Raw genomic sequence first — 115,343 nt, forward strand, 5'->3', positions numbered from 1 at the left:
CATTTTTTCCCGTCCTTTACACTTGGCAAGAATCGGCTGCTTGCTCCCTTATTATGTAGAACAAAAAAACCTAGTGCGCAACAAAATAAATTAAGACCTTTGATCTTAAAATTCTTGCGGCATAGGTTTTGCCTGCGGCAGCAGTTACAATCCTAACAATAATAATTTAGAACTAAGTTTAGCTTGTTCATTAGCTATTGTCAACGCTTTCAACCCCAAAAGAAGCCTTCGCATGAAGGACTTCCTTTGGGTGAAACCGTCTGATGCTTAGTCACCTAAATTCCCACCGTTAGATTGAATAACCTGCTTGTACCATTCGAAGCTTTTTTTCCTAATACGCCGCAAAGTCCCCTTCCCTTCATTGTCACGATCCACGTAAATATAACCGTAGCGTTTTTTCATTTCACCAGAAGATGCACTGACGATGTCGATGGGGCCCCAGCTCGTATAACCGATAATTTCCACACCATCTTGGATCGCTTCGTTCATTTCGGCAATATGTCTCTTCAAATAATCGATACGGTAATCATCCAGAACTTCTCCTTCGGGTGTTACCTCATCGACCGCACCCAAACCGTTCTCCACGACGAACAAGGGTTTCTGATAGCGGTCATAGAGCTGATTGGCAGTAATTCGAAAGCCTTTAGGGTCGATAGTCCAGCCCCATTCCGACTTGGCCAAATAAGGATTGGCAACAGAGCCGAACACGTTACCGCTGGTCATGTTTTTTGTCACTTCTGGATCCGTGCTTGTCGTCCGGCTGGAATAGTAACTGAACCCGATGTAATCAACGGTATGTTTCTTCAATATATCAGCATCGCCAGGCTCCATCTCAATGTTGAGCCCATGATCCCGGAAAAACCGTTTCGCATATCCTGGGTATTCGCCCCGCGATTGCACATCGATGAAAAAATAAGACTCGCGATCTTTTTCCATACCTTGAAATACGTCTTCCGGGTTGCAGGTAAACGGGTAGAAACTTCCCGCAGCCAGCATGCAGCCGATAACTGCATCCGGAATCAGCTCATGACATGCTTTGACAGCCAATGCGCTTGCGACAAGCTGATGATGAGCCGCTTGGTATTTAATTTGCATGACATTGTCGCCTTCTTTGAAAACTAGGCCCGCTCCTAAGAATGGAAGGTGAAGCAGCATATTGATTTCATTAAAGGTCAACCAATATTTTACCTTGTCCTTATAGCGCTCCAAAACGGTTTTGGCATACGTTTCGAACAAGTTGACCAGCTTGCGGTTTCGCCAGCTTCCGTATTTCTCAATTAAAGCAACAGGCACGTCGAAATGAGCCAGAGTCACTACTGGCTGAATGTTATTCTTCAGCAGCTCATCGAACAGGTCATCATAAAATTGTAGTCCCGCCTCATTCGGAACAGCATCTTCTCCTGTCGGATAAATACGAGCCCAGGATATCGAGACGCGCAACGCCTTAAAGCCCATCTCGGTGAACAACGCGATATCCTCCTTGTAGCGGTGATAAAAGTCGATCGCCTCATGAGAAGGATAGAACTCGTCCGCCAATGGCGTGAAAGACGGAACATTGCCTTTCATAATCTCTCTTCGCTTATCGCCCGTTGGGAGCAAATCAACCAAGGTTAGTCCTTTGCCATCATCAAGGTAGCCTCCCTCGGCCTGATTCGCCGCGATCGCCCCACCCCATAGGAAATTTTCCGGAAAAGCAGAATTGTACATCGATTGTTCTCCTTTCAAATGTGTGTTAGTCTCGGGCAAGATGCTAGAATATAAAAAAACCCGAACAACACCGGCACGCACACGAAGTGCAAGCAGGAGTGTTCAGGTTATGCCCGATTGGTAACATCCCTTGAATTCTATAATGTTGAATAAAGTTATATACTAAAACACTAACAATAATTCAGTTAGCTGTCAACAACCATCAACCGAATTTATATACAATCAAAATAATTCCTTATTTCTCAAACCGAAACCAGCCAAAATCGAAATTACTTCCCGGTAAAAAAATGAAAGTTACTTTCTGCATCCCTTTTATCTTCTCAAGAGCGAATTGACGTCCCTCATACCCATCGGTCTGCGTAAACTCGACGAGCTGACTGGTTTCTCCCTCTTCAGAGGCAAACCGGACATGGATCGTATTCTTGTCGATCGATGAACGACCGGAAATGATGAGCTTGCTCACCCCCTCACTTCCAAAATCCATCTGCTCGAATACGAGGGACACGTTGTTGCCGATTCCTTCGACACTATTTTCCCTTATCGTATACGTATCACCGTAGATCCGGTCGCTATGAGCAGCAATATTCTGCTCAAAGGCTCTGTTCTTCAGCACAAAGGAAAATCCTTTGATGTGCAGCTTCTGCCGTAAGACGAAGCAAATCGAAGTCACGCCGCGCAGCCTTTTGGACAAAAGGTACGTCTCCTCCTGATAGACATTCCACCTTGTCTCTTTCTGATAAATGACATCGGCCAGCAGTAAGCTTTCTTCCTCTCCTGGCATCCCTTCCCAGATTTCCAACGGATACTCTTCGCCGGATAAGGCAAATATCGGAATGGTGATCGTGTCGGAGCCGTAAGGGCCAAAATCAATCTCTCTGAATCCGACGTGAGTTTCACCGTCCCTGCTTGTAGCTATACCCCTTTCGTTCCCGTTGCCAACTTCACCTTTACTGTAGTCGTATAACCCCGCTGAAATAAATTTATACGGATCCTTATAAGCAGCGCCTAGGCCCTCAGCTGTAAACTCCAATTGGGATATCTGTTTAATTGAATCTGTTCCGTTCTTGCTCATGCAGCGTAACCGGAATTCCCCATCTCCTAGGGCTGTAATCCTTGCTTCTTGACCATTGGCTTCAACTTTGGCAATGTTCGATTCGATTCCCGCGTCGTTCACGACGGCCCATTCGACCTCCTGATAGGACGCATTTGGCGGATGGAATCTCGCCTTAACGACCATTTTCCTTCTCGCCGGATTAAATTGTTGACCAGCTTCGCTAAGCAATTCGATCTTGCGGAGCGGAATCTCCTCCCTATTCCCCATGATGCACGGCAACTTTTGATTCTCTGTACTCGCGGATACTCCCAGGAGCACAGATCCTTCCACGGAGAGAGATTCAAACTGCGCTTCTGCGCTTTCTAAACCTCGGGAAGTCACTTTAATATGCAACGCTCCAGGCTCTAAAGTGGAACCGATAATTGCCATCAGCTTGCCGCTAAACAGCCTTCTACTCCGGCCCTTGTACGGATCGTAATCGGTACTGTCCCCATTATCAAGGCCAAGCAGCCGCCCGGCTCCCATAACCTTGACCTGTACCCTGTTATTAGCATTCTCTACTGCATTCCCATCCTCATCTTCCAGTGTAATTTCTACAAAAATAAGATCTGTGCCATTGGCTATTAGCTGATCCTTGTCTGCATTTAATTTAATCTTCTTCGCATCCCTGAAGGAGCATCTTATATCCGTGGCAATGATTTGACCAGCCTCGTCATATGCGATTGCCTTCAGTTCACCTGGCGCATAAGGAACTTTCCACCAGCCGACAAGCTCGGTTCCATGCGCATGATCAAGATCATGTATGCCTACCGTCTCCCCATTGAACTGCAATTCGATTCTCGGCGCATTCGAGCAGACTCGGACATCGATCATTTGACCGGGATTGAAATCCCAATAAGGCAGAACATGCACCATTGGCTTGACCTTATAGTCCGTCCAGGCAGATTGATAAATATAGTATGAATCTTTCGGAAATGTAGCCGTATCAATTTGCCCAAAATACGAGTTCTTTGTATGGTACGGGGTCGGCTCACCGATATAGTCAAACCCCGTCCATATAAATTGCCCCAGTGAGTAAGGGGTGTCCCGTTCCGCCAAAATGCATGCCTCCGCAGATTTAGCGCCCCAGCTTGTAGAACTATTGCCAAGGGCTGAGCACTGCTCATCATCATCGGAGAGAATGGATTGTTCGAAGGGGAAATGATAAATACCTCTGCTCTGTACAACAGAGGCTGTCTCGCTACCATAAATGATCCAGTCCGGATGTTCCCTATGGTGCTGCTCATAATATTTTTCCGCATAATTATAGCCTGCTACTTTGACGATATCCGCACATTTCTGCGCATTCTCCCAAGGCATGTAGTTCGAACCGATCGTTACTCTCGCATTCTGCTTCGGATCAAATTCCAGGACGGCATCCATGAGCATTCGGGTAACTTCCTGTCCTCGCTCATCGGCATGGGTATCATAAATCTCATTTCCAATACTCCACATCAGCAGACTCGGGTGGTTGCGGTCCCGCATGACCCAGCTTTTTACATCACGTTGTGCCCATTCCTTAAAAAACCTTGCATAATCAAATGTAGTCTTCGATCTTTCCCACATATCAAATGCTTCCGAAATGACGAGCATCCCCATCTCGTCCGCCAAGTCCATCAGCTCTTTGGCAGGCATATTATGAGCTGTACGTATCGCATTTGCTCCCATCTCCTTCAAAATGGTAAGCCTTCTTCGCAATGCAGTTTTATTAAAAGCAGCACCGAGCGCTCCTAAATCATGATGTTCGCAGACCCCGTTTAATTTCATCTTTTTCCCATTGAGAAAGAATCCAAGATCAGAATTGAGGTGGACACTTCTAAATCCAATATTATGGAAAACGATTTCAATTACTTCGGCCGGCTCTTCCCGTTGATCATTCCCTTGCCCCGGCCCAACTATCTGCAGACAAGTAATGAGCTTGTAAAGATTCGGTTCATCAGTGCTCCAAAGCTTAGGCTGCTGGACGATCAACTTTTGACAATTTACGGTCGTAGGTGCGTCGGTAGCGGTTACTGTGTCTGATGTTTCAGCGATAATCTCATCCTGATCCAGAATCGCATGGGAAACGTATACCGCCTTGTTAATGCTCAACTCGGAGTCGATCTCGATCTCCCAGCCTTGTTCTATTTGTTTCGTCGAAATATAGACGCCATCGGTCACAATATGATTTCGGTCTCTCTCCTTGAGCCATACGTTACGATAAATGCCTGCGCCTGAATACCATCTGCTATTAGGGCTTTGGTGCACAACCTTCACAAGGATTTCATTCTCTCCCTCAATCAGATAATTCGTAATCTCATGCTCAAATGAGGAATACCCATATTTCCATTCACCTACAAGTTGGTCATTAACATAAACGTAAGAATCCATATATACTCCTTCAAAGCTTAGCAAAATCTGTTTGCCTTCCTGGAAAAAGTCAAATTTCTTACGATACCAGCCAATACTGTTTTCATATAGATCTAGCGTATTGTAGATCAGCCAATCATGGGGGATATCGACAGGTTGGAAAGAAAGACCTACAGCATCTTTCGTCTCTAGACCACTTTTTGCAAACTTCCATCCATCATTAAACAATGTCTTCTTATTCATGGTTGGCATGCTCGCTTTCCTCATGAATTTTAATCCAATATTAAGTTGCAAAAGTATTACTACTTCCTACTATAGCATGCTTAACAGCACGATGAAGGGGATTGGAAGCAGTTCTAAGGTTTTCTAAGCATTTTCTTTAAGCGTCTACTTTAAGGCTCACATATCGATACTAAACTGCGCGAAAAACAAACTATTACACTACTGTATTTGTCTCGTACCAAACTCTTAGAATTGCATAAGCTATACCAATCCAAATAAAAGGAGTGATATCTTTGGCAAATAGAGATGTTCGTCTTGCTCTTTGGTCTGGCAACAACTTTTCGGTTCGTCGTATTCTGCTTAGACGTGGTGGTGTAGCGATTCGTGATCTTGGAGCATTCCGGTTTAACAATGCTCTCTCAAGCTTTAGACTCAGAAACGTCGCTCAGAGTTCTCAAGTTACGTTGGTTCTATTCTCACAAATTAATTTCCAGGGTTCATTCCGTGTGTTCCGTGGCAGCCAAAACGTAGCGAATCTAAGTAATTTTAACTTTAACAATGTCACATCTTCATTAATTTTGGTAGGCCGCAACTTGACAAACAGTGAGATTGCGCAAATTCAAAACACGGCGAGACCACCACAAGACGTACTCGTTATTAGACAATAATTCCGAGAAGGGTGCCTACTGGCACCCTTTTTTTAACTATATTTTCAAATAATGCACAACCTTTCTCCTAAGTAGTAAGCCTTAAATTATTACACATTTAAACATTTATCTACAAAATGTTAATACATGATATAAATGGAGTAGTTCCTTTTATACCTCTCCTGAAATAGTTCATTATATTAAACTCGTCCTGTAAGAATAACGGCTCATATATTTTTCTCATTTCAATGCTATAATAACCCCGTTCAGTTTTTGTAGAGAAATCAATTTCTTAGAGAGGAATGGAGGGTAAACCATGATTGTGAAAGGTCACCAAAAGCTTGTCAGTCTTCTGGTTGCCTTGGTTCTGGTGGGAATTCACTCCCCCCCTGTTTATGGAGAGAAATCATTGGTTAAAGCTACATGGATATGGCAAACGGATATGATTAGGGATGGCGGGGAGCAAATCCTCAGTTTTTCCCGTAATGAAGGCATTAACTTAATTTACTTGCAGATCAATCGACAAATGCCGAGAGAAACGTACAAAAATTTTGTAAAACGTGCACATCAGGAGCAGATCAGGGTTCATGCCTTGGGAGGTGATCCAAGATGGGCACTGACGGAACATCGGGATGACATGCTTGGATTAGCTGATTGGGTTATGAACTATAACGACAACGTATCGTCGGAAGGCCGATTCGATGGCGTACATCTCGATATCGAACCGTATGTGCTTGCCCAGTGGGAAGACGATCATAATGCGATCATTTCATCCTGGGAAGGTAATCTAAAAGTATTTCTCGGCAAATTATCTGGATCAGGGCTAGAGCTAGGGATAGATATTCCCTTTTGGTTTGACGATTTCACCCTGCCGAATGGCACGAGCTTAAACGAGTGGCTCATAAATGCTTTTGACCATGTGACGGTGATGGCTTATCGGAATCAAATTGATTCTGAGAATGGTATCATTATTCTCTCACAAGATGAACTTAAACTCGCCGATAAGTTGGGAAAAAAAGTTTTGATTGCGGTGAATACCAAAGAGATGCCGCACGCAGTCCACACCACCTTTCATGGACACAGCAAGGAGCAAATGGAACAGACACTGCAGCTATTATCTACTAATCTGAGCTCTCATTCCTCCTTTGTAGGACTAGCTATCCATGATATTCGAAATTGGAAAAATATGCACAAGGATGGCGCAGGAGATGACACGCCGCCTGAAGACTCCCCTTCTCCGAAACCGGTACCCGAACCTGAACCAGCGCCAGATCCGGCACCTGATTTAGAACCTGTACCGGTGCCTGAGCCGCAGCCTGAACCCGAACCAGTCAACTGGGTGCCTGAGGCAGATGCCGTTCTACGTGATCCGATCATAAGAGGCACCTATGTTTGGGAAGCTCATGAGGTCATTGAGAACAGTCAGGAAATTCTTGATTTTGCGATGGAGAAACAACTGAATTGGCTATATGTGCGGTTAGATTTGCAACAGCCGTTCAGCTCATACTCTTCATTTGTCAAGGAAGCAGCAGCAGCTGGAATCGAAGTGCATGCCTTAGGGGGAACACCAACTTGGGCATTAGAAGAGAATTTGCCATGGATTATGAGGCTGGTCAATTACGTAAAAGACTATAACCGCGCAGTACAAGGGGATGAACGTTTTCATGGAATCCATGTAGACATTGAACCCTATGTACTCCCAGAATGGAGAACTGATCCGCAGCAAATCATTACCGAATGGACCTCAAATATGGATGTATTCGTTAATGAACTGAAAAAGGACTCCAATCTACAGGCAAGCATGGATTTGGCAGTATGGCTAGATAAATACAAGGTTACGGGTGAAGACATGTCTCTTAGCAAGTGGATGATTGATCGTATGGATCATGTCTCTCTCATGGCCTTCCGGGATTCAGTCGAAGGATCCAATGGAATTATCGACGTTACCAAAGAAGAAATCGCGTTTGCGAATGAGCTAGGCAAGCCGATTTACATTTCGGTAGAAATGAAAGAAAGCCATGAAGGCCAGCATATTACCTTCCATGAGGAAGGGGCAGCCTACATGGAAGCAGAGCTTGCAAAGCTGCAGGAATTATTAAAGGATTCCTCGTTTAAAGGAACCCTTGTACATGCCTACATCTATTGGAGGGACGCAAAGCCATAATGCATGCTAGCATCTCTCCTTCACCCCTATGCTCCATAAAAGCATAGGGGTTCTTATCTGTTATAATCATCAATACTGAAAATTTGACTTCAAAAAAATAGACCGTCCTCTTAAGAAAACGGTCATAATCACTATAACTATGTCTCTGTCACAGAAATTCTTCTTGCAAAATCAACAAATTGGAACTTGTCCAGCCGATGTCTCGACTCCGTATATTGAAAAAGCGTCGTATCCTCCAGGTGAACATACCCCCGAACGACAACCACATGCGTATCATCTTTTAATTCCATGTACTGATGGTCCAAGTCTGTAGCTCTTTCCACGCATATCACTTTCTCTGCGTAGCTGATCTTCAGCAACAGCTCTTGTTCAAGATATTGATAAATGGAATCTGCGGCAATTTCCTTCGTCAGCTCTGGCACGACTTCGGCAAGCAAATAATCGATATCCAGAATGATGCGCTCCCCGTCGATTTCTCTGGAGCGAATTACTTTCCAGATCGGCTGATCTGCTTCGATCCGCAATTCCTTTGCAATATCATTGCCAGCCCGAACGCGTTCGGTAGCATGGACGATGGTCCGGCTCTTCTTGCCCAGTCGCTCGGACAGCTCTTTATAGCTAACCAGACCGGATATCGGAAATTTAAGCCTGCCGGTATCCAGAACGAAAGAACCCTTTCCTTTAATTTTATTGATATAACCGTTCTGAGCCAGCAGATTTAGCCCCTTACGCACGGTTTCTCTCGATATCTGGTAAGTTGCGGCCAACTCATTTTCTGAAGGCAACTTGCTTCCTGGCGGTAATACTCCTGTATCGATTTGTTCAGCGTAATCCTTGTAGAGATTCAAATATATATTATTCTTCATCACCTGATCACCAACATTATTGTATCATGATTTACGGCAATGTCATTATATCCATTCCCTGTCCTCAGGACTCCAAAGAAAGCGAAACGCGAAGCACCGGTTCTTTGTTTTGAATCGCTGCTCCTTCATATTCCTTAGCCACCTGAATCCCTTTCTGGCCGTCTGGTACAATAATCGGGGTAATCATCGGAAGTCCAGCTTGTTCAATACGCTCTTGATCGAACTCCAGCAGCAGCTGTCCTTTCGAAATGCTCGACCCAGTCTCTACATATGAAGTGAATCCTTCTCCTTTCAAGGAAACGGTGTTAATGCCGACATGAATCAATATTTGAATACCGTGTACATCCGTAAGAATCAAAGCATGCTTGCTCTTAATCAAATGCGCAACTGTTCCGTCAAAAGGAGCATAAACCTTACCTTCGGATGGTTTAATGGCAATGCCTTGACCCATTTGTTTCTCCGCAAAAGCTGGGTCAGGAACTTCAGACAACGGTACAATTTGTCCACTGATTGGAGCTGCGATTTCTATCATTCGCTGATTGGAGTTATTATTGTTCTCATTTGCAATGCGGTTTATAGTTGCATTCGTTTCTGTTTGTGGTTTCGCCACCATGCCGTCCGAACTGCTATGCACCTGTTGACTGGATTGTCTGGATACCTGATATCTACCGTACAACAGCGTCCCTGTGAAGGGGATTACAAGCACAATGGCTATTCCTAAGAAGAAGACTCCCCATTGGTTCGGAAAGATCGATAAGAAACCAGGAATGCCGCCTACGCCAATCGAAGACGCAAGTACATTATTTAGAGCTAACAATACCCCCGCAATTCCAGAACCAATCATTCCAAAGATAAACGGATATCTGTGACGGACATTCACGCCGAATATTGCTGGCTCGGTAACACCTAAGAAGGCCGAGATCGATGAAGTTACTGCTAATCCCTTAGCTTTTTGTTCTTTGGCAATAAACATCATAGCCAGGGCTGCCGCACCCTGCGCAATATTGGCTAAGGCCAGCATCGGCCACAGAAATGTCCCGCCTTGACTGCCAATCAGTTGAATATCAACGGCTAGGAAAGTGTGATGCATTCCTGTAATAACAAGCAAGGAGTATAGGCCACCATAGATAAGACCTCCTAATGCCGTAAAGGATTCAAAAATGCTGACCAAGCCTGAAGTAAGGACGTTACCTATGGCAAAAGTGACCGGACCCACGACGATAAATGCAAGGAATCCGGTAACCAGCAAGGCTACAGGTGCCACAACAAGCAGCTTAATGGAATCATGCACTCGCTTGTTCAACAGCTTCTCTATCTTCGCTAATATATAAGCCGAGACAAGCACTGGCAATACCTGGCCCTGATAACCGATTTTCTCCACTTCAAATCCGAACAGATTCCACACCGGAACAGTACCTGCCAGCTTGGCATCGGCATATTGATAGGCGCTCATGAGATCCGGATTGACGAGAATCAAACCTAATACGATACCTAGCAGCGGACTTCCACCAAATTGCCGAACCGCTGACCACCCGATCAGCACCGGCAGAAAAGTAAAGGCCGTACTTGCAATCAGATTAATAATCGAAGCTACGTCTGCCCACTCTGGATGCACTTCAATTAAAGATTGACCTGGGTAAAAAATATCTGGCCCAGTCAATATATTATTAATTCCAAGAAGCAGACCTGCCATCACGATGGCGGGCAAAATCGGAATGAATATGTCGGCAAGCGTCTTAATTGCTCGTTGCAACGGGTTCTGTTTCTTACTCGCGAGCGTTTTTACATCATCCTTGGACGACCGAGCCCCACCGGTAAGATGAATCATCTCATTGTAGACTTGATCAACGAGCCCGGGCCCGATCACAACTTGAAATTGGCCTTGGGTGAAGAACTGTCCTTTTACGAGCTCATTTTCATCCAAAGCCTTGGAATCAACCTTACTTTCATCCGCAAGGGCAAATCGTAATCTGGTTACGCAATGCGTAGCGGCTTCAATATTATCTTTACCGCCAACGGCCTCAATGATCCGCTCTACATTTTTGCGATCTATGTTTGCCATTATCATCGGCTCCTGACTTTTAAAAAATAGTAGTTCATATCATTAAATAATTCAATTAACGGTGTTAATTAACCACATATATGAGCCAAATGGTGGCAACTTCACGCTAACCGCTAATTCCGGCGCCTTTTCCGTATTGCCGAGGAGCAGCTCTTTTGAGCTTGCTGTCGATAGAGTTGCAGCGAACTTGACAGGAAGCTCGAATCGTACTTCATTTCGGCTAAAATTCGAGATAACAACTAGAGATTGCTCCTTATTTTTTCTTGTATAGGCATAGACCTGAGGATGTTGTTCATCAAGACGAGTGTATATACCGTCCGTCAGCACCACGAGATTTTTACGCAGCTCGATTAATTTCCTGTAGTGATGATATATCGATTTCGGATCTTCCACCTGCGACCGCGCATTGATGGTTGGATAACGCTCATCGATCTTAATCCAAGGGGTACCCGTCGTAAAACCTGCCTGCTCGCTATCGTCCCACAGCATTGGCAGACGTGAGTTATCTCTAGAACGTACCCGTACGATATGGGCTGCCTCTTCTGCCGTTTTTCCTCTTTGTTGAAGAATTTCATACATATTACGCGATTCGATGTCGCGAAATTCCGAGATGTCGCCCCATTTTGGATCAGGCATTCCTATTTCTTCACCCTGATAAACATAAGGCGTCCCCTGTAAGCCGTGAAGTGTGGTAGCTAGAAGCTTAGCGCTTTCCACCCGGTATTCGTCATCGTCGGTAAACCTTGTGAGTGCTCTTGGTTGGTCGTGATTGTTCAAGAATAGCGCATTCCAGCCTCCGCCCTGCTGCATGCCGATTTGCCAATCAGAGAGCAGCTGCTTCAGCTCCTCAAAATCATACGGCTTTAACTCCCATTTTTGACCATTCGGATAATCCACCTTCAAATGGTGGAAATTGAAAGTCATGGAGAATTCATTCTCCTCAGGCTTCGAGTAACAAATACAATGCTCTAACGTCGTGGATGACATTTCTCCTACCGTAACCAGATTATAGGGCCTGAACACTTTTTCATTCAGCTCTTTCACGTATTCATGAACACGAGGCCCATCCGTATAGAATCTGCGGCCATCTCCAGGAGGAATGGAACCGTCATCATTCGGAAATCGCTGATCCTTGGAAATCAAGTTAATGACATCCATACGGAACCCGCTTACACCTTTCTCCGCCCAGAAGGTAAGTATATCCACGACCTCTTGTCTAACCTTCTTGTTCTCCCAATTCAGATCCGCTTGCGTTTTATCGAACAGTGTTAAGAAATATTGCCCTGTTCCTTCATCATACTGCCATGCGGAACCGCCGAATTTAGATTGCCAATTATTTGGCGGACCTCCGTCTGGGGCTGGATCCTTCCAAATATAATAGTCGCGATAGGCGTTATTCCGAGACGATTTCGCCTCTTTGAACCATCGATGCTCAGTGGATGAATGATTCACCACTATATCAATCATCAAGTGCATGTCTCTAATTTTTAGCTCACGTACAAGTTCGTCAAAATCTTCCATTGTGCCAAATGCTGGATCGATGTTGTAATAATCCGCTACATCGTAACCGTTATCATTTTGCGGAGATACATAAACAGGCTGCAGCCATACAATATCGATCCCTAATCCTTTTATATAATCCAGCTTCTCAGTAACTCCACGAATATCTCCTGTTCCCCGGCCGGTCGTATCCTTAAAGCTCTTTGGGTATACTTGATAAACTGTTGAAGTTTTCCACCAATCTTGAGGTTGGTTTCCCTTAATCTGCACGAAGCTTCCCTCCCCTTCATCTTGTATATACAGGTCGCGCTTAAGTTATATTATACCTGTATATACAGGCTGTCAACCTATAAATATAAATACCCACTTTTTACTAAAGAGACTAATATTTTTGGTTAGAATTAAAAAAGTATACAGCACCGCACATTCACAAATATGACAAAAAAGCCTTCCCTAGGGGAAGGCTCTGCTGCTCTTTATGTTTCCGTTCTTTCAAATGTAATTTTCGATTTTCGATGCCTTTTTGGGATCGCCACTAATTCGATGAGAAGAAGCCTGCTGAAATTGATCTGCCATTTGAGCTAAATGTGCAGAAACCGCAATCTGTTTACGGAAATGAGGTTGCCGATTTGTTTAGGATGAATCGCCTATGACGGAGACACAAGCTGAATGGACGCTGATGCTACCTCACGCCCATTAACCAGCAGAACAATCCGGTGTTGGCCAGGATAATGGCGGCGGGTGGTCAGATCCTTCCAGCTATGTTCCCGCGAGCCTTCAAGTTGAGCTCCTCCGGGCAAGTCTCTATCTGCCAAACGGAATAATTTGCGCGAAGTCAGGCCATTAGCTTTTACAAAATCGATGCCGTATTCGATGCGAACGCGTACAGGACTATTTTCGCGAAATTGAATGGTATAGTTCAGCATGCTGCTCTCGCCAATCTTCAATACATCTTGGTCGACGGATAGAGAAACGGAAGTTATAAGTTCTTCTATATCAACCGACTCTGTGTAACCAAATAACTTCATGATTTCGGGTTCCGCTTTACGAATCATTGTGCGGCAACCATGACGTACGATCCAATCGGTGTCCGGATTGTCACCTAGCCACTCACGAGCGAGACCTATAACGACCGCGGGATGATCTTTAGCGATATCATTTAAATTATTGGCAACGCTTTTGCGGACATATAGCGATGAATCGGCCTTCAGCTGCTCAAGCAATGCCAACACAGGACTCGGATCACGTTTAAACATGGGCAAGGCCTGTCCCCAGGGCAAGCGTGGTCGACAGCCCTCACTGGCAAGACGGCGTACATGCTCGTTAGAATGCTTGGCCCAAACCATCATTTGCTGCATCATCCGTTCGGGCTCACGCAGCAGAAATTTGCGAACCGCAAACTCGGCGGATGACTTCGAAGTAAACCGTTCCAATGCTTGCATAGAGAGTTCCCAATGCTCGTTCGATTGACCATGGACTTCAACATAATCTGGAAAAAACAAATAGGGAAATCCGACGCATTCCTCGTCTATCATATAAAGAATTTGAAGGGCCTCTTCATAATTGTCGGGAAGATGCTGTCCCAACGTAGAGCTGATACGGCGTATTCTATCTTTAAGCTCTAGTTCATTCCAGGGATCAATCATTACGTCCTCAATAAATCTGCCAGGATCAAAGCTGCTATAAGCTTTCTGCATTTTGTTGCCGAATTGATATAGAAAATCTACGTTATACATCGATTTTAATGACTCAGCCATTACTAATCTCCCTTACGAACTTATAAACTTATTTAGAATTATACTCTGTTTTTATATCTTTTCGAGTGTTTAATCTATTTCACCGAAACTCCTCGAAAAGCATCATTCCAGTACGAATCCCGCCAAGCTTCATCATCGATTTCTAGATTTACGTCTACACCGCAAATGCCATCATCTAACCAATCATGTTCAACGAGTCTAGCTTCCTTCGTATAATTAATGATTAGAAGAGTCACCTTGCCTTTAACTAGCGAAGCCAGACTATCTCTCAAGCGTATCGCTTCCTCATAGCTGCAGCGCTCACGGACAAACAATGCCGAGTCGCTCTGGGAAGCCAAGCTAATAAAGCGGCTGATGCGTCGATCCAATTTCGCTTTAAAATCATTATAATTAGTGATCATCTGATTATCGCCGGAACAAGGAAAATCGTGAAAGGAATGGGCGTTGTACACTGTATCCTTAACCGAAAAAAATCCATTATGCTTGCCGAGAATTTCTAAATTCCGTTCTTCCATATACCCATGGAATCGTTGATCTAACAAACGAATGACATCTTTTACTTCATGAATAATCACCCAATCAATGGGTGCTGAGAAAGTTCGGAGCGATAATCTCTTCAATTGGTAAGCAACCATGCAATTATAACCAAGGCTCATCACGAAATCATACGGGCGCTGCATTTCAGATCGTCTCATGTTTATACCTCCCTATGAATACCGATTACTAATATCATATTCACGCCTGATATAATGAACTAGATATTCGTAGGGTGGCAAACAAATATTTTTAGTAGAGTAGATTCATCGTTTAATGCAAATAAAACTCCTGTCTCTTAAAAAGACAGGAGCTTCATATCCTGAATCAATTCTATTCTAGCTTTATACCGCCAAGACTTGCTCCTTTAACAAACAAACGCTCGATATTTTTCTCGACCACCGGATCAGGAATGAGCGGTGGTGCTTGATGCGGCTTAATGCGGGCATCAATGATTACATTATCGCAAGCCCAGTGCTTGTTATCGTAATAGCTGTTCACCCCATAAATATCATGGGAAGGATTGCTCCGTGTGAAGGTGACCCACAGAAAATTGCCCAGTGATGCGCTTAGAAACTCGCTGTCATCACAAAGAATAATCATCGGGCAGGACGGAAACTCTCCTCTTGCAGCAATCGCCCTGGTTAGGTCGTCCATTTCCTTATTCGCGCTGACATAATCCTGAAACGCCGACCCCTGCATCGCGACGATGCCTGGCATGATAAATCGTACGTTTTCATAGCCGCGAATCCCCTTCAGGCCGTCCGGCACTTCGGTGCATAGTTCTCTTTTTTTATCTCCACAAGCCGCAAAAACAACCTTACTTCCAGTATTCAGCCCTGTTCCGGAATAATCCAGTGTGTCGATCGTCGTATTCGTTTGGAAATGGATATCCCGATGCAGATCGATGCGCTCCAGAATGTAACTTAAGAACTCGACCTCGCGGTACGTGCTGAGCGGCTGCTTCTCTTCCGCGGTAATAAATAAATATTTTGCCAAGCTTAGTTGATTCGTTCCCAAAATATGATTAGCAATGGTTAACAGCTCGGCAGGCTGTTTAACTTCCTGATACGGCGTATACCGCTCGCTGCCGATCGCAAACAACAATGGATGCACGCCCGCGGCGTCCACCGCCTGAACTTCCTTCACGCCTGGAACCTCCAGCTTAACGGCATCTCCAGTCAGCTCATGGATCAGCTCTCCAAACGCCGTGTCTTCTTGCGGAGGTCGTCCCACGACCGTAAACGGCCAAATCGCATTCGGCTTAGCATACACTTTCTGTATCTTCATTACCGGAAAAGGATGAATCAGGCTATAATACCCTAAATGATCACCAAAAGGTCCTTCAGGCTTCGTCTCACCGGGATGAATTTCGCCCGTTATGACAAAATCAGCATCATGGCTAACGCAATAGCCGTCAGCATAGCCATAACGAAAGCGCCGACCAGAGAGCATGCCCGCAATCGTCAGCTCGCTCATCCCCTCCGGCAGCGGCATGACCGCAGCTAAAGTGTGCGCCGGAGGACCCCCGACAAAGCAGCTCACCTTTAAGGGAACCCCCTGCTTATTCGCCTTATCCTGATGGATGCCGATGCCACGGTGAATTTGATAATGCATGCCGACATCCTTGTTAATTTCATATTCATTGCCGCTCAGTTGTACCCGATACATGCCTAGATTGGAATTCATGATGCCCGGCTTGTCCGGATCTTCCGTGTACACCTGGGGCAGGGTTATAAACGCACCGCCGTCCATCGGCCAATGATGAATTTGCGGCAAATCGGAAATTTGAATTTCTTGCAGGTTCGCTGGCAGTCCGCTGCGCTTTTTTAACGGCAATGCTGTAAGCGCTGCAAAAGCTGAGCTCATGCTCTGAATTGGCCTCTTCAATGCCCTCATCGGATCGTTGCGCAAAGCGATTACATTCTCCGCAGCCTGCCAAGTATTGCGAAAAATAAATTTGCTCCGCTCGATGGTACCAAACAGATTGGAGACAGCGCGATACTTCGTACCCTTTACGTTTTCAAATAATAATGCCGGGCCACCTGCTTCATATACGCGCAAATGAATGGCGGCCATTTCCAAATAAGGATCTACTTCTTCGCGAATACGAACCAAGTGTCCGTGCCTCTCCAAATCAATGACGCATTCTTCCAAGTTGCGATATTTCATATGTTAAGCTCCATCCATTCCTAAGAGATATTCCTTATCAGATTTGTCACACTACAGCGACAACGTACTCTCATCATGATAACATATCAGGTGCTACTCATAGTAGTTTAATACATAGAAATCCCCCAAACCTCCTTCAGAGTAGAAAGTTTGGGGGATGAGCGATAGGATCAGTCCTCCAGCTCCACGTTATGGTATACCTGCTGGACATCTTCCAAATCTTCCAATGCATCGATTAATTTTTCGAATTGAGCTTGCGCATCTTCAGGAAGGCTTACGTAGTTCTGAGCCAGCATCGTCAGTTCTGCTACGGTAAACTCTGATATGCCCGCTGCACGGAATGCTTCCTGCACAGCGTGGAATTGATCCGGCTCCGCATAGACGATGACATCATCCTCTTCCTCTATGATGTCCCTTACGTCCAAGTCTGCTTCCATTAAGATTTCAAACACTTCATCTATCGTTTTATCGGCTACACCGATAACCGCTGTAGCATCAAACATATAGGAAACCGATCCACTTACTCCCATGCTGCCGCCATTTTTGTTAAAGGCTGATCGTACCTCAGGAGCCGTCCGATTCACGTTATTCGTCAGGGTGTCGACAATAACCATGGAGCCGTTTGGCCCAAAGCCTTCGTATCTCAACTCTTCATACGTTTCCTCTGAACTTCCCTTAGCTTTATCCAGGGCTCGGTCGATAATGGCTTTAGGTACATTATATGTCTTAGCCCGTTCAAGCACGACCTTCAGAGCCCGATTCGATTCAGGATCTGGCTCTCCCTTCTTGGCAGCTACATAAATCTCAACGCCAAACTTCGCATATATACGACTCGTATTTGCATCCTTGGATGCTTTCTTCTCTTTAATATTATTCCATTTACGACCCATGATGTTCCCGCTTTCTTTTATTATTTTTCGTTCCTATTATAACATCTTCCCGCAGATTGAAAAATTCGGATCAACTCATATTTTAAAAAAATGGGATGTACACGCTCGTACGCGTTCCAATGCTTCTGAAAGAGAGATGCTTTCCTTCACACCCAGGCGCCGTTCCATAAACTCCACAATTCCATCTGAGGCACCTTTGCCAACCATGATACGAATCGGAATGCCAATCAAATCCGCGTCCTTGAATTTCACCCCCGGCCGTTCAGCTCTGTCATCCAGCAGAACCTCTACCCCATGATTAACCAAGCTATCGTATAACTGCTGCGCAATGCCCATCTGCTCTTCATTTTTCACGGAAATAGGGATAATATGAACCTGCATAGGCGCGATAGATATAGGCCAGATCATACCATCCGCATCATGATGCTGTTCAATTACAGCCGAAAGGATTCGCGACACCCCAATTCCGTAGCAGCCCATGATCAATGCGCGGGAATGGCCAGAAGCATCTAGATATGAAGCGTCCAACTGTTCGCTATATTTTGTCCCGAGCTTAAACACATGTCCGATTTCAATGCCTTTATAGAATTTAAATCTCCCTTGCTCGCAGCGCGGACAACGATCTCCTTCCATAACATTGCGAAAATCGCCGACATGCTTCAATGGAATATCTCGTCTGACATGAAGATTTCTATAATGGTAATCTAATATATTTGCTCCTGCAATCGCTTTTGTCATATTGAGGACCGCTTGATCGAGCAATACAGGCAGCGATGAATCTTTAGGCCCGACGAATCCCGTGGCAACACCCGTTAATGTCATTACTAGTTCCGAATCCGCGATGCTAATCGTTTCTGCTCCCAGATAACTTTTAACCTTCAACTCATTGACTTCATCAATTCCGCGTACAACGACAGCCACGGCTTGGTCATCTGCCAAAAATACTACGGTCTTGAGTATTTCCTCTGGCGTAATGTGCAGCTCGTGAACCAGATCATCGATCGTGCGCAGATTCGGTGTATAGAATTTCTCGACTGCTAAGACTTGATCAGCGCTAAACTCGCCTTGTGTTCGTATTATTTCATCGTTGAAGCTATCTTGGCCGACTCCGCTTTTTCCAGATTCGCTGTATAATGACAGTGAGAGCATGTAACAACAGTATCCTCGCCAATATCTGCTAATGCCATAAATTCATGGGTCTCTCCTTCACCTCCGATCACTCCGGCATCCGCCTCAACCGCTCGAAAATCCAATCCACAACGGTGAAATATTCGCTCATAAGCGCGGTACATCCTCCAATAAGATTGATCCAAACCCTCCCAATCCAAATCGAAGGAATAGGCATCCTTCATCAAAAATTCCCTGCTGCGCATAAGCCCAAACCGAGGACGCCGCTCATCGCGATATTTCGTCTGAATTTGGTACAATATTACCGGCAGCCTGCGGTAAGAATTAATTTCACTTCGCATTAGCATAGTGATGACTTCCTCATGAGTAGGACCAAGAACGAATTCACGATCATGTCGATCCTGTATCCGAATTAATTCCGGCCCATAGAGCGAGTAGCGGCCAGATTCTTTCCACAGCTCAGCTGGCTGCATGGCTGGCATCAGCAGCTCCTGCGCACCTGCACCATCCATTTCGTCTCGAACAATTTGCTCTATTTTGCGAAGTACGCGTCTTCCCAATGGTAAATACGTATAAATGCCCGACGCCAATTGACGGATAAATCCGGCACGAATAAGCAATTGGTGACTGACGGCCTCCGCTTCTCCAGGCGATTCACGGAGCGTGTTCAACAGCAGCTCGCTTTGTCTCATACATAACCCCTCCTCATTTTTAGCAGCACAATAAAACAAAAAGACACATCCGTCAGGGACGAATGTGTCGTGGTACCACCCTATTTATGACCGAAGTAAGCTGAATAAGCAAACCGATCCTCAAGACGTTAACGGCGTAAGCCGGCAACGGTTAGTCTACGATCATCAATAGCATTCCCGCCACAGCTCGCAAGGTAGGAGGCGGTTCGCACGCAATGGGAAGCCTTTCAGCCGAGGGCATTCCTCTCTGGACGGCGAAACAAGAACCGCTGCCTTGGTCTAAGCTTTTTTTTGATATGTTAATTCACTATTTCAAGCTAAAAATCGCACTTTTATAAGGTACAAATTACATGAGAGTAGAAAATTAGTCAATAACAATCGTTGCTGTGATCATAACCACTGCCGTCATAAATACAATGGAATTTCTTTGACGCCTCTTACGATCATACCTGGACGCCATTCGAGCTCGCTCGTGTCTCCTTTTAGGCGAACATCTGGATAACGCTTCAGCAGGCTGTTGATGGCGATTTCTCCTTCTAACCGTGCAAGCGGAGCACCGAGACATAAATGAATGCCTTTACCAAAGGCAAGATGCGGACTCTTCTCTCTCGTGATATCAAAAAGATCGGGATCGCTGAATTGCTCAGGGTCACGGTTGGCTGAGCTTAAGGATACAATAACCAGGTCACCTCGGCTCATCGATATTCCCTTAAACTCCAAATCTTCCTTTACCCAGCGGGAGGTGCTGAACTCAACAGGACCGTTATACCGAAGCATCTCTTCGATCGCCGTATGAATCAGCTCGGGCTTGTTCTGCAATAAACGGAGCTGATCCGGATGCTGAAGCAGCGCAAGCATGCCATTACCAATCAAATTGACCGTGGTTTCATGACCCGCAATGATGAGCAGCATGACCAGATTGTACAGTTCATCCTCGGAAAGACGATCTCCTTGCTCCTCGGATACGATCAATTGGCTGATCAAATCATCGCCTGGCTGTTTTCTTGCTTCCGCAATCCACGCCCTAAGATACTCCCTGAATTCCAGTATCAATGCGCGCATTTCCTCATCGCTTTCCCGACCCGAGTGTTCAATGAGGGCATTCGACCATACGCGGAATTTATCCCGATCGGATTGCGGTACCCCTAGCATTTCGCTAATAACAATTATCGGCAAAGGAAATGCGTAGTCATCGATTAAATTTATAGCCTCCTTTCCTTCTACCGCTGCTAACAGTTCATCTGCAATTTGCTGAATTCGTCCCCTCATCCCGGAAATCAACTGCGGCGTAAAAGCTTTCTGCACCAAGCCCCGCAATCTCTTATGATCGGGTGGATCAGAGAACAGCATATTATCTTTAATAAAGATCACATCCTCATCCAGACCTGCATTCCTCATATCCTTCACGAAACGGGGATCCTTCAAGGCCAAGACAGCATCCTCATACCTGCTGATGATCCAACCGGATTGCCCGTCCGGGAACAGCATGCGCATAATCGGTTGATGATCTCTCAACTGGGCGTACGTCGGAAAAGGATCCTGGGTAAATGCCTCCGTGAACAAATTCTCACTTAAAGATTGATTGGTTTGCATTGGAATCGTCCCCTCTCTCTCCATCGTTCAGAAATTGTAAAGCCATTACATGAAAATATTACCATGACGCTCGATGGAATAGCAAATAAACACAATTCTACCTATTTTTATGAATAAACATGGACTACGTATTCTATACAATGTAGATAGTCATATAGCCGGTTTGGCTGTTCATACCATCGATCAACTGGTATCTTTATATGGGAAGGCCATCCGCATTCATTATGATGTCGGAAGTAACCAACTATGATAGGTTATGTAAAGAGTTATAATGGATTTGCTTCAATAAGCCGAAGCCTGTGCAAGACGATGAAGTATTGTATGTTTTAAGCGTACTGAATGACGGAATAACTGTAGAGGAGGAGGCAAAATCATATTATTAATGCCATTAACCAATTTCAATTAATATAATTAATTAATGAGCAAACCCTATATATAGCACAATAATTAATCAGATGAATCAAAATAACAATTCGTCTGCTTATTATGAAGGGAGTTTTTCAAATGAACATTGCAACGATAGGAACAGGATTCATCGTCGATACATTTCTGGCAGCAGCAAAACAAATCAAGGACATCCATTGCGTAGCCATGTATTCTCGTAACAAGGAAACCGCTCAGCCTCTGGCCGAAAAATACGGCATTCCTGTCATTTATACAGAACTTGACGCTCTCATGGCAGATCCGAAGATTGATTTCGTGTATATTGCTTCGCCGAACAGCTTGCATTGTGAACACGCTACCTTAGCCCTTGAACATGGCAAGCACGTCATCTGCGAGAAGCCCTTCACCTCTACGGTAGCCGAGTTGGATCGCCTCATCGCTCTAGCAAAGCATAAGAACCTCATGCTGTTCGAAGCCATTACGACGCTTCATTTGCCGAATTACCAGCTAGCAAAGGAACAGCTCGCTCAGCTGGGTGCGATCAAATTCATTCAATGCAACTACAGCCAATATTCGAGCAGATACAATCAGCTCTTAAACGGCGAAACACCAAACGTGTTCAGCACGGAATTCTCCGGCGGCGCTTTGACCGATATCAATATCTACAATTTACATTTTGTCATGAACATGTTCGGGGCTCCTCAGTCGGTAAGCTACACGGCCAACAAGCATCCAAACGGCATAGATACCTCCGGAATCCTGGTGCTGAAATACTCTGATTTTATCGCACAATGTGTGGGATGCAAAGATACAAACAGCATGAATTTCGTACTCATTCAAGGCGAGAAGGGTTATCTTCATGTGGAACATGGAGCCAACGGCTGCCGGAAGCTGATTTTGCATGCTAATGGACGAGAGACCCTTTTGAACGCGCAAACCAACGAGAATTTGCTCTATTATGAGTTGACTGCCTTCAAGCAAATGTACCAAGCGCAAGATTATCAGCAGTGCCATCAGTTGTTAGACCACAGCCGATCCGTTATTGAAACGGTCGTACAAGCCCGCCAGGATGCGCAAATCGTCTTCGCCGCAGATACGCTGTAAATTATTGATTTTCCATAAATTTAGGAAGGATAGCTCCACCAAGTTGGTACCTATCCTTCTAACCTCCTTCATAAGAAATCATATTTCAATTTCTGAATAAGCATGATCCACACATCCTCTTTGTTCAACATCCACGGTGCCTGATTTTAATCCCATTTTAAAACGAATAGTCTAACAGATAAACATATTTGATTCATTCATCATATAAAGATGTATGGAGATTTACCAAATATGAGAGGAGAATAATGACTCGACCATGAATTCGCATAAAATATGCTTCATTTATTGCGTTAATCAACAAGACTTACTACAAGAGTCGATTCACCATATTTCGGCTCTTCATATTCCGGAGGGATACGAAATTGAAATTATTTCGATACCCACAGCCAAAAGCATGACCTCTGGCTACAACAAAGCAATGTCCAAATCCAATGCTAAATACAAAGTTTATCTTCACCAAGATGTCTACATCACTCACAGAAACTTTCTAATCGATATGATCCAGATTTTCAAGGATAACCCGCAGCTTGGATTGATGGGCGTAATCGGCTCTGCCTATGTCCCGCCAAGCGGAATGTGGTGGGATGCCGGAGAGAATTACGGCCAGGTCTACGCCAGCCACTCTGGAAACATGGAGCTGCTTGCTTTTAACAATAGTAGGGAAGGTCACTCTTACCAGCGTGTCGCTGCAGTAGATGGATTACTAATGATGACGCAGTCAGATATTTCTTGGCGCGAAGATTTGTTTGTGGACTGGGATTTCTATGACTTATCGCAATGCATGGAATTTGCTAGAGCCGGTTATGAGATTGGCGTTCCTTCCCAAGATACCACGTGGGTTATTCACGACTGTGGCGTAGCTGATCTATCCAAATACGAGGAGAATCGCATACTGTTTATTCAGGAATATTATGATGATATACGTGAGGATTTCATTTCTTATTATGAAAGAACTCGCATGGAACTTGCACACGACTCAACCTCTTCGGTCGAAATAAACCTACCTATCATTGAGAAGCATTCACAAGAATATAAAGCAAGTCCCGGTTCCAAAATAGCAATCAAAAAGGAGCGCTGCATCATCATGAACTTTAACGGTAAATATCAGTTTTCCGAGCTGCTTGAAATCGTCAAGAAAACGGAAGGTTACTTAATGGAGCTTGAAATTCTTGCCCTCCTTCACTTGCCTCTACTTGTAGATCACCTGGCCGGTGAAATCGTTGAAATCGGTACCTTCAAGGGGAAGAGCGCGATAGCTCTTGGACTAAGCAGCCAGCACTTGACTACACGCAAACGTTCCATTCATATCATCGATCCCTTTTATCACCCTGCATTACCCGTAAACTATGAAGATGATTTTGACTTGAACATCCGCAATGCCGGTCTGGAACCTCACATTTTGAAAATAAAAAAACCTAGCCAAGAAGCATACGATGACTGTCCTGCTGAGATTGCAGCGCTCTTCATTGACGGAGATCACAGTTATGATGGGGTTATTCATGATATAGTCCACTACGCTTCAAGGGTTGTTCCTGGTGGAATCATAGCTTTCCATGACTACTCTTATACGGATTGCCCAGGGTATGAATGGGCGGAACTGCCGGGTGTCACCAAAGCAGTGGATGAGATGTGCGCACGAAATGAGTATGCTTATTTGTGTGACTATAACAGCATGCGACTTGTCCGTAAGCTGTAAGGCATGGATTGCAAAGCATGCCCTCTAAGCGCCGTCTTGCCATTATCGATTCTAAATTCCCTTGGAAGCTCAGCGGGTTTCGTTATTGGGAGAACATCCAGTTCCATACTCTGCGCCCAGATACTCTTTTTTTTGCTACAGAACCCTATTCAGATGATTTCCCAGCGGCTGTTCATCCCTTTTCACAGTTTAAGGATTTAGCTGTTTCTGAAGAAATCACCGATGTCTATTGCGTCTTTTTAAACATGGTCTTAAGCTTGCTGGGGAAGTGTACCCTGCCTGATGGAACTCATATGCCTGGCTCTAATCCCTATTTGGATATTCAGTCATTCTTAGTTGAACGGCAAATCAAGCTACACACGACGCTGTACCCCGGTGGGGGTCTCGTTCAAGAGACTAGACCGGAATTCCTGGAACTAGTAAACAACCATTGTTCAACCATCTTTACTAATATCGAAGATATTCTCTCAAAAATTGATAAAAGCATCTATCAGCCTGTTGTAATTAATACGAATTTTTATAATTACATCGCAAAATCATGGACGTGTCCCATACAACTGGTTTTTAGCGCTTTTAATTATCCCAGAAAGGGATTCCCATTGCTTATCGATACTTTCAATCGGCTTGATTCAGATGATTTTCATCTCCATATTGTCGGAGACTGGGATAATCAGCTTGCTCAATTAACAAATCAACGTTTTACCTTTCATGGGGTAATGGTCCCTGAACAATTGAAATCGCTCTACCAAAGCTGCGAGGTGTTCATTAATTGCAGTACGAGTGATGGTATGGCATTGGACGGTTTTCCAACTACCGCTGCTGTGGATGCCATGTCTACCGGATGTCTTCTCGTGACGACCAATCCTCGGAATGACCAGCTCATACTGCAGGAGGGAATTGACTATCTCAAAATAAACCCTGACGAAGACTCCCTGTTTCACGCTCTATGTTGGATCAGGGATCATGTCCGAAAAGCAAGGCATATAGCGACCCATGGCGCAAAAACAATCCAATCCAGGTTTCAAATGGAACAGATCGTAAAAGAAAAGCTCTCTCATATGCTCGGCAATCGTTAAAGCACAATTCAATATAAAAAAAATCCCCTTTAGCAAGCATCGATTTCAGCCAGCTGAATGGCCAAAAAATCACTGTTTACCAAAAGGGGATTTCAAATTAGGGCGCTGTCCTTGTTTTTTTATAAATGGCAGGAACTCCTGCATACAGCGTTTGTGGTGGAACGTCATTTTTAACGAAAGAGCCACCTCCGACCAATGACCAAGCTCCTAACGTTAACTTTTCGCGGATAGCCGAGCCTGTACCGATGAAAACCCCTTCCTCTACGGTGACATTGCCGCTAATATTAGCCCCAGGTGAAATCGTGCAATAATCGGAAACTGACACATCATGCGCAAGCGTCACATTCGTATTGACAATGACAAAATCGCCAATATTAACGTTAATGCTTACGATCGTTCCGGCGCAAAGAACACTGTTCACGCCAATCTGACTGCTGCGAGGCACATGTACAGAGGGATGCACGAGCGAATCCGCTAGTCGAAACCCGGCTTCCCTCGTTTTGAATGCAAACCTTCTTTTGAGAGTAGGCTCGCCAACTCCTGTGCAAATAATCTCAGCTTCATTTCTGTATTTAGCAACATGCGTAATATCACCCAGCACAGGAACTTCATCGATAATTTGTCCTTGCATTTCTATGCGCTCATCCAGGTAGCCAATGACTTCCCGTCCCAGTACTTCGCATAGGGCAAGAATTTCTCGCCCCATGCCACCGCAGCCCCAAATGATGAGCTTAGCTTTATTCATGGATCAGACTCCTGACAATCCGTTCAATTTGCTCCTGGCTAATGTCTTCCCAGACAGGCAAGCTCAGAATACGCCGACTAATATCCTCCGTAACCGCGAGTGATGTTCGTGGCTGAAGTTCAAACATCTTTTGCCGATGACAGGGCGGCGAGAAATAAGTCCTTACTTGAATGGCGGATGCATGCAGTTTATTCACATAATACTGATTCTCTTGTCCTGATGGACATAACAGTGGATAGAACTGATAAGCTACTTTGCCCTTCACAGCCTGAAAGTTCCATCCTGCTTCAGCCAGCTTATACTTATTCCACGCTTCCTTATACCATTCTCCAATTTGCTCTCGGATTTTAATTTTTTCAGGGAAAACATCTAAGGTCGCCAGTCCAACTGCCGCCGCATATTCCGAAATTTTTCCGTTCAATCCCAATTGTCCTGAGACTCGCTCTTCATTAAATCCAAAATTTGTAGAGTATCGTATGCGTTGAATCAATTCACGGTTTCCGCTATAGACGATTCCCCCTTCTCCAATGCCAAAAGATTTCGTAGCATGGAAGCTGTATACCATAGCTCCTCCAAAGTGGAAGACGTTGTCCTCCTGCATCGTTGTCCCAAAGCTTGATGCCGCATCGATCACAACGGGGATGCCTCGCTGGATCAACGAATCATAATATTTCAGATCAAGCTCAGTGCCAAATGTCGCATAAGGAACGACGACGGCCACTTCATCCCCGAGTTTCTCCAAGGCCACCTCAAGCATATGTTCATCCATGCACCAATGATCTTTATCGATATCGATATAATAGGGCTCTAACCCGCACCATAAAGCACTAAGCGGTGTTGCAGGAAAGGTAAAGCTGGGCATTAGAGCATATTTGCCCGGCCGCTTTTGTTGCGATATGGCTAAAAGAAGACCTATGGTCGCATTGCTTACCGTTACTACGTCCCCCTCATTATTGAAATACTGCTGAAGAATCTGTTTTTCAAACCTCTTATTCAAAGGGCCATTGTTCGTATATATTCTTGAAGCATCAATTTCGTCCAAATAACGCTGATAGTACTGCCTGGGGACGACCTTCGGCTTAAGAAACGGAATAAACTCCATAACCATCACTCCCCTTAATGCTTCTTTGTCAACGGTTCAGGATATCTTGCCGTCTTGATCCCGAGTTCCAGCATACGCCTAACTTTGTTCCAATCCCCGGGCTCATTCAGCAGGTAGCATTGTGGATCCCAGGGAATACATTTTAACCAGTGATGATAAAACATAGATGAAGTCGTAATTTTGGCGCACATTAACGGCTCTGCATCATTCATCACCCATTGTTCCGGGACGACTTGATAGTAAAAGGGATGATAAATCAAGTCGGCGCGAGTTTCCTTCGCAAAGTTTACTAATTTCTCAATTCGGTCAGCAGCAAATTCATCATCATCGTCCAAATGAGTTATAAAGTGGCCGGTAGCCAGCTCCAATGCCCGATTCGTCGGTATACTCCCCGCCACAAGCCATCGTTGATAAGTCTCGGCAGGATACTCTCCCCGACTCGCCCTGTTTTCAAAATTAATTCTAGGATCATTGAATTTGCGTACTATTTCTTCGGTATGATCAGTACAGCAATCACCAATGACAATGATCTCTAAATGCTCATAGGTCTGCTGCACGGCAGACTTCAAGCTAAGCATTAATGAATCGGCGCGGTTATACGTAGGGATGCAAATCGTAACCAGCGGCTGCCCTAGCTCGTATATTCTTTGATACTCATCGGTGCTAGACGCTTGTAAGTAATCTTGGCTCGTCACCAATGAGCTCACCTCCATGCTCGATTTGTGTAAAATCATAGATATATTTGAATTTAATTTTCTGCAGCAACAGCTCATTATTCGTGAAATATAAGTTCGGTCCAATTTTGCGGATTCCATCAATCTTCTGACCTAAGTAATTTCTCACCCGAGCGATGACAAGCCTTTCACCATTGCAAATCTGGAGTAGATTGATCTGCCATTCTTTTTTCGGGTTGTTCCATTCGTCAGGGCAAGAAGCAAAAACCGTAGTTTGATTGCTGGCTGCTGCGATTTCAGCGATCGTATCCGGGTCGGTAATATTCAGAAACAAAGATTGCGGCAATTTATGCGGTGTCCAGGCTCGTTGCCATTTGGACTCAAAATAAGCTTTATTGCGTAAAAACAAACTCTCCCTCTGCTCTTCATCCCATTTATTAAACGTTGCGCTACCTTGATGATAAACAAAGGCATCCTCTGCTACAGCTAGTCTATACCCGGCTATTCTCAATCGCAGGCAATAATCGTCGTCCTCAAACATTCCTAATCCGAACTGCTTATCGATCGGTCCAATTTCCTGAGTAACTGACTTCTTGATCGCCACGCAGAAGAAGCCAAGCATTTCGGAATATCTGACTCTTTTATCGTGCAATTCATAATATTGATCCAGCCAAGCTTCATTCGCACCTTTGACTTCATCCCCTACGAAGAAATCGAGCTTCTGATCATTCCCTACAAAATTAGACATCGGACCAACAGCTGCAATTTGCGCATCCATCTTGAATGGACGCAGCAAACGAGGCAGCCACTCCTTGGATAAGATCGTATCGTTATTCAACAACACGACATAGTCCCCTGTAGCATTTAGCATTCCGATATTATTTCCTGCAGCAAAACCTTCATTTTCAGATAATAGTATTGTTTTGACATGAGGGTCGGTTAGCTTCAGCAAGTGCTGTGGCGTCTCGTCCGTTGAAGCATTGTCCACGAAGATGACCTCAAGTCGGGGATATACGGTATGCTGCAGCAGGCTATTCAAGCAGCGCTCCGTGAATTCCCAATTATTGTGCGTAACGATTATAATGCTAATTTTTGGATAGAGCATCGTAAAGATAATTGCGTGAAACTCCTTGTAGCGGTGCTCCCAAGTATTTTCAGCTGCAAACTGCCGACGCTCCTCTATGATGCTGGACTGCCCTTGATCCTTCTCTTGCAGTGCGCTCACGATCGCTGCTTCAAACTCCTTTACTCCGTTTGCAAGTGAAACATATTGTTCCATAGAAGCAAGCTCAGGCAATGGCGTAGATACAACGGGTTTACCTGCAGCCAGGTATTCATAGACTTTTACCGGATTTGTGGCCAGCGTAAGAGGCTTGATCAAAAATGGAATTAAGCAAACATCAAAAGCGTGGAGATATGCAGGCAGCTCATGGTAAACCTTTTCCCCAAAAAGGTATACATTGTTCAATGTTTCAAGTTTGGAGGTGTCACTATAGTACGTATCTCCAACCAGTACAAAATTCCACTCCGGATGGTCTCTTGCAAGCTCATACACTAATTCCATATCAAACCAATCGGCAATGGCTCCGATATACCCGATGATCGGTTTCTTAACATTCGTTATATCGATAGGCGTATAGTTTGGTGTTACAGAAAAGTACTCGAATTCTCCAGCATTTCGAATCAAATGAGCAGAAGGATTTAATTTTCGGGCTTTTTGATAAAGAACATCGGAAGAAGCAACCACAGCATCAGCGCGGTTCATTAAAGCAGGCTCCAGAGCCAGAAGCTCTTCGGATGTATTGGAAAAACCAGCATGCTCATCCATGCAATCATAGATAACTTTATTATCTTCAAGATCAAATACAAGCATGGACCAGAAAGGAAGATCAACAATCGACGCAGTTTTCGCAATATTGAACTTTTGTTTCAAGGCATCAATCGACCATTTCATATACTGTTTATCGAGCGGATGGTTGATTTTATCACGATATGCATTCAGGCTGTTATGCGAGCATAGTTTGACCAGCCAAACATTTTTTTCTGCTTCTTGAATCTGCAAAGCGGATTGGATATCCAAGAAGGAAGCGTCTGGATTACTGATCGGCATCGTTTCAATGGAAAAATAAAATACTCTATATCCATGCCGAGCAAACTGCTGACTGATATGCTGCGGTCGTTGCCATCTGTAATTCCAGTCAATAATCGGGAAACGAAACAAAACGATATTCTTAGGATCTAACGGGGATATTCTCGGCTCGACCTGAAAATCAGCAGTTGCTGCGTCAATAAGAGGCTCTTGATGTACAGTGCTTTGAGCCTGAATTGGTTCCGCGATTTGAATTTCCCTCTGATTCCCGCTAATGACTTCCGTTGATTGGGACGGCAATGTAGACGCCGGTGAATTGATCGCGCTCTGATTTTGCTTGGCGCGAATTCTTTTGTTCTTAGTCGCCTCCCAATATTTGATTCTTCTTAGCAAAGCTCTTTTTTGAAAATGGGCCTTTCGCTTTCCTTTGCTCCATGGGATGACGCTATTTAACATTCTTAATAACCTCCGCTGCTCTCTCGTGTACACGCGGATCCACCTTTCTGCTCAATCTATATTCCTAAATGATTGCGAATGATCCGGGGATGCTGTCCCGAGAATGGAGTCGTTCTGATCTCATATTCTCCATGCCGAAACGACCAGTCAGGCTCGCCTTGATTATCATATAAGTTGACATCCCCACGGCGATTATCGTTGAATTTGAATCTCTTTCCAAAAGCATAATGGTAGTGATAAAGTGGAACATTAATAAGTTCGGATGGCAATGCCCAAATATCGCTATCCCGTGCTTTAAGCGTGCAGTGATGCTTTTGATCCTGGTAACGTATGCCAATCCCATTGCGCCACATCCGGATGATATCGTTTGACCATCTCTCGTCATTGGGTGCATTGACGCGTACCGTCCTTAGATCCTTCCAGAAGTTGATGATCGGAAATCTCAATACATGAGCAGTTGTTTGGGCCAAAATGCCAGGCAATACAGCATCTAAAGAATCATCAAAGATTTCGTCGGCATCAATATTGGCGATCCATCCACCTTGCGCTTGATCCACCATAAAATTCCTAACTTCGGATTCATTCCATTCGTCCGTATAAGCGGTGCCTTGCTTATTACTAAACAAGCGAATATTGTGCTTACCCATATAAGATTTGATGATTGGAATGGAGTTATCTGTACTTCCCCCGTCTACGATGATAATCTCGTCTGCGAAGGACGTTACTCTTTCCAAAAACAAACCCAAAAACGTCTCCTCATTTAACACTGGCGTAATTACCGTCAGGTTCATTCGTCACCACACTCCAAATATCATATAATTCACAGTCTATTCCCTAGGTATGAATAGGAACATCGGCATTTGCCCTTTTACTACGCAAAACAACAATTTCCCAAATTTGGTTGAATGCCTCATTCGCTTGATTGTTTGCGAGCATATGTTGAAGAGATATTGAACCTAAACAGATCGACAAACAGAAAGGGCGATATCTTGTGAAGACAGACCTCGTAATTGTGACCTATAATTCCGTCTCATATATTCAGCGATGCCTCGAGGCCATTAGAACATATACACCACCAGGCTATACCATTATCGTTGTCGATAATGGAAGCACTGACGGTACGCTCGAGTACCTCCAGAGCTTCGGCAATATTGAACTCATCGAGAATGGCCAAAATAAAGGCTACGCAAGCGCGGTCAACCTTGGAATCAAGAACGGCACCTCGGAAACAATCGTAATTATGAACCCCGACGTATTTGTAACGGAAAACTGGCTGCCGCCGTTAATGGACACACTTTGGAAAGAGGAACAGACAGCGATTGTCGCACCCAAATTGATTAATAGCAGTAATCAATTAGTCGGTGTAGGAACAAATTGGGATTGGACATCTCCTTATTTTTTATGTCCGAATGAGCCGGGGATCTTGGAGGAAACAAGAGCATGCCTGGCGATTAACGGTGCTTGTTTTTTATTGAAAAGGCATTTACTTGATAAGCTTGGCTTATTGGATGAACACTATTTTCATTATTTTGAGGAAACGGACTATTGCTTTAATGCGATTCATTGCGGTTACAATATCCTGTTCTGTCCAGACAGTACCATATATCATGAATACTACCCCAATCCCGCACGCGACGAGGCGATCAAACAATATTGGGTGCAAAGCGAAACCCATTTTAATCGAAAATGGAGCTATCAGGGTAACGGCATCGTGGCTAAAAACGTACAAAAAGAGGGCGGCTGAAAATGAATTCAGTCGCCCTCTCCTCTTTGTCTATCTTCATCGTCTTTGGTTATTCTTTGTATATGATTGCAAATCGATTTGGAATTTTGCCCCTTGATCGCCGGCAAACACAATTACACCGTTTCTCGGCAGATCTACGTCATTGCTGCCGCTGACTCGTTCAAAATGCACGCATACCCCATGCTCATTATAGACGGCAAACGAGCCATTGGCTGGTACTTGCACCTTCATTGTTTTGCCTGCCAATGCATCGGGGATTGAAAGCCATCTAGCGTGGCCATTCTCTTGAATCGTCAAATAAGATCTTGTTCCTTTATAGATCGGTTTGACAGCTTCCTCTCGGACGTACAATTTTCCGCCGATATCCAAATATTCCAATCCATTTTGGTTATAGAAATTATAATCCATCGTATCCCTTCCGTTAATCACCGGAATCTGAAGCTCGCTGACCGCCTTGTCTGCATCGATCATTTTGCGGTTCAGCAAATAATTCGGCGCTTCTGGCAGCGTCACCACCGTCTGGACAGGCATCATAACCAGATACATCACGGAAGAATACTTCTCATTGACCGCGAAGTATTTCTTACCTTCTCTCTTCTTCCAAGCTGCTTGTACCTCGGTCGGTAAAGAATGAGCCTCAAGCTTCTCGGCGGTATACTGCGATAAAGCTGTCTGCCCTAATCCTGGGAGCGCGGTATATTCCCTAAGCCATAAATATATTCGGCCGTTCTGTTCACGGACAAAACTTGCTTTGGCACTGCCATCCTCCTTCACAAAGGAGCCCCCCGCTGTATAAATGAACTTCTCGGGCGGATAATTCGGAATATTAAGAACAGATACCGTCAATTCTCCCTCTTCGGTTATATCCGCTTTGATTAGGCCATTGGTCATTCCGTAAATCCCGGCGTACGCTACCACTTCCTTCGGCATGATCTTCTCGACCGGAATGCCGTGAGATTTCTCAGGCTTCAATTCAGTAATGATGCCTTTCTCTTGTAGCGCGCTAAGAAGTATCTCATTCGCCAGCACTTGATCTGTGATACTAGTTCCGCCGGATGAAAGCACAGCAGCGGCCATATTATATTCAGGAAGCACCACGAGCGATGCATGATATAGAATCGTGTCTCCACCCTTGGACAGCGCCTGAATGCCATATTCGCTGAACGGGAACATGTTCACTGTATCCCAGCCGAGTCCGAAGCTGATCGCTGTATCAGCTTCCTTCGGCCACATTCCCCTTTTGTACTCTTCCTGCTGCATCGCTTCTGCCGACTTCTTACTGATCACCGTATCGACCTGTCCTGTAAAAATTTGCGAAAATTTGGCCAAATCCTCCGCGGTAGAATAGATGCCACCCGAACCGATGAGATTGACGGTTTCATTTGGCAGCTGCCCCGGATACGACGGGTAGTATAACGGAGCAGCCTGACTTGGCTCCACTTTATCCTGTGGTGTTCTCGTATACTTCATGTCTAGAGGCTTCGTAATGATGTTATGGATATAGTCCGTGAAGCTAAGTCCACTAACGCGCTCCACTAAAATTTCAGCTAACGTAAATCCGTCATTACAATACACCGAGAATGCACCCGGATCGGATTTCAAGTTTTGCTCAGCAAGCTGCGCCAGTAACTGATCATGCGCGTACGTGTCAGGATCCTCGAACATGAACGCGTTGCCAAGCGCACCTCCTTGAAGTCCAGAGGAATGATTTAACAGCATTCGCGGTGTGATCTGCTTATAGCGGGAGTCTTTCATTTTAAAGTCTTTGATATAGTTGACGACAGGAGTGTCCAAGTCTACCTTGCCCTCTTCAACCAGCTTCATGACGGCAACCGCAGTAAACACTTTACTTGTAGATCCAATACTGTACAGAGTGCTCGCAGATACCTCATCCTTCCCTTTCCCCGAATCTTTACTTACCGCTCCAGAAATCACAATTTTCCCCTGATCGATCAGCGCATACTGAACGCTATTCGTATTATAAGACTCCACCAATAGCTGCGCTTTCTTCGATGCAGCCTCCGTAGTAACCTTATAGTCCTGGTTCAAATTCAGTTTGGATTCCTTGGAATCTCCATCCTCCCGAACGCTTTGCGCTGTCACGCCTCCAATCGGCATCAACAAGCTAATCGCGAGCATAATTAATAGGGTAATACGACCTTGTCTTTTCATCTCTCTCCCTCTCAATCTTTGATATTATAGCTATTCATAGTTAATACGACGAGCGTACTTGTTTCGTTCAATGAACCAATATTAAAGTGCAGATTGTGTTATCCTACGGTCTGTCGATATGCTTCTATGTATGGATTCGTCAAACGCAAATATCCTAGCTGCGTAGGGACTTGGTTCCCTCGACGGTACTTTCATCCACGGAGTAGATGCGTGCTTGCAGTGGGACACGGAGACAAAAAAAATCCGCATTTAATGCGGATTTTACATTTTAATGTTCTAATATGGTGTTTCATTATTATAGAACCCCGACTACGCTTTGAAACTGCGCTTGGTGCAAGCGGCTGTACGGGCCGCGAGCTGCGAGCAGCTCCTCATGCGTTCCCTGCTCGGCAATACCCTCCTCGTTAACGACGACGATGCGATCAGCATTTTTGATCGTTGCCAGCCTGTGAGCGATGACAAGCGTCGTCCGTCCTTGAGACAATTCCGCTAGCGATTGTTGAATAACCTGCTCCGTCTCCGTATCCAGCGCCGAGGTGGCTTCATCCAGAATGAGGATCGGCGGATTTTTGAGGAACATTCGCGCGATCGCTAGGCGCTGCTTCTGTCCGCCCGACAGCTTCACGCCGCGTTCGCCGATGACCGTCTCCATGCCCTCAGGCTGGGAACGAATAAATTCATCCAGACGAGCCCGACGCGCCGCCTCCCAAATCTCCTCTTCCGATGCATTCAGCTTACCGTATAGTATATTTTCGCGAATAGTTCCCGCAAATAAATACACGTCCTGCTGGACGATCCCAATCTGATGGCGCAGCGACTGCATCTTGATGTCTCGAATGTCCACGCCATCAATCGTGATCGCGCCCGATTGAACTTCATAGAAACGCGGCAGAAGGCTGCACAATGTTGTCTTGCCGGCACCAGATGGGCCAACAAAGGCCACCGTCTCGCCTTGACGAATCGTCAGGTTAATATTGCTCAATACAGACGAATCACTATCATAACCGAAGGACACACCCTCATAGCGAATCTCCTTCTGCAGTTCACCTATCTCCACGGCATTCGGCCTGTCCGCAATATCTGGCTCCGTATCCAGCAACTCAACATAGCGCTTGAAGCCGGCAAAGCCCTGCGGATAGCTCTCGATGATTGCATTGATTTTCTCAATCGGTCGGAAGAAGACATTCGTCAGCAGCAGAAAACCGACAAATTCGCCATAAGATAATTGACCGCGAATCACGAACCATGTACCGCACACCATAACAAACAGTGTAACCAGGCGCATCATCATATAACTGATAGCTCCGTTCTTGGCGATCAGCTTATACGAGAACAATTTCGTCATCCGAAACCGTCCGTTATTCACAGCGAATCTTTCCTTCTCATACTCCTCGTTAGCAAATGCCTGAACGACACGAATGCCGCCCACATTATCCTCAACTCGCGCATTAAAGTCCCCTACGTCGGTAAACAGCTGGTGAATCGCTTTAGTCATTTTGCCATTAAAATACACCACGAGCCAAATAATGATCGGCACGACAACGAAGGTTAACACCGCCAGCTTCCAGTTAATGAATAGCATAAGTGTAAAAGAACCAGCTAATGTCATGACCGCAATGAACAGATCTTCGGGTCCGTGGTGGGCCATTTCGCCGATCTGCATCATGTCGTTCGTCAACCTCGACATGAGATGCCCTGTCTTGGTGTTATCAAAGAACCGGAAGCTCAACTTCTGAATATGGTCAAACAGCTTCTTGCGCATATCCGTCTCGATATTTATCCCGAGCATATGTCCCCAGTAATTGACGATATATAGTAATACCGTATTTAACAAATATAAAACCAATAACCCCAGCGATGCCCAAATGATTAGATTCCATTCTTCATTGGGCAGCAGATCATCCACAAACCGGTTTACGACTAAGGGGAAACCTAATTCCAGCAAACCAGCGATTAAGGCACAGCCGAAATCAAGCAGGAACAATCCCTTATAGGGCCGATAGTAAGCGAAAAAACGGCGGATCATCATACTCATTGACTTGAATTCAGCCCCTCTCTTGCATAAAACTCTCCTGTATGAAAAAAAAGCTATTCAACCGAAATTGAACAAGCTTTCCAAATATCAACAGGAAAATAATGATAATCGTTCTCACTAGAACAATTATTATTGTAGCTCAAGCCGTTCGCAACTACAATACACATTAGTAAATCGTTTTTTGTTTACCCTCAGAACAATTTTCATAAAAGCTGTAAATTATACACCATGCTTGACGCGTGGCATCTAGTCGTTTGTGGTCTGTACGAGTGCAAATCGAACTGCACGGCTGATCAAGGCGGGCAGCACCGAAATATGGCTCTCGCCAGCAAATTGGCAATATTCCACGTGGAGATCCTTCCGTTGATTAGCAATCTGTGTCAACCATTCAGCCAGTCCCTTCGCATTCTCTACCATGCGGCTAGGATGCGACTGCTCCAGCTCCCCTGCCGTAATTAGCAGCTTCTGCCTTCTGGACTTGCTCGTAACATCCACCTGATCCTCCCCCTTCTCCAGCCGGGACACGAACCTATGCTCCGCTTCGGCCATAAAGGGTTTATTCCAATGAATAGAGGGACTGCCTGCCACATAAGTCTGGAACATATCCGGATGATCAAACAGGGTTTGCAATACGAAAAGCCCCCCTAGCGAATGGCCTAATATGGCCTGTCTGCCGAGATCAATCGGAAATTTACGTTCGATCTCCGGCTTTAAGTCCTGCTCGATAAATGCGGTGAATTCATCGACACCCCCGAGTTCCGGCCATGGCTTGCCCTCTGGGCCTGAAATCAGCTGATCGGGCGGCGTTGGCATCGTGTAATCGTAATAACGCGAAGCATCGAACAGCGAATCGCTCGGATAACCGATACCGATCACGACGGCGGGTGACACGCCGGTTTTCTTCTGAATTCGCGACTGAGCGCGTACGGCATCCACCATGGTGGCAAAAAGCGCGTTCCCGTCAAGCAAATAGATGATCGGATAACCTTCGGGAGGTGGAGCGTCCACGGGTTTGAACGCAAAAATACGATACTCGCGGTTCGCAGCTGTGGAGCGCATATCCCAATACTGCGTATTCGGTAATGTAAAAGGTTGATTCATATATTCCAACTTAACCTATCTCCTCTTCATTTTAATATCGTGACGACTGGCGCTATAAATCACGCACTGCTCCGACCTTTGGCTCTATAGAGCAGAAAGATAAAATACGGCACGCCAATGATCGCAATGACCACGCCTACCGGCAATTCGGACGGCGTAAAGACCGTCTTGCCGATATAATCCGCTAGCATTACCAGCAGTGCTCCCACGATGCCGCATACCGGGAGCATACGTCGATGGGCTTGGCCGACAAGTCTCCTTGCTATATGCGGGGCCATAAGACCTACGAAGCCAATGCCACCCGATACGGCGACACAGGCACTTACGATGCCGATGCTGCTTAACAGCAGTAAGGCCTTTTCTTTTTCCGAAGCCACTCCGACACTAATGACACTATCTTCATCAAGCTGAAACAAATCAAGGGTATAGGCCTTCCTCACAACTATCGGAATAAGCAGCGCGAGCCAGGGGAGCATGGCGACGATGTATTTCCAGTTCGCGCTATAAATACTGCCCATATTCCAAACGGCCGCCATTTCAAAATCACCCGGATTCATTTTCAAAGTCAAATAGAGCGAAACCGCGCTTAAGCCCGAGGCGATAGCGATACCCGTAAGCAGCAGTCGCTGCGGCTCCAGCCTGCCATTCTTCCATGAGAACATATAGATGAGTACGGCGGCCAGAAGCCCTCCCAACAGGCCAAAGATCGGCATCGCTAGAATTGAGAGCCAGCCGTCACTGCGAATCTTCCCTTGATAAAAGAAGAGAAAAATGACCATCGCCGCTCCTGCGCCGGAATTAATCCCCAAAATACCTGGATCGGCCAGTCCGTTGCGGGTAATGCTTTGAATTACGGCTCCGGCGACACCCAGCCCTGCTCCGACGAGTAATCCGATGATGATCCGCGGCAGACGAAATTCGAAAATGACCAAATCATGCTCTGGCAGCGGATGGATACGAAGCAGCGTGCGGACCACATCCCGAATCCCTATATCAAAGGTGCCATTGGTCAGACTGATATAAATTGTAGCTAAAATCAGAGCAAGTCCGGCCAGAAGCACCCCTAAAAAACGTTGATTCGTTAATTTATTCACGCTTTCCATCCCCCTTGGTTCGAATGAGATAGAGGAAAAAAGGAACGCCAAGCAGGGAGGTGACTACTCCGATCGGCATTTCAAAAGGATAATTCATGAACCGGCTTAGAACGTCGCAAAGAGCCAAGAATAACGCTCCAACGATGCCGGCACAAGGAATGATCCACCTGTAATTCACACCGGTCAGAAACCGAACGATATGCGGTACGATCAATCCGACAAACCCGATTTTTCCCGCGAGGGCCACCGAAATTCCCGTAAGAATAACGACTGTCAGCATTGTCGCAAACTTGATCATTTTTGTTTTTTGCCCTAGGCTCAGGGCAATTTCTTCCCCCAGGCTAAGCAACGTAATGGACTTGGACAGCCAAACGGCAAGTACTATGCCTATGATTGCAAATGGAACCGCCAATTTGATCAACTCCGGATTCAATTGGTGCAGCCGGGCATTGTACCAAAAGCTAATATTTTGCGAAACCTGGAAATAAGTGGCGATCGCTGCGGACAAGCTACTCAGGAACGTGCCAATGATCGTCCCTAGAATTGCCATCCTTACCGGAGACAATCCTCCAGGCAGCAACGAAGCGAGCCCAAATACGATGACGATGCTGAAGGCAGAGCCGATAAATGAATAGAAGATCATTTCCATTGAGGTAGAGTCCGGCATAAATACCATGCAGAGCGTGATGGCAAATGCCGAGCCGTCAGATACGCCCATAATAGAAGGGGATGCAAGATAGTTTCTTGTCATCCCCTGCATTAACGCCCCGGATATAGCCAGAAATGCACCAATAAGCAGTGCTCCGATCACTCTAGGTAATCTGGAATGGATAATAATTTGATGATCCACATTCCCAGGATCGAAATGAAGCAGTGCATCACGAATCGTACTTAGTTCGATATTTTTCGCACCATACAGCACGGATAATAAAATCGTAAGTACGATCAGAATCGGCGAGCCCCATAAAAACAAGACAATCGCAGAACGCCTTGCTTGCATACCCGTCCCCGTCACTCCGTTTCAGCTAATTTGCTGTTCTTTACGGCTTCCAAAAATGCGATCTTGCTGTAGGCCGTTCCGCCTTGTGCACTAGGATCAACGATGTTCACGTACAGATTATCGTTCTTTACCGCATTAATGCTGCTCCAGATCGGATTGCTCTGCAATTCTTCTAGTGCCTTAGGCGTATCCTTGTTCTCTCCATCCGAGAATTGAACGAACAGATAATCTGGATTCATTTCGGACAACTTCTCGAGCGAAATCATTTGCTGGGCCTTGGCCAGCTTCACTTCCTCCGGCACACTGGCCCCTAAATCCTCGTAGATCGACGGATTAAAGAAAACATTCTCCGGGTAGATCATCATGTTACCGGAACGCAGTCTAAGGAACAACACGCTTTTATCTTTCAGCTTCGGAGCGATCTTCTCCTTCAATTCAGCAGCCTCCTGCCTGTACGTCTCCAGCACCTGATTCGCATGCTCCTCCTTGTCTGTCAGCTCGGCGAGCAGCTTCAGGTTCGCTTCCCAATCCGTGGATATATGAGATACAGGAATCGTGACACCGACTTTACCCAGCTTGTCTAATGTCTCGGCTGGAAACTTAGTGCTGGCTAATATGACATCCGGCGTCAGCTTCAGAATGGTCTCGACATTCGGCTGCGTCTTCTCTCCTATGGCAACTGCCCCATCTGTGATTTCGGCAAATAATGGTTCGAACGCGCCTCCGACCGTCATGGCACCAGCTGGTTTAACATCCAACACAAGGGCATCCTCCATCGACTCCACCGACCCGGTGATCACGATTTTTTCCACCTGGGCGGGCACTATATATTCTTGACCTAAATATTGAATTGTTCTGGTCTCAGCCGCTGCATTCTCTTCTTTCGCTGTAGTGTTACCCGTAGAAACGGAATTATCGGTAGATTGATTTGCTGGGGCTGCTTCAGCAGGTTTGGCCTCTTCCTTTGCCCCGCATGCGGCCAGTCCAAGCATTGCTGCCAGCGCTAAGGCTAACATAGATGATTTCTTAAACATGTCTTGCTCTCCCCTCATTTTCGACTATCGTTGAGATTTATCTATTTTTCAACGATAATCATTCTCAATTACAGATTATAGGCCGCTCTGGATAAATGGAACATAGATTATTTCCAGATTACGTTTGGACGATTTCCATGCAGCTGAAATAATAGATCATCGATCATTCGGAGACAAGCATAGGCAGAGTACTCGCGCCAAGGATCCGAGGAGATCATATATACCGCGTTTCCGCGCACTGCCTTCAAATCTCGCCATAGATTGGACATTTGCAGGTTCTTCCAATAACCTAGCGATTCCGGCTCCTGGCATACGTTCAAAAGTATTCTATCCGCTTCCAGTACTGCGAGCTCCTCGATCGAAATGGCCTGCTCATAACTATGGAGCTCGTCTCGGCGAGGAAGCATGTTCAGCCGCAAATCATCATACAGCACTTCACGCATCCCTCGCAGTGGGCATACGTAACATTGCTGCTTATGAATGCTGATCAAGAGCAGCGTATCCTCGCCCAACTCCCGGCTGAGTCTTTCTCGCGCTCTGGTGGCCTTTCTCTCATAGTTATTCAGCCATACGTCTGCCTCTTGCGAGGCATTAAGAAACTCCGCCGTCCTTCTAAATTGTGCTCGCCAACTATCCTGCCAAGATATCGTGTATACAGGCGCAATGACCTCAAGCTGCTCCCTCTCCTCCTGCTGCAAATGATCATCGTCGCAGATAATGACATCCGGTCTCACATGGCGAAGCGCCTCGAGATTTGCCGGCCAATCCCGATTAAAGCGATAGGCGCTCAGATGCAGTGGAATAGCCGCTCGATGCTTGCGGTAGTAATAAGCTGTCCATTTCGGATGTAGAGGAGCTGCGTAGGGGATCATGTCGAGCGCCAGCAATTGTCCCAGAATCGACGGAGTATAGGCCACGATTTTGCGACGGCGATTTTTGACATAGATAGAGGGTGCCACACCTACCTCTTTCTTAAATTTCCGGCTGAAATAAAATTCGTCGCTATAGCCCACCTGAAGAGCAATCTCTCTAAGCCTGGTATCGGATTGCAGCATCAGCAGCTTCGCATGGTTCATCCTTACCTCTGTGATGTAATCGACAGCGCTCAGACCATAGGTTTTTTTGAATAAATCAACATAGTATTTCGGGCTTAACTCAGCCATGCCTGCGAGCAGATCAATGTTTAACTTTTGATGGTAATGGCTGTCAATGAACTCCTTTGTACGCTCAAGCGCTGCACGGGAATGAGATTCCGGAAGGCGGCGAACGTTCCCCAGCAGCCGATAAATCAACTCTTGAAACGCTGATTGTGCACGAAGCCGTTCCAGCGGCATATCCTGCTCCCAACAACTGAACATTAATTCGCTTAACAGGATCGTCTGAACATCATAGTGAACCGGTAGCTCGCCTATAATCGGATAATCAATCTTAGAGCCTGAATCATCCAGCACATCGAAACGAATCAGATAGACCTCAATTTCCTGCCCATTCTCAGCCTCTACTGCAATCGTCTGGCCCGGCCCAGCAAAATGCACGGCATCTCCTCTGATTCGATAATCCTCCATGTCCAGCTTTAACCGGCCCGTTCCTCGTTTGGATACAATTAGCACAGGTGACTCTACTAGCTGATGATCCATGCCTTTGCTTCGAATCCATGTAATCTCGCGCAGCTTGTACCAGAGCTCGGCCGCCAGTATGTATAACGATTGATGATCGATTTTAATAGGCAGCATATCTTCCACTCCTGTTGATAAAGATAAGAAATATATGAAAATGATAATCATTATCACATTTACGTTAACATAGATAGAATCAACGGGTCAAACGCTCGATTGACTTGGGCTAGATCAGACTTCCAAATACAACAAAAAACTGCTGCCCACAGGGCAGCAGCGATTAACTTTATAGCAAATACAACAGATTCTAATCATCAAATTCTATTTCAAAATACTCTCAACTACATCATCAATAATTTGGCTATTCGCTATAACACCCGTATAGAGCCAGCTTGATTCCCTATCAAACTCATAGATCTGCCCGTTCTTTACTGCCGGAAGCCCCGCCCAAATTGGATCGGATAACAGCTCTTCCATCGGCACAGCAGAGCTTACAACGAAAATATAGTCCGCATCAAGCTCAGCCAGCTTCTCCAGCGAGATTTGATTCCAGTTCGCTTCAGCCGTGGCCGATATCTCCTGCACAACCTCCGGTACTTTCAGCCCTAAGTCCCGATATAGAACATCCCCGCTGGAATACTTCTCATGAACGACATACGTATCCTTGCCCAAAGGCCACAGAACGACAGCTGATTTCTCGCCAATAGCGGTTTGCAGCTTCTCCTTCGCCTCCTTCGCCTTGGCATCGTAATCTTCCAATGCCTTCTTCGCTTCGTCTGCCTTGTTCAATACTTCGCCAACGACTAGCAACTCTTCCCGCCAATCATTGTTTTGCTCCGTACCGACGGTATAAGTAGGCGCGATCTTCGAATATTGCTCGTATTTATCGCCAGCGACCATTTCCGCACTATCCATAATGATCAAATCCGGCTGGAAGCTCATCACGGCTTCATAAGGAAGCTCTGACGGGATCGTCGGCACATCCTTTAACTCATACTGCAAATAATTCTGCACGGATTTCCCTTCTGCGACAGACCATTGTGCTACAGGCTTAACGCCTAAGGCTACGAGATGATCCTCCAGATAAGAAGCAATAATTCGCTCCGGATTTGCCGGAACCTTCACTTCATGGCCCAATGCATCCGTAAGCAAATGTTCCGTGGACTGCGATTCCTTCGCTTGATTCTCACCGGAAGCTGCATGGGTATTCTCGCTTGTACTTCCATTCGTACTTGCCGAGTTCAACCCGCCAGAACAAGCGCTTAACAACAATGTCAAGCTCAATAATACTGCCGCAAAGGCAAATTTGTATTTTTTGTTTCTCTTCATGTCCAATCTCCTCGCCGCCCAGATGATAATGATAATTATTTTCAATAATTTTAGTATAACCTGAATTTTACGGAGTTTCAATTAAAATTAATGCTATTCATAGGAGCCTCACATGAAATCAAAATGCCACTCTAAACGGCGTTACACTTCTTGATTTACCTGATTTGAGTACACTACTCATTTTGTCATCTACACTAAAGTAAGAATCAAATCGATTTGTTAAATGATCAGGTACCATGAATCAACAGTTATAACGTGAATCCAATTAGCTATTGCTAGATATAACCAAAAGCTATATCAACCATAATCCTTGGCCACGGATTCCTTGAGCGCCTCAACATAAGCAGCACCTAGCTTCGTAAGCGGCATATTCCGATGTGAGATCCACCCGACATTAATCGTCTCGTCACAGTCCAGAGGAACGGGAATGATGTCGCGTCCGTTCAAATCGGCGCTGAGCACGCCTGTAGATATTGTATATCCGTTAAGACCGATCAGTAAATTGAACAACGTTGCCCGGTCGTTTACACGAATCATCTTCTTATGCGACAGCGTACTCAGAATTTCCTCCGAGAAGTGGAACGAGTTGAACTCACCCTGGTCAAAACAAAGGAACGGATAATCGTCAAGCTGACCGATCGTTACGATCGACTGCTTCGCCAAAGGATTTCGCGCACTGATAAAAATATGTGGCCGCGCCACAAACAAGCTGGTAAACTGCAGCCCGGCATCATCAAGCAGCCTGTTAATAACCTTAGCATTGAATTCGTTCAAATACAAAATGCCGATTTCACTGTACATATGCTTAACGTCTTCAATGACTTCGTAGGTTTTCGTCTCTCGCAGCGCCAGCTCGTATTCGTCATGTCCATATGCATTTACAAGCTCTACAAAAGCACTAACCGCAAAAGCATAATGCTGAGCTGATACGGAAAAATGCTGGGGAGCCGGCTTCACGTTCAAATAGCGGCTCTCCAGCAGCGCAGCCTGCTCTACAACCTGCCGGGCATAGCTCAAAAATTCCGCACCATCCTTCGTGAGCACAATGCCTTTATTCGTCCGTTCAAAAATGGTGATTTGCAGCTTTTCCTCCAAATCCTTGATCGCATTGGACAAACTGGGCTGCGATATGAACAAGCGCTTCGCAGCTTCGTTCATCGAACCGCGGGTCGCTACTTCTATCACATACTTTAACTGCTGAAGCGTCATCCTCCATGCCTCCTTCGACAGCGTTAAAATAGATTAATCTTTGCATCAAATCATACCATGAATGATATGCGTCCCTGCCTTGTGTTGGATGGCAGCCTTCAAGCTTTCCGAATTGGTGATGATGACTCTGGATCCGCTTTGCTCCAAGAACCTTAAGCTAGCTTTGATCTTTGGCAGCATACTACCTTGAGGGAAATGATCTTCGAGCACATATTGCCTCGTTTCCGCCACCGTAATTACATCCAGTGCTTTCTGGTTCGGTTTGCCAAAATGGATGAATACTTTGGGTACACCAGTCGTAATGACCAAAGTCTCGGCTTGAATCTGTTCGGCCAGTAAACTCGTCGCCAGATCCTTATCGATCACAGCATCGATGCCTTCGTAGGTTTGATCCGCTCTCTTGACAACGGGAATCCCTCCTCCGCCTACAGCGATAACTACATAACCCGCGCCAATTAATGATTTAATCGCATCCTTCTCAAGAATATCAATCGGCTGCGGCGAAGGCACGACACGTCTGTAGCCCCGGCCGGAGTCTTCTACGAATACCCAGTCCGGATGTTCCTTCTCGAGCTTCTTAGCTTGCTCCAAAGTGAAGAAGGCGCCTACCGGCTTACTCGGGTTCTTGAAATTTGGATCGTCACTGCTGACTTCAACTTGTGTAATCACGGTAGCCACCTTTTGCTTCATACCACGGCGAATGAATTCATTCGTGAGCGCCTGCTGAATTTGATAGCCGATACCACCTTGGGTATCCGCTACGCAGTTGACCAGCGGAACGCTAGGCATACCTGCCACCTTCTCGGCAATTTCCCCGCGGCGAAGCGTAAAACCAACCTGTGGACCGTTACCATGCGTTACGACGACTTCGCAGCCTTCTTCAACCATATCGGCAATGTTGGCGGCAATTTTGCATACCGCCTCATATTGATCCTGTATTGTATTATCCTCATTACCTTTAACAAGCGAATTCCCGCCAATTGCTACTACCACCAATTCTCCCACTTTATCCTCCCAAGTTCCTTAGCTAGCTACCTGCGTAATCCCGTTTGTTTCTAGTAGAATATGTACTTCATAAACGAAATGATCACCCGCTAAAGAACCAATGTTACTTTAATTAAGCAGTTACTATCCTTACTATCCTAACTATACATACGACAGCAACGGCGGAAAGTCCAGACCCAAAGGAAAAACATATTCACCGCGAACCATTTAAAAATAAGCATAGCTATTGTATTCTGAACATGGCAAAAAAATAGACCACTCCTTCTGTCTCTTGTCAGGCAGTTGGTCTATTTCAATCAAATTATTATGAAACTTATAACAGTTTCTCACTTACTGCTGCAGCCGTACTCTCTTTGTTGACGATCGACTCATCCTTCGATCGTTTAAAATACTCAGCATACAGCACATCAAGCAGGTAGAGCTGAGAAATTTTTGCCGATAAGGAGCCGCCTTGCAATGGGCCTTCATTAGCTCCGCAAAGCAGCGTAAGATCGGAATAAGAAGTCAACGGCGATTTAACGAATCGCGTAATCGAAATAACCGTTGCGCCGCGCTCCTTCGCTTTTTTGGCCACTTCAATATTGTCCTTCGTCGAGCCCGAATATGAGATAATAACCGCAACATCCCGCTCAGTCATTAAAGCCGCCGACATCATCTGAAGATGCGAATCGAAGGTGCATTCCGCCTTGTTCGTTATTCGCATGAATTTCACCTTCGCCTCCATCGCAGTAATCATGGATGAGCCGACACCGAAGAACATAATCCGTTCAGCCCCAAGCAAATAATCGATAGCTTGATCGATCTTCTCGCTGTTCAATAAATTGAAGGTTTCATTCAACGCACTAATGTTGGATGCCAATACTTTCGAAGCGACCTGGTCAATTGTATCATCCATGAGCACCTGATCGGTCAACTGCGGAATCTCATTATCTACCGTAATACTGTGGGCCAAGGCGATTTTGAATTCCTGATAGCCTTTATAGCTAAGCGATTTGCAGAATCGGAAAATACTTGACTCCCCAACATGGCAAGCATCGGCCAGATCCGTAATCGACATATAAACTACACTTTTAGCGTTCTCCAGTACATAGTCCGCGACCTTCTTCTCCGTGTTCGTCAGGTTGTTATATTTCGAGTGAATTGATGTAAAAATACTTATTGGACGCAAGTTTACTTCCCCCCCTACTGTAAAAATAATGATGCTGCTCCAAGAACACCTGCTTTATTCCCTAGGGAGGCCTTCATAATTTTCACATCACGATAGCTAGGCATAACGAATGCCTTTGTTCTTGCTTCTACAAGCCGGACTAAATCATCCTGCTCCATTACGCCACCCCCAACGATAATAGCCGAGGGATTAAAGATATGAATGATAGAGGTTAAGCCGAAGGCGACTTCATCCACCCATGCATGTAACACCTGTTCAAGACCCTTGTTGCCCTGTTTGATTTTCTCAAATAATATTCTGCCATTTGTACAAGCTGGATCGATCTGTCCAGCCATTTGTACCAATGCCGTCGTAGAGGCGTATTTTTCATAAAAACGCGGCCTATTCTCTAACTGCAAACCTGCCGACGCATGAGTCACTATATGGCCAAATTCAGCCGCCACGCCGTTGGCTCCCCGATAAATTTGCCGATCTATCACAATGGCTCCGCCAATCCCGGTTCCGTATGTCAGGCATAAGAAATCATTGAAGTGCCGAGCTGCGCCGAAGCATGCCTCGCCTAGAGCAGCCGCATTCACATCATTTTCAACTTTAACGGGTTTATCGAATCGCTCTTCAAGCATATCCTTCACTCTCATACCGGTGTAATCAGGTATATTTTCGTTAGCGAAGACGATAAATCCTGCTTCTGAATGAACTTGTCCCGCTGTACTGATCGCAATGGCGTCAAATTCGCCATATTCTGCGATCTTTTCTATTAACCTAGCCATAACATGAGGGCCGCCCTGGCGGCTCTCCGTAGCATACTCTTGGAACTGTCCCAAATTTCCCTGCTCGTCAGTAATGCATATCTTTGTATTCGTTCCGCCAATATCTGCGGCTAATATTCTCATTCTCTCACAGCCTTCATGAACCTTTTGGTAATCTCCATCGGCCGCGTAATAGCCGAGCCAACAACTGCCGAATATACGCCCAGGTCATACATCTTTTTCAATTCCTCCGGTGTAGAAATTCCGCCTTCAGAAATAACTGGAACCGATAGATGTTTAACCAGCCGCTCTACTAATTCAAAATCGGGCAATGCCTTTCCTTTCGTAGCTGCCGTATATCCACTCAAGGTCGTTCCTACAAGATCAAAGCCAAGTTCCTCAGCGAGAACTCCTTCTTCATACGTAGAACAATCAGCCATAAATAGCTGATCTTTATACTTATCTCTAATCCGCGGGAACAACTCTGAAATCGTCGTTCCATCGGGCCGAACCCGGTCGGTCGCATCCATCGCGATAATATCTACGCCTTCATGGCATAGAGCATCTACCTCTTTTAATGTCGGTGTAATGAACACATCTGAGCCTTCATACACTTGCTTGATAATACCGATGATCGGCAAATTAACGGCTCTCTTAATCTCTCGAATATCTTCGACGCTATTAGCGCGAATACCGGCGGCTCCACCTAAAAAAGCGGCGTATGCCATTCTTCCCATAATGAAAGAACTATGGAGCGGCTCCTCGGGCAGCGCTTGGCAGGACACAATTAAATTTCGATGAATCTCTTTTAGTACTTCATGATCTGTCTTCATCTGTAACCACTCCAGGTTTTTATAAGTTTATTACTCTTTTACTGCGCCAGCTGTTATACCAGAAGTAAAATAACGTTGGAATAATATGAAAATGATCAGCATTGGAATGGCCGCTACGGTCGCTCCAGCCATTTTATAAGCAAAGTTTGGATTCAAGTCCTGCATTAATGTTGCAGTACCGACCATCAGTGTTTTCATCAACTTCTCTTGACCAACCACGAGCTGCCACAAGTAATCGTTCCAGACCTGAACAAAATTAAGGATAAACAATGCACCGATACCTGGTTTAACGATCGGCAGCATAATTCTCGTAAACGTCCGCCACTCGCTGGCCCCATCGATTCGCGCAGCTTCTCTCAAAGCGTTAGGTGTCGTATCAAAGAATCCTTTTAATAGAAATACTCCAAATGCTCCGGCAACGTTCGGCCAGATCATCCCACCGTAGGCATTAACCATATCAAAGTTCTGTACGATACGGAATAGTGGCACGATCATGATTTCCTTCGGGATCATTAAGCTTGAGACGAAAATAACATAAATGATATTACGGAATTTAAAATTGATTTTCGAAAACGCGTAGGCAGCCATTGATCCTATTACAATAACTAGGACGGTCGTAGCACCCGAAACGAAAATACTATTGAACGTCCAGCGTAAAGCCGGCTGGCTTTGAAATATATCAACATAATTGGAGAATGTGAACGACTTAGGCCACCAATCCGGCGGCATCTTTACAACATCCGAGCTGTTTTTCAGAGAACTCGTAACTAACCAATATAGTGGAAATAGGTTTAAAAGAGCGAAGAGGGTAATGATTACGTTAGATACGATATCGAATTTCTCCATTTTTTTCTGGTTCTTGATTTGTGACATCTAGCTTATCCCCCTCACTTGTCCTGAAGCATGCTTTTCAATTGAGGTACTGACAGTAACAATGTGATTACAAACATGATCACCCCAACCGCAGAGGCTACACCGAGTTGATTATATTTAAAAGCATTGTTGTAAAGGTAATACATTAATGTGACGGAGGCATTGTTCGGGCCGCCGCCGGTTAGCAATTGAATGACGACAAAAATCTTCAAAACTGCAATGATGTTGATGATCGTAATATACACAGTTGTCGGTTTGACAGAAGGAATTAATATTTTCCGAATAACCTGCCATCTGCTCGCTCCATCCACTTCTGCGGCTTCAAACAGATCTTTAGGTACGCCGATCATCGCTGCGATATACAGAATGATCGCTTGACCGACGTTCGTCGCAAAGGTTACAAAAATGATGACGGGCATGACCGTCTTTGGATTACCTAGAAGATTTATTGCTCCTAGTCCCATATCGCGGGCAAAATACGAAATTAATCCATTGGCCGGATTAAGCAAAAAACTCCAAACCATACTCATGACAACCATTGAAACCATAACAGGGATATAGTAGCTGCCTCTAATGAAAGAGACGTATCTTGCATTTTTATCAAAGACCGCAGAGGCAACGAATAATGCGAAGCCCACCGTAAGAATGACGATAAAAACAACGAATACAACGGTGTTAATAAGTGCTTTAAAAAATACGGGATCATTAAATAGAATCATGTAGTTTTCAAAACCTACAAACTTCTCGTTCTGATAATTAATTCGATACATGCTTAGCCTGATACCCTCGAAGATCGGATAAACGAGGAACATCAGAAAAACCAGCATCTGAGGTAAAATAAACAAATAACCAGTCATATTTTCTTTTGCGTAAATATTTCTTCGTAGTTTCATATCCATTTTACCTTTCTAATTAGCAGCCTTGGGCCCAGCTCTTCCAGGTCCCAAGACTGTTAATCGTGTAATGTTGATCGGCTAAGAGACTATTTGTTGTAAATTACGGAGCCTGCTTTATTCTGCTCGATCACCTTGTTGCCGCTCACTTGATAGTCCTTCACCATTTGCTCAGGTGTTTTTTGCCCCAAATACAGCGCCTGAAGCTCAGGGTACAGCACTTCTCTCAACTGGCTATAGCCTGGAACGTTGCCTGTAAAGTTGAACAGATATTGAGAGTTCGCATCATAAGCCGCGAAAAGTGGGTTTTCGTCTTTCAATTCCTCAGCTACGGAACTTCTTACCGGAATACCGTTCTTCGAAGATTTAACCAGTTCAGGATCCGTCGAGAAGAACTTAACAAAATCTTTGGCAACTTCCATTTTCTTGTCATTGCCGGATTGGAATACGCTAGCACCAACCACGTACGTGAAGGACAACGGGTCTCCGCTTTCAGATGGAATATTGGCAAGACGTACATCGAATTTTGGAGACGTACCGTTCTCCATATTCGTCTTCATATTGCTGAAGAGGATCGGATTCGTAAAACTGATACCAAGCTGCTGGTTCTGGAACATGGCGTTCGCATCGTTGGAGGATACGGATTCTGCTCCAGGATTCGTATAGCCGCCATCATAGAGTTTTTTGAGCCAAGCCGCCGCTTTAGCGCCCTTCTCGTCATCAAGCACGATGTTGCCTTCGTTATCGAAGAACGGGCTGCCGAATGTTCTCAGGTACGCCAAATTCCAGGTGTCGCCTTGATTATTTACAGCATACAAAGCCATCGGGTAAGCATTAGGATATTTGTCCTTTGGCAGATTGCTTTTTAAAGCGTCCAAAATTTGTTGATACTCATCCATGGTCCATGTTTTAATTTCGTTCTCTCCGCCAATGAAATTATCTAATCCAGCCGCTCTGAACATATCCGCGTTATATACGAGCGTGCCTGGATTATGCTGGAATGGATAGAAGTAGATGTCCTCCCCGAACGTTACGGCTTCCCAGAAGCTTTGGTCGATGTCATTCTTAGCTTCATCATCGATAATATCTGTCAATGGTACGATAGCGCCCCGGTGAACATAGTCGCCCATTGGGAATACGCTTTCAAAAAATACATCCGGAGGCGTATTGCTGCTCAGATTAACATTCAAGAGCTGATCACGCTGATCTCCTGCAATGACTTCTACTTTTACATTAGCATCGTATTTATCGTATTGAGCGACAAATTTCTCGGCCGCATGTTTCAAGAAACTATCATAATCCGCACCTTGCTCTGTTGCATCCAGTACACCTTTCCATTGCGGTGTTAGCCATGCCGTAATTTCAACTTTCTCTTTGCCGCCTTTCCCACCATTGGATGCGGTTTCATTTCCGGATTTATTGTTACCTGCGCATCCCGCAATCATCGATACAATAACCATTAGTGCTGCCGTTGTCATTAACAGACGCTTTCTAATCATGTGTAAGCCTCCCTAAATATAAGTGAATGGGTCTAAAATTACTTACAGTGGCGTTCGATAGCCTGGTCAATCATTTGTACGATACCATCGATTCTTCCCGCATCTTCTACGCTAATATTCTGCATCGGTGCTCTTACCCCGCCGATATTTACGCCTCTTCTTCTAAGTATTTCCTTGATGACGGCATACATTGAACCATCCTGAGAGCAAAGCGCGATAATAATATCGTTAATATCGCTTTGAATCACTGTCGCTTCTGCAAATTTCCCAGCCATTACGAATTCATTGGCTTGTAGAAATAGTTCCGGCATGGATGCATAGGTTCCGCCAATTCCGGCGTCGGCTCCCATAATTCTTCCGGAAACAAATTGCTCGTCTGGGCCGTTAAATACAATCACGTCTTCTCCGCCGACTCTTTTAAATCGTTCGATGTCCATCGTGGGCATCGAGGAGTTTTTAACGCCAATCACTTTCTTGTTCTCTAGCAGCTTGGCAAATAGTGCTGGACTTAACGTATACCCTGTCGTTTGCGGAATGTTATAGATAATAAATGGAAGAGATGTTGCCTCGATAATATCGCTCCAATATTTATAAACCGCACGGTCAGGCAGTTTAAAATAAATCGGCGGAATAGCAGACAACGCATCATATCCTAGTTCAGCTGCATGTTTCGCTAATTCGATACTGTCTCTTGTGGAAGGAGCCCCCACATGGGCAATCAAAGTCATTTTGCCTTTGAGCTGATGGGCAGCATAAGTCAACGTTGCTTTGCGCTCATCGAGATTTTGATAAATACATTCTCCGGAGCTTCCGCCAACATACACCCCTTGAACCCCTTTACCCAACAAGTAGTCGCATAGATCCTTCGTTCGCGTTTCCGAAATGTTGCCTTCGTCGTCATAACAAGCGTATAAGGCCGGCAATATACCATGAAACTTTTCTAATAAAGCCATTTTGCTTCCTCCTTGGTTGTTGACATTTTCTTCGTTTTCGGATGATCATGATTATAGGCGTTGTAAAATATTTTCTATTTTATATTTACAGAGAAGAATATTTTCACCAAGAATCATGACAAAGCATTTGATCCGATGACCTCCCTCATTCGTCACAACTAGTTACGACTGAAAGTATGGAAACCCTTACAACAATTTGTTGTTAGTATTGATTTGGGCTTCTTCTATATTCAAGTTATCATGAATTATTGATTTTGTAAATTATTTTCTCCAAAATATTTTTGTTGGAAATTTCTTTCTAACGAGAATTTGGTGGAATTCCCTTCCCTTTTCCATGGCTTTTCAATTGGGTTTTATAATAACTCAACTTTCGCAGCTTGAAATCGGCAAATAAGCCTTGATGTAACTGGGCAAGCCAGCGATCCATTGCTGTAGTTGTGTTTGAATGAGTGTTGTGATCTTCTTACTGGCTTTCTTGGAGATATCTTCGATTAATTCAATCAGTTGTTTTAAGGCTACAGCCCAATCTAGCTGACCTACTTCATCACATAGCAAATAAAACAAGCCACCAAGCGTACGGTTGTCGGTACTTTGTCGGTGTTGCCACGCTAGCAAAATATACCGTGAAAAAACAATCGTGGTATGGCTGATAAGGAGATCATATGAGCGTCCTTGAAACTCTTTTTGTAGGCGCAGTAAGGATTTGGCACACTTAAAGAAGACTTCGATATCCCAGCGAATGCCGTATATCTGAATCATTTTTTCTTCCGAAATCGTTAGGTCGGTGCATAGAATGGCAAGCCATTCTTTCTTTTTTGAGCGGTGACGCACGAAAACCATCATGACTGGAATCCCTGGAGACAACTCGGTACGGATAGAGCGTAAGATTCCCTTGTTTTTTCCTTGAACAGGGATGGCTTCATAATAAAGTTCTTGCAAAGATAATCGGCGTTCGTCAACAAGATAACGCTTCTTATCCGCTTTGACCATGCCGATCACATCTAGGCCTCGATCAACGATGGCTTGGATTAATGGAGCATGTGTGAACCAACTATCCATTAGCACGTATGAAGCCTGCACACCAGCGGAAAGCGCACGATCAATCATCGATGGAATAATTTCAGGAGCAGGAAGCAAAGCTTCGACCCGACGCTTGTAGCCAGACGTTCTCTTGTCGATCCCTTGCATGATCCCATTTATTTGCGATTTCATCGAAGCTAGCAAGGAGAAGTCAACGGGAATAAACGTATGACCATCCGACCAGCCTAGCGTAAGCATCCGAAATCCTTTATAAAAGGAACCCGTTGCATGATCTTTAAATCGAGAAAGCAGTTCAACCTTCTTGCTACGATTGCGCTCAAACATGGAGTCGTCAACAACAAATGCAGACATGCGATCTTCACCTGTCAGTGGGCGAATTTTATCGATAGTGGAGGAACTAAGCAATGACAGAAATTTGCGCCATGCATAGCCGCTGTGATTCAGGAATCGATAGATCGCATCCTTCCCAGGAAACGTATCACCTTTCTCGCTTTCCAACAGGCGGAACCAGTTTTTGTGGTGAAACAAAAGGACAAAGACAAGCTGGAATAAAAACGAACAGGTATAACCAAATCTCTTTTTAAATCCAGCTGTTCTTAAATGTTGCAATACTTTCAGCTCTTTAAAAGCGGGTTTAATTTCATTTGGAAGTTGATTTTGTAATATGCTTTGCTCTATCATGTAGAGGACACCTCTTCTGTATGGTAGTGATTGATTCGACACTCTCACTTTACCAAATGAAGCGGTGTTTTTCTATTATTGCAACATCCATATTCTAATCAGGGTTTATCTAATCACATCAAGCAAGTAAGCCGATTTTCGCTCTGCGAAAGTTGAGTAATAACATATAATCAATTCACTATAAGGAGATTATGAAGATGACATTTGCGGAAGTAATGGCAAAGTTAGAGGAATTGGGCTCTGAACAAACGAAAAGAACCTTCATTCGCCACGGCGCCAAGGAACCCTTGTTCGGTGTGAAAATCGGGGATTTAAAGAAACTGGTGAAGCAGGTGTCGAAGGATCAAGATTTAGCACTGACGCTCTATGAATCAGGTAACTCTGATGCGATGTATTTAGCAGGCCTATCTGTCCATCCGAAAGCGATGACGAAACAGCAGCTTGAGAAATGGGTCAAACGTGCCAATTGGTACATGCTCGCCGAGTACACGGTCGCAAACGTAGCTGCCGAGAGCTCATTCGCACTTGAGTTGGCCAGGGAATGGATGCGCTCAGCCGATGAAATGACAGCAACCTGCGGTTGGAGCACGTACGCAAATTACATTTCAATCACTCCCGACGAAGAGCTTGACCTGGATGAAATTCACGTTTTGCTGCAGCAGATTGAATCCACAATCCATGGTGAGCAGAACCGAGTACGGTATACGATGAATATGTTCGTCGTAATTACTGGTGCATATGTCATACCTTTACACGACGATGCCATGAAAGTTGCCAAGAATATAGGAAAAGTCCGTGTCGATGTCGGTCAAACCGCCTGCAAGGTTCCCCTAGCACCAGAATATATTCAAAAAATAAAGCAGCGCGGCAAGCTTGGCGTAAAGAAAAAGACATGCATTTGTTAAGGTCGCCGCGCCCCTTGTCACTCTAGAGATTGAGTAATATTTTGGCCACACTAAAATATATAACCAAGCCAGTACCATCGACTAATGTTGTAATAAATGGTCCTGATATTACTGCCGGATCCGCCTTCAGCTTATGCAATATTAGTGGTAATACGGCTGCGACCAAGGACGCCCATATCACGATCATCAAAGCCGTAATACCGACGACTAAGCCCACGTTAAGCTCCACGCCAAGCATCCAAGCACGAAGAAAGGCGATGACAAAAATCGTCGAGCCTGTCATCAGTCCTGTCATCAGTTCCTTCTTAACGACGCGGAACAAATCGCGGAAATGCACCTCCCCTACGGCCAGAGCGCGTACAAGCGTCGATACCGTCTGAGTTCCAGTATTGCCTCCGGTGCCGATGAGCAGCGGAATGAAAAAAGCGAGTGAAATGACTTCGGTCAACGTATCCTCATAATGCCTCAAGACAGTACCCGTATAGGCCTCGGCAACAAATAGTATGAGAAGCCAAAAAATTCTTTTGCGGAACAGGTGGAATACGGAGGTCTTAAAATAAACATCCTCGAGCGGCTGGCTTCCGCCCAACATCTGAATATCCTCCGTCGCCTCCTCCTGCATGACATCAATCAAATCATCCACGGTAACGACGCCGATCAAGCGCTGCTGCCCATCCACCACTGGCAGAGCAACCCAGTCGTAACGAGATAGCAGCTCTGCTGTTTCCTCCTGCCCCATCGTAGCCGGTACGGAAATAGGTTCATCTGCGATTTCCTGCAGCCGGGTATGTGGATTGGCCAGTATGATTTTTCTCAGCGAAACAACTCCCAGCAATTCCCCCTTCATTCCGGTTACATAAATATACGCGGTGATCTCTGCCTCGTGTCCAACTTTGCGTATATGCTCCAGCGTCATTTCCATCGTCCACTGCCCCGGGGCGGCGATATAATCAATGGTTGCCAGGCTCCCCGCTGTTTCTTCCGGAAACGTCATTAATTCCTGAATTCGTTCGCGATAATCTTCCGGCAGCAGATCAAGCAATTTATCCGCCTGATATCGATGAATCGCCAGCATCATATCCGCTACAACATCACTAGGCAGCTCATTAAGAATGTTCGAAGTTAGTTCGACGTTCAAGTGATGCAAAATTTGATATTGAAGCAGTGGCTCCACAAACTCCAATATTTCCGCAGATACGAGCGGAGGCAACAGCTCCATTAGCCTCAATTGCTCCTCCGATTTTAATTTCTCCAAACTTTCTGCCAAATCAATCGGTCTGAAAGCTTCCACAAATGAAAGCATCTGATCTTGATCTGCCGTCAAGATCTTTAGCCGCATTTGATTAAGATCGATCATTTTAACGTACTCCTTTGAACATGTTGTTGATGCTTAATATTCCATTGTAACACGTAAAACAAAGCCGAATAAGAAGTTCAACCTGTTAGGGAATAAGGCCATAGTTTTCATCAAACAATAAAATCATGTCAACAGCCATCATGAAGCAACCTGCTTTTGATTTGATTGCCAGTGAAACCGCTAACAGATACGATAAATATAGGATATATGAACTATATCACATCTTCAGATTCAACAATTTATTAGTGGAGGTCAAAAAATATGGAAACTACAGAAACAGCTAGTTTCAAAGTAGTCGTACAACGGTTCGGGAGATTCCTAAGTGGAATGTTCATGCCGAACATCGGGGCATTTATCGCCTGGGGTCTTATTACCGCATTATTCATCCCGACAGGCTGGTTTCCTAACGAAAGTTTTGCTTCCTTAGTAGATCCAATGATTAAATATTTGCTTCCTTTGCTCATTGGCTATACAGGCGGCAGAATAATTCACGATGTACGGGGCGGCGTCATTGGCGCAATCGTCACGATGGGCGTCATTGTGGGAGCCGAGATTCCAATGTTCCTTGGAGCAATGATCGTCGGACCGCTTAGCGCATGGGTCTTGAAGAAGTTCGATAAATCGGTCGAAGGTAAAATACCTGCCGGCTTTGAAATGCTGATCAACAACTTTTCCCTGGGTATTTTCGGGGGCGGTATGGCTCTCATCGCCTTCAAAGGGATCGGACCGATCGTTCAGTCGATTAGCAACATGCTGGCAGCTGGAGTAGATTTCCTGATCAACACGGGTTTGCTGCCTTTAGCCAACCTGATCATTGAGCCAGCCAAAGTATTGTTCCTGAATAACGCAATCAACCACGGTATTCTTGGACCATTAGCATTAGAGCAAGTTCACACTGCAGGAAAATCCATTATTTACATGCTGGAATCCAATCCAGGACCTGGTCTTGGTATCCTACTGGCTTACTGGCTTTTCGGAAGAGGTTCTGTTAAGCAATCTGCGCCTGGTGCAGTGATCATTCATTTCTTTGGTGGTATTCATGAAATTTATTTCCCTTACATCTTGATGAATCCACGTTTGATCCTTGCAGTGATCGGCGGTGGTATGGCCGGTACATTCACCTTCTCGATCCTTGGCGCCGGACTTGCGGGAGCTCCTTCCCCGGGAAGTATTCTTGCTTACTTGCCTTTGACACCTAAGGGTGGATTTCTTGCCATGTTTAGCGGTGTGTTCGTAGCTGCACTTGTCTCCTTCTTAATCGCTTCTCTCCTGTTAAAAACAAAAAAATCTGCTGGAGATGATGATTTGGAAGCTGCAACAACAAAAGTGAAGGAAATGAAAGCAAGCTCCAAAGGTAATGCTGCTGCTCCTTCCGCTTCCGTTAAGGAAACCATTAAATCGAAGGAAGCAGTTAATAAAATCGTGTTCTCCTGCGATGCCGGTATGGGTTCAAGTGCGATGGGCGCTTCTATACTGCGGAAAAAAGTCAATGCAGCCAGCCTGCCGATTACGGTCATAAATACGGCTATCAATGACATACCTGATGATGCTGATATCGTCATAACTCATAAGACGCTGACAGATCGCGCGCGTCAGAAGAATCCGAATGCAGAGCATATATCCATTGATAATTTCTTGAAAAGCCCCGAATATGATGCGCTCATCGAAAGACTGAGCAAATGATTACATGCTTGGCGCTGACAGTTTTCTGTCGGCGTTAAGCTCATTTCTCTCGTGAAGGATGATGGCATATCGTAATGTCAACCAGACAACGTCGGATCGTAGAGTTGCTGTTCAATCAACAGAATGAAATTACAGCCGCTGATATCGCTGCCGAGATTGGAACAAGTACACGAACCATTCACAGGGAGCTAATTGATATTGAACCTGCCCTAGCGTCTCATGGCATTATTCTTCACAAAAAGTCCGGAATCGGCATCAAAATCGAAGCGGACAATGAGCAAATCGAATTATTCAAGCAGGAGCTTAATTTAACCGTACCGGCGGAATATTCAACCGAGGAGCGCAAGGTGCTGATCCTGTGCATGCTGCTCCAATACGGTGAGCCGGTGAAATTATTTACGCTCGCCCACGAACTGAATGTGACAATGCCTACCATTAGTAACGATTTAGATCAGTTAGAGCAACAAATCAACGACCAGCAGCTAACGCTCATCAGAAAGCGCGGCTATGGAGTTGAATTATCCGGTAATGAGCAGGCAAAGCGGCAAATGATTAGTTTTCTGGCAATCAAATATCTGGATGATTCTGATTTGTTCGAACAGAAGCACGACAAGCTTGACCAAAACGTTGTACATCCGCTGACAAACCAGCTTTTACTGATGGTCGGGAAAGAACAGTTTTTTAAGCTTGAGAGAGCTCTGTGGCAGCTTAACAAGCAATGGCCTACTCGTTTATCCGAAGCGGCTTACACCCGTTTGTTAATCCGGCTGTCTGTAGCTTTTACACGAATTCAGCAAGGCTGCATCATCAACCCAAAATCAGATGTTAAGCATACTACATCAGCAGATCAGACTTCCGGCAAAGACAACAGCCAGCTTGTCCGACTTTTAGAGTTGCTTGATTTACAGCTTCCTCAGGAGGAAGAAGCCTATATTGATAGCTTGCTTAAAGACGAAGGCCAGCATGAGCTAGGACTTTTGATTAACCACAACGACATGTCTCTCATTGAGACCGTAACTGAATTAATCCGCTTTATTGAGAGCAAGACACAAATTTCGTTTATGGATGATCGCTCGTTGGTTGAAGGTTTGATTCAGCATATGCACCCTGCTTTTCAACGAATTTCAAGTGGCCTTGCCATTCGAAATCCGATACTAACCCAGATCAAAAAAGATTACGACCAACTATATTCCCTTGTAAGGCAAGGCGTTGATGAATTTGTTCAAGACATTCATGTTCCTGACGAAGAAGTCGGGTATATCGTCATGCATTTCGGAGCGGCGATTGAGCGCTTAAAGCAAATTCCCTGGAAGGTGCGAGCGGTGCTCGTCTGCACCAGCGGCATCGGATCGTCCAAGCTCCTTGCAGTACGGATCTCCAAGGAATTGCCGCAAATCGAGTTAATCGGTCATCTCTCCTGGTACGAGGCCGTAAGGTTGCCAACGGATGAATATGACTTGATCATTTCTACCGTTAATTTACCGCTGGAATCCGATAAGTATATCAAAATTAGCCCTCTACTCACCGAGGATGAGACCGATAAGCTGAGATCGTTTATTCATGGCATTACTTTAAAAAACATGGAGCCCTCCCCTGTTCATGTCGCGGAATCAGATCCCGGTCCATTAGACCGTCTAAGACAACTCCATATTTACTCGGATATCGTTCTCCGCCTCCTGGATGGTTTCAAAGTTCACACGATGGAACTGGCCTCCGGAGGACCTGACCTAGAAAGCCAGTTATTGCATATGATGTCCTCGATCGACCAGCCTAGCATCTTGCTTAACAAGGAGAAGATTGTAAAACAGCTCCTGATCCGAGAGCAGCAAGGCAGCCTGATCATGCCTGACACGGAAATTGCCTTAATGCACACGCGAAGCGAGTGGGTACAGCAACCGGTTATCTCCCTCTTTCGCTATGATATGCCGTTAAAACTTAATCATGAAGCTGGGGCGGTGAAGCAAATTCTTCTCATGCTAGGCCCGATGCAATTGGAGAAGGCCAGCCTGGAATTGTTGAGCGAAATCAGCGGGATGTTGCTCCTTACCGAAATGATTACCCTACTGGAAGGGGGGAGCAAGGAAGAAATCAGAAGCTTTATCTCCAGACAACTGGAGAAATATATGATCAGAAAATTGGATTGGAGAGATTAAACCATGGCTATTTTATCAAAAGACAAAGTAAGACTGAACGTAAAGGTGCAAGACAAATATGAAGCCATTCGCATGGTCGGCCAAATGTTGGTCGATGCAGGCCACGCTCCGGCAGAATATATCGAGAAAATGATTGAACGCGAGGACTCCCTCTCTACTTATCTCGGTGGCGGTCTGGCGATGCCGCATGGCACGAATGAAGCGAAATCAATGATTAAATCAACGGGAATGGCTATTTTAACCGCTCCAGAAGGCATTGACTTCGGCGGCGATGAACCCGCGCAATTAGTCATTGGTCTTGCTGCAATCCGTGATGATCATATGGAAATTTTGACGAATGTAGCCGTTCTTGTCTCTGACGATGATGAAATGAAACGAATTGTGAATGCCACTTCCGAAGATGAACTCATTGCGATTTTCGAACAGGGGATGAGTGAATGAAGGCCGTACATTTTGGGGCAGGCAATATCGGTCGAGGGTTTATTGGCTTATTGCTCTCGAAATCCGGTTATGAGGTCACTTTTGTCGACGTTAATGACACGTTGGTCGAGCTATTGCGGAACAAGGGCCAATATAAGGTAACCCTGGCCAATGAACAGGCCGATTCGGTCATCGTAGAGAATGTAACCGCCATTGATGGCAAGAATACCGCTCTTGTCGCGGAAGCAATTGCTGATGCGGACATCGTCACAACTGCGGTCGGGGTTTCCGTATTGAAACATATCGCCGGTGCTATTGCCGAAGGGATTGCTCTGAGACTGTCCAATGGCGGGCGTCCTCTTCCTATTATTGCCTGTGAAAATGCCATCGGGGGCAGTACACAGCTCAAGCATCACGTTTATGAGCACCTGTCTGAAGCGATGAAAGTGCAGGCCGACCAGACCGTTGTCTTTCCTGACGCCGCCGTCGATCGGATCGTACCGCTCCAGCAGCATGATGATCCCTTGCTCGTAACGGTTGAGCCTTTCTTTGAATGGACCGTGGACCGCTCAGCGATACGGGGGGATTTCCATAAAATTCATGGCGTCCATTATGTAGATCAGTTGCTTCCTTATATTGAACGCAAGCTTTTCACCGTAAACACTGGACACTGCATTGCTGCCTATCAAGGTTTTCTGAGCGGCTACGAGACGATTCAGCAAGCGATGAAAGACCCTGCAGTTATTGCCGAAGTAAAAGGAGCTTTACTTGAATCCGGGGCGATGCTCGTAAAAACATATTCGTTTGACGAAGCATCTCATCAACAGTACATCGAACAAATTCTGGAACGTTTCATCAATCCTTATTTAACGGATGAAATAATACGTGTTGGACGCTCCCCGATTCGGAAAATTTCTCCGAATGATCGGCTCGTAAAACCTGCATTAATGGCTTATAAACTGGATATACCTGTTCCTCATTTAACAAGAGCCATCGCGGCTGCCCTACTATTCGATGAGGGCAGTGATCCTGAATCGGCCGAACTGCAAACTTATATCCGTGAGCATGGCGTCCATGCAGCCATAGAGAAATTCACAGAGCTTTCAAGCGATCACCCGCTCCATGCCCAAATTTCCACAGAGTACGCGAAGCTTACTGAGCAGCGGTCACAAGCATCTGCTAAATAAACATACAAACTAATCACGCCGATATACTACAGCGCATTAACTAGCCTGGGTATGTCGGCTTCTTTTGTCTTGCAATACCCCGTGAAAATTTCTTAATCTAAGCGATATAAAACTGCTCCGTTTTATTTGATAATTAAGAATATACGTTCCAAGATGTAAGTAATTGGTTTTTTAAGAAGAGGATTATTACATACATTTTTGAAAGAAAAACTAGTCGATGAGCGTGATTTGACTATCTTCTAACTTAGGTGAGATTAATAATATAATTTAGCATACTTAATTTTAAAAATTAAATTTTTTAACCGGAAATTTTTACATGAATCTGTTACAATACAATAGCACTAAAGAAAATAAAAAATAAGGATAGGGATGCGATTTGAAATCTACTGCTACTACACAGCAACAAGATTTACAAAACATCAAGAAACTGCCGATTTTGATCTCACTGATTATCGGTGCTTTTTTCTCCATTCTCAATGAAACGCTGCTTAATATCGCCCTGCCGAAACTCGAAGTCGCATTGGGTGTCTCCGCTTCTACCTTACAATGGCTTGCTACGGGCTACATGCTTGTCGTTGGCGTGCTGATTCCTGTATCGGCGCTGCTGGTACAGTGGTTTACGACTAGGCAGATGTTTCTTGGAGCCATGGTGCTGTTTACAGCGGGTACCCTCCTATGCGGGATTGCCCCTAGCTTTGAGCTCTTGCTAGTGGGCCGCTTACTTCAAGCTAGTGGTGCAGGGTTAATGCTGCCTGTCATGATGAACACGATTCTTGTGCTCTATCCACCGGAAACACGCGGCGCCGCGATGGGTACCATCGGACTTGTGATCATGTTTGCCCCCGCAATTGGCCCGACGCTTTCAGGCTTGATTCTACAGGTTGCGGAGTGGCGCTGGTTATTCTTCCTGGTGCTGCCCTTTGCTGTCATGTCGATCATCGTTTCATTTATTTACTTGAAAAATGTAACCACCATAACTAAACCTAAAGTGGACGTGCTCTCGATTCTACTGTCTACTCTCGGATTTGGAGGAATCGTATTTGGATTTAGCAGTGCAGGCAAAGCAGAAACGACTTGGGCTAGCATGGAGGTTTATCTCCCTTTAGTCGTGGGCGGCGTGTCCATCCTGCTCTTCGTGATTAGACAATTGAAATCAAACGAACCGATGCTTGATTTTCGCGTATTTAAATATCCAATGTTTACATTAACGACCCTGATGCTTATCATCGCAATGATGACAATGTTCTCGACCATGCTTCTGCTCCCATTCCTTATGCAAGGGGTATTCTTGATGACGACATTTGCCGCAGGACTTGTGCTGCTTCCAGGAGGATTGCTCAACGGCCTTGTCTCTCCTCTTACAGGTCGGCTGTTCGATAAGTTCGGCCCGCGCGCGCTCGTCATTCCCGGCAGCACATTACTGCTCATTATTATGTGGCTATTTACGCGAATAAACCTGCAAACGACAACGGCCACCTTGGTGGTCCTGCACATTTTGTTAATGATTGCGATAGCCATGATCATGATGCCCACGCAAACGAATGGCTTGAATCAATTGCCCCAGCGCTTATATCCTCATGGGACGGCTGTATTAAATACGTTGCAGCAAATTTCCGGTGCGATCGGCGTCGCTCTGTTCATCAGTATTATGACGTCGGGACAACAGTCTTATTTCATGACATTAACAGCTGAACCAACCACTGAGCAAATGGCGGAAGGCTTGCTATCAGGCATTCATAGAGCTTTTGTAGTCGGCTTGGGGTTTGCGGTTGTCGCTCTAGTCATCTCGCTGTTCACCAAACGAACAAAAGCTCCTGTTGAACAAATAGTGATGAGCAGCACTACATCCTAAAATCTTAAGATCAACAATAATTAAGGACGCTTTTCAGGCCAGCCGGGCACGGAAGCGTCCTTTTTATAAACTCCATGATCGAGTTGATTGTACGGATGAATGCTTACCAATATCGCATAACTTATACTTTGCAATAAATTCCCCATTCATAAATAAAAACGACCGCCTACCTCTCAGGTAAGCGGTCCCATGCATAATATGATTAAATAGTCCCTAATAGTTCGATCAATTCTTTGCGCTCGCGTACAGCGAGCAATTGATTACGGAATTCGTCGTCCATCAGTTTGCGGGAAAGTGCGACTAGAATTTGCAAATGCTCATTCCCTTGCGATTGCTCCGGCACAGCGATCATAAATACGATTGATACGGGCTGTCCATCGATTGACTCCCAATCGAGCGGTTCCGTTAATTGGGCGAAGGCTAGTGCTGGCGCAGTAACTCCCGCTGATTTGCCGTGAGGAATCGCAACACGGAATCCGATCCCTGTGGAGCTCATTTGCTCTCGGTTCATCACAGCTTCCAGATATGCCGTTTTGTCGGTGACGGCTCCCGACTCAGCCAGGGCGTCAATCATCGCGTGAATGCAATTCTCTTTATTCGCCGCATTTAACGGCATCAATATCGCTTCTTCATTCATTAGTTCAATAATTTTCATCCGTTTCACCCACCCAGTTGCGTATTTACAGGTTTCTTTAAGAAGAATAGCATCAATGCTGTTATCACCGTTCCAATCGCAATGGCTAGTGCATACAAGCCAACTTGTGTTACTGCATTTGGAATTGCCAGTACGAAAATCCCACCATGCGGCGCTTGCAGTGTTGCCCCGAACAACATAGATAGGGCTCCGGTAGCCGCAGAACCAACCATGATAGACGGAATGACGCGAAACGGATCGCTGGCTGCAAATGGAATCGCTCCCTCAGTAATAAAGGAAATCCCTAGAACAGCGGCTGACTTGCCGGCATTTCTCTCCTCCAACGTGAATTTCTTCGGAGCAATCATGGTAGCGAGCCACAAGCCTAGCGGAGGGGTCATGCCTGCAGCCATCACCGCCGCCATCGGACCGTAAACACTGCTCGCCAGAAGGCCTACCGCAAACGTATATGCAGCTTTATTAACCGGACCTCCCATATCAAAAGCCATCATCGCCCCTAGAAGTAAGCCCAGTAGCACTGCATTCGTCGAACCGATCGTATTCAGCCAGTTCGTCAAGCTATCCATCGTGAATTTTACCGGCTCGCCGATAACGTAAATCATAAGCAGTCCCGTAATGCCAGTAGCCAGCAGCGGAATAATCAAGATCGGCTTTAGTCCCTCCAAATTCCGCGGCAGCTTAATAATATCTTTAAGCCATTTCGCAACGTAACCAGCGAGGAAACCCGCTGCGATCCCGCCGATAAATCCGGCGCCTACCTGCGAAGCCAGCATTCCACCGACGAGCCCAGGTGCAAGACCCGGCTTTTCCGCAATGGAAAATGCGATGTATCCGGCAAGAATCGGAATCATTAACGCAAAGGCTGCCCCACCGCCGATATCCATCAATGCTGCTGCCAACGACCCCTTCTCGCTAGCTGCATCGATCCCAAATATAAATGAAATCGCTATCAATAATCCTCCGGCGACTACCAGCGGTAGCATGGCCGATACCCCTGTCATCAGATGCTTATAGGGGCCTTTGCGCGACGCCCCACGATCTGATTTCGCCTGGCTAATTTGCTGCAAATAATTTTCTGGAGCGGCAGCCTCCATCGCGAGCGCCTGATCGAGCAATCCGGCGGGATCTTTCAATGCCTGAGCAACACCTACCTTCACCACTGGTTTGCCTGCAAAGCGGGATTCAAGGACATCGGTATCTGCCGCAAGGATCACCGCATGAGCCTCCGCTATATCCTGCTCGGTTAATTCATTTTCGACTCCAATGGCTCCCCGAGTTTCGACTTTAAGCTCAATGTTCTTCTCCCTGGCGGCTTTTGCCAGCGATTCTGCAGCCATATACGTATGAGCGACACCGGTTGGACATGCAGTAACAGCTATCAGTTTAGTCATAGACTTTTCCTCCTCATCATAATCTTTGAAGTTTTACTCGTTCAAGTGACTCCTCTACTTGATCAAGCGTACAGACGTCTGTGCCAGATTTGGAAGCTGTAATCGTTCCTGCCGCTGAAGTCCAGCGGGCAATTTCTCCAGCGGTTTTTTGATGCAACAAGCAATAAGCCATTGCTGCTACCATTGAATCTCCCGCACCAACTGTGCTTAAAGGTGTGATTGGGAATGGCGTAGCGCGGTAAACCTCCTGCTCATTCACGAGAATTGAGCCCTTACTTCCCATGGACACCAGCACGTAAGATATCCCTTTGTTTACCAACCTCCTAGCTGCGGCAATAATTTGTTCCTCTGACTCGAACTTCGTTTCATATAATGCTTCAAGCTCATGAATATTCGGCTTGAGAGCAAACGGCACAGCTTCTATGCCTAAAGCAAGAGCTTCGCCGTCCGCATCAAGAATCGTTCGCACCCCCTTGCGATTTGCTATATCGATCAGACGACGGTAATAATCCATTGGCGTTCCTGGTGGCAGGCTGCCTCCCAGAACGACGATAGAAGCTTCATCCAGTTCGGCTTCATAACGGGCAAGAAACTGCTCCAGAAGCTCTTTACTAGGTATACAACCTGCTTCGTTAAGCTCGGTCGTTTGCTTCGATTGCTCGTCAACCACCTTCAGATTCGTACGGGTCTCGCCTTCCGCCTCAATGAACCGGGATTGAATTCCCTTCTGCTGAAGCTTGTCTAAGAGAACCTTCCCTTGGTGTCCTGCTTGAATACCACAAGCGACGACGGAAACCGAGAAGCTATGTAAAACTTTTGCGACATTGATGCCCTTGCCCCCGGCATCTATTCGCATCGTCTTGATCCGATTTAGTTCACCTGCCGTGAAACGTTCTACTGTCACGGTCTTATCTACAGCTGGATTTAAGGTTACTGTATACACTGTCTTCATCATGATGCTCTCCCCGCTATTGTCACTTTTATTCCTTCCGCTTCCATATCAGATATCGAATCTGCTGTTATCCCCTGGTCCACGATACAATGATGAATTTCAGATAAATCAGCCACTTTAGCAAAAGAGACCTGCCCGAACTTGCTGTGATCAGCCATTAGAATAATTTGCTTTGAAGCATGGATCATGCAGCGTTTTGTTTCTGCTTCGGTCAAATTTGGTGTAGTTAATCCGGCCGTTGAATCCACCCCGTTGATAGCCAAGAACAACTTATCCACTCGAATAGCACCGATGGAACGGTTCGCTAAAGGTCCTACCATGGCCTGGGTGTCGTGGCGCAGAGATCCACCGGTTAGCAAAAGTTGGATCTGCTTTGCCTGCTTCAATTCCTTCGCGACCATATTAGAATTCGTGACCACGGTGAGCTCCTGAATATCCTTTAGAAGCTTAGCCAAATAATACGTCGTTGTTCCCGAGTCGAGAAATATTGTATCCCCTGCTTCAATGAAAGATAACGCACAGCGAGCGATCTCTTCTTTCTGAACACGATAGCGATCCTCCTTCTCCATGAAGGTCGGCTCCGCACTGTCTTGTTCAATGGCCACAGCCCCCCCGTGCGTTCTACGCAGCTGTTTGGACTCTTCCAGGTCTCTTAAATCCCGACGCACTGTCGATTCTGATACTTGAAATTGTTCAGCCAGCTCGGGAACGAGCGCCCTCCCCTTGCTCTGCACATATTGAGCCATCTCTCGTTTACGCTCTTCTTCAAAAAGCATCATTGCTCTACCTCATTTCTAGTCATCATATTTTCTTTATTATATCTTATTCGCGCTCGAATATGATCGTTTATTATTAATTATGATTATATATGATCGTTTTAGAAATGTAAAGCGTTTACATAGTATTTTTTTTAATAAATCAATCCTGATTGAGCGCAAACGATCAATTTCAATCATCAGCAATATAAAAAACTCTGGCTACCTGAAATGGGCTAACCAGAGGATAACAACCCTGTATAGGACTAGAATATGCATTTTATCCATGATTACTCTCAGTCTTCAGACCCTCCTCATCCGGGTGACGGAGTATTTTTTATCGATAAAAATTTCACTCAAAATGCTGCTCCTAATGCAACCTTTTTTCAAATTTCTCGTCCAATTAATCACATCATATTTTTAAATACAAACCAAAAGGAGATCAACATGAACAGATTTACAATGATCAATCGTGCCTCCATCAAAATCGCAGTCATCGGGCTGGCAGCAATAATAACGATGACCTCTCTCCTGTACACTGATTCTTCATCAACTGCGGCCGCAGCCAAACAACAATCTAATATTAAGCTGCTCTTTAACGATCAGGAGTATTCATTTTCTTCCACACCTATAATATACAAAAATTCGCTCTACCTGCCTTTGCGCGATTTAGGTGAGCTATTGGGGAGCGTAGTGGTCTGGAACGCTGAAAATAAGACCGTAACAATGACGTATCCTAATCAAGTTGTGGTCACTAAACTAAACGCTCTAGACGCAACCGTAAACGGAAAAGCAGTTCAGCTTGACTCCCCTGCCATCGTTCGTGATGGACGCACATTCGTCCCGATTCGTTTCTTCTCGGAAGCTATTGGTGCTAGCGTTGATTGGCAGCCTGCTAACAGAACTGTGTCCTTATCCAAGACACCTACTTTTGCCAAGGGAATCGGTGTAAATATGAGCATTTGGCTAAACAAAGCAACAGGTGATGTATTTTTCGCCTATCCCTATGATGCTGAGCCAGTTAAGCTTGGACAATTAGAAGCCAATATCCAAGGATTTTTAAATATCAGTGCCTACAATCTGCCGGGTGAGCAGCAAAGCTTTATCCTTAAGATAGAAGATGTTTATGGCGAACCAAGTATCCATACCACCGTATATACCGCCTTTGTGAAAAACAATCAAATTCTTAAACAAAGCAAAGCCAATTACTTTAAGCGTTATGAGCAAAATACGCTCATAGACCATGAAGGCAATCCCATCCTAACCGACGGGAAGCTGCTCACAATCATCAATACCGAGGGTCAAATCATTAAGGAATACGATCTACCTAAGTTGAGCGGTAAAGACGAGATCCATTCCGTTCAGGCCGTAAGCTCTTCGTACTTGCTTATCCGTCCCAACTTATCTGGACATTTAACGCTCATCAACCTAAAGGACAATTCGATGACTTTGCTCTATCAACAGTTTTTGAGCAGTGAAGAGCAAGAATTTGCCGAAATGAACGATGTCCCCTATTTTGGTGATGATCTCGCCTTCTTAGGTGAGACGGAAGATGGGGAATTAAAATTTGAAAACCGCAGTCCATTTTATAGCGAGGGTAAAAAGTATGTTCACAAGTTGAATGAAGTGAAATAATTTTATAAATTTAGACAGCCCAGGAATGCTGTAAGCCCGGCAGCTATACGTTAGAAGCGCTACTGTCGCTCTGCCGAACAGCAGATTTACCCGAACCGCTACCTGCGGTTCGGGTAAATGGCCCCCAAGAGGCGCTGCGCTTGCCGGTTTAGGAATACACTCACTTCAGCTATGGAGGCTCGTTTCTACGTAGAGAATGGAGCACTAGTACGGCTTGAAGCCGATGGAATTCAAGGCAGCAACGTTATTTCCTGCTGCGTGCGCTCGGGAGACCCTCTGCCTCCCCATGCTAAATATTTTCTGGAGCAGCTACCTAATTATCCGAGCATCGCCGCTTGTCGCTTGTAATGATCCTCAAGCACGAGGCAAGCCATCGCTTCAACCACCGGAATAATCCGTGGGCAGATAGATGGATCATGTCTGCCTTCCGTTATGATTTGCTGCTCCTCACCATGAATATTCATCGTTTGCTGAGGTACTGAAATTGAGGAGGTCGGTTTAACAACTATGCGGAACACAATTTCATTTCCCGTGCTAATTCCACCTAAAATACCGCCCGCATTGTTGCTCACAAATCCCGAAGCGTTCATTTCATCGTTATGCTCGCTTCCCAGCATGCCCGCTGCGGCAAAGCCTGCGCCAAATTCGATCCCTTTGACAGCTCCGATTGATAGCATTGCCTTGGCAAGCTCCGCATCAAGCTTATCGAATACAGGCTCTCCAAGTCCCGCCTTTACACCGCGAATTCGGCACTCTACAATGCCGCCGCAGCTGTCTCCCGCGGCTGCGAGCTGCTCTACCCGCTCAATCATCCGCACTGCGGCATCCGGGTCGCAGGCTCGGACTGCATTCTGCTCAATGACCTCTTCGTTGTATGTTTCACAGCGAATTCCGCCAAGCTCCTTCGTATAAGCCACCACTTGAACGCCGCGGTGCTCCAGCAACTTGCGGGCGACAGCACCTGCCGCCACTCTTCCCGCCGTCTCTCGGCCAGAAGCTCTACCGCTGCCGCGGTGATCACGAATCCCGTATTTTTGCAAATAGGTGTAATCGGCATGTCCCGGACGAAAGGCATTTTGAATATCGCTGTATGCCTCTGGACGCATATCTTTATTCTCCAGCATAATAAAGAGCGGCGTACCGGTAGTTTTGCCTTCAAACATTCCCGATTTGATGCTAATTACGTCATACTCCTTACGCGGTGTAGTGACGGATGATTGTCCTGGTTTGCGACGATCCATTTGTTTCTGTATATAAGCTTCAGTAAGCTCCACTCCCGGAGTTACACCATCGACAATAACGCCGACAGCCTGGCCATGTGATTCTCCGAACGTTGTAATTTTGAACACTTCTCCAAATGTATTACCTGCCATATCGTTCTCCTCCTCATACTATCCCTTCTGCCAGCTTCTCCTCTTCCGCAAAGTTGACAGCTTCTTATATCCCTTATTATAATTTGCTCAGTGATATAAATGAAATTTAAAATTATGCATAGTGGTATAGATAGTATTTATGCCAATTGATTGGTTAAAGATATCCAACTTTCGATGACAATTGATAACATAGGAATAGCAGGTGAATCAATGGCTCCAATTTATCCAATGAATCAGGTTAATGTTGAATTGTATCGTATTTTTCTACACACCGCACGCCTTGGCAATTTGACTAAGGCCGCCCAACAATTGCATATCACCCAGCCATCCGTAAGCTATGCGATTAAGCAGCTGGAATCACGTCTTGAGGTCAAATTGTTCGATCGCCTTTCCAAAGGGGTACAATTGACGCCGGAAGGCAGCGCATTGCTTGAGTATGTTGAACAATCCTTCGCCTTACTCCAAGCCGGAGAACAGAAAATCGCGAATCTCAAAAAATTATCGAGCGGGGAGCTTCGTGTCGGGGCTAGCGGCCCAATGTTCAAGCATTTGCTCCTACCGGCGCTCGATCACTTTCACGTCCGTTATCCCGATGTCAGAATTCGTCTGTCCCAGGCTAAAAGCAGCGATATCCAGCATCAGCTTATTGAAGGACAAATCGACATCGGCCTCGTCCATCTCCCACTGAACGACGAGAGGCTTGCTTCGAACCATCTTATTTCGCAACAGCAGATTTTTGTCGTAGGGTCAGCTTATCGTCATTTTTCCAAGAAAAAGATTTCTGCAAATGAACTGAACAATATTCCTTTGCTCTTATTTTCCAAAGATAGTAGTACGCGGGATTTTGTCGAGAAGTGGCTCCTTTCTCTTGGCATTGAGGCTCAGGTCGACATCGAACTCGGCAGCCTCGACTTACTGATCGAGTTCGCCAAACGGGGATACGGTGCCGCCTTCGTCGCCCGCGCCTTCGCCGAACAGGAATTGCAGGATGGCACATTGTTTGAACTGCAGATTATCGAATCGATCCCATTGCGCTCCATCTCCGTTGCAACCCGCCGGGACATGTCGTTGTCAATTAGCGCCCAGCAGTTTATGGAAGTATTGATCGATTCCTTGAAATCTTCCATTTAACCATGTTTGTAATGCACCGCAAAGGGTAACTATAAATAAGGACAGGATCAATTTTGCTTACTAAAGGAGGCTTCTATAATGGGGCAACAATCCGAAGATCAAATCCGCAACAAACTTAACGAGAAAGACGATTCATTAGCGGAGAAGAAAAAAATTGAAAGCGGCGTGGACATAGAACCACAAGCCGAAGAATGGGTTGCTAAACCCGTTGCATTTGTCGAAGAGGACAAAACCGATCATAATTAAGCAGCACATCGGCACCCAAGGAAATAGATAGGCATAATCCTATTGCTTCTCTGCTTCCTTGGGTGTTTTTTTGGCTTATTGCTCGCCGGCCACCTTGCCAGCATTCTTCCCAATGGCAAATCCCAAAGTATTCTCGGTTTTTAATTGAGCCGAGAGTAAAGCGCAAATCATGATGACCATCGCCGATACCCCGTGTGCACCAAACAGTGTGATGGAATCCATCAAAAAACCCGCTGATGCTGAGCCGATTAAGATGCCCGCGGTCATCAAAGGCTCCCGGTGATATTCCGCCATTCTTCCTCCCATTCCAGCATCGAGCTTTCCAACAACTGAACTCAAAAGCTGCTCCTTACTCTTATAGTGATAATAAATGCTCCCTTTACTTACCCCGGACAGTGTCCGAATATCTTCCATCGACGTAAAAATTGCCAACCGCCTCTTATCAACATAACAAAGCGGTTGGCTGTTTCCATTAATACACGTCAACGGCCACAGTGACTTCAAGACCATTGTAGGAAGCCGTTAACGTTGTTCGTCCCTTGTTCACCCCGATCATATTCCCATCTGAATCTACCGTAACAATCGATGAGTTGGCTGAGATTAGGACACTGTCAGTGGTAACGACCGTACTCTGTTCTCCGCTATTGTAGATCACTGCAACTTCTAACGTCTGACCGACAGAAAGGCGATACTCGTTGGAATCCAATAGAAGCGAAGCTTGAGGCGAACTACCATTAACGTATACGATTGAACTTGCCGTTAACCCGGATAGCTCGGCTGTTATCGTCACCTCTCCAAGCTGCAAACCAGTGATGTTCCCCGCTGCATCGATGGACACTACGGAGGGATCGGAAGAGGCATACATTACTTGTCCGCTCACATTTCGCAGATCGCTTTGACCATAGACCGCCGTCACTACAGTATCCAATCTCTGACCGACACTAAGATTATAGCTGTCCGAATCAAACATAATGGATTGGACTTGATCAGATACGCTAGGAGCAGAGAGTTTGATCATTCTCCCATAATCCGCAAGCAATATAACGCCATTATCCTCCAATAGAATAACACGGCTAATGCGATCCCAGTCCGTCTTAATCCATTGTATTGCTCCTTCCGAATTCACCTTAAGCACTCCCTTAAGCGTACCTATCAAATAGCCCCCATCACGGGTTTGTTCAGCTGAAATTACCTTGCCGTGCATGCCCAGATTACGTGTCCAGAGCGTCTCCCCAGCGGTGTCTATATAAGTTAGAATCGTATCCGTGTGATAATCGGAGGAGACGATCATGTAGTGACCGCCCTGAGTCTGAGCAACTACGGAAGGCTTAAGGTTATTCAAAAATTTATTCCACAGAATTTCACCTGATTCACTGATTCTCCAAAGCTCTAATTTCTCACGCTTACTGGCTGCCACAAAGTATTCATTCTCAGGCGTGCGTTCAATAGATAACTTATCCATGCTCCACAATTCAGAGAATGTTCCATATTTCAAGGTCTCTTCCCAAATCGTACTGCCGTCCGGATTCAGCTTGCCGACAGCAATAGACATCGGTTCCTCGGTGTTGACAATCGTATAAATATAGCTGCCATCAACGTCTTCCTTGAGTTCATATAAATCCGCATATCCTATGTCTCTCGTAAATTCCCTGCTCCACTCAAGCTCTCCTGCCGCATTAACCTTGGCCACAAAAGGAACGAAATCAAAATAGAACAGCTCCGGAAACTCCCCGATAAGTAGAAAACCACCATCTCGAGTCGGACTTGCCGACTTGATGGTCACTCGTTTCCCATTATCTGCTGTGAGATAAAATAGATGAGTCTGCTCTAAATAACCTGCCGGATCGGCTTTAGATATATGAATGACATCTCTAGTGGTAACTCCAGCCAAATGATACCCGCCGCTTCCGCTGCCTTGAACATGATGAACCTTCATAAAAGTATCGTATTTCTGCTCCCATTCTACAATAGGAGCTTCGATAGACTTAGAAGACGCTGTTAATATCGGCGGAGAAATAATGGTTAGAACTGCAATAAGCCAAATGATCAAGATTGTTCGAGTTCGATGAGCGGATGCGGTTTTCATAGACTCTCCTCCCGAATTAGGATAACCACCTCGGCTATGATGAAACAGGTGGTTATGACTAAAAGCATATGATCACTACACGTCAACAATGGCTATGGTCTCAAATTTGCTGATGGCTATCTTTATAGCTTAACTATGTTCTCATAAGAAGTAATATAAATGACTCCCCCATCTTTCGTTGGCAAAGCTTTGTTTAATAGACTTACTGGCCTAAGCCATTGAATATTGCCTTGCTCATCACATTGGATCACCGCATTGGATAACCCAATGAGGTAACTTCCCTCTGCCGTGAGCTCGATTGAACGTGCGGTTCCGTTTATCCCCAAATCCTTACTCCAGTTCCCATGACCGCTTGGGTAATGTACCGATAAATTAGCTTGCTTGGACAGACGACTATAATTAATGATGGCATACCCCCCGTTTGATAGAGGAACAAACCACCCTATTCCATCCCCATAGAAATTATGCCTCACCTCTTGTCCCATGGCATTCAACTGCCAGATTAAATACGATCCGCTCCGAAAGACTCCTGCAAGATATCCTCCGTCCTCAGTTTGCCGAATAGTTTCAATTGAGACATGTGGATCATACCTCGTCATCCATTGCTCGTTCATCCATTCCCGTTTGCCGACGGCGTTCAGCTTTACAATATATCCGAGAGATTCACCATTATTATAGGAATACACAGCTCCGCCATCCTCAGTCTCTCGAATCTCATTAAATTCGACATAATCCCGAACGAATTCTTCTTTCTCCCAAATCACCCCCCCGGCTTCATCCGTTCTTGCAATATAGTAGAAAGAATCATGGCCGGGAACTGTCCCCCCTAGAAGATAACCTCCATCTTCCGTATAATCCGCAGATGTTATGATCACTTGACTATTATTGCTTGTTTTTAATTGCAGCAGCTTCTCCCATTCAATATTCCCATCGAGATCTGTTCTTGCTAGATAAGTTTGATACTTGTTCTTCGTTCCAATCAGGGTATAACCTTGGTCTGTCTCAAAAACCTCAAAGATTTTAATTCCGTTACTGAACTGCCTTTCCCAAGAGACCCCAGGCCCCGGCAACGTCGAAGCAGCAACCGCTTGTCCAGTTAAACTTGTTACAAAAATCACCGTCATCCATAAGGCATAATAAGCCTGCTTCCTCCAAATTTGTAATGTCATAGCTTTCCTCCCATCATATTCAATCTATTGGAATTGGACTAACCTGAACCCAATCACCCCCCGTTCTAACTTATACAGTTAGACGTTGAATCTGAATGGAAGTTTCCCTATATTTTACTTTTTAAACAAAAAATATAACAGAAAGCATATAAGAGAACACCACTTCGCATTGAAGTGGTGTTCTCTTATATGAATAATAGTCGTCAATTGCACACTTGATCAATCAGCGACACAGCTCTAGAAGCGTTTCCTCCCACCGTTCAAGTACCTCGGCAGGTTCTTTCAGTCGAATTTGTACACCGGAGATAATATCGGCATATTGGGCCTTATCCTCTCGGCAAGCAACTACTTTAGCGGAAAATCTAGTACGTGGATGCTTAGCGTCTGAAAGATCAGGCAACTTGGCAAGTTCCAATTGAATATAGCATGCGGCCTCATTGTAAAAAACTACTATAGTTGCTTGTCCGGTACGGATAATGTTATTTGTTGTCGTCGTGTTTTCCCATAAACCGAGCCTGAGTGATGTCGGAGTTAATGCGATAACTTCTCCTACACTGATCATAGCCGTGTGCGGCAAGCTTTGCTCCGTAACGGTTAACAGCATAAAGGCTTCGTGCTGCTTCTCCCCTAAATTTCGCCCATTAAACAACGTATATAAATGAGGAGATAGTTCGGATACAGTGTTATTCATCATTTCCCTCCATTGCTCTTTCAATTTTCTGAATTCTTGTCCGTCATCTATTATTGGCTGCCCTCGAATAAGCTTCTTTCATCATATTATAATCGATTGCCCCCTGAAATCTTTGTGTAATAACACCTTTCGCATTAAGCACATAGGTCGTTGGATAAGCAACCACCTGATACTGATCAGTAACACGTCCCGTTACATCAAGAGCATGCGGAAATGTTGACCCAAAGCTTTCCAGAAAATCCACCACATTCTCCTGACCATCCTCAAGATGCGTCATATTGACAGCCAGCACGACCGCATCCTTGTCTGCGTATTCCGCATAGAACTTCTCCATATGAGGCATTTCTATCCGGCATGGCGGACACCAGCTCGCCCAAAAATTGAGCAGCACCGTCTTCCCACGAAAATCTGCCAGCTGAACCTCTTCCCCCACGAGATTTTGCAAGGTAAAATCCGGTGCCCTGTTGCCCACCTTTAAACCGATTGGAATGGAGGCCTCCTCTTCGGCAGTATCCTCTGCACTTTGCTTCTTTGCATCTGCTTTATCGAAGTAATCATATGCTCCCCAACCAATTAGTCCTAGAAGAACAAGGATAGCTATCCAATTTTTCTTCATCTATTTTCTGCCTCCTAATATAGTTCCAAGCCGCTATATTCCGTTATTAACTCTACCCCTTCTTGTCCACCTTAGATACATAAAAGATTTAACGCTTATTCCCTATAAAAGAATCTAGGAAAAGCAAAGAAATCGCCACTAAAAGAAAAAAGAGCTGCTCTAAAGAAAAACCGATTAGCACAGCATGGCGATACTCGTCCAAGAAGGGAATGACGGCAGAACCGATGCTATACCATAAAGCTAGCGGCAAAAAAGATCTAAGCGGGGATTCATATTTCAGCCAAGCCATGATTCCTAATCCGGCCGCCAAAACCGCACAAAGCAAATTCTCCCACCCCACTGCCCCTTCCCACAAGAAGAACATCGTGAATCTGAACCCCTGTACGGCGCCGTATGCCAGGAGTGCTGCTTTGACAAACGGGACGAGCAATGGCCGATTTTTATACCCCCTGTATGCCAGATAAGTAATTGCCCCGAGCACACCCAGCCATACCCCCCGCTGCCCCCCTGTAAAATATAGCAGGGACAGCGGATTGGACAAGGTTTCTAGCGGACTAAAGAACAGCATACTGAATTTCCATAAGAAGAATCCGATCCCAAGAGCGTTCACATAACCTTCTTTAATCCAGCCTCCCGCCTCACGATGCCTAAACTTAATCTTTAACACGATGTATCCGAAAGCCGCCGACAACAGAAAAATAAGCAGATCCGCCCTTAACACCAGCGAACCCAGTGCAATCGTACCGATAATGTCTCCCACCACACCTTTAATTTCATTTAGATGTATAAAAACGATAACAGTATATATATCATTATTAATTATTAGTGTTCTTTGAATATGCAGTATTTAAGCCACTCTCAATACCCCCAGGGGTATTATTGAAATGATATGTCTTTTTCTCTCGTATGTCAAGTCGCGACATAATTCGCTGGGTGCCTTTCTCGTGATCATTTAAATCAGGCAATAAGGCGACAACGGAAAATCCGTCGTCGCCTTAAAATTTCACCAGGCTGGAGAGCGATCGCAAAAGACGAAGCGCTACCGTTCTCTTGATATTCTGCCTTCTCATTCCAAGAATCCTACCCTCTTCATTGACTCTAAAATAACGAGGAGGATGATGAAACAGCTTTATGTCCCTCTCCAGCCGATATAACTCTTCTGTGTACAATTCTCTCCCACCTCTCTATCTACTGCACTCCAAAATAATGTAATCCCATTATCTGCTTTAAAAGCAGGAAGAAAAAGAGTACACTAATGAACAAGTAATTCCCCTTTTGATCGAAAATGCCAATTATCCACTGTGAGGTGAAGCATCAGGTGCTAACCAGAGAACGATATTTGACTTTACTTAATGAATACGGAACAAGGGATAATCCAACTGAACTCACATTTGTTCAAGAGGTAACCCTCCAGGAACTGACCAAGCTGTTTCATTGCACCGAAAGAAACGTTAAGCTGATCGTTCGCAAGCTCGAGGACGAGGAGCTTATTCGATGGCATCCTGGACGCGGGCGCGGTATCCGATCGCAGATCGAATTTCGCGTGCGACGAGACGAATTTCTGCTCGAATATGCAAAGCGTCTTGTTGACAAAGGAGAATATCAAACCGCGTTTGAGATTTTAAATCAAAATGAACAAGATCAAGAGATACTGGAGCAATTCATCAAATGGCTTAACGGAAAATTTGGCTGCAGTGAGGAACCGATCTCCAGTACAAATTGCATTGATCTATTCCGACTACCGGTATACCGTCCCCCGTTAACTTTAGATCCCGCCAATCTAATATATGGGTTCGACGCTCATTTGACCCGACAAATATTTGATCGGCTCGTCCAATATGACTCCGATCAGAATTCCATGGTTGTACCGATGATTGCCCACCATTGGGATAGTAATCAAGACGCAACCGAATGGGTATTCCATCTCCGCAAAGGAGTTCGCTTCCATCATAAACGTGAGCTGACTGCAGAGGATGTCGTATTTACGTTTAACCGGCTGCGAGAGCGCTCCCTCCATAACTGGTTGCTTATGACGATGGATCGAATTGAAGCCATAAACCCCTATACCGTAAAAATACACCTAAAGCAGCCCAACTGGCTGCTACCGCGCATGCTCTGCTCAGCGACTGCAGCTATATTGCCCGCAGATTTAGTCAGCCAAAATGAGGAGATGTTCTGGAAATTGCCGATCGGGACGGGAGCTTTTCGTCTTACGCATTGGAGCGCAAATCAAATCAATCTTTCCGTTAATACGGAATATTTTCTAGGGAGAGCCTATTTGGACGCAGTGGAGATCGTGATTTTACCAGAAGATATTCCCGGCTCCTCCAGGCTAAAATGGGAAAAGCTTATAGACAACGAAGCACGCTTTCCAACCAAACCGGAAAACGACTGGAATCGCGTCGAAGGCTTATGGAAAAACTGCAGCCTGATTACCTGGAATCGCAACAAAACCGGACCACAGCAGTCTCTATCCTTCCGCCAAGCCGTCAATCTCATCATCGATCGGACAAAATTAATTCACGATGAACAACAAGAGTTCCCCGCCCGTAGCTTCCCCCGCGATCCTAGCTTCGCAAGCGGTACATTTCGCTATGATCGGGACGCTGCCCTCCAGTTGCTCCGTGAGTCCGGTTATGATGGGACGCCGTTAATTCTAGTTACACCCGATCATTTGTACGAGGATGCGGAATGGTTCGCTGAACAATGCGACTCAATTGGGATAAGTATAGAAATCAACTGTGTAACGAATAACATCTGTGCGAGTGAGGATATCGGCCCTGAGGCCGACTGTATGTTGACTTGTCTTTCCTTTGCGGACGACGAAGTATGCCAATTGGAGACTTATCTTCAAAGACAGTGTCATATATATCAGCATATGGAGCACAATTTACGAAAATGGATTTACGAAATCATCAAAGATATTTTGGCAACGCCGTCAATGGAGGAGCGCAGCGCCCTTTTTCAACAAATCGAGTTTCGGCTACATGACGAAGCCCAATTCTTGTTTCTCGTACACCGCAAAGTCAGTACCTATGTCCATCCCTCCATCCGGGGACTCGGTATTAACCGACTGGGCTGGATGGATTTCAAAGACATCTGGCTAACCTCACCGATTTGCGATTGCAGCTAACAACACGCAAAAAAGGGAAAGCATCCCGAAAATGCCTTCCCTTTTTACGATTCTAGATATTATTTAAATACTTTCACGCGTTCTTCGATCGGATTGAATTGCTTCTCCCCTGGTTCAGCAACCGGTTTGCCGAACGGCATTTGCCCGATTAGCTTCCAGGAGGCAGGAATATTCCACTCAGCCTTAACCTTCTCATCGATGAGCGGATTGTAGTGCTGCAGCGAAGCCCCAACCCCTTCGTTATCAAGCGCCGTCCAGACGACCAATTGCAGCATCCCTGAGGATTGCTCCGACCATACTGGGAAATTATCTTTATAAAGAGCGAATTGCTCTTGAAGCCCTTGAATGACTTCTTGATCTTCGAAGAATAACACAGTTCCACGGCCACTGCGGAATGCAGCCATTTTCTCTTCCGTCGGCCCAAAGCTTTCTGCTGGAACAACTGCTCTCAACGTTTCTTTCGTCATATCCCAAAGCTTGTCATGCTGTTCGTTGAAAAGAACAACTACACGGGCACTTTGCGAGTTAAAGGACGATGGCGTGTGCAACACGGCTTCAGCCACAATTTCCTCCACGCGTTGATCGGAAATAACTGCTTCTTTACTAATAGCGTACACGCTGCGTCTAGCTTTGATCGCCTCTAGAAATTGACTCATAGGTTTCTAATCTCCTTAACATTTAATAATTTACTTACTTTTAATTAGTAACTCCATTTTACATACTACATGATAAAAAAATGAAATGCAATAGGCATAATTACTTAACTATTTTCTCCTATTTAGAAGCTATTCATTCCTAATAAACTCATTTATAATGGGAATAAAACCCAAGAAAGGATGTTTGCTGGCGTGCCGAGAACGAAAGTGTTCATCAGCTCCGTAAATGAGGATGGATTAAAACCGCTTCGCAGAATGGCTTTTCGCGAGCTTTCTTCCCTTGGGCATGAACCATTGATGTGGGAAGAAAATTTAGGTCCTTGGCCAGCTCATACAGATCCCATTACAAAATGTTTGGAAGCGGTTGTGGAAAGCGATATCTATTTATTATTTCTAGGTAGCAAGGCAGGTACTTACAACGATTCATCAGGAATTACAATTACGCATATGGAGTTTATTAAGGCGCATGACCAGGGAAAACTTATTCTCGTATTCGCTGACACTGAAATCAAATCATCTTTCTTTGCCAAGGCTAAACCATTCATCGACCAACTCATCGACCAGCATATCCATAATCATGAACAATTCCCCTCTCCTTTACATATTATAGATGCTTTACAAGATAACCATACTATCCCCCCAAATGTCGATCCATATGTATGGTATTTCTTATACGATATCTCTCTGCGCAAAATATACATCGATGATTTATCACTGGGGGTGCCCATCGATTGGAAAGCTTACCTTAGCGACTTGCTGCGCCGGGGAGCACTGCTTCTTCCCCTAGAGCAATCCATTGAACAAAATAGTTCCAGGGTCGAACAGTTTGATGAAGCCGTTGATTTGTTATATCATCTTATCCCGCACCTGCAAATAAACGGATTACAGAAAGCGGATGACTTGCTTGAAGCGATTCAAACACGGATGGATGGGGGCAAGATCGAGCACAGCTACGGAACCTATGTCGCAGAAACCGTTGGTTTCTATGAGGACTGCTGTGCAGCCACCTTGTTTGGGCGGGAGGAAGAATGCTTGCAGCTCATAGCCAAAGTAGGCGAAGCGACCGGAGCTTCCTGTTATATGCTAACGGATCAAAGCTCTTATAATGTACTCACGTATCATATGGGAGACAACGGAGAGCAGGTCTTTTTTAAAGCCGCTAAAAATATGTTTTACTATTGCATTCGTTCGGGAAAATTTGTATTGACTCTCCATTTTCCTGCTGATCCAACTTGGGATTATAAGAAATTCATCCACTATAAAGAAGCCGCAAACCATGCTATAATTAGTAAAAATCCGTTAATGATCGAATTCATCAAGCTGATTCTAGGAGGGATGCAGTCATGAGTAGCGGAGTATTCGTCTCAAAGAATGGGAAAGTAACCGAAGCTATAGGCACACAGCCCAAGGAAGCATTGCTGTTCGCTCCTTCCAAGAAAAGCTCGTCACAAATATTGCAAGAGCAGCGCATCGCGATGAAGCGCAATAATAAACGGATCAAAGAACGGTTCAACGAAGCAACGAAGCGGGTATGAGCTATTTATAGATAGCATAAATAAAGCGACCTTATCTCCTTAAGCGGAGATAAGATCGCTTTTTTTGCTATTCGTTTTGATGACACATACTTGCCTAGGATATCAACTTGAGTCCAACCGCTGCACTTAGCACCATAGCGATAAACAGTATCCGTTTCCAGTCCTTGGATTCACCGTAGAACAGCATTCCCATCAATGCGCTGCCGACGGTGCCGATTCCTGTCCAGACGGCGTAGGCCGTTCCCATAGCCAATGTTTTCATCGCTACAGACAATAGAAGAAAACTAATAATGAATCCACCAAACAACAATAGAAAAGCCTGCCAATCTCTCCGCTTGTTGATTCGGCTAATTCCCGCTACCCCAATCACTTCGCCTATACCCGCCAATATGAGAATAAACCAAGCCATTTTAATTCCCTCCCTGCGCGTCCTGCTCTGTGGTTACCAGTTTTAACCCTGCTACGCCGCAAACTAAGAGAATGATTAGCAGCAGCTTAGCCAGCTTGAACGGCTCTCCAAATACGAGCATTTCCAAAATTACCGTGCCCGAAGTGCCAATTCCCGTAAATACAGCATAAGCCGTACCAGTCGGCAGCTTACGCGTAGATAGAACAAGCAAATACATGCTGACAAAAATAGCTACACCGGTAGCCATCCAGGTCAAGGCGTTGTACGAATGCTTGAGGCCAATCACCCACCCTATCTCAAACAGCCCGGCTATCAATACCAGTCCCCAATAACGATTCATCTTTGTATCCATGGAACCCGCCTCTCCTTCTCTCCATCCTTCAAACAGGCAAAAGCCCGGAAAGATATCTGTTGATGATATCCTCCCGGGCTTTTGTCCCTCCGTGTCGCAAGATATTTCCTGCGTGTCCTCTCTTGGACCAGGCCGGCGTGTACTTCGCCGCGGAACCCTAGAGAACAATTGTGACCTAAATAATACAGGAAAAAAATCGGTGGGTCAACTCCTTCAGCGCCGTTCATGCATACTTGTCTTCGCATCCTCTATAGTCTAACATAGTCCCAAGAAGTATTTTTCCATGTTCACCTAAATCATTAATCACTATAGATAAAGGAGATTGACCGATGAACCATACAAGACTGTTTTCACCTTACTCCATTAAAAATGTAACTTTAAAGAACCGGATTGTCATGTCGCCGATGTGCATGTATTCCTCCTATGACCGCGACGGTAAGGTGACCGATTGGCATCGGGTTCACTATCCTAGCCGGGCTGCCGGGCAGGTTGGATTAGTCATGCTGGAGGCAACGGCTGTCACGCCCGAAGGTCGGATCTCCTATGAAGATCTCGGCATTTGGAGTGACGAGCATATCGAGGGATTGCAGGAAGTGGTTCGGCTTATCCATCATCATGGGGCTAAAGCGGCGATTCAGCTTGCACATGCCGGCAGAAAGGCCGAGCTGGAAGAGACGATTATCGCGCCTTCGGCTATTCCTTTTGAAGGAATGAAGACACCCAAGGAAGCTTCAAAAGAGGACATCACCCGCATTATCACTTCTTTCCGGGACGGGGCTCGGCGCGCAAGGGAAGCCGGATTCGACATCATTGAAATCCATGGCGCTCACGGCTATTTGATTAGCGAATTTCTTTCCCCGCTCTCAAATAAGCGTACCGACGAATACGGCGGCAATGCGGACAACCGTTATCGCCTGTTGCGCGAAATCATTGAAGCGGTGAAGTTAGAATGGAGTGGGCCGCTCTTTGTCCGTATTTCCGCTGACGAGTATCATGAGGACGGCAATTCGTTGGAGCAATTCATTCAATTCGCAGGCTATATGAAGGAGCAGGGCATTGATTTGATCGATTGCAGCTCGGGCGGAATTGTTCCCGCATCCATCGATGTATATCCCGGATACCAGGTCAATCTTTCCGATCAGATTCGCAATCGCGCCAACATTGCCACCGGGGCGGTTGGCCTTATTTCCAGTGGCCTTCAGGCTGAGGAAATCCTCGGCAATGGGCGAGCTGACCTCATCTTCGTCGGTCGCGAGTTGCTGCGCAATCCATATTGGCCATTAAGCGCAGCTAAGGAGCTCGGGGTTACGATTGAACGTCCTAAGCCGTATCATCGCGCCTAGTCGTTGTTGTGTTTATAGACAAATCTCGCATGACTGTCACCTTGTTCTCCGATTATTATGTTATAAGGTGAGCTAGGCTATATCATTACAAAAATTTAGCACGTAAGCATAATGTTAAGCATTTTTGTTGTACCTGAAGGAGTGGCTCACAGCATGAATTATGAGAATGAATCGTTATCCAGTACTTCCTGCTCTCCCCGCATACTTATTATGACTGCCGTTGAAGCGGAACGGGAAGCGGTTCTACGCGGCTTAAACGGTGCCGACGGCTTTGAGGTTCAGCTAGCAGGCGTCGGCCCGATTGCGTCCGCAATCAATACAACGGCGATTTTAGCTTCATCCACTAATACAGTAGCCTACGATCTAGTGATTAGTGCAGGCATTGGAGGCGGCTTCCATGGCATAGCAGATATCGGCTCCATCGTCATTGCCACGGATATCATCGCCGCGGATTTGGGCGCCGAGTCCCCAGATGGTTTCCTCAGTTTGGACAAGCTCGGCTTCGGCTCCTCTCAACTTAAAGCCGACGCTCCCTTGTCCGAACGCTTAAAACAAGCCGTGGCCGGAACCAACATCCCGGTCTGCACTGGGCCAATACTGACGTTATCTACTGTGACGGGCACGGCAGAAACAGCCGAGTCGCTCAGCCACCGTATACCAGGGGCTGCAGCAGAAGCGATGGAGGGATATGGTGTAGCACTTGCAGCGCATCTTCACCAGCTTCCCGTGCTTGAAATTAGAGCCATCTCGAATCCAGTTGGCCCACGCCAACGAGAGTTATGGAAAATTAACGATGCCTTATCTGCCTTGGAGCAAGTTTGCTCCTTATTACCGGAGGTTGTGCAATGATGAAGATCGCTTATTCCCCCTGTCCAAATGACACGTTCGTATTTCACGCCTGGGCTCATGGCTTAATCCCCGGCGCACCCAAGCTGGATATCACCTACGCAGATATCGATATTACAAACGGACTTGCCGCAAGCGGCAAAGGGCCTGACGTATTAAAGATCTCTTACGCCGCTCTCCCTTGGGTACTTGACGAGTACGCATTAATTCCTTGCGGTGGGGCACTTGGCCGCGGCTGCGGACCTCTAGTGCTTATCTCTGGAGAACCAGCTAGTATATCAGCAGCAAATACGGCAGCCCACGATCCAGCTTACCTGTCCGGACGAACCATTGCCGTCCCTAGTGAGCGCTCAACAGCCTATCTATTATTTCGATTATGGGCGGCCCAAGCAGTACCTGGCGGAATTGGTGAAATTGTCGTGCTTCCCTTCGACCAAATCATGCCGGCTGTTAGGGACGGTAAAGTGGATGCAGGTCTTGTCATCCATGAAGCTCGCTTTACTTATCCAGCCTACGGCTTAAGCCTGATGCGCGATCTTGGCAGCTGGTGGGAGGAAGATACCGGCCTGCCTATTCCGCTTGGGGCAATTATCGCTCGGCGTTCCCTCGATTTGAATTCCATTGAACGATGGACGCGGCAATCGGTGCAATACGCCTGGGCGCATCCCGACGCATCCCGGCAATACGTTATGAGTCATGCGCAGGAAATGTCCCCAGAAGTGACTGATGCGCATATTAACCTGTATGTAAACCAATACACGGAGAACTTGGGCGAGGATGGCTACGCTGCCGTTACGGCTCTACTCGGCCGCGCAGCCGATGAGGAACTCGTGCCAGGCATAGCTCCGGGCCTCCTCCGCTAGACAACAGGCCAAATAGCCGATCCGAACGTACTGGCATACTCGCCTTTACGCCGAATCGGCTATTTTAAAGTTGCTACTCAGCTATGACTTGCCGCCAAATCTCTTCCGATAACCGCATTTGCGGCAAAGCTCTTCGACCGCCATTCTACGTGAGAAGCCATCGTACAATCGATTGGCCCGCTCACCTTCAATAATTTCGGAAAACGGAGTCTCATACACATTTCCCAAATTGATAACCCCTTCCCCATCTAGACAGCACGGGATGACAGTGCCATCGACAAGGATGCCAGCTTGATTTCGCAGAGCATGGCAGAAACCATGGCCGTCGTCCTCCTCCGCTCTCAAATCCGGCCAATCAAATTCATGATCCTGATTTAAGTAAATTCGTTCGGCCAGTTTAATTCCGCCGCCGGGAACGACTCTTTCCTCAATTGAATAATCCAGACCAAATTCCTGCTCAATCAACTCCAAGGTAGCCCTGTTGCGACTACGCTGTAAATTGGTCTCGTTATTCTTATCCAAATTCCATAACCGGAATGATACTATCAAATCTGAGGTACTAACCGCTTCTCTAACAAAGGCTAGAATACTCTCAATATAACCCTCGCGATCAGAAGAACCCTCATGGCCATCAAAGCTGTGCAAAGAAAAGTTTATTTGTCTCAGGGCAGGCTTATTGATGATTTTCGGCCAAGCTTTTCGAATCAAAGTTCCATTCGTTGTGATATTTACCTTAAATCCCTTATCATGGCTTAAGTCCAGCAAGGTGTCGATCTTGGGGTGCAGCAGCGGTTCACCCTTGACATGAAAATAAATATAGTCCGTGTGCGGCTTTACTTCGTCTAATACCTTTTCGAAATCGTCAACTTTAATAAACTGTGCTTTCCGTTCGGTCGGCGGACAAAAGCTACAGGCCAAATTGCAAATGCTGGTCGTTTCAATATAGAATTTTTTGAATTTTTTCATTTTATCTTATTCCTACTTGTCTATTATATTTTCGTATCGTGATCATACCCATCTTCCACCTTCTCATTTCTTGTTTTTTCGGTTGACCAATCTTGTACCTGGTGCAATGTTCGAAAGTCGACTTTTGGAAACGCCGATTTGCTGCGAGCTATAGATGCCGCTGTGACCGGAGAATACATAGCTGACTAGGCAGGCAAGGAACAAATAAAGCGCTCCCTCCGAACCGAACAGCTCAATACCCATTATAAAACAAGCGATAGGCGTGTTGGCTGCCCCGCAGAAAACGGCGATAAATCCAAGGGCGGCAAGAAAAGGAGCATTTAAATGAAGCCATCCGGAAAGAGTATGCCCGAGGCTCGCTCCAATAGCGAATAGCGGCGTCACCTCACCCCCCTGAAATCCTGAGCCTAGCGTTACAGAAGTAAATAACAGCTTGCCTAAAAAGGCGAATGGTGCCACATCTTGATCAAAAGAATTGGAGATTAAAGGCAGGCCAAGCCCCAAATATTCCCGGGTTCCTGTGAGATAGACCATAACGATAATTAGGCAACCACCGACTGCACTCTTTAGTACAGGATTTGCAAATACGCGGGTAAACGCCCTTTTTAAAAAATGAGTCAGCTCACTGAACATAAAACTAGTCAATCCAAATAAAATCGAAGCGATCATAACCTTGAGCAATACTATCCCAGATAAGACGGGAATTTGTCCTATATCATAAATATGGTGCTGCACTCCCCACAGCTCCGTCGCTACTAAATGCCCCACAAAGCTCGCCGCGAAACATGGGACGAGTGCACGATAGCTGATTAATCCGAGCACGGCTACCTCTAATCCAAACATCGCTCCCGCCAGAGGTGTTCCAAATACCGAGCCGAATCCTCCACTAACTCCGCACATCAATAATATTCGGCGATCCACCGTATCCAGCTTGATAATCCTGCTGATCCCATCCGCTAAACTACCGCCCATCTGCACAGCAGTTCCTTCCCGACCGGCAGAGCCACCGAGCAAATGTGTTGCCAAAGTCCCAAAAAGTACAAGTGGAGCCATACGCAAAGGAATTCGCTCGTCCCCACTCTGGATTTGTTCCAAAATCAGATTATTGCCCTGGATGCTGCGTTTGCCCCACTTCATATATACATAACTGACTAACGCTCCTCCGATCGGCAGAAGCCATAGCATCCAGGGCTGCGCATTTTGCCATTGCGTGACGGCATCCAGGCTAATCAGAAAAATTGCAGATGCGCTGCCTGTAAGTAGTCCGACCATGCTGCCAAGTATAACCCACTTCAGAAATGAACCAGGATAAGCAGCCATGATCTTAGCTTCATAGACCCAATTCATTTTCTTCATGCTTTTATTATTGCTAGGTGGCGGTTCATGATTAGGTTTCAACTTAAATCCTCCTGGCCGTTTAACTGGCAATGAACAAAAACTCCTACCAGCGCAAAAGCAAATAAGCACTGGTAGGAGTCATCAGCCTTTCCGGCGGTTCTGGCGAACTCCATCGCCTTCATCGATCATAATTATATTGAGATCATTGTATCTCAATAGCATGTCAGACGTCAATCATTGCAAAGTTTAGATAGCTGGACAATCCATACCCACGTAAACTAATCCCCAGTATAAGCATATGATGAATCAAACAAATGAAAAGGTGATTCTTTTGGCAAGTTTTCGTAAGGCCTATCAGGTCAAAAAGCAGCTCTCTGCCCAATGGTTAAAACAACGCGGCATACACGGCATTGGCGTAGGGTTATGCGATCCGCGCCGTCCCAAGAAAGGGGCTGCAATCATCCTCTACGCCAGTGCTCTAGCTACTACCGTACAATTAAGCAATGCAAGGGGCAAACGAAAGCCTCTGCGCCCTGCACAAATTCAAAAAAAAACAGGTGTACCCCTGCGAATCATTCGGTCGACCAGCTTTATTAAACATGTCAGCCCTCAAAGCCAGCGGTTCGCTACACGAATCCGGCCCGTGATCGCAGGATACAGCATAGGTACCCCAAATGCCTCTGGTACAGCCGGATTGATAGTAACCAAGGGTAATTGCGGCAAGAACCGTTATATCCTCAGCAACAACCATGTTCTCGTTAATGAGAACACCAATCGTTGCTCTACTACGCTACAACCAGGCGGCGCTGACGGCGGTACAGTGAGCAAAGACCGTATTGGACAGCTGTATCGATTTGTAAGGTTAAGCAGACAAAACAATAATTATATCGATGCCGCTATAGCTAAACCGCTGCGGCGATCACTACTCGGTACTCGTTATGCGGTCTTCGGAACTGTCCCTGGTCATCTGCGCTCCTATCGGATTGGAGAGCGATTCAAGAAGGTTGGCCGTACGACTGGTGTTGCGACAGGTCGGGTAGAATCGATTCATACCGATGTTCGCGTCGGGTATGGTTCATATGGCGGCTTAGGGACAATTACCTTCAAAGATCAAAGTGTCATTCGCGGAAAAAAGCCTGTCTCCTTAAGCGGAGACTCAGGATCTGTCTGGTTGACCCGTAAAGGGAATTTGGCTGCCGCGGTCAACTTCGCCGGCTCTGCCGATGGTTTCTTGTCGATTTCCTATCCCATTGAATGGTTTATGCAAGTATTCGGTACGCGGGTGCCCCTTCCCCCTCATCATAGAAAACAACACAAAAGAAAACACCACAAGAGAAGACAGCGCAGGACACTGCGTCCTCGGCGCTGCCTGAAGCGGAATTACTTGTTTACGCAGCCTTTAACCCCTAAATTACTGCGGGCGATCAAACCAATCCGTGCGCTTGGATGTCCTTGAATAATTTAGCATAACGAAAGGGGAGTCTCTCTTGATATCTATCAAGAAGAAACTCCCCTTTTTGGTTATAGCAAACTCGAAAAATTATATTATTCCATAAAATCCTTCAAACGTTTGCTGCGGCTTGGATGCCTCAGCTTGCGAAGAGCCTTAGCTTCAATTTGTCTGATCCGTTCCCGGGTAACACCAAACTCTTTACCCACCTCTTCAAGTGTCCGCGTCCGTCCGTCATCCATTCCGAAGCGCAAGCGAAGTACGTTTTCCTCCCGCTCAGTCAGCGTATCAAGCACTTCCTCGAGCTGCTCCTTCAGCAGCTCGTACGCCGCGGCTTCCGCTGGAGCCAATGCGTCGTGATCCTCAATGAAATCGCCTAAGTTAGAGTCATTCTCTTCCCCAATGGGGGTTTCCAAAGATACCGGCTCTTGGGCGATCTTCATAATTTCACGAACTTTTTCCGGCGTCAACTCCATTTCCTTGGCAATTTCCTCCGGAGTCGGCTCTCGGCCGATTTCCTGAAGAAGCTGACGTGAAATGCGGATCAGCTTGTTAATCGTTTCTACCATATGAACCGGAATACGTATCGTTCTGGCCTGGTCGGCTATCGCTCTAGTTATAGCCTGACGTATCCACCATGTGGCATACGTACTAAACTTAAAGCCTTTTTTGAAATCAAATTTCTCCACGGCTTTTATGAGTCCCATGTTCCCTTCCTGAATCAGGTCCAGGAACACCATTCCCCTACCTACATAACGGCGGGCAATACTTACAACGAGTCGCAGATTAGCTTCTGCCAGTCTGCGTTTGGCTTCCTCGTCTCCTTGCTCTATTCGCTTGGCCAGTTCGATTTCTTCCTCCGCTGACAATAGCGGAACCCTGCCAATCTCCTTCAAGTACATGCGTACAGGATCATCAATCTTTATACCTGGCGGTAACGTCAGGTCATCTGTATATTCTGATTCAGTATGAAGCTTCAAATCCTCTGTCACGATTCAGACCCCCACCCATGAAAATGAAATACAACTTATCTTGATGTATTTTTCGTTTGACAATTGCCATCTTTTATGCTATTATAAAAGCGATCCTAAAATGATTTACTGTTTGTTGACTATCCGTCATTTTAACATAAAAATAATAATTAATCAAACATCTTTTGTTTTGTTTATTTGATGCAAATAACGCTGATCCCTAAAGGGTCGGCGTTTTTTAATGAAGGACTATTTTAGGATCAGCGAATTAAGCCATACTCTTTGGCCTGCTCCTCCATTAAAATGAACTCTCCCTTCCCCCAGTCCTCTTATCCCGATTCAGCCAAATGCCTTCATCATTAGCCAAGTCCTTTTATATATCCCTCACTCAATGTGATGAACATTTGAAGGCCTTATCTGCTCCTTTTATTTTAGCGGTTCCTACGGCCTACTATCTAAAATTTTAATATTAATTAAACCAATTAAATGTTTTTGAAACGATAACCCTGGCAAATATTTCATCCGGAGCTTTCCTTTTTATTTGTAACCGCTTACATCGAATCGGTAAAATAACTTTCATAATATGTTCATTTTAAGTTAAGCAGACTCTTTACCATATGCTTCTAAGATGTCTACCTTCCTAATCCTTTCAACAAAAGACAATATTAAAAGTGAATTCATTACTAATGAATTGAATATTAAATCAAATTTTATCGAAAAACACACTAAAGACCTATGACAAAATACGACAATAGTACTTGATTATATGATATAGTGCAAATATAACATTTCTTTTATGAAAATTTCATGTGGTATAGAAAAAACAGGAGGTAGGGCCTAGAGCCAGCAGCGTATTATGAAATAATTTAATCCTCTCGCCACCAAAGTCCTGTTTTTGTGAATATTTTATTTTTAAAGGAGCTGAACATCATGAGCTTACCCTACATTCCCTCTCTCCGACGTCTTTTTTTCCTACTCGTTAGCAGTATAATCATATTCGGGCCTATAAGTTCCCCATCGACAATAAAAGCTAAAGCAACAGACAAAATACCAAAAGCAACTTGGCTGTGGCATACTAAGTTAATCGAAACTCAGACAGAAGAGCTTCTCTCCTTTTCTGCCTCAGAAGGCATCCGTTTCATATATCTACAAATCAGTACAAAGGTCGACATCCCTCATTACAAAAATTTTATCTCCAAAGCGAACGCGCTCGGCATTCAGGTTCACGCCTTAAACGGAGCGGCGGATTGGGCTTTGAGAGCCAACCGCTCACAGTTGACAAGCTTCATAGATTGGATTGATAAATATCAACTGGCAGCTGCGGAAGAAGAGCGATTTACAGGCATACACGTAGACATTGAGCCACATCTTCTGCCCGAATGGAGAATCGATACGAATAACGTTATTAAACAATGGCAATCCAATGTTATGTATCTCGTAGAAGAATCCACTAAATTAGAACTTCCTATCGCTGGTGATCTCCCTTTCTGGTTAGATAATTATACGGCAAGCGACTCGGAAATGTCTCTGAGCTCCTGGATGATCTCCAAATACGATTCAGTAACACTGATGTCATATCGTAATAGCGCTTCAGCTATTCTTGATCTCGCGAAGCAGGAATTGGAAGAAGCCGGGAATTTATGCAAGCACATATATACCGGCGTAGAGACCAAATACTCCTCCGAAGGTGATCATGTTTCCTTCTATGAGGAAGGATATGATTATATGAATGAACAACTGCTGTATTTAGACCAACTCGGTAGAAACTACCCTTCCTTTGCAGGGATTGCCATACACGATCTTGTCGGAATGATGGATCTGGCTAACCGCAACAAGCCTTAAAGCAAATTAGCAATATAATAGCAGCCCCTTACAAGCTCTCTCTAATTTTAGAATGACCAACTTTCTAAAGACGGAGAGAGCTTTTTTAGTCCACTATTCATACAAAAGGCATTTTGGCTATGATAAAATTCACTACTTATAAATACGGTCAATTAAAGGCTATTGCTCTTCTAATTTTTCAGCCGCTACAATGAGTATGTAAACGTTTACAAATATAGCAGCGGTGTTGATCCCGCGGAAAGAGAGGGATTTACGATGTCTTATCATGGTAGCTGCTGGAAAGCGCGCGTTCTCTCCTTGCTGTCCAAATGGTTGGTCATGATGCTCATCGTCGGTGCTGTGTCACTTTCTCCATTACAGGAACTTCCAATCGTGCGAGCCAATTCACAACTTACAATAGACTCGCACAACGATGGTCAGCAAGTCAATTCGGGAATAGTGGTCATTTCGGGTCATTATACGAACATCTACGATATCAAACTAATTGTAAATGGACGTGAACAGTTAGATACACACATGAACAATCTAAGCGGAACCGAGACGGGCACATGGCATACTGAACTGGATACAAGTCAGTATCATGGTGAAATCAGCCTCGTAGCCCGCGGTCTAAATTCAGAATCGAGATACGGAGTAACAACCCCAACCAAATGGATTAATATCGCTAATCCCTCTGCCTCCCCCCCTCTCGTCCGTATTGATCAGCCTTTTGACGGTGCTCAGGTCGAAGGACAAATACCCGTTACATTATCCGTCTATGCCATCAACCCGATACAAACCGTCGAAGTCAGAATTAATGGCGGTCCCTGGAGTGTTGCAGAAGCTGTATATGAGCATTATGAGTATAATTGGGATGCGGAAAACGCCCTGAATCAAACTTCGAGCATTGAGGCGAGAGCTACCGACGCATTCGGAAATATCGGCCGAAGCTTGACTGTATATGTTAAGAACGGGGAAGTTATGCCGCAAGAAATCATTTTAGAGCCTCAGGATCGAGCCATATGGATTTGGGAAAAGGCCGCTTATAACCTATTCCTTAATCCTGGCTCACGTACTGCACTTAAAGCATTTGCGGATGATACGAGCACCTTTGACTCTGAGTCGGTGACGACCTTCTATCTGGGCGTATTCCCCTATGGAGGCGTCGATATTCTCGAGGAGGAACCCGACAGAGTACGTGATTTCATGGCTTGGGCCCACGATAACGGTTATAAAGTTCACGCCTGCATCGCAGGAGGGACGGTACCTCCCTATTTTGGAGCGTTAACGCCATATCACGAGCTTGCGATTCGAGAAATGGAGAAGGTCATTAACTACAATTTATCTTCTTCTCCACATGAACAATTCGATGGTGTCAATGTAGATATAGAGCCGTACATTTTACCTGATTTCAGACTACAAAAACCGTCGGTACAGCTTCAGTATCTTGATATTATGGAACAGTTAATAGCTCGAAGAGATACTGCAGGTATCCCCTTGCCCTTTGGGCCAGCGATTCCAAGATGGTTTGACAGCAATGAACCTGCGAAGGATATAACCTGGAATGGTCAAACGAAATGGCTGTCTGAACACATTCAGGACATGAGCGATTATATTACAATTATGGATTATCGGGATTCAGCTGAAGGAAGTGCCGGAATTATCGCTCACGCACAGGGTGAAATCGATTATGCCAATCTGATTGGTAAACCCAATTCCGTCATCATCGGCGTCGAGACGCTGGATATCGCTAACAGTGGTGATCCAGAGTCGATCACCTTCCGTGAGGAAGGCCGCGCTCATATGGAAAGTGAGTTAGACAAAGTGTATGCCTGGTTTAACGGCAACTCTGCCTTCGGAGGAATTGCGATGCATCATTATGATTCGATCCGCTGGCTGCCGTCAGCATGGGGTCCTGATGGTGCGATGTGGACAGTAACATCAGAAGACGTTACACCGCCAACCGGCGTCAGTGTAAATCCTACTGCCACCCCCTTTGACTACCAGAGTATTAATCTCAGTTATGGCAGAGCCTTTGACGACTCCGATGTGGAGGAATACGTAATTTACCGAAGCACCACCCCGGATTTTCAGCCCGATGCGTCGAACGTCGCCGGTCAATCACGCAACTTGACCTATAAGGATCGCGGTCTGCTGCCTGATACGACTTATTATTATAAGATTGCGGCCAAAGATATCAGCGGTAATGTCGGTCCCGCTTCGGAAACGGCTTCAGCGACGACCTTCAGCACCACGCTTCGCCCAATGATAATTAGCGAGATGAATATCATTCATGACGGTATACGCTCGAAAGTAACATTAAAAGTATGCGATTACGAGACAGGAGAAGAAATCATAGCCCGAGTATATGGAAGATTTACAATGAATGGAGGTAAATATGTAGAGCTTGCTCCGGACGCAAGCGGTGTCATGTTCGCCCATTCTGAAACCTTACCCATGGCTTCCGGTGAAGTCGGATTTTGGCCGCAGCGCGTACTGGCCGGCGACTATTACTGGGCAACGGCATACGACGATCCGCGAACGGCTGCTGTAAGCTGGTCAACTTTATAAGTAATTGGCTATCCATTTCAATTTAGAGTCAAACAACAAGCTCCTATGGATCTGCATCCATGGGAGTTTGCTATGGTCACCATTTATGTACGACATCACTGATCATACTTCCCCACAAGCTTTGCTGCCTGTACAAGCTTAGCTGCATTGCGTTCAATCTCTTCAAATCGGCCTTCCTTAATCAGTGACATATTGACGATACTGCCGCCAAGCCCTACTGCCACCGCCCCTATCTGAAGAAACTCATGAATATTATTTAGCCGAACGCCTCCCGTCGCCACCATGGGAATATGGCTGAGCGGCGCACGAACCTCCCGTAAGTAATCAAGCCCTAACGAAGCCATGGGGAATACTTTTACCGCAGTAGCACCAGCATTCCAGGCCTGGACGATTTCAGTTGGCGTCATTGCCCCCGGGTAGACGTCTGTCGATTGTTGACGAGCATAGTTCACTACAGATTCGTCCAAATTCGGGGCTATTAAATATTCTGCTCCCGCCGAAATCGCTTCCTTTGCCATATTCAAATCAAGCACCGTGCCAGCTCCGATGCGCATTTTCTCGCCATATCGTTCACGCCAGCGTGAGATCATCGCTAAAGCGCCGTCACTATTTAAAGTTGCTTCTACAAATACGACTCCAGCATTAGCCAGAGCCTCAATCAACCCATCTGCCCGGTTCTTCGGAATATGGCGAAGAATAGCAATGATTCTCTCTCTCTTCAACTGTTCAAAAGTCATACTCATTCTTTTCACCCCTTCTTCAAAACGTAGCATGTTACATTCACGAATTCAATCATTAAATAGTCCCTGTCCTTCATTAGCAAAATGTGACTCGGACGCCCAAGTCAGTTATAATTTAGTAGTATGTCAACTATGTTCATTGAGGTGATTAATTATGAAGCTGACCTACCTAGGACATTCCTCCGTTCACATCGACACAGGCGAATACAAACTGATCATTGACCCGTTCCTGACGGGCAACCCGGTCGCCACGGTTTCAGCTGAAGATATTAAGGCTGATTACGTGCTACTAACCCATGGCCATTCCGACCATATTGGCGATGCGGAAATCATTGCGAAGGGCAACCAATGCCCGATCATTGCCATCGTGGAATTAGCGGACTTTTTTGCAGCCAAGGGGCTTGAGACGGTCGGCATGAATCTCGGAGGCTCCTGCTCCTTTCCGTTTGGTAAATTGAAATTTACGCCAGCTCTGCATAGCTCCTCCGTGCAAGTGGACGGAACGAACATTTATCTCGGAAATCCTGCGGGGATCCTGCTCGAACTGAAGGGGTTTACCGTTTATCACGCTGGAGATACGGCGTTATTCACTGATTTGCAGCTCATTGGCACAAGGCACAAAGTCGACCTGGCCTTTATTCCGATCGGCGACTTCTTTACGATGGGACCCGAGGATGCTTTAACTGCCGCAGAGTGGATCAGCGCTCGCCATGTCGTGCCCATTCATTATAACACCTTCGATCTGATCCGCCAGGATGGCGATTTATTCGTCAGCGAGTTAAATAAAATTGGCATCACAGGACATGCCCTCAAGCCGGGCGAAGATCTTCATCACCATCAATTAAGCTTATAATGAGTGCAAAGCCCCTGTTCCCATACCGGGAGAAGGGGCTTTGCTATGCTGGCTAATCCTGCAGCTCTTTACCTTTAGTCTCTACACCCAGCCATAATACTGCTGCTGCTCCAATAAGTATAGTCACAAAGAATATGCCAAAAATATATCCGACCTCATAATGCCTTGCAACGAGCATCCCTACCATATACGGTGCAATGATCCCGCCAACACGCCCAAATGATGCTGCCAGTCCCACCCCCGTCGAGCGAACGCTCGTTGGATAGAGCTCTGGTGTATAGGCATACATTCCTCCCCATGCGCCGAGATTAAAAAACGATAAGCATATTCCAGCAGCGATTAAGGAACCTTCTGTCGTGGCCAATCCAAACCAAGCGGCACTGACCGCTGTGAACACCAAATACAGAACGAGAACAAACTTTCTGCCAAACTTCTCAATAAAATAGGCGGCTGTAAAATAGCCGGGAAGCTGGGCAAGCGTCATAATGAGAACGTATTCGAAGCTCTTCACCAGACTAAACCCCTTGATGAGCATAACCGAAGGCAGCCACAAAAACATCCCGTAATAGGAAAAAACGACTGTAAACCACAGCAGCCACAGCATTACCGTTGACCGGCGGTGAGGCTTGGCCCACACCGATTTGAACCGCTGGCTGAAAGAAATTGAACTCCTGCCATTCTGAACAGACTGTTTCGTAAACCGCGGTGGATCTTCAATCGCTCTGCGCAAATAAAGGGCATATAAAGCAGGTAAACCGCCGATGATAAAAGCCGCTTGCCAACCGTATTTCGGAATGACGAAGTAAGCGATCAATGCCGAAGCAATCCAGCCTGCCGCCCAAAAGCTTTCCAGCAGCACGACAGCTCTTCCCCGATCCTTGGACGGCACCGATTCCGAAACAAGCGTAGAGGCTACCGGCAGTTCCCCTCCCAAGCCAAATCCTGCAATGAAACGCAGGACGCACAGAATGGCGAATCCTGTTGCCGCTGCCGATAAGCCTGTCGCTACAGAGAAAATCAATAAAGTCCAAAGGAGAACCGATTTTCTACCGTACCTGTCAGCCATGAAACCGGCGATGGCTGCTCCAAACGCCATGCCGATCGAGTTAATACTTGTAAACAGTCCGGTTTGCTGCGGAGATAGTTGCCATTTCAAACTTAAATCAGCGATAATGAATGACAGAATACCGACATCCATCGCATCGAACATCCAGCTCAGCCCGGCGCTCATCAACAGCTTACGCTGCTTAGGGTTCCGGATCGTCCCCAATAAGCTCATTTTCTCCCACTCCTACGCATTCGATTATTTTTCTTTCCTCATTTATTATGGATCAATAATAGCAAATAATGACTTTTTTCGCATAATAACTTCATCGAATTCGTTACTTCAATTTGAATTCATGATACTATTGAGGTTATTATGCTATATTTTTCAAATCTTCATTAAAAGGCAGGATGATATTTATGGGGTACAACTATAACACAAGTCCGGTACCTTGGTACTATGTATATCAAGACATCATCAAGGGGCCGGTAACGATTGGACAGATGCAAAAAGACTATAATATTTACCGAGAACTGCAGCCCAACACTATGGTGTGGACCGAAGGGATGGCAGAATGGGCGCCCCTATCATCAACCGAGTTAATCCACCATATTATGTTCGCAACTAACCATAATAATCAGGCGGGTTATGGCGGCTCGTATCAGAATAATACATATTCAAATTCGATAAATACAAGTCAGGCCTACGAAGGAGCAGTCCCCCCCATGCAGTACTCAATGCAAAAAGCTAACAATACATACATGTGGTTAATCGTCGCAATTTGCGGACTCGCATCTCTTCTCCGGCTTTCAGTTCGCGGCTCCGCTGGGGCTGATGGAACTATCTTATTTATAAACGTCACAGCTGTAGGATTATATGCCCTGTTCTGTGCTCTGGACAAAAATGAACTTAAACGCACAGGCCATCGAACCACACCCATCTGGTGGTTTTTAATCGTACCGGTCTATATGTTTATTCGAGCTTACAGATTACGTCAGTTTCCTTCATATGCCATTGTTTTTCTCATTACCAGCTTTGTCGTCGGCTTCTTTTTTGGTTTTATCTCCGCTTTTGTCAAAGCGTTCTAAATGACCTGTCTGAGAGACTAATTATAAAAGAGCTGTTCCCGCAGGCCGTGAATCTGCCAGGGGTGCAGCTCTTTGCTTTAAGCTAACGTTAGATGGTAAATATGCTGTGGTCCGATTGGGCCGTCAATCAACCTTCCCCCATCGCGAAAGCCGGCCGCCAAATATACAGCCTGGGCTGCTTTATTACGTTTATTTACACCTAGAACAATTTCATTCCGTCCTGGAAACTGATTTTTCATAAATTCAGGCAGCTGAAGCATGGCTCCCTTGGCAATACCCTGACCCTGGTGACGATAATCGACCGAAAAAGACTGCAAAAGCATTGCACTAGTATTTGCGGTAAAACTCGCGATATTCGGCCCTTCGTACAAAATGAAAAAGCCAACTATTTTTTGCTCATACATAATCACCACAGGATATCGCTCTTGATCTTGAATCGCCAGTTCCAGCACGTCCTTAGGCAAGGCACTGAACTCGATCTGACCTTCTGGCAGCTCAAATCTCTCTAAATACTCTCGATCCTTCTGCTCATAATGACGCAAGGCTACTTTAATCCTCTTTTCTGTACTCATCCTCAGTTTACTCATCGTGAAATATTGCTTAATCGCTCCCTACCCTTATACCATAATCACAAGTTCTCTCACTACTTCATCCAAATTGGCCACCCCAGGCAATAGCAGGACATGCAGCAATCACACCATTATATATGTCTACGATCTGCGCAAAACCATCTATTTTAGCATGCTCAATTCGATATGATTTTAACATACATTGCGACTTCTAAGCTTAGAAATAGCTAGCCCGGAAGGCTAGCTTTGGATTAAATGCTTATATATTTTAATGACGCTAAAGTGCATGCCCTCATGATAGAGACTAAAATTCAGAAATCCTTCAACCGAATCGAGCGTAAATCCCGATGATGTCTTATATGGTTTACTTACGCTCTCCTCCAATTTTCCTGAAAGCTGAGAAACGATTTGCTTAGGCTGCTGCTGAAGAATTTCAATGATTTCAGCAAGCCTTGGAGCGTCCCCCGTCCAATTCTCGGGAGAAGTTCCATTTGCAAAAAAATCTTTATATTGCACATGAATCATTGAAGGCCGACCTGTAAGCTGAAATGCAAATGCATCATGAACTAGGGCGATGTGACCGAGGTTCCACAGAATATGATTGCGAAAGCCAGATGGGACAATACTTGCTTGCTCCTCCGATAAAGCGCTAACCATTTTTAAAGTCTGACTGCGGACAAATTCCAATTGACTAAAAATAATTTCTCCCATGCGCTTCCTCCCCAAAATTAATCGATATACTGCTTGATCTGGACATAATGCTGTACTTTTGGAAATGGATCATAATAATGATGCAGCAATGCTTTCCACTCTTGGTATTGTTCGGATTTTCTAAAACCGACTTCATGATCCGTAATGGAGCGCCATTTGACGAGAAGAATATACTTATTCTCCTCTTCCACGCATTTATGAAGCTCATGCTCGAGATAACCAGGCATTGCCGATATAATTTTTGACGCTTGGCGAAAGCTGCTTTCAAAATCATTTATCGTACCCGGCTTCACGTGCAGCTCAGCCACTTCAAGTATCATTCTCTCCCCCCTCACCAGCTGGGTCAGCTCATGAATAGCTCCAATAACCTTATTATACCATTATACTTATGACCTGGGCTATTAAGTTAGTCCTGCCCTTTCTCTCAACGCCTTGTGAATCCAAATCGCGGCAATAGACCCCTCACCCATCGCAACGGTTACTTGCTCTGCATGCAAAGCCACATCACCGGCAACCCATACATTATCCACGCTCGTTTGCTTGCTGCGCGGATTACTTTTGACATGCCCGTTAGGACTTAATTTCGCCCCAAGCTGATCAGCCAGTTCGGAATGAACCCAATTACCGCCAAAAGCAATGAAGCCACGCTCCGCCAGCAGTACATTTCCATCGTCGAGCACAATCTGTTCGATTTGCCCTTCGGAGGCTTGGCGTATTTCTGTAATTTTAGCCTCAATATAAGAAATTCCCATCATACGAAGCTGTTCCATGAGCTTGGAGGAAAGAGGTAAAGCCTCATGATTTACATAGGTCAATTCACGGGTTCGTTCCGCCAAAATTAACGCCATATTGGCGCCCGCATCACCCGCTCCCATAACTACGGTCAGCTTGCCTTGAATTTCATAGCCGTCGCAATCTGGACATATGTACACGCTGCTTCCGAGTGTAGAGATAAGTCCGGGGATCTCGGGGATGCGATCGCTCACGCCTGTTGCCAGCAGAATAGTAACAGCCTCATATTTAATGCCTGATTCCCCTTCGAGCAGTATCGTTCCAGCATCACTTCGCGCTGCCGTAATCACCTTATCTTGAACAAAACGAATTCCAGTGCCTTCCGCCTGCTCTCTTCCTCGTTTCCGTAATTCCTCTCCCGATATTCCCAGCGGCCAGCCAAGGATGTTGTGGTAATTCCGGCAGAGCGTAGATCTTCCTTCGCCGGAATCAATGACAAGAACATCGTAAGTTGAATAACGTCCTAATTGAATCGCGGCCTGCAGCCCCGCGATACCACCGCCAACAATAATGCAATCCTGTACCATGAATTATTATCTCCATTCATATTGGGAGGAGAAGTCATCACTCACTCCATGGGATTCGATCAACGTGTCAAATATACTCTAGCTTCATAGGGGCGGAGCTTCAGCTTGCACAAGTCCTCATTTTGCTGCACAGGATAGTTCGAAAGCAGTAGCTCCATTCCTTCTTTGGATAATTCTTTCGGCAATTCAAATAGCGGCTCACGATCAAAAAAATTCAATACGACCAACAATTGCTCACTGTCCAGCGTTCGCGTATACGCGTAAATTTCTGAATGGAGCGGCAGCAGCAGCTTATATTGTCCGTAAACAATAACCTTATGCTGCTTACGTAACTGGATCAGCTGCTTGTAATAATGAAAGATCGAATCAGGATCCTTCAGCGATTGAGCTACATTAATTTCTACATAGTTGGAATTAACTTTGATCCACGGCGTTCCCGTTGTAAACCCACCTTGCTCGGTTTTATCCCATTGCATCGGGGTTCGCGCATTATCGCGGCTTTTCTTATGAATCGCTTGCATAATCTCTTCTTCCGACACCCCATTGCCACGCTGTTCCTCATAGTAATTCAGCGTCTCAACATCGCGATAATCGTCGATCGACTCAAATGCGATATTGGTCATGCCGATTTCTTCGCCCTGATAAATATAAGGCGTACCTTCCAGTGTGTGAATGAACGTAGCCAGCATTTTTGCAGATGGTACGCGATAGACGGTATCATTGCCAAAGCGGGATACCGATCGCGGCTGGTCATGATTGCAAAAGTAGTTCGCGTTCCAGCCCCGGCGGTGAAGCACCGTTTGCCAGTTGCTGATAATTTTTTTCAACTCCAACAAGTTCCATGGTACAACATCCCATTTGCCGCTTCCTGAAGATGCCGCATCCATGTACATATGCTCAAATTGAAATGTCATGTTCAGCTCTCTTCGACCGTCCCCAACATAATCAAGCGCTTGTTCCGGCCCCAGTCCTGATGTCTCCCCGACAGTCATTATGTCGTAGTAGTAGAGCACTTTGTCATACAAGTTCTGAAGCAGAATATGAACATTTTCGAGATTAGAGAACATTTCATAGGCTCGCACCGTTTTTGTCTGATAGGGGTTATGGGCGTCGGGGAGCCCTTCCGCTTTGACGATATGGGATATCGCATCGAAGCGAAACCCGTCCACCCCTTTCTTGAGCCACCATTCAATCATATTGTGAAGTTCATCGATCACCACCGGGTTGTTCCAATTCAGATCCGGTTGATACTTCGAGTATAGATGCAAGTAGTACTCATCCGTCTGTGGATCATACTCCCAAACCGAGCCGCTAAAGTACGACTCCCAATTATTTGGGGGGGTTCCGTTTTTCCCTTTGCGCCATATATAGTATTCCCGCTTCGGATTATCTTTGGACTGACGGGACTCCAGGAACCAGGCATGCTGGTGGGAAGTATGGTTCAATACCAAATCCATCATCAGCTTCATCCCTCGGGAATGCATATCCTGGAGGAGCTGATCAAAATCCTCCATCGTTCCAAATTGCTCCATAATATCGCAATAATCGCTAATATCATAGCCGTTGTCATGACCGGGTGACTTGTAAATAGGGCTCAGCCACACTACATTAACGCCTAGCTCCTGCAAATAATCCAGCTTGGAAATGATCCCTTTGAGATCGCCGATGCCGTCGCCGTTGCTGTCTTTAAAGCTAACCGGGTAAATTTGATATACTACGCTCTCTTTCCACCACTTCGGCTTCATGTCCTATTCTGCCTCCTTTTTCGAGTGCAGCTCTTTCGAGCATCTAAGCGGTCTAGTTTTTAAATAATCCGTGCTCTGTATGGTTTGCCTATATATCTTTAAACAATCGTTACATTCGATATAACCGCTAAAATCATTTCTGAAAGTTTTTGCTGACCATTTTCACTGATATAGTATAATGAAATAATCTGCGTCTATACGCTAAACTACGCAATTATTGCAATTGTCTTGAAAGGATGTCGCACAGCTATGAAATCATTCACTGGGGACTATTCACCATCCCCTCGTCCCTTGTCGCCTTCGGCACGGATTAAGGCGGCATTCATTCTTGGCAGTTTGTCTGCCTTCGGCCCGCTTTCGCTGGATATGTATTTGCCTGCGCTGCCTAAGCTCGCTGAGGAACTCAGCACTACGGCTTCTATTACCCAGCTAAGTCTGACCTCTTGCTTGCTTGGACTTGCCTTAGGTCAACTAGCTGCTGGACCGATCAGTGACGTCCGTGGACGTCGTACACCGCTCATTATCTCTCTTTGCCTTTATGCGCTCAGCTCGCTACTATGTGTCTTCGCGCCAACGATATGGGTGCTCATTGCCCTGCGATTTCTTCAAGGGCTGTCCGGTGCGGCAGGTATTGTCATCTCTCGCGCCGTCGTACGCGATCTATACTCTGGCTCAGAGCTGACAAAATTTTTCTCGCTGCTCATGCTCGTAAACGGAGCTGCGCCAATACTTGCACCGATCTTCGGAGGACAGCTGCTGCAATTTACGAATTGGAGAGGCGTGTTCGTAGTATTGTCCTTAATAGGTGTTGTTATGATGATCGCGGTATTATTTGGCTTGCCCGAATCGCTTCCCCAAGAACGCAGACAGTCGGGAGGATTATCCGCAACATGGACTACCTTCCGCAGACTGCTGGGAGATCGCCTTTTCATCGGCTTTTGCCTAACGCAAGGACTTGTATCTTCTGCAATGTTTGCCTACATATCCGGATCTTCATTTGTCATGCAGAATGTGTATCATGTATCGCCCCAAATGTACAGCCTCATTTTTGCCACAAACGGCGTCGGTATCATCATTGCGAGCCAAACGACCGGGCGTTTGGCTGGCCGGATTAAGGAAGCTAAGATGCTGCAATTTGGATTAGCACTGGCACTGACAGCCTCCTTAGGTTTACTATCAGCAATTTTGCTGGGTGGCGAGCTAATCACCGTACTTATTCCTTTATTCTTTGTCGTATCGTGTGTAGGGATTATTTCCACGTCCAGCTTCTCGCTGGCGATGCAAAGTCAGGGGAAGGCTGCTGGCAGCGCCTCCGCCCTGCTTGGACTTGTCCCATACATTCTTGGAGCTACCGTCGCTCCGCTCGTAGGTCTAGGCGGAGAACATACCGCAGTACCAATGGGAATCGTCATCGCCATTGCTGAGGTTGGTGCAGTGAGCAGCTATATGCTGTTCATCAACCCCCGACTTAAGGAACAATAAATGAATTTGCAAGAATAGAAGACCAGCTAGAAGCTAATATTCTCCGGTTCTCAGTTTTATGCAATAAAAAAGGCACCTTTCGGTGCCTCCCTTCTCGTAATTCATTCATCGGTGTCCAATCGTGACTAATACTAGCTTTCTATCAATCCTTTTTCAATAAGAAATTGGCGAACAACCTCTTCTTCTTTTAGCCCTTCCACGTCTATGTCAGCATTGAGCTTTTGCATCTCTTCATCACTAATCAAACCGCTCATTTGATTTAAAACTTCTTCTAATTCCGGGTACTTCTCCAAAGTATCTTGGCGGATAATGGGACCACCATCGTAAGGCGGGAAAAATTCTTTATCATCCTGTAAGATAACCAGATTATGAACCTGGATTTGCGCATCTGTAGCATAGGCATTTGTTACGTCTGTCTCCCCATTAGCGATGGACTGATACATAATGCCATGATCCATCCCCTTTTGCTGTTTGAAGTTCATACCGTACAGCTTTTGAATGCCTGGGAAGCCGTCATCGCGGTCAAGGAACTCAAACTCAACGCCTAGCACCATTTCCTCGGATACTTTGGCCAGGTCGCTGAAGGTCTGCAGATTGTGCTGCTCTGCTGTTTCGCGAGTAACCGCTAAAGTATACGTATTGTTAATGCCAAAGGGCTCCAAAAATACTAAATCATCTTCTTTCAAAAGCTCTCTCGTTTTCGCTAAAGTTTCTGCTGAATTTCCGGTTTCTTCCTGATAATAGTTCGCTACAACGGTTCCCGAATATTCGGGATACAGCTGAATTTCATCGTTTTTAAGCGCGCTCCAAGCGACATTGGAGCCTCCCAGATTAACTTGCCTTTTTACTTTAATATCTGTCTTGGCTTCGATCAGCTCCGCCATCATTAACGCGAGCAGCATATTCTCCGTAAAATTTTTTGAGCCTACGGTAATTTCCCCCACACGAGCAGCCCCATCAGCATTGCTGCCCGAATTCACTCCTCCCCCACATGCCGCTAGTAACATTGCAACCATAGCTATCGCAAGCAGGCCAACCATCATCTTCTTGTTTATAAATTTCATTTAATTACTTTGAACCTCCATTTGAATAATTTGCTATCATTAACCGCATTTCGTCTTCGCTTTAACAGCTCTACACTTTCAGCCCTTTAGGCGTAGTCGCTTTCTCTAGCAGCCCTAGTAAATAATCCATAATCAATGCAAGAGCAGCTGCCGGAATTGCCCCCATCAAGGTAAGCGCCTCAATGTTGCGCTGGATGCCGAGAAAAATGTACTCCCCAAGTCCTCCTGCACCGATAAAAGAAGCCAGCGTAGCCGTTCCAACATTAATCACCGCCGCTGTTCGAATTCCGGCCATGATCACATTCAATGCCAAGGGCAGTTGAACCCTAAATAAAATTTGCCAACTCTTCATGCCCATGCCTCGTGCCGCTTCCACAATCGACTTGTCTACGTCGGTAATACCTGCGTACGTATTTCGGATGATCGGCAGTAAGGAATATAGGAATAATGCTGCTACGGCGGTCTTCATTCCAATTCCAAATAACGGAATCATAAAGCCGAGCATCGCAAGACTTGGGATTGTCTGAAGAATACCAGCAGTCCCTATAGTAATGCCTTTCAGAGCTTTGACACGTGTAATCATAATTCCCAATGAGATACCAACTATGATGGCTAACAACATCGACATGAATACAAGTTCAATATGAACGAATAAGGACTGTACCAATTCACTTTTGCGCATATCGAATTGATGTATCAATTGTTCCCATAACGATTTATCTCTCATATGTTCTCTTCATCTCCTACCCACTGAGCAGCAAATGCCGTAAGCAAACTACTTCTAGTGACAATTCCCGAAATTTCTCCCGCCTCCGTCACCACCGGTATGATGCCAAGTGGCGCTTCTGTGATGAGAGCAAGAGCGTCCCTTGCTGTCGCCGTATCCTGCAGCACAACTTCGGGTGCTATCATAATCTCCTGGATCGTAGTAACGCTATTCAAATGGGCGGATACATCATAGGCGGATACAATACCGAGCAGCTTACCAGAATCATCGCCAACGAGCAGCGTATCTGTCTTTCTTTGACGCATGAAGGTTAGCGCTCTACCTGGACTGCGGCCCGGCAGCGTGGTCGATGGATTGTTGCGCATAACTTCTGTAATCGGAATGTACTCCGGGTTTTGATAGAGACGATTCTTACCGACAAAACCTTCCACGAACTCATCCGCTGGCTGACTCAGAATTCGATCCGGCGTATCGATCTGCACCAATTCTCCATCTCTAAGAATAGCGATTTTGTCGCCTAGCTTCAGTGCTTCTTCCATATCATGCGTAACGAAGACGATTGTTTTCTTGACCTCCTGCTGAAGTCTCAACAGCTCATCCTGCAGCTGTTCCCGGGTAATCGGATCAAGAGCGCCAAAGGGCTCATCCATTAAGATAATGTCCGGATCTGCCGCTAATGCTCTTGCTACCCCTACCCGCTGCTGCTGCCCGCCGGACAACTGCTTCGGATAACGTTTGGCAAAAATCGCCGGATCCAGTCCGACCATACGAAGCATTTCATTGACTCTGTCCTTTTTCTTCTGCGCGTTCCACCCTTTGAGTTCAGGGATTAAGCCGACGTTATCTTCAATCGTATAGTGAGGGAATAATCCAATCTGCTGAATGACGTAACCGATGTTTTGGCGAAGTGTTACGGGGTTTTCTTGCGTAATGTCTTTGCCTTGCACGTAAATCTTGCCTGAAGTATGCGGAATTAGGCGGTTAATCATCTTCATAGAGGTCGTCTTACCACAGCCACTGGGACCAATCAACACGAGAATTTCTCCTGCCTCAACCTCAAAACTAATTTCTTTTACCGCTTGATAACCATTCGTATAGGTCTTGCTAACTTGCTCAAATTTTAACATTTCAGCCTCCTTTGCACTTTGAGATTTAATTTTTCTCTGTTCCCCTCTACATAATCCTGATCAGCAAAATCGATAGTATACTACTATGCTCAAAGCACCAATAGCTATTACTATAACAAAAGGAAAGACAACTGACAACCTCTCATGACAATATAAGTTGTATGTAAATAAATGGATTTCCCTCTTTAAAAAAGAGGCTGTCCCTTGGCAAAATCGCCTAAGTGACAACCTCTTCGCTTTATGTATTATTCAATATTTTGATTTACAAAACGTTCCGTCTTTTCATAAATCTTCGGATCGCCAACAAACACAAGTGTATCATGTTCTCTCAAAATAACGTGAGGTCCTGGAGAGATGGAAACTCTCTTTTCCCTCCGCAGCGCGATGACAGTCGCTCCGGTATTTTGCCAAAACTGCAGATTACCGAGCGTCTTACCAACCGCATGGGACTGTTCTTTAATTTGAATCTCCATCGGATTGTATGGAGTCAGGTTTTGCAGTCGGTCTGAGGCATGCGTAATTTTCTTCAATAGCACTTCTAATCTGCGATCTACTTCTTTCTTCTCTGACATAAGAAGTTCAAGATCCTGTTTTAAAGAATAAGCCGATTTCAAATAATTGCTACTTGCAAGGTATTCTTGGGCCTTTTGATCCGATATGACGACAATTCCCTTACCCTGCGAGACAGAAACAATCCCCTCGTCCTTTAATAGCCCGATCGCCTTTCGAATCGTTTCCGGGGAGACATGATATTGAGCCGCCAACAATGAACGCCCTGATATTTTGCTCTCAACAGCTAGTTCCCCGCTGACGATTCTTTGAGCAATATCGAGCGCGATGGATTTGTAGACAGCAATTTCCTGCATGGCAATAACAGCCCCTTTTTAATAATTACATATTTCAAGTATATCTGTTTTGACGCGGCAAATAAACAAAACTGACTTCCCCCGTAAATCCCAGCAATTCACTTACCTCCTGCCTATCGAATTCTATGCACAAACTGCTCGCCCGCTGGAGATTGCAGATCAGCAAGTAAAACGATAGCTCAGCGATGGGCGTAAGCTTCTGCAATGCCACAGCTGATTCCTGCGCAGCACCAGTAACCAATACGATTAAGTTGGCAAATGACATGGCTCATACAGCACCCTTTTTCATTATCGTGTCGTAAAGAAGCTTTTCATCAGCGTTAATCCGCTCATGAGGCCAAAGAAGAAAAATTCCCTTTTTTGAACCAAGTGAAAATATTCGGCAATCGCGATGATTTTTATGTATGAAGAAGCAATCGGATAAATCAAGATCAAAAAACATGGAAGGAATACACTGAAGAACAGCGGTTTATTCATCTTTCTTCGCACTGGCCATCCATTAAGCAGGCTTAAATACACCCCGAATACAAGACCATATATGATGTTGGCTAACAGCAAATTACCCGTATTGTGAAGAAACGCTCGCTGACTCTCCATCATGGTGAAAAAACGGCCGCTATAATACACAAGCAAGCAAACGCCGATCATCCATACAATATAATAGAAAATACCCTTTGAATTGTTCATATCCGACTCTCCCATTTATTCGTTGGCACACCCTTGGGGGCAGTGGCATCCCCCATTTTAACATGTTTCAGTTGGGCGACGATAATAACGCTGATCACAACGAGCAAAAACCATGAGCTGATTTTTCCTATATGAACAAGATGCCATACCTCCTCCTGATTCGGGTATTTCCACGCTCCCAGAAAGGTTGTCACGTTCTCGGCCACCCAAATAAAGAAACCGATGAGCAGAAATGACAGGAGCAGCGGCATGCGCAAAGTCCGTTCCTCTAATGTGAAATACACCGTGCAGCGTAAAAATACAGCAATCAAGAGAAGCATGAGTAACCAGCGGTAATCACCAATAAAATGATGCGTGAAAAAGTTAAGATAGATGGCAGTGCTAATGGCGACCGCATAAACCGATCTCGGCCAGCCTGTAATTCGCAGCTGCAGCCGTCTCCATGCCTGGCATATATAACTAGCTACACTAGCATACATGAATCCGCTGTATAGCGGAACGCCGAACACCTTGCTCCAGGCCGCTTCAGGATACGACCAAGAACCCATATGTACTTTGAAAATTTCAAGTCCCAGACCGATAATATGAAACATGCAAATCACTTTCAGTTCATCCATTGTCTCCAGCTTGCTGATGATCATGGCGGCCTGAGCTAATAAGCAAATCAGCAAAATCCAATCATATCTAGGTAGCACGGGCAGTTCAACTATTTTCGTGAGAGCAAGGGCTCCAAATATGATCAATGGAAAGATACAGGATAACGCCTGGAGCCAAGAAAATATAAACAGCTTGCGAATAAACATCATAACGCTGCATCAGCCTCCTATTTCTTCAATTGGATTTTATCATATTCAGAGCAGATAGGGACTGTCCAACTATTTTATTTAGCAAAATAAAAAACGCCCAACCTGCTAAAAAACCAGCAGATTGAGCGTTGGCTTAGCTTTAAATTCTATGGTTCAATCCCCCAAACCAGATTGCCGTTCAAATACAGTGGGACCTTTTCCCAGCTAGCAAAATTGGTCTTTGTAGCGTCATAAGAGAAATCATCGGCCTCGTTAAAGTTAGACCAATCCGATTTATTAACCCGAACCTGAATTTCTCCGCTGTTGGCACCCGGAGCCAGGCTACCTGCGTCAGAGCCAAAGGAAATTTCCAAATAGTAATCGGCGCCCGTCTTGGATGACTCCAGCTTGACGAACTTTCCGCTCACATTGCCGCTGCCGATAACCGCGTAATCACAATGGAATTCCTGAGGCTTGTCGCCATCAATCGTGTAGTAGTAACGAACCTTCACATCGCTTAGCGATACTGCCGTATCCCCATTGTTCACGATGCGGAAATGCGGTCGGAACTGACTATCTCCCGGGTTGGTATCATTCGTGCGATATTCGAGTAGTAAATCGCCTTGTACAGGTGTTGGGGTAGATGTAGGCTGGGCACTTGCTTCTGGAGAGTTAGGACTCTCCCCTACGCTGTTAGATGCGCTGACTACATAATAATATGTCGTATCGTTAACGACGCTTGAATCCGTATACGAAGCTTGTGTCGTTGTACCTACTGGCGTATATGCACCGCCACTAGTCGTTGCCCTTTTTACCGTATAGCTATCTGCACCGCTCACATTGTTCCAGGACAGTTGAACGACAGCATCACCAGCTACTGCATTCGGCTTGGAAGGGGCTTTTGGTGCTACTGGCTCAACTGGTCCGCCTTGATCACTGTTGATCAGACGATCATATTCCGCATAGGCTGTTGCCATGTCAACTTGGGACCAGAATCGATGGTAAGTAAATTCCGGAGCACCGTCTGTCCATGTTTTCGTTTGCGGGTCCCAAGATGTGTTATATTTATCTTCTAAATACTGCCACTGCGGATCATTCTTAATTTCTGGACGAATGTCGGCATAGCTGGCGTAAACACCGTTGCCGCCTTTTGCCGGGTCCGAAGGCACTGTGGACGTGCCAGGTATCGTGTTACCTTGTCCGAATAAGCCGGACCAACCGTTAGGGAAATAAATTTCCTTTGTAAAGAAACGATAATAATCTACCCGCGACTCGACTGTGGTGATTCCGATGCCGTCGTTGTAGCCCCATGCAACATCTAGCAGTTCCTTAGCTAACTGCTCAGCTTGGCTGCCGAGTGTCGTGTAATTGCCGTTCTCTGCTTTGGTCCCAGCTGCAAAGAAGGTCAGCGCTTTGATATAGCTACCAAGGACGCCCGCATCCTGGCCGGGGTTCTTAGTCACAACACGTAAATTAGGGTTGCCATTATAGTTGTTGAAACCGTTCCAAGTTGCCGGTTGTCCAGACCATTCTAAATTGCTAGGAATCCAAAATTCCCCTGGTGCCGAAACCGTTGCAATGGCAGGATTATCGCCGCCGAGCACTCGGTTCCCTTGGCTATCCAAGTAATATCCTTCGGCGTCCGTCACAGGACGGCTATTGGCAAAGGCATAATCCATGGACCAGTCCACCCACTTCTGTACGACCTGCTTCGCCATTTGGAAGTTCTCCGATGTCGTATCCCCGTTTGATGCAAGAATGTAGTAAAGCTCGGCGATCCGCTCCACTGGCCATGCCTGCATGCCAAACCAGTTGTTGGATGGTGGATCGTGATAGACCGGGGCATCATCATATGCCATTCCGTAGAATGTGCTCTTGCCCGCAGGATAGGCCTTATATGCACCGTCCCAGCTGTTCGTCGCTCCGCCGGCAATCGCCCCCTCGGCAGATTGAAGCCAGGTGTAGAACTCCAATTGGCGTTTCAGCGAAATCGTCCAATCCTCCCCTGCCGTTGGAGAATTAGGAATCAAACCACCGCTAGGATCAGATAGCGCATAAGCCGCTACGACGTTCTGGTACCCTTGATGAGCGTGGCTAGCTCCGATCCGCCAAGCCCAATTGCCCGTCTGTCCCAGACCACCACCCCATGAGGTATACCAGGCCATCAAATAATGGCTGGCATCCTTGCCGTTACCTGCTGTAGGCGTTCCGTCTGAAGCGCTTCCAATCTTCTGGAAATACTTATCGTACATGCCGTAACGCAAGTAGTCCCCCATCTTCTTGGCTTTATTCAAATAAACAGAATTGTTGTATCCCAGCTCTTTCGCCCAATACATTGCTTGGATCGCCCGCGCATCCGCATCTGTTGCATTTGTGTAGCGCCATTGCTCAGCCGGGGCGTTGCTTTCCTTGGTATACAGACTCATGAAGCCTTCTCCGCTTTTGCCAAACGTTTTATTGTCTTGCGAAGGATGTGGCACAGCTTCCCATACTGATTCCTGTTCGCCTCGTTGAAAAGTGTTTACATATGTTGCCGTATGGCTAGGGTTGAGTAAATTCCCGAACCCGTACCAGTTGTCGACATCCAGGAGCCAATGCATCAAATACGTCTGGTTATTACCATAAGTCGCTTTCAGCTCGGCATCCAGCGGATCACTTCCAGCTGCATACTGCCCGCTGAGCTGGCTCGGATATTGGTCCGGCTGGGTATACTCAGCAGCATAAGTGGCCGGACTATTCGGATTGTAATAACTCATCGTCGGCTGTTCTTCCTGACCATCGCCTTCATTCACGGGAATAATGTATTTCTCCATATTATCCCAAGCCGATTCCAACTTACTCCAGTCCCCTGTATAGTGGCCGTACAGTACCTCTAGCCATAACCAGTAACTATAAGCCTCTGATGTCGTCATATGCCCATAGTCCGGCGCTTCACTCATCAGAGTTTCAATAGAGTGATATGGAATTCCTTCGGGTGAGAAGTAGCCATTAGCTGGACTTTTCAACTGTTGGTACAATTGCAGGAAACGAGTTTCCTCTGCAGACGGCGCTGCAAGGGCTTTGTTTGAATCAACGGTAAATACGCCTGATACGATAGAGAGTGACAATGCTGCACTCATTACGAGCGACATCGGTTTCTTAAGAACTGACCATTTCATCATATTCATCCTCTCAATACTGGATTTTAGGGTTCAATCCCCCATACGAGGCTGTTTTCTTGATGCAATGTCACTTTGTCCCAATCTGCGAAATTAGATTGCGCTCCGCTATACGAATAGTCATCTGACTCATTGTAATTCGACCAGTCTTCCTTGTTGACTCTTACCTGAATTTCGCCGCTGTCCGCTCCGGGAGTTAAAATTCCAGCCCCTGAAGCAAACGAGATTTCTAGATAATAATCCGCCCCAGCAGCCGCATTCTCCAGCTTAACAAACCTGCCACTGACATTGTCGCTACCGACAATAGCATAATCGCAATTGAACTGCTGGGGCTTGTCCCCATCAATCGAGTAATAATAGCGAATCTTTACATCGCTAAGAGCTACGGGCAACGTCCCTGTATTAACTATTCGGAAATGTGGTCGGAACTGATTATCTCCTGGATTCGTATCGCTGGTGCGGTACTGCAGCTTCAATCCCCCCTCAGCAGGTGCAGTTCCTTCACTAGGCTTGGCATTTACTTGCACCGAGTTGGAGCTATCGCCAACAGAGTTCCGCGCAACAACGACATAATAATAGGTCATTCCATTGACTACACTCTCATCGGTATAGGTCGTATCCGTCGTTTCGCTGACTACCGTATAAGGCCCTCCTGCTATAGTCGCTCGCTTAACTACGTATTCACTTGCACCACCCACAGCATTCCAGGACAGCACAACCTGACCATTTCCAGCGGAGGCTTTCACTCCGCTTGGCGCTGGTGGCAGCGTTGGTTCTCCCGGATCCCCCTCTCCGGACGGCGTCTGGCCAAATACAAGAGCTCCGGCATCATAGACAGGAATATTGTTCATTTTAACGGGAGTGGTTGAACTTAAACCAATACCTTGAAAAGAATGGTCGTTGCTATTATCCCAGAAGCTCGTTTCGAGTGGAGCCGATAATCTGAATTGAACTTCTTTCCGATGCGCTGACTGCCCGCCAGGATAAATCGGAGTTCCGGTAAAATCAATCGTTGTATAATAAATATGGTTAGCTTCATCATGAGGCCTCAGCGGGGATATGGTTGCTCCCTGGTTATATCCCCCAGCGGAAACTGTAATATCGTTCGGGCTGTAGCCAGCGGTGACAGCTTCACTAAGATCAACATAATAATTGAATGACAGCTTATCGCTCGTCCGTGCAGGCCAACCGGAACGATTGTTAAGCAGAGCTTTAATCTCCACAAAATTACTTCCACTCGCATTGACAGACGCTTCTACAAACATTTCATCCTCGCGTATTTCCGGTGCCGGGAAATTAGGAAGCGGCTGCTGCCCCTGCCCGTGAAGCAATACCATCTTAGCAAGTGCCCCCGTAAAGGCGGCATTATAATCGGTGGCTACTTCATTTGACACATAGTCGCCAATCTCATCGTTGTAACTGTCGTCCTTTGCCGGGCCCCCAACGAGAGCGCCATACAAAATATGCCTGTGATTGGCAGGAACCTGCTGGCTATCCGCCCAGGAGCCATGGGATGTTCTATGATGAGGATGCTCCGGTGCATTGTTGCCGAACCCGACAACATAGCTGCTACTGCGGGGATTATCGCCCAGCATATATAAGATTTGACTCTCGGCGAAGGTACGGGCACGGGATTTCTTCACAGGATCACTCACCCAATCTGAATATACGAAAGCAAGAAATGCCTGATTGGCAGCATAACGAAGCGCTCCCCATTGATCCAGGTGCGCAAGTCCTCCTGGAGTATAGGTCACCCGTTCCCCGGTTCCAGAGACGCCTGTTGTCCAATACTCCATATTTCGCTCGGTCGATTGAACGAAACGTGACTCTCCTGTAATTCGGGCCAGCAGCAGTTGAGCACCAAACTGCTTATTATCCCAGTTGTGCGTCCATTTGTAATCCCAGCCGCCCGACTGCAGCGTTCCCCATTGGTTGCTAGCGGCAATCGCTTTATCAAGATAGGTTTGATCATTAGTAGCAAGATATAGCCATGCTCCGCCCCAACTCAATTCGTCGGCATAACCGCTCCAGGACTTGTAATACTGCACAGCATCAGTGATGCTGTCCGAGTAAGATCCGCGGTATTGATCCGCAAATTGATACAATTGCTTCGCATGCGTAAGTAGTTTTTCGGC

The 115,343-nt window shown here is 45.7% G+C and carries 94 protein-coding genes, 2 pseudogenes and 2 riboswitches (2 of these 98 running past the window's edge); of the genes and pseudogenes, 27 read left to right on the forward strand and 69 right to left on the reverse strand.

What is annotated here, in order from left to right:
- The 3 genes and pseudogenes from licT to EIM92_RS16635 form a co-directional block, all read right to left on the reverse strand.
- Window positions 1-3 (reverse strand): annotated as a pseudogene (gene licT, locus EIM92_RS16625) (BglG family transcription antiterminator LicT) (it extends 828 nt beyond the left edge of the window).
- 264 nt (window positions 4-267) lie between these two features.
- Window positions 268-1,707 (reverse strand): 6-phospho-beta-glucosidase, encoded by a 1,440-nt coding sequence (locus tag EIM92_RS16630; protein ID WP_125083597.1) that lies wholly within the window; start codon window positions 1,705-1,707, stop codon window positions 268-270.
- Window positions 1,708-1,942: 235 nt separating this feature from the next.
- Window positions 1,943-5,392, reverse strand: coding sequence for a glycoside hydrolase family 2 TIM barrel-domain containing protein (locus tag EIM92_RS16635; RefSeq protein WP_125085243.1), 3,450 nt, complete (start codon window positions 5,390-5,392; stop codon window positions 1,943-1,945).
- Window positions 5,393-5,664: 272 nt separating this feature from the next.
- Between EIM92_RS16635 and EIM92_RS16640 the strand changes: the two genes are divergently transcribed.
- Window positions 5,665-6,039: a hypothetical protein gene (locus EIM92_RS16640; RefSeq protein ID WP_125083598.1), complete on the forward strand. Its 375-nt coding sequence runs from the start codon at window positions 5,665-5,667 to the stop codon at window positions 6,037-6,039.
- A gap of 295 nt (window positions 6,040-6,334) precedes the next feature.
- On the forward strand, window positions 6,335-8,182 hold the full coding sequence (locus EIM92_RS16645; RefSeq protein WP_125083599.1) for a hypothetical protein: 1,848 nt from the start codon (window positions 6,335-6,337) through the stop codon (window positions 8,180-8,182).
- Window positions 8,183-8,319: 137 nt separating this feature from the next.
- Here the strand turns inward: EIM92_RS16645 and treR are convergent, their stop codons facing one another.
- From treR to EIM92_RS16690, 9 genes and pseudogenes are all read right to left on the reverse strand, one after another.
- The gene (treR, locus tag EIM92_RS16650) at window positions 8,320-9,048 is read right to left on the reverse strand and encodes a trehalose operon repressor (protein ID WP_125083600.1); all 729 of its coding nucleotides are present in this window, start codon (window positions 9,046-9,048) and stop codon (window positions 8,320-8,322) included.
- 64 nt (window positions 9,049-9,112) lie between these two features.
- Window positions 9,113-11,110: a PTS system trehalose-specific EIIBC component gene (treP, locus tag EIM92_RS16655; protein WP_125083601.1), complete on the reverse strand. Its 1,998-nt coding sequence runs from the start codon at window positions 11,108-11,110 to the stop codon at window positions 9,113-9,115.
- Window positions 11,111-11,161: 51 nt separating this feature from the next.
- Window positions 11,162-12,880 (reverse strand): alpha,alpha-phosphotrehalase, encoded by a 1,719-nt coding sequence (gene treC, locus EIM92_RS16660; RefSeq protein WP_125083602.1) that lies wholly within the window; start codon window positions 12,878-12,880, stop codon window positions 11,162-11,164.
- Between the two features lie 377 nt (window positions 12,881-13,257).
- Window positions 13,258-14,367 carry a DNA alkylation repair protein gene (locus EIM92_RS16665; RefSeq protein ID WP_125083603.1) on the reverse strand — a complete coding sequence of 370 codons (1,110 nt, stop codon included), beginning with the start codon at window positions 14,365-14,367 and terminating at the stop codon, window positions 13,258-13,260.
- 74 nt (window positions 14,368-14,441) lie between these two features.
- The gene (locus EIM92_RS16670) at window positions 14,442-15,062 is read right to left on the reverse strand and encodes a DUF1796 family putative cysteine peptidase (RefSeq protein ID WP_125083604.1); all 621 of its coding nucleotides are present in this window, start codon (window positions 15,060-15,062) and stop codon (window positions 14,442-14,444) included.
- A 172-nt stretch (window positions 15,063-15,234) separates the two neighbouring features.
- Window positions 15,235-17,073, reverse strand: coding sequence for a UbiD family decarboxylase (locus EIM92_RS16675; RefSeq protein ID WP_125083605.1), 1,839 nt, complete (start codon window positions 17,071-17,073; stop codon window positions 15,235-15,237).
- Between the two features lie 170 nt (window positions 17,074-17,243).
- Window positions 17,244-17,963, reverse strand: a complete 720-nt coding sequence (locus EIM92_RS16680) for a YebC/PmpR family DNA-binding transcriptional regulator (RefSeq protein WP_125083606.1) — start codon at window positions 17,961-17,963, stop codon at window positions 17,244-17,246.
- A 75-nt stretch (window positions 17,964-18,038) separates the two neighbouring features.
- Window positions 18,039-19,783: pseudogene (locus tag EIM92_RS24765) on the reverse strand (proline--tRNA ligase).
- 405 nt (window positions 19,784-20,188) lie between these two features.
- On the reverse strand, window positions 20,189-21,376 hold the full coding sequence (locus tag EIM92_RS16690; RefSeq protein ID WP_125083607.1) for a cytochrome P450 family protein: 1,188 nt from the start codon (window positions 21,374-21,376) through the stop codon (window positions 20,189-20,191).
- Window positions 21,377-21,880: 504 nt separating this feature from the next.
- On the opposite strand from EIM92_RS16690, the gene EIM92_RS16695 reads away from it, so the two are divergent.
- The 3 genes from EIM92_RS16695 (at window position 21,881) to EIM92_RS16705 (ending at window position 25,636) form a co-directional block, all read left to right on the forward strand.
- Window positions 21,881-22,864, forward strand: a complete 984-nt coding sequence (locus EIM92_RS16695) for a Gfo/Idh/MocA family protein (protein ID WP_125083608.1) — start codon at window positions 21,881-21,883, stop codon at window positions 22,862-22,864.
- Between the two features lie 256 nt (window positions 22,865-23,120).
- On the forward strand, window positions 23,121-24,560 hold the full coding sequence (locus tag EIM92_RS16700) for a glycosyltransferase (RefSeq protein ID WP_125083609.1): 1,440 nt from the start codon (window positions 23,121-23,123) through the stop codon (window positions 24,558-24,560).
- A gap of 17 nt (window positions 24,561-24,577) precedes the next feature.
- A complete protein-coding gene (locus EIM92_RS16705; RefSeq protein WP_125083610.1) occupies window positions 24,578-25,636 on the forward strand; it encodes a glycosyltransferase family 4 protein in 1,059 nt (352 codons plus the stop codon).
- A gap of 97 nt (window positions 25,637-25,733) precedes the next feature.
- On the opposite strand, the gene EIM92_RS16710 is transcribed toward EIM92_RS16705, so the two are convergent.
- The 5 genes from EIM92_RS16710 to EIM92_RS16730 are packed head-to-tail and all read right to left on the reverse strand — an operon-like array spanning window position 25,734 to window position 31,493.
- Complete coding sequence (locus EIM92_RS16710; protein WP_125083611.1) at window positions 25,734-26,381, reverse strand: acetyltransferase; 648 nt, start codon at window positions 26,379-26,381, stop codon at window positions 25,734-25,736.
- Complete coding sequence (locus EIM92_RS16715) at window positions 26,374-27,483, reverse strand: DegT/DnrJ/EryC1/StrS family aminotransferase (protein WP_125083612.1); 1,110 nt, start codon at window positions 27,481-27,483, stop codon at window positions 26,374-26,376. Before EIM92_RS16715 ends, EIM92_RS16710 begins: the two co-directional genes overlap by 8 nt.
- A gap of 14 nt (window positions 27,484-27,497) precedes the next feature.
- Window positions 27,498-28,178 (reverse strand): glycosyltransferase family 2 protein, encoded by a 681-nt coding sequence (locus EIM92_RS16720; RefSeq protein ID WP_246021438.1) that lies wholly within the window; start codon window positions 28,176-28,178, stop codon window positions 27,498-27,500.
- The gene (locus EIM92_RS16725) at window positions 28,147-30,702 is read right to left on the reverse strand and encodes a glycosyltransferase (protein WP_125083614.1); all 2,556 of its coding nucleotides are present in this window, start codon (window positions 30,700-30,702) and stop codon (window positions 28,147-28,149) included. Before EIM92_RS16725 ends, EIM92_RS16720 begins: the two co-directional genes overlap by 32 nt.
- A 56-nt stretch (window positions 30,703-30,758) precedes the next feature.
- Window positions 30,759-31,493, reverse strand: a complete 735-nt coding sequence (locus EIM92_RS16730) for a glycosyltransferase (RefSeq protein WP_125083615.1) — start codon at window positions 31,491-31,493, stop codon at window positions 30,759-30,761.
- A 200-nt stretch (window positions 31,494-31,693) separates the two neighbouring features.
- Between EIM92_RS16730 and EIM92_RS16735 the strand changes: the two genes are divergently transcribed.
- Window positions 31,694-32,446, forward strand: a complete 753-nt coding sequence (locus EIM92_RS16735) for a glycosyltransferase family 2 protein (RefSeq protein WP_164515133.1) — start codon at window positions 31,694-31,696, stop codon at window positions 32,444-32,446.
- Window positions 32,447-32,482: 36 nt separating this feature from the next.
- Here EIM92_RS16735 and EIM92_RS16740 read toward each other — a convergent pair whose 3' ends face one another.
- The 18 genes from EIM92_RS16740 to EIM92_RS16825 form a co-directional block, all read right to left on the reverse strand.
- Window positions 32,483-34,618, reverse strand: a complete 2,136-nt coding sequence (locus EIM92_RS16740) for a serine hydrolase domain-containing protein (RefSeq protein ID WP_125083617.1) — start codon at window positions 34,616-34,618, stop codon at window positions 32,483-32,485.
- A gap of 295 nt (window positions 34,619-34,913) precedes the next feature.
- Window positions 34,914-36,644 carry an ABC transporter ATP-binding protein gene (locus EIM92_RS16745; RefSeq protein WP_125085244.1) on the reverse strand — a complete coding sequence of 577 codons (1,731 nt, stop codon included), beginning with the start codon at window positions 36,642-36,644 and terminating at the stop codon, window positions 34,914-34,916.
- A 255-nt stretch (window positions 36,645-36,899) separates the two neighbouring features.
- Window positions 36,900-37,754, reverse strand: coding sequence for an alpha/beta hydrolase (locus tag EIM92_RS16750; RefSeq protein WP_125083618.1), 855 nt, complete (start codon window positions 37,752-37,754; stop codon window positions 36,900-36,902).
- Between the two features lie 59 nt (window positions 37,755-37,813).
- Window positions 37,814-38,848, reverse strand: a complete 1,035-nt coding sequence (locus tag EIM92_RS16755; protein ID WP_125083619.1) for a FecCD family ABC transporter permease — start codon at window positions 38,846-38,848, stop codon at window positions 37,814-37,816.
- The gene (locus EIM92_RS16760) at window positions 38,841-39,848 is read right to left on the reverse strand and encodes a FecCD family ABC transporter permease (RefSeq protein ID WP_125085245.1); all 1,008 of its coding nucleotides are present in this window, start codon (window positions 39,846-39,848) and stop codon (window positions 38,841-38,843) included. Before EIM92_RS16760 ends, EIM92_RS16755 begins: the two co-directional genes overlap by 8 nt.
- 11 nt (window positions 39,849-39,859) lie before the next feature.
- Window positions 39,860-40,882, reverse strand: a complete 1,023-nt coding sequence (locus EIM92_RS16765; RefSeq protein WP_125083620.1) for an ABC transporter substrate-binding protein — start codon at window positions 40,880-40,882, stop codon at window positions 39,860-39,862.
- Between the two features lie 107 nt (window positions 40,883-40,989).
- The gene (locus EIM92_RS16770; RefSeq protein WP_125083621.1) at window positions 40,990-42,615 is read right to left on the reverse strand and encodes an ABC transporter substrate-binding protein; all 1,626 of its coding nucleotides are present in this window, start codon (window positions 42,613-42,615) and stop codon (window positions 40,990-40,992) included.
- A 204-nt stretch (window positions 42,616-42,819) separates the two neighbouring features.
- Window positions 42,820-43,827, reverse strand: coding sequence for an iron-hydroxamate ABC transporter substrate-binding protein (locus tag EIM92_RS16775; RefSeq protein ID WP_211344381.1), 1,008 nt, complete (start codon window positions 43,825-43,827; stop codon window positions 42,820-42,822).
- A gap of 297 nt (window positions 43,828-44,124) precedes the next feature.
- On the reverse strand, window positions 44,125-45,036 hold the full coding sequence (locus EIM92_RS16780) for a LysR family transcriptional regulator (RefSeq protein WP_125083622.1): 912 nt from the start codon (window positions 45,034-45,036) through the stop codon (window positions 44,125-44,127).
- A 45-nt stretch (window positions 45,037-45,081) separates the two neighbouring features.
- Window positions 45,082-46,041, reverse strand: a complete 960-nt coding sequence (locus EIM92_RS16785; RefSeq protein WP_125083623.1) for a carbamate kinase family protein — start codon at window positions 46,039-46,041, stop codon at window positions 45,082-45,084.
- A gap of 313 nt (window positions 46,042-46,354) precedes the next feature.
- The gene (locus EIM92_RS16790; protein WP_125083624.1) at window positions 46,355-47,209 is read right to left on the reverse strand and encodes a MurR/RpiR family transcriptional regulator; all 855 of its coding nucleotides are present in this window, start codon (window positions 47,207-47,209) and stop codon (window positions 46,355-46,357) included.
- Between the two features lie 14 nt (window positions 47,210-47,223).
- Window positions 47,224-48,102 (reverse strand): ROK family protein, encoded by an 879-nt coding sequence (locus EIM92_RS16795; RefSeq protein WP_125083625.1) that lies wholly within the window; start codon window positions 48,100-48,102, stop codon window positions 47,224-47,226.
- Complete coding sequence (locus tag EIM92_RS16800) at window positions 48,099-48,791, reverse strand: N-acetylmannosamine-6-phosphate 2-epimerase (RefSeq protein WP_125083626.1); 693 nt, start codon at window positions 48,789-48,791, stop codon at window positions 48,099-48,101. Before EIM92_RS16800 ends, EIM92_RS16795 begins: the two co-directional genes overlap by 4 nt.
- Window positions 48,792-48,821: 30 nt before the next feature.
- The gene (locus EIM92_RS16805) at window positions 48,822-49,664 is read right to left on the reverse strand and encodes a carbohydrate ABC transporter permease (protein WP_125083627.1); all 843 of its coding nucleotides are present in this window, start codon (window positions 49,662-49,664) and stop codon (window positions 48,822-48,824) included.
- Between the two features lie 14 nt (window positions 49,665-49,678).
- Complete coding sequence (locus EIM92_RS16810; protein ID WP_125085247.1) at window positions 49,679-50,557, reverse strand: carbohydrate ABC transporter permease; 879 nt, start codon at window positions 50,555-50,557, stop codon at window positions 49,679-49,681.
- 89 nt (window positions 50,558-50,646) lie between these two features.
- Entirely contained in the window at window positions 50,647-52,056 is a 1,410-nt protein-coding gene (locus EIM92_RS16815; RefSeq protein ID WP_125083628.1) for an ABC transporter substrate-binding protein, read from the reverse strand.
- 38 nt (window positions 52,057-52,094) lie between these two features.
- Window positions 52,095-53,009, reverse strand: coding sequence for a dihydrodipicolinate synthase family protein (locus EIM92_RS16820; protein ID WP_125083629.1), 915 nt, complete (start codon window positions 53,007-53,009; stop codon window positions 52,095-52,097).
- 363 nt (window positions 53,010-53,372) lie between these two features.
- Window positions 53,373-54,731 carry an IS4 family transposase gene (locus EIM92_RS16825; RefSeq protein ID WP_125081064.1) on the reverse strand — a complete coding sequence of 453 codons (1,359 nt, stop codon included), beginning with the start codon at window positions 54,729-54,731 and terminating at the stop codon, window positions 53,373-53,375.
- Window positions 54,732-54,928: 197 nt separating this feature from the next.
- Here EIM92_RS16825 and EIM92_RS16830 point away from each other — a divergent pair, with 197 nt between their 5' ends.
- A complete protein-coding gene (locus tag EIM92_RS16830) occupies window positions 54,929-55,636 on the forward strand; it encodes a DNA alkylation repair protein (protein WP_125083630.1) in 708 nt (235 codons plus the stop codon).
- A gap of 22 nt (window positions 55,637-55,658) precedes the next feature.
- Here the strand turns inward: EIM92_RS16830 and mgtE are convergent, their stop codons facing one another.
- Window positions 55,659-56,993: a magnesium transporter gene (gene mgtE, locus EIM92_RS16835; protein ID WP_125083631.1), complete on the reverse strand. Its 1,335-nt coding sequence runs from the start codon at window positions 56,991-56,993 to the stop codon at window positions 55,659-55,661.
- A 261-nt stretch (window positions 56,994-57,254) separates the two neighbouring features.
- Here mgtE and EIM92_RS16840 point away from each other — a divergent pair, with 261 nt between their 5' ends.
- The 5 genes from EIM92_RS16840 (at window position 57,255) to EIM92_RS16860 (ending at window position 64,288) form a co-directional block, all read left to right on the forward strand.
- Entirely contained in the window at window positions 57,255-58,676 is a 1,422-nt protein-coding gene (locus EIM92_RS16840) for a PTS mannitol transporter subunit IIBC (RefSeq protein ID WP_125083632.1), read from the forward strand.
- A 74-nt stretch (window positions 58,677-58,750) separates the two neighbouring features.
- Window positions 58,751-60,829, forward strand: coding sequence for a BglG family transcription antiterminator (locus EIM92_RS16845; protein ID WP_125083633.1), 2,079 nt, complete (start codon window positions 58,751-58,753; stop codon window positions 60,827-60,829).
- Window positions 60,830-60,832: 3 nt separating this feature from the next.
- The gene (locus EIM92_RS16850) at window positions 60,833-61,270 is read left to right on the forward strand and encodes a PTS mannitol transporter subunit IIA (protein WP_125083634.1); all 438 of its coding nucleotides are present in this window, start codon (window positions 60,833-60,835) and stop codon (window positions 61,268-61,270) included.
- Window positions 61,267-62,436: a mannitol-1-phosphate 5-dehydrogenase gene (locus tag EIM92_RS16855; RefSeq protein ID WP_125083635.1), complete on the forward strand. Its 1,170-nt coding sequence runs from the start codon at window positions 61,267-61,269 to the stop codon at window positions 62,434-62,436. Before EIM92_RS16850 ends, EIM92_RS16855 begins: the two co-directional genes overlap by 4 nt.
- Before the next feature lie 376 nt (window positions 62,437-62,812).
- On the forward strand, window positions 62,813-64,288 hold the full coding sequence (locus EIM92_RS16860) for a DHA2 family efflux MFS transporter permease subunit (protein WP_125083636.1): 1,476 nt from the start codon (window positions 62,813-62,815) through the stop codon (window positions 64,286-64,288).
- 202 nt (window positions 64,289-64,490) lie between these two features.
- Here the strand turns inward: EIM92_RS16860 and EIM92_RS16865 are convergent, their stop codons facing one another.
- The 4 genes from EIM92_RS16865 to EIM92_RS16880 are packed head-to-tail and all read right to left on the reverse strand — an operon-like array spanning window position 64,491 to window position 68,065.
- Window positions 64,491-64,943 (reverse strand): PTS sugar transporter subunit IIA, encoded by a 453-nt coding sequence (locus tag EIM92_RS16865; RefSeq protein WP_125083637.1) that lies wholly within the window; start codon window positions 64,941-64,943, stop codon window positions 64,491-64,493.
- A 5-nt stretch (window positions 64,944-64,948) separates the two neighbouring features.
- The gene (locus EIM92_RS16870) at window positions 64,949-66,334 is read right to left on the reverse strand and encodes a PTS fructose transporter subunit IIC (protein WP_125083638.1); all 1,386 of its coding nucleotides are present in this window, start codon (window positions 66,332-66,334) and stop codon (window positions 64,949-64,951) included.
- A gap of 16 nt (window positions 66,335-66,350) precedes the next feature.
- A complete protein-coding gene (gene pfkB / locus EIM92_RS16875; protein ID WP_125083639.1) occupies window positions 66,351-67,289 on the reverse strand; it encodes a 1-phosphofructokinase in 939 nt (312 codons plus the stop codon).
- Entirely contained in the window at window positions 67,286-68,065 is a 780-nt protein-coding gene (locus EIM92_RS16880) for a DeoR/GlpR family DNA-binding transcription regulator (RefSeq protein ID WP_246021028.1), read from the reverse strand. The genes pfkB and EIM92_RS16880 overlap by 4 nt, the downstream gene beginning before the upstream one ends.
- A 249-nt stretch (window positions 68,066-68,314) precedes the next feature.
- Between EIM92_RS16880 and EIM92_RS16885 the strand changes: the two genes are divergently transcribed.
- Window positions 68,315-69,676: a stalk domain-containing protein gene (locus EIM92_RS16885; RefSeq protein ID WP_125083640.1), complete on the forward strand. Its 1,362-nt coding sequence runs from the start codon at window positions 68,315-68,317 to the stop codon at window positions 69,674-69,676.
- A 317-nt stretch (window positions 69,677-69,993) separates the two neighbouring features.
- Here EIM92_RS16885 and aroC read toward each other — a convergent pair whose 3' ends face one another.
- Window positions 69,994-71,049, reverse strand: coding sequence for a chorismate synthase (aroC, locus tag EIM92_RS16895; RefSeq protein WP_125083642.1), 1,056 nt, complete (start codon window positions 71,047-71,049; stop codon window positions 69,994-69,996).
- Window positions 71,050-71,259: 210 nt separating this feature from the next.
- Between aroC and EIM92_RS16900 the strand changes: the two genes are divergently transcribed.
- Window positions 71,260-72,180 carry a LysR family transcriptional regulator gene (locus EIM92_RS16900; protein WP_125083643.1) on the forward strand — a complete coding sequence of 307 codons (921 nt, stop codon included), beginning with the start codon at window positions 71,260-71,262 and terminating at the stop codon, window positions 72,178-72,180.
- A 78-nt stretch (window positions 72,181-72,258) separates the two neighbouring features.
- Window positions 72,259-72,426 (forward strand): hypothetical protein, encoded by a 168-nt coding sequence (locus EIM92_RS23755; protein WP_164515134.1) that lies wholly within the window; start codon window positions 72,259-72,261, stop codon window positions 72,424-72,426.
- Window positions 72,427-72,501: 75 nt separating this feature from the next.
- Here the strand turns inward: EIM92_RS23755 and EIM92_RS24295 are convergent, their stop codons facing one another.
- From EIM92_RS24295 to EIM92_RS16935, 6 genes are all read right to left on the reverse strand, one after another.
- A complete protein-coding gene (locus tag EIM92_RS24295) occupies window positions 72,502-72,858 on the reverse strand; it encodes a TetR/AcrR family transcriptional regulator (RefSeq protein ID WP_246021029.1) in 357 nt (118 codons plus the stop codon).
- Window positions 72,859-72,898: 40 nt separating this feature from the next.
- Entirely contained in the window at window positions 72,899-74,512 is a 1,614-nt protein-coding gene (locus EIM92_RS16915) for an Ig-like domain-containing protein (protein ID WP_125083645.1), read from the reverse strand.
- A gap of 122 nt (window positions 74,513-74,634) precedes the next feature.
- Window positions 74,635-75,681: a hypothetical protein gene (locus tag EIM92_RS16920; RefSeq protein WP_125083646.1), complete on the reverse strand. Its 1,047-nt coding sequence runs from the start codon at window positions 75,679-75,681 to the stop codon at window positions 74,635-74,637.
- A gap of 223 nt (window positions 75,682-75,904) precedes the next feature.
- Window positions 75,905-76,375, reverse strand: coding sequence for a pyridoxamine 5'-phosphate oxidase family protein (locus tag EIM92_RS16925; protein WP_425464162.1), 471 nt, complete (start codon window positions 76,373-76,375; stop codon window positions 75,905-75,907).
- A gap of 40 nt (window positions 76,376-76,415) precedes the next feature.
- Window positions 76,416-76,988, reverse strand: a complete 573-nt coding sequence (locus tag EIM92_RS16930; protein ID WP_125083647.1) for a peroxiredoxin family protein — start codon at window positions 76,986-76,988, stop codon at window positions 76,416-76,418.
- Window positions 76,989-77,076: 88 nt separating this feature from the next.
- A complete protein-coding gene (locus EIM92_RS16935; RefSeq protein WP_164515136.1) occupies window positions 77,077-77,751 on the reverse strand; it encodes a hypothetical protein in 675 nt (224 codons plus the stop codon).
- A gap of 555 nt (window positions 77,752-78,306) precedes the next feature.
- On the opposite strand from EIM92_RS16935, the gene EIM92_RS16940 reads away from it, so the two are divergent.
- Window positions 78,307-80,121, forward strand: coding sequence for an ABC transporter substrate-binding protein (locus tag EIM92_RS16940; protein WP_125085250.1), 1,815 nt, complete (start codon window positions 78,307-78,309; stop codon window positions 80,119-80,121).
- Window positions 80,122-80,180: 59 nt separating this feature from the next.
- Here EIM92_RS16940 and EIM92_RS16945 read toward each other — a convergent pair whose 3' ends face one another.
- Window positions 80,181-80,777 (reverse strand): nitroreductase family protein, encoded by a 597-nt coding sequence (locus tag EIM92_RS16945; protein WP_125083649.1) that lies wholly within the window; start codon window positions 80,775-80,777, stop codon window positions 80,181-80,183.
- A 192-nt stretch (window positions 80,778-80,969) separates the two neighbouring features.
- Between EIM92_RS16945 and EIM92_RS16950 the strand changes: the two genes are divergently transcribed.
- The gene (locus tag EIM92_RS16950) at window positions 80,970-82,124 is read left to right on the forward strand and encodes a DUF4062 domain-containing protein (RefSeq protein WP_164515137.1); all 1,155 of its coding nucleotides are present in this window, start codon (window positions 80,970-80,972) and stop codon (window positions 82,122-82,124) included.
- Window positions 82,121-82,312 (forward strand): hypothetical protein, encoded by a 192-nt coding sequence (locus EIM92_RS16955; protein ID WP_125083651.1) that lies wholly within the window; start codon window positions 82,121-82,123, stop codon window positions 82,310-82,312. The genes EIM92_RS16950 and EIM92_RS16955 overlap by 4 nt, the downstream gene beginning before the upstream one ends.
- A 94-nt stretch (window positions 82,313-82,406) precedes the next feature.
- Here the strand turns inward: EIM92_RS16955 and EIM92_RS16960 are convergent, their stop codons facing one another.
- Both EIM92_RS16960 and EIM92_RS16965 read right to left on the reverse strand, forming a co-directional pair.
- Entirely contained in the window at window positions 82,407-82,721 is a 315-nt protein-coding gene (locus tag EIM92_RS16960) for a DMT family transporter (protein ID WP_125083652.1), read from the reverse strand.
- Window position 82,722: 1 nt separating this feature from the next.
- Complete coding sequence (locus EIM92_RS16965) at window positions 82,723-83,073, reverse strand: DMT family transporter (RefSeq protein WP_281279632.1); 351 nt, start codon at window positions 83,071-83,073, stop codon at window positions 82,723-82,725.
- 68 nt (window positions 83,074-83,141) lie between these two features.
- Window positions 83,142-83,245, reverse strand: a riboswitch (guanidine-I (ykkC/yxkD leader).
- Between the two features lie 157 nt (window positions 83,246-83,402).
- Here EIM92_RS16965 and namA point away from each other — a divergent pair.
- From namA to EIM92_RS16980, 3 genes are all read left to right on the forward strand, one after another.
- A complete protein-coding gene (namA, locus tag EIM92_RS16970; protein ID WP_125083653.1) occupies window positions 83,403-84,416 on the forward strand; it encodes an NADPH dehydrogenase NamA in 1,014 nt (337 codons plus the stop codon).
- 153 nt (window positions 84,417-84,569) lie between these two features.
- Window positions 84,570-85,265, forward strand: a complete 696-nt coding sequence (locus tag EIM92_RS16975; protein ID WP_125083654.1) for a futalosine hydrolase — start codon at window positions 84,570-84,572, stop codon at window positions 85,263-85,265.
- A complete protein-coding gene (locus tag EIM92_RS16980; protein ID WP_125085252.1) occupies window positions 85,265-86,125 on the forward strand; it encodes a 1,4-dihydroxy-6-naphtoate synthase in 861 nt (286 codons plus the stop codon). The genes EIM92_RS16975 and EIM92_RS16980 overlap by 1 nt, the downstream gene beginning before the upstream one ends.
- 81 nt (window positions 86,126-86,206) lie before the next feature.
- Here EIM92_RS16980 and EIM92_RS16985 read toward each other — a convergent pair whose 3' ends face one another.
- The gene (locus EIM92_RS16985) at window positions 86,207-87,091 is read right to left on the reverse strand and encodes a radical SAM/SPASM domain-containing protein (protein WP_125083655.1); all 885 of its coding nucleotides are present in this window, start codon (window positions 87,089-87,091) and stop codon (window positions 86,207-86,209) included.
- A gap of 63 nt (window positions 87,092-87,154) precedes the next feature.
- The gene (locus EIM92_RS16990) at window positions 87,155-88,447 is read right to left on the reverse strand and encodes a voltage-gated chloride channel family protein (protein WP_125085253.1); all 1,293 of its coding nucleotides are present in this window, start codon (window positions 88,445-88,447) and stop codon (window positions 87,155-87,157) included.
- A gap of 107 nt (window positions 88,448-88,554) precedes the next feature.
- Window positions 88,555-88,615, reverse strand: a riboswitch (Fluoride riboswitch).
- 136 nt (window positions 88,616-88,751) lie between these two features.
- Between EIM92_RS16990 and EIM92_RS16995 the strand changes: the two genes are divergently transcribed.
- Entirely contained in the window at window positions 88,752-89,885 is a 1,134-nt protein-coding gene (locus EIM92_RS16995; RefSeq protein ID WP_246021439.1) for a S1 family peptidase, read from the forward strand.
- An 89-nt stretch (window positions 89,886-89,974) separates the two neighbouring features.
- Here EIM92_RS16995 and rpoD read toward each other — a convergent pair whose 3' ends face one another.
- Window positions 89,975-90,871 carry an RNA polymerase sigma factor RpoD gene (gene rpoD / locus EIM92_RS17000; RefSeq protein WP_125083657.1) on the reverse strand — a complete coding sequence of 299 codons (897 nt, stop codon included), beginning with the start codon at window positions 90,869-90,871 and terminating at the stop codon, window positions 89,975-89,977.
- A gap of 909 nt (window positions 90,872-91,780) precedes the next feature.
- Between rpoD and EIM92_RS17005 the strand changes: the two genes are divergently transcribed.
- The gene (locus EIM92_RS17005) at window positions 91,781-92,692 is read left to right on the forward strand and encodes a hypothetical protein (RefSeq protein ID WP_125083658.1); all 912 of its coding nucleotides are present in this window, start codon (window positions 91,781-91,783) and stop codon (window positions 92,690-92,692) included.
- A 255-nt stretch (window positions 92,693-92,947) separates the two neighbouring features.
- On the forward strand, window positions 92,948-95,242 hold the full coding sequence (locus EIM92_RS17010) for an Ig-like domain-containing protein (protein WP_125083659.1): 2,295 nt from the start codon (window positions 92,948-92,950) through the stop codon (window positions 95,240-95,242).
- A 95-nt stretch (window positions 95,243-95,337) separates the two neighbouring features.
- Here EIM92_RS17010 and EIM92_RS17015 read toward each other — a convergent pair whose 3' ends face one another.
- Window positions 95,338-95,985, reverse strand: a complete 648-nt coding sequence (locus EIM92_RS17015; RefSeq protein WP_125083661.1) for a bifunctional 4-hydroxy-2-oxoglutarate aldolase/2-dehydro-3-deoxy-phosphogluconate aldolase — start codon at window positions 95,983-95,985, stop codon at window positions 95,338-95,340.
- 151 nt (window positions 95,986-96,136) lie between these two features.
- Between EIM92_RS17015 and EIM92_RS17020 the strand changes: the two genes are divergently transcribed.
- Entirely contained in the window at window positions 96,137-96,835 is a 699-nt protein-coding gene (locus EIM92_RS17020) for a metal-dependent hydrolase (RefSeq protein ID WP_125083663.1), read from the forward strand.
- A gap of 52 nt (window positions 96,836-96,887) precedes the next feature.
- Here the strand turns inward: EIM92_RS17020 and EIM92_RS17025 are convergent, their stop codons facing one another.
- A complete protein-coding gene (locus EIM92_RS17025; protein ID WP_125083665.1) occupies window positions 96,888-98,114 on the reverse strand; it encodes an MFS transporter in 1,227 nt (408 codons plus the stop codon).
- A gap of 185 nt (window positions 98,115-98,299) precedes the next feature.
- On the opposite strand from EIM92_RS17025, the gene EIM92_RS17030 reads away from it, so the two are divergent.
- Window positions 98,300-98,968 carry a DUF4339 domain-containing protein gene (locus tag EIM92_RS17030; protein ID WP_164515138.1) on the forward strand — a complete coding sequence of 223 codons (669 nt, stop codon included), beginning with the start codon at window positions 98,300-98,302 and terminating at the stop codon, window positions 98,966-98,968.
- Between the two features lie 77 nt (window positions 98,969-99,045).
- Here the strand turns inward: EIM92_RS17030 and EIM92_RS17035 are convergent, their stop codons facing one another.
- The 5 genes from EIM92_RS17035 to EIM92_RS17055 all read right to left on the reverse strand — a co-directional run bounded on the left by EIM92_RS17035 (window position 99,046) and on the right by EIM92_RS17055 (window position 103,312).
- Window positions 99,046-99,540: a GNAT family N-acetyltransferase gene (locus EIM92_RS17035; RefSeq protein WP_164515139.1), complete on the reverse strand. Its 495-nt coding sequence runs from the start codon at window positions 99,538-99,540 to the stop codon at window positions 99,046-99,048.
- Window positions 99,541-99,777: 237 nt separating this feature from the next.
- Window positions 99,778-100,248, reverse strand: a complete 471-nt coding sequence (locus tag EIM92_RS17040; protein ID WP_125083672.1) for a DinB family protein — start codon at window positions 100,246-100,248, stop codon at window positions 99,778-99,780.
- Between the two features lie 17 nt (window positions 100,249-100,265).
- Window positions 100,266-100,568 (reverse strand): antibiotic biosynthesis monooxygenase family protein, encoded by a 303-nt coding sequence (locus EIM92_RS17045; protein WP_125083674.1) that lies wholly within the window; start codon window positions 100,566-100,568, stop codon window positions 100,266-100,268.
- 81 nt (window positions 100,569-100,649) lie between these two features.
- Window positions 100,650-101,567 (reverse strand): NAD(P)/FAD-dependent oxidoreductase, encoded by a 918-nt coding sequence (locus tag EIM92_RS17050; protein ID WP_125083676.1) that lies wholly within the window; start codon window positions 101,565-101,567, stop codon window positions 100,650-100,652.
- A gap of 59 nt (window positions 101,568-101,626) precedes the next feature.
- Window positions 101,627-103,312 (reverse strand): glycoside hydrolase family 13 protein, encoded by a 1,686-nt coding sequence (locus tag EIM92_RS17055; protein ID WP_125083678.1) that lies wholly within the window; start codon window positions 103,310-103,312, stop codon window positions 101,627-101,629.
- 249 nt (window positions 103,313-103,561) lie between these two features.
- On the opposite strand from EIM92_RS17055, the gene EIM92_RS17060 reads away from it, so the two are divergent.
- Entirely contained in the window at window positions 103,562-104,794 is a 1,233-nt protein-coding gene (locus EIM92_RS17060) for a multidrug effflux MFS transporter (protein ID WP_125083680.1), read from the forward strand.
- 131 nt (window positions 104,795-104,925) lie between these two features.
- On the opposite strand, the gene EIM92_RS17065 is transcribed toward EIM92_RS17060, so the two are convergent.
- The 9 genes from EIM92_RS17065 to EIM92_RS17105 form a co-directional block, all read right to left on the reverse strand.
- Window positions 104,926-105,858, reverse strand: coding sequence for a glycine betaine ABC transporter substrate-binding protein (locus tag EIM92_RS17065; RefSeq protein ID WP_125083682.1), 933 nt, complete (start codon window positions 105,856-105,858; stop codon window positions 104,926-104,928).
- A 70-nt stretch (window positions 105,859-105,928) separates the two neighbouring features.
- Window positions 105,929-106,585 carry an ABC transporter permease gene (locus tag EIM92_RS17070; protein WP_125083684.1) on the reverse strand — a complete coding sequence of 219 codons (657 nt, stop codon included), beginning with the start codon at window positions 106,583-106,585 and terminating at the stop codon, window positions 105,929-105,931.
- Complete coding sequence (locus tag EIM92_RS17075) at window positions 106,582-107,712, reverse strand: ABC transporter ATP-binding protein (RefSeq protein WP_125083686.1); 1,131 nt, start codon at window positions 107,710-107,712, stop codon at window positions 106,582-106,584. Before EIM92_RS17075 ends, EIM92_RS17070 begins: the two co-directional genes overlap by 4 nt.
- 245 nt (window positions 107,713-107,957) lie before the next feature.
- Window positions 107,958-108,578: a GntR family transcriptional regulator gene (locus EIM92_RS17080; RefSeq protein WP_125083688.1), complete on the reverse strand. Its 621-nt coding sequence runs from the start codon at window positions 108,576-108,578 to the stop codon at window positions 107,958-107,960.
- 34 nt (window positions 108,579-108,612) lie between these two features.
- On the reverse strand, window positions 108,613-108,843 hold the full coding sequence (locus EIM92_RS17085; RefSeq protein ID WP_125083690.1) for a hypothetical protein: 231 nt from the start codon (window positions 108,841-108,843) through the stop codon (window positions 108,613-108,615).
- Between the two features lie 23 nt (window positions 108,844-108,866).
- The gene (locus EIM92_RS17090; RefSeq protein ID WP_125083692.1) at window positions 108,867-109,265 is read right to left on the reverse strand and encodes a hypothetical protein; all 399 of its coding nucleotides are present in this window, start codon (window positions 109,263-109,265) and stop codon (window positions 108,867-108,869) included.
- Entirely contained in the window at window positions 109,262-110,071 is an 810-nt protein-coding gene (locus EIM92_RS17095; protein ID WP_125083694.1) for a DUF817 domain-containing protein, read from the reverse strand. The genes EIM92_RS17090 and EIM92_RS17095 overlap by 4 nt, the downstream gene beginning before the upstream one ends.
- 146 nt (window positions 110,072-110,217) lie before the next feature.
- Window positions 110,218-113,208, reverse strand: a complete 2,991-nt coding sequence (locus tag EIM92_RS17100) for a glycoside hydrolase family 48 protein (protein ID WP_125085254.1) — start codon at window positions 113,206-113,208, stop codon at window positions 110,218-110,220.
- A gap of 26 nt (window positions 113,209-113,234) precedes the next feature.
- Window positions 113,235-115,343, reverse strand: partial view of a glycoside hydrolase family 9 protein gene (locus tag EIM92_RS17105; RefSeq protein ID WP_125083695.1) — the 3' portion only. Its footprint extends 624 nt past the window's final position; the window shows 2,109 of its 2,733 coding nt (coding positions 625-2,733); its start codon lies beyond the right edge, outside the window; it ends in the stop codon at window positions 113,235-113,237.

The sequence above is a fragment of the Paenibacillus lentus genome, assembly GCF_003931855.1.
Lineage (GTDB): Bacteria > Bacillota > Bacilli > Paenibacillales > Paenibacillaceae > Fontibacillus > Fontibacillus lentus.

Excerpts from the sequence above, each read along its gene's own strand:
- EIM92_RS16630 (WP_125083597.1), bottom strand. The coding sequence starts at position 1,707 with ATGTACAATTCTGCTTTTCCGGAAAATTTCCTATGGGGTGGGGCGATC.
- EIM92_RS16635 (WP_125085243.1), bottom strand. The coding sequence starts at position 5,392 with ATGAATAAGAAGACATTGTTTAATGATGGATGGAAGTTTGCAAAAAGT.
- EIM92_RS16645 (WP_125083599.1), top strand. The coding sequence starts at position 6,335 with ATGATTGTGAAAGGTCACCAAAAGCTTGTCAGTCTTCTGGTTGCCTTG.
- treR (WP_125083600.1), bottom strand. The coding sequence starts at position 9,048 with ATGAAGAATAATATATATTTGAATCTCTACAAGGATTACGCTGAACAA.
- treP (WP_125083601.1), bottom strand. The coding sequence starts at position 11,110 with ATGGCAAACATAGATCGCAAAAATGTAGAGCGGATCATTGAGGCCGTT.
- EIM92_RS16665 (WP_125083603.1), bottom strand. The coding sequence starts at position 14,367 with ATGGCTGAGTCATTAAAATCGATGTATAACGTAGATTTTCTATATCAA.
- EIM92_RS16670 (WP_125083604.1), bottom strand. The coding sequence starts at position 15,062 with ATGAGACGATCTGAAATGCAGCGCCCGTATGATTTCGTGATGAGCCTT.
- EIM92_RS16675 (WP_125083605.1), bottom strand. The coding sequence starts at position 17,073 with ATGAAATATCGCAACTTGGAAGAATGCGTCATTGATTTGGAGAGGCAC.
- EIM92_RS16680 (WP_125083606.1), bottom strand. The coding sequence starts at position 17,963 with ATGGGTCGTAAATGGAATAATATTAAAGAGAAGAAAGCATCCAAGGAT.
- EIM92_RS16690 (WP_125083607.1), bottom strand. The coding sequence starts at position 21,376 with ATGCAAACCAATCAATCTTTAAGTGAGAATTTGTTCACGGAGGCATTT.
- EIM92_RS16695 (WP_125083608.1), top strand. The coding sequence starts at position 21,881 with ATGAACATTGCAACGATAGGAACAGGATTCATCGTCGATACATTTCTG.
- EIM92_RS16700 (WP_125083609.1), top strand. The coding sequence starts at position 23,121 with ATGAATTCGCATAAAATATGCTTCATTTATTGCGTTAATCAACAAGAC.
- EIM92_RS16705 (WP_125083610.1), top strand. The coding sequence starts at position 24,578 with ATGCCCTCTAAGCGCCGTCTTGCCATTATCGATTCTAAATTCCCTTGG.
- EIM92_RS16710 (WP_125083611.1), bottom strand. The coding sequence starts at position 26,381 with ATGAATAAAGCTAAGCTCATCATTTGGGGCTGCGGTGGCATGGGGCGA.
- EIM92_RS16715 (WP_125083612.1), bottom strand. The coding sequence starts at position 27,483 with ATGGAGTTTATTCCGTTTCTTAAGCCGAAGGTCGTCCCCAGGCAGTAC.
- EIM92_RS16725 (WP_125083614.1), bottom strand. The coding sequence starts at position 30,702 with ATGTTAAATAGCGTCATCCCATGGAGCAAAGGAAAGCGAAAGGCCCAT.
- EIM92_RS16730 (WP_125083615.1), bottom strand. The coding sequence starts at position 31,493 with ATGAACCTGACGGTAATTACGCCAGTGTTAAATGAGGAGACGTTTTTG.
- EIM92_RS16740 (WP_125083617.1), bottom strand. The coding sequence starts at position 34,618 with ATGAAAAGACAAGGTCGTATTACCCTATTAATTATGCTCGCGATTAGC.
- EIM92_RS16745 (WP_125085244.1), bottom strand. The coding sequence starts at position 36,644 with ATGATCCGCCGTTTTTTCGCTTACTATCGGCCCTATAAGGGATTGTTC.
- EIM92_RS16750 (WP_125083618.1), bottom strand. The coding sequence starts at position 37,754 with ATGAATCAACCTTTTACATTACCGAATACGCAGTATTGGGATATGCGC.
- EIM92_RS16760 (WP_125085245.1), bottom strand. The coding sequence starts at position 39,848 with ATGCAAGCAAGGCGTTCTGCGATTGTCTTGTTTTTATGGGGCTCGCCG.
- EIM92_RS16765 (WP_125083620.1), bottom strand. The coding sequence starts at position 40,882 with ATGTTTAAGAAATCATCTATGTTAGCCTTAGCGCTGGCAGCAATGCTT.
- EIM92_RS16770 (WP_125083621.1), bottom strand. The coding sequence starts at position 42,615 with ATGCTGCCTATTAAAATCGATCATCAATCGTTATACATACTGGCGGCC.
- EIM92_RS16775 (WP_211344381.1), bottom strand. The coding sequence starts at position 43,827 with ATGAAGAGAAACAAAAAATACAAATTTGCCTTTGCGGCAGTATTATTG.
- EIM92_RS16780 (WP_125083622.1), bottom strand. The coding sequence starts at position 45,036 with ATGACGCTTCAGCAGTTAAAGTATGTGATAGAAGTAGCGACCCGCGGT.
- EIM92_RS16795 (WP_125083625.1), bottom strand. The coding sequence starts at position 48,102 with ATGAGAATATTAGCCGCAGATATTGGCGGAACGAATACAAAGATATGC.
- EIM92_RS16800 (WP_125083626.1), bottom strand. The coding sequence starts at position 48,791 with ATGAAGACAGATCATGAAGTACTAAAAGAGATTCATCGAAATTTAATT.
- EIM92_RS16805 (WP_125083627.1), bottom strand. The coding sequence starts at position 49,664 with ATGTCACAAATCAAGAACCAGAAAAAAATGGAGAAATTCGATATCGTA.
- EIM92_RS16810 (WP_125085247.1), bottom strand. The coding sequence starts at position 50,557 with ATGAAACTACGAAGAAATATTTACGCAAAAGAAAATATGACTGGTTAT.
- EIM92_RS16815 (WP_125083628.1), bottom strand. The coding sequence starts at position 52,056 with ATGATTAGAAAGCGTCTGTTAATGACAACGGCAGCACTAATGGTTATT.
- EIM92_RS16820 (WP_125083629.1), bottom strand. The coding sequence starts at position 53,009 with ATGGCTTTATTAGAAAAGTTTCATGGTATATTGCCGGCCTTATACGCT.
- EIM92_RS16825 (WP_125081064.1), bottom strand. The coding sequence starts at position 54,731 with ATGATAGAGCAAAGCATATTACAAAATCAACTTCCAAATGAAATTAAA.
- EIM92_RS16830 (WP_125083630.1), top strand. The coding sequence starts at position 54,929 with ATGACATTTGCGGAAGTAATGGCAAAGTTAGAGGAATTGGGCTCTGAA.
- mgtE (WP_125083631.1), bottom strand. The coding sequence starts at position 56,993 with ATGATCGATCTTAATCAAATGCGGCTAAAGATCTTGACGGCAGATCAA.
- EIM92_RS16840 (WP_125083632.1), top strand. The coding sequence starts at position 57,255 with ATGGAAACTACAGAAACAGCTAGTTTCAAAGTAGTCGTACAACGGTTC.
- EIM92_RS16845 (WP_125083633.1), top strand. The coding sequence starts at position 58,751 with ATGTCAACCAGACAACGTCGGATCGTAGAGTTGCTGTTCAATCAACAG.
- EIM92_RS16850 (WP_125083634.1), top strand. The coding sequence starts at position 60,833 with ATGGCTATTTTATCAAAAGACAAAGTAAGACTGAACGTAAAGGTGCAA.
- EIM92_RS16855 (WP_125083635.1), top strand. The coding sequence starts at position 61,267 with ATGAAGGCCGTACATTTTGGGGCAGGCAATATCGGTCGAGGGTTTATT.
- EIM92_RS16865 (WP_125083637.1), bottom strand. The coding sequence starts at position 64,943 with ATGAAAATTATTGAACTAATGAATGAAGAAGCGATATTGATGCCGTTA.
- EIM92_RS16870 (WP_125083638.1), bottom strand. The coding sequence starts at position 66,334 with ATGACTAAACTGATAGCTGTTACTGCATGTCCAACCGGTGTCGCTCAT.
- pfkB (WP_125083639.1), bottom strand. The coding sequence starts at position 67,289 with ATGATGAAGACAGTGTATACAGTAACCTTAAATCCAGCTGTAGATAAG.
- EIM92_RS16880 (WP_246021028.1), bottom strand. The coding sequence starts at position 68,065 with ATGATGCTTTTTGAAGAAGAGCGTAAACGAGAGATGGCTCAATATGTG.
- EIM92_RS16885 (WP_125083640.1), top strand. The coding sequence starts at position 68,315 with ATGCATTTTATCCATGATTACTCTCAGTCTTCAGACCCTCCTCATCCG.
- aroC (WP_125083642.1), bottom strand. The coding sequence starts at position 71,049 with ATGGCAGGTAATACATTTGGAGAAGTGTTCAAAATTACAACGTTCGGA.
- EIM92_RS16900 (WP_125083643.1), top strand. The coding sequence starts at position 71,260 with ATGGCTCCAATTTATCCAATGAATCAGGTTAATGTTGAATTGTATCGT.
- EIM92_RS23755 (WP_164515134.1), top strand. The coding sequence starts at position 72,259 with ATGGGGCAACAATCCGAAGATCAAATCCGCAACAAACTTAACGAGAAA.
- EIM92_RS16915 (WP_125083645.1), bottom strand. The coding sequence starts at position 74,512 with ATGAAAACCGCATCCGCTCATCGAACTCGAACAATCTTGATCATTTGG.
- EIM92_RS16920 (WP_125083646.1), bottom strand. The coding sequence starts at position 75,681 with ATGACATTACAAATTTGGAGGAAGCAGGCTTATTATGCCTTATGGATG.
- EIM92_RS16925 (WP_425464162.1), bottom strand. The coding sequence starts at position 76,375 with ATGATGAATAACACTGTATCCGAACTATCTCCTCATTTATATACGTTG.
- EIM92_RS16930 (WP_125083647.1), bottom strand. The coding sequence starts at position 76,988 with ATGAAGAAAAATTGGATAGCTATCCTTGTTCTTCTAGGACTAATTGGT.
- EIM92_RS16945 (WP_125083649.1), bottom strand. The coding sequence starts at position 80,777 with ATGAGTCAATTTCTAGAGGCGATCAAAGCTAGACGCAGCGTGTACGCT.
- EIM92_RS16955 (WP_125083651.1), top strand. The coding sequence starts at position 82,121 with ATGAGTAGCGGAGTATTCGTCTCAAAGAATGGGAAAGTAACCGAAGCT.
- EIM92_RS16960 (WP_125083652.1), bottom strand. The coding sequence starts at position 82,721 with ATGGCTTGGTTTATTCTCATATTGGCGGGTATAGGCGAAGTGATTGGG.
- EIM92_RS16965 (WP_281279632.1), bottom strand. The coding sequence starts at position 83,073 with ATGGATACAAAGATGAATCGTTATTGGGGACTGGTATTGATAGCCGGG.
- namA (WP_125083653.1), top strand. The coding sequence starts at position 83,403 with ATGAACCATACAAGACTGTTTTCACCTTACTCCATTAAAAATGTAACT.
- EIM92_RS16975 (WP_125083654.1), top strand. The coding sequence starts at position 84,570 with ATGAATTATGAGAATGAATCGTTATCCAGTACTTCCTGCTCTCCCCGC.
- EIM92_RS16980 (WP_125085252.1), top strand. The coding sequence starts at position 85,265 with ATGAAGATCGCTTATTCCCCCTGTCCAAATGACACGTTCGTATTTCAC.
- EIM92_RS16985 (WP_125083655.1), bottom strand. The coding sequence starts at position 87,091 with ATGAAAAAATTCAAAAAATTCTATATTGAAACGACCAGCATTTGCAAT.
- EIM92_RS16990 (WP_125085253.1), bottom strand. The coding sequence starts at position 88,447 with ATGAAGAAAATGAATTGGGTCTATGAAGCTAAGATCATGGCTGCTTAT.
- EIM92_RS17005 (WP_125083658.1), top strand. The coding sequence starts at position 91,781 with ATGAGCTTACCCTACATTCCCTCTCTCCGACGTCTTTTTTTCCTACTC.
- EIM92_RS17010 (WP_125083659.1), top strand. The coding sequence starts at position 92,948 with ATGTCTTATCATGGTAGCTGCTGGAAAGCGCGCGTTCTCTCCTTGCTG.
- EIM92_RS17015 (WP_125083661.1), bottom strand. The coding sequence starts at position 95,985 with ATGAGTATGACTTTTGAACAGTTGAAGAGAGAGAGAATCATTGCTATT.
- EIM92_RS17020 (WP_125083663.1), top strand. The coding sequence starts at position 96,137 with ATGAAGCTGACCTACCTAGGACATTCCTCCGTTCACATCGACACAGGC.
- EIM92_RS17025 (WP_125083665.1), bottom strand. The coding sequence starts at position 98,114 with ATGAGCTTATTGGGGACGATCCGGAACCCTAAGCAGCGTAAGCTGTTG.
- EIM92_RS17030 (WP_164515138.1), top strand. The coding sequence starts at position 98,300 with ATGGGGTACAACTATAACACAAGTCCGGTACCTTGGTACTATGTATAT.
- EIM92_RS17035 (WP_164515139.1), bottom strand. The coding sequence starts at position 99,540 with ATGAGTACAGAAAAGAGGATTAAAGTAGCCTTGCGTCATTATGAGCAG.
- EIM92_RS17040 (WP_125083672.1), bottom strand. The coding sequence starts at position 100,248 with ATGGGAGAAATTATTTTTAGTCAATTGGAATTTGTCCGCAGTCAGACT.
- EIM92_RS17045 (WP_125083674.1), bottom strand. The coding sequence starts at position 100,568 with ATGATACTTGAAGTGGCTGAGCTGCACGTGAAGCCGGGTACGATAAAT.
- EIM92_RS17050 (WP_125083676.1), bottom strand. The coding sequence starts at position 101,567 with ATGGTACAGGATTGCATTATTGTTGGCGGTGGTATCGCGGGGCTGCAG.
- EIM92_RS17055 (WP_125083678.1), bottom strand. The coding sequence starts at position 103,312 with ATGAAGCCGAAGTGGTGGAAAGAGAGCGTAGTATATCAAATTTACCCG.
- EIM92_RS17060 (WP_125083680.1), top strand. The coding sequence starts at position 103,562 with ATGAAATCATTCACTGGGGACTATTCACCATCCCCTCGTCCCTTGTCG.
- EIM92_RS17065 (WP_125083682.1), bottom strand. The coding sequence starts at position 105,858 with ATGAAATTTATAAACAAGAAGATGATGGTTGGCCTGCTTGCGATAGCT.
- EIM92_RS17070 (WP_125083684.1), bottom strand. The coding sequence starts at position 106,585 with ATGAGAGATAAATCGTTATGGGAACAATTGATACATCAATTCGATATG.
- EIM92_RS17075 (WP_125083686.1), bottom strand. The coding sequence starts at position 107,712 with ATGTTAAAATTTGAGCAAGTTAGCAAGACCTATACGAATGGTTATCAA.
- EIM92_RS17080 (WP_125083688.1), bottom strand. The coding sequence starts at position 108,578 with ATGCAGGAAATTGCTGTCTACAAATCCATCGCGCTCGATATTGCTCAA.
- EIM92_RS17085 (WP_125083690.1), bottom strand. The coding sequence starts at position 108,843 with ATGTCATTTGCCAACTTAATCGTATTGGTTACTGGTGCTGCGCAGGAA.
- EIM92_RS17090 (WP_125083692.1), bottom strand. The coding sequence starts at position 109,265 with ATGAACAATTCAAAGGGTATTTTCTATTATATTGTATGGATGATCGGC.
- EIM92_RS17095 (WP_125083694.1), bottom strand. The coding sequence starts at position 110,071 with ATGATGTTTATTCGCAAGCTGTTTATATTTTCTTGGCTCCAGGCGTTA.
- EIM92_RS17100 (WP_125085254.1), bottom strand. The coding sequence starts at position 113,208 with ATGAAATGGTCAGTTCTTAAGAAACCGATGTCGCTCGTAATGAGTGCA.